At 62.0% G+C, this 115,343-nt stretch carries 101 protein-coding genes and 1 pseudogene (1 of these 102 running past the window's edge); 53 read left to right on the top strand and 49 right to left on the bottom strand.

All coding sequences use genetic code 11. The features are described 5' to 3' along the window. The 5 genes from ACMGE0_RS18745 to ACMGE0_RS18765 form a co-directional block, all read left to right on the top strand. A partial coding sequence (locus ACMGE0_RS18745; protein WP_436817393.1) for a hypothetical protein occupies positions 1 to 189 on the top strand: 189 nt, incomplete at its 5' end. A 96-nt stretch (positions 190 to 285) separates the two neighbouring features. Beyond that, positions 286 to 1,239 (top strand): bifunctional Delta(1)-pyrroline-2-carboxylate/Delta(1)-piperideine-2-carboxylate reductase, encoded by a 954-nt coding sequence (gene lhpI / locus ACMGE0_RS18750; RefSeq protein WP_436817394.1) that lies wholly within the window; start codon positions 286 to 288, stop codon positions 1,237 to 1,239. Next, complete coding sequence (gene hrpB, locus ACMGE0_RS18755; protein ID WP_436817395.1) at positions 1,239 to 3,737, top strand: ATP-dependent helicase HrpB; 2,499 nt, start codon at positions 1,239 to 1,241, stop codon at positions 3,735 to 3,737. The genes lhpI and hrpB overlap by 1 nt, the downstream gene beginning before the upstream one ends. Before the next feature lie 36 nt (positions 3,738 to 3,773). Further along, entirely contained in the window at positions 3,774 to 5,135 is a 1,362-nt protein-coding gene (locus ACMGE0_RS18760) for an ActS/PrrB/RegB family redox-sensitive histidine kinase (RefSeq protein ID WP_436817396.1), read from the top strand. A gap of 78 nt (positions 5,136 to 5,213) precedes the next feature. Continuing rightward, positions 5,214 to 5,789, top strand: a complete 576-nt coding sequence (locus ACMGE0_RS18765) for an ActR/PrrA/RegA family redox response regulator transcription factor (protein ID WP_436817397.1) — start codon at positions 5,214 to 5,216, stop codon at positions 5,787 to 5,789. Here the strand turns inward: ACMGE0_RS18765 and ACMGE0_RS18770 are convergent, their stop codons facing one another. Next, complete coding sequence (locus ACMGE0_RS18770) at positions 5,790 to 6,278, bottom strand: MmcB family DNA repair protein (RefSeq protein ID WP_436817398.1); 489 nt, start codon at positions 6,276 to 6,278, stop codon at positions 5,790 to 5,792. A 179-nt stretch (positions 6,279 to 6,457) separates the two neighbouring features. Between ACMGE0_RS18770 and ACMGE0_RS18775 the strand changes: the two genes are divergently transcribed. Further along, positions 6,458 to 7,126 (top strand): L,D-transpeptidase, encoded by a 669-nt coding sequence (locus ACMGE0_RS18775; RefSeq protein WP_436817399.1) that lies wholly within the window; start codon positions 6,458 to 6,460, stop codon positions 7,124 to 7,126. Positions 7,127 to 7,361: 235 nt separating this feature from the next. Here ACMGE0_RS18775 and ACMGE0_RS18780 read toward each other — a convergent pair whose 3' ends face one another. From ACMGE0_RS18780 to hslV, 8 genes are all read right to left on the bottom strand, one after another. Further along, positions 7,362 to 9,533, bottom strand: coding sequence for a malate synthase G (locus tag ACMGE0_RS18780; protein WP_436817400.1), 2,172 nt, complete (start codon positions 9,531 to 9,533; stop codon positions 7,362 to 7,364). Positions 9,534 to 9,659: 126 nt separating this feature from the next. Continuing rightward, on the bottom strand, positions 9,660 to 10,574 hold the full coding sequence (locus ACMGE0_RS18785; RefSeq protein ID WP_436817559.1) for a LysR family transcriptional regulator: 915 nt from the start codon (positions 10,572 to 10,574) through the stop codon (positions 9,660 to 9,662). Between the two features lie 84 nt (positions 10,575 to 10,658). Then, positions 10,659 to 12,662, bottom strand: a complete 2,004-nt coding sequence (locus ACMGE0_RS18790) for a hydantoinase/oxoprolinase N-terminal domain-containing protein (protein WP_436817401.1) — start codon at positions 12,660 to 12,662, stop codon at positions 10,659 to 10,661. A gap of 53 nt (positions 12,663 to 12,715) precedes the next feature. Continuing rightward, the gene (locus ACMGE0_RS18795) at positions 12,716 to 14,134 is read right to left on the bottom strand and encodes a cytochrome P450 (RefSeq protein ID WP_436817402.1); all 1,419 of its coding nucleotides are present in this window, start codon (positions 14,132 to 14,134) and stop codon (positions 12,716 to 12,718) included. 46 nt (positions 14,135 to 14,180) lie between these two features. Further along, positions 14,181 to 15,116, bottom strand: a complete 936-nt coding sequence (locus tag ACMGE0_RS18800; protein WP_436817560.1) for a DUF1402 family protein — start codon at positions 15,114 to 15,116, stop codon at positions 14,181 to 14,183. A gap of 210 nt (positions 15,117 to 15,326) precedes the next feature. After that, entirely contained in the window at positions 15,327 to 16,634 is a 1,308-nt protein-coding gene (gene hslU, locus ACMGE0_RS18805) for an ATP-dependent protease ATPase subunit HslU (protein ID WP_436817403.1), read from the bottom strand. Then, positions 16,631 to 17,149 carry a GNAT family N-acetyltransferase gene (locus tag ACMGE0_RS18810; RefSeq protein ID WP_436817404.1) on the bottom strand — a complete coding sequence of 173 codons (519 nt, stop codon included), beginning with the start codon at positions 17,147 to 17,149 and terminating at the stop codon, positions 16,631 to 16,633. The genes hslU and ACMGE0_RS18810 overlap by 4 nt, the downstream gene beginning before the upstream one ends. Then, complete coding sequence (hslV, locus tag ACMGE0_RS18815) at positions 17,142 to 17,669, bottom strand: ATP-dependent protease subunit HslV (protein WP_436817405.1); 528 nt, start codon at positions 17,667 to 17,669, stop codon at positions 17,142 to 17,144. The genes ACMGE0_RS18810 and hslV overlap by 8 nt, the downstream gene beginning before the upstream one ends. A 207-nt stretch (positions 17,670 to 17,876) precedes the next feature. Here hslV and hisB point away from each other — a divergent pair, with 207 nt between their 5' ends. From hisB to coaA, 7 genes are read left to right on the top strand one after another with little or no spacing between them, the layout of a single operon-like run. Continuing rightward, positions 17,877 to 18,485: an imidazoleglycerol-phosphate dehydratase HisB gene (gene hisB / locus ACMGE0_RS18820; RefSeq protein WP_436817561.1), complete on the top strand. Its 609-nt coding sequence runs from the start codon at positions 17,877 to 17,879 to the stop codon at positions 18,483 to 18,485. 20 nt (positions 18,486 to 18,505) lie between these two features. Beyond that, positions 18,506 to 19,012, top strand: coding sequence for a DUF2628 domain-containing protein (locus ACMGE0_RS18825; RefSeq protein WP_436817406.1), 507 nt, complete (start codon positions 18,506 to 18,508; stop codon positions 19,010 to 19,012). Then, positions 19,012 to 19,662 (top strand): imidazole glycerol phosphate synthase subunit HisH, encoded by a 651-nt coding sequence (gene hisH, locus ACMGE0_RS18830; RefSeq protein WP_436817407.1) that lies wholly within the window; start codon positions 19,012 to 19,014, stop codon positions 19,660 to 19,662. The genes ACMGE0_RS18825 and hisH overlap by 1 nt, the downstream gene beginning before the upstream one ends. Before the next feature lie 46 nt (positions 19,663 to 19,708). Beyond that, a complete protein-coding gene (gene hisA / locus ACMGE0_RS18835) occupies positions 19,709 to 20,452 on the top strand; it encodes a 1-(5-phosphoribosyl)-5-[(5-phosphoribosylamino)methylideneamino]imidazole-4-carboxamide isomerase (protein WP_436817408.1) in 744 nt (247 codons plus the stop codon). Next, positions 20,449 to 21,225 (top strand): imidazole glycerol phosphate synthase subunit HisF, encoded by a 777-nt coding sequence (hisF, locus tag ACMGE0_RS18840; protein ID WP_436817409.1) that lies wholly within the window; start codon positions 20,449 to 20,451, stop codon positions 21,223 to 21,225. The genes hisA and hisF overlap by 4 nt, the downstream gene beginning before the upstream one ends. Positions 21,226 to 21,243: 18 nt before the next feature. Further along, positions 21,244 to 21,567, top strand: coding sequence for a phosphoribosyl-ATP diphosphatase (locus tag ACMGE0_RS18845; protein WP_436817410.1), 324 nt, complete (start codon positions 21,244 to 21,246; stop codon positions 21,565 to 21,567). Further along, a complete protein-coding gene (gene coaA, locus ACMGE0_RS18850) occupies positions 21,564 to 22,556 on the top strand; it encodes a type I pantothenate kinase (RefSeq protein ID WP_436817411.1) in 993 nt (330 codons plus the stop codon). The genes ACMGE0_RS18845 and coaA overlap by 4 nt, the downstream gene beginning before the upstream one ends. 25 nt (positions 22,557 to 22,581) lie before the next feature. Here coaA and ACMGE0_RS18855 read toward each other — a convergent pair whose 3' ends face one another. The 3 genes from ACMGE0_RS18855 to ACMGE0_RS18865 form a co-directional block, all read right to left on the bottom strand. After that, a complete protein-coding gene (locus ACMGE0_RS18855; RefSeq protein ID WP_436817412.1) occupies positions 22,582 to 23,193 on the bottom strand; it encodes an alpha-ketoglutarate-dependent dioxygenase AlkB in 612 nt (203 codons plus the stop codon). A 1-nt stretch (position 23,194) separates the two neighbouring features. Beyond that, positions 23,195 to 23,629, bottom strand: coding sequence for an alternative ribosome rescue aminoacyl-tRNA hydrolase ArfB (gene arfB / locus ACMGE0_RS18860; protein WP_436817413.1), 435 nt, complete (start codon positions 23,627 to 23,629; stop codon positions 23,195 to 23,197). Positions 23,630 to 23,779: 150 nt separating this feature from the next. Beyond that, entirely contained in the window at positions 23,780 to 25,390 is a 1,611-nt protein-coding gene (locus ACMGE0_RS18865; RefSeq protein WP_436817414.1) for a phosphoenolpyruvate carboxykinase, read from the bottom strand. A gap of 327 nt (positions 25,391 to 25,717) precedes the next feature. Here ACMGE0_RS18865 and ACMGE0_RS18870 point away from each other — a divergent pair, with 327 nt between their 5' ends. From ACMGE0_RS18870 to trxA, 12 genes are all read left to right on the top strand, one after another. Continuing rightward, positions 25,718 to 26,437, top strand: coding sequence for a response regulator transcription factor (locus tag ACMGE0_RS18870; protein WP_436817562.1), 720 nt, complete (start codon positions 25,718 to 25,720; stop codon positions 26,435 to 26,437). A gap of 100 nt (positions 26,438 to 26,537) precedes the next feature. Continuing rightward, positions 26,538 to 28,301 carry a sensor histidine kinase gene (locus tag ACMGE0_RS18875; protein WP_436817563.1) on the top strand — a complete coding sequence of 588 codons (1,764 nt, stop codon included), beginning with the start codon at positions 26,538 to 26,540 and terminating at the stop codon, positions 28,299 to 28,301. Then, a complete protein-coding gene (locus tag ACMGE0_RS18880; RefSeq protein WP_436817415.1) occupies positions 28,298 to 28,762 on the top strand; it encodes an HPr kinase/phosphorylase in 465 nt (154 codons plus the stop codon). Before ACMGE0_RS18875 ends, ACMGE0_RS18880 begins: the two co-directional genes overlap by 4 nt. Before the next feature lie 125 nt (positions 28,763 to 28,887). After that, a complete protein-coding gene (locus ACMGE0_RS18885; protein WP_436817416.1) occupies positions 28,888 to 29,289 on the top strand; it encodes a PTS sugar transporter subunit IIA in 402 nt (133 codons plus the stop codon). A gap of 13 nt (positions 29,290 to 29,302) precedes the next feature. Beyond that, the gene (locus ACMGE0_RS18890) at positions 29,303 to 29,581 is read left to right on the top strand and encodes an HPr family phosphocarrier protein (RefSeq protein WP_436817417.1); all 279 of its coding nucleotides are present in this window, start codon (positions 29,303 to 29,305) and stop codon (positions 29,579 to 29,581) included. Between the two features lie 168 nt (positions 29,582 to 29,749). Further along, entirely contained in the window at positions 29,750 to 31,150 is a 1,401-nt protein-coding gene (gene ahcY, locus ACMGE0_RS18895) for an adenosylhomocysteinase (RefSeq protein ID WP_436817418.1), read from the top strand. Between the two features lie 206 nt (positions 31,151 to 31,356). After that, positions 31,357 to 33,936: a PAS domain-containing sensor histidine kinase gene (locus ACMGE0_RS18900; protein ID WP_436817419.1), complete on the top strand. Its 2,580-nt coding sequence runs from the start codon at positions 31,357 to 31,359 to the stop codon at positions 33,934 to 33,936. Continuing rightward, positions 33,933 to 35,444, top strand: a complete 1,512-nt coding sequence (gene tsaE, locus ACMGE0_RS18905) for a tRNA (adenosine(37)-N6)-threonylcarbamoyltransferase complex ATPase subunit type 1 TsaE (RefSeq protein ID WP_436817420.1) — start codon at positions 33,933 to 33,935, stop codon at positions 35,442 to 35,444. Before ACMGE0_RS18900 ends, tsaE begins: the two co-directional genes overlap by 4 nt. A gap of 21 nt (positions 35,445 to 35,465) precedes the next feature. Next, positions 35,466 to 36,200, top strand: a complete 735-nt coding sequence (locus ACMGE0_RS18910) for a nucleotidyltransferase family protein (RefSeq protein ID WP_436817421.1) — start codon at positions 35,466 to 35,468, stop codon at positions 36,198 to 36,200. Further along, positions 36,200 to 39,418 (top strand): double-strand break repair protein AddB, encoded by a 3,219-nt coding sequence (gene addB, locus ACMGE0_RS18915; protein WP_436817422.1) that lies wholly within the window; start codon positions 36,200 to 36,202, stop codon positions 39,416 to 39,418. Before ACMGE0_RS18910 ends, addB begins: the two co-directional genes overlap by 1 nt. Beyond that, on the top strand, positions 39,411 to 42,953 hold the full coding sequence (gene addA / locus ACMGE0_RS18920; RefSeq protein WP_436817423.1) for a double-strand break repair helicase AddA: 3,543 nt from the start codon (positions 39,411 to 39,413) through the stop codon (positions 42,951 to 42,953). The genes addB and addA overlap by 8 nt, the downstream gene beginning before the upstream one ends. Positions 42,954 to 43,026: 73 nt before the next feature. Further along, the gene (trxA, locus tag ACMGE0_RS18925) at positions 43,027 to 43,347 is read left to right on the top strand and encodes a thioredoxin (RefSeq protein ID WP_436817424.1); all 321 of its coding nucleotides are present in this window, start codon (positions 43,027 to 43,029) and stop codon (positions 43,345 to 43,347) included. A gap of 108 nt (positions 43,348 to 43,455) precedes the next feature. On the opposite strand, the gene ACMGE0_RS18930 is transcribed toward trxA, so the two are convergent. The 9 genes from ACMGE0_RS18930 to ACMGE0_RS18970 all read right to left on the bottom strand — a co-directional run bounded on the left by ACMGE0_RS18930 (position 43,456) and on the right by ACMGE0_RS18970 (position 52,992). After that, positions 43,456 to 44,808, bottom strand: coding sequence for a bifunctional folylpolyglutamate synthase/dihydrofolate synthase (locus ACMGE0_RS18930; protein WP_436817425.1), 1,353 nt, complete (start codon positions 44,806 to 44,808; stop codon positions 43,456 to 43,458). Between the two features lie 34 nt (positions 44,809 to 44,842). Next, entirely contained in the window at positions 44,843 to 45,733 is an 891-nt protein-coding gene (gene accD, locus ACMGE0_RS18935; RefSeq protein WP_436817426.1) for an acetyl-CoA carboxylase, carboxyltransferase subunit beta, read from the bottom strand. Between the two features lie 39 nt (positions 45,734 to 45,772). Continuing rightward, positions 45,773 to 46,612: a tryptophan synthase subunit alpha gene (trpA, locus tag ACMGE0_RS18940; protein ID WP_436817427.1), complete on the bottom strand. Its 840-nt coding sequence runs from the start codon at positions 46,610 to 46,612 to the stop codon at positions 45,773 to 45,775. Between the two features lies 1 nt (position 46,613). Then, the gene (trpB, locus tag ACMGE0_RS18945; protein ID WP_436817428.1) at positions 46,614 to 47,834 is read right to left on the bottom strand and encodes a tryptophan synthase subunit beta; all 1,221 of its coding nucleotides are present in this window, start codon (positions 47,832 to 47,834) and stop codon (positions 46,614 to 46,616) included. Positions 47,835 to 47,845: 11 nt separating this feature from the next. Continuing rightward, entirely contained in the window at positions 47,846 to 48,505 is a 660-nt protein-coding gene (locus ACMGE0_RS18950; protein WP_436817429.1) for a phosphoribosylanthranilate isomerase, read from the bottom strand. A 641-nt stretch (positions 48,506 to 49,146) separates the two neighbouring features. Next, complete coding sequence (locus tag ACMGE0_RS18955) at positions 49,147 to 49,908, bottom strand: M48 family metallopeptidase (RefSeq protein WP_436817430.1); 762 nt, start codon at positions 49,906 to 49,908, stop codon at positions 49,147 to 49,149. A gap of 91 nt (positions 49,909 to 49,999) precedes the next feature. Beyond that, positions 50,000 to 50,422: a DUF2852 domain-containing protein gene (locus ACMGE0_RS18960; RefSeq protein ID WP_436817431.1), complete on the bottom strand. Its 423-nt coding sequence runs from the start codon at positions 50,420 to 50,422 to the stop codon at positions 50,000 to 50,002. A gap of 147 nt (positions 50,423 to 50,569) precedes the next feature. Next, entirely contained in the window at positions 50,570 to 51,853 is a 1,284-nt protein-coding gene (locus tag ACMGE0_RS18965; protein WP_436817432.1) for a polyhydroxyalkanoate depolymerase, read from the bottom strand. 296 nt (positions 51,854 to 52,149) lie between these two features. Further along, on the bottom strand, positions 52,150 to 52,992 hold the full coding sequence (locus ACMGE0_RS18970; protein WP_436817433.1) for a fumarylacetoacetate hydrolase family protein: 843 nt from the start codon (positions 52,990 to 52,992) through the stop codon (positions 52,150 to 52,152). Positions 52,993 to 53,150: 158 nt separating this feature from the next. Between ACMGE0_RS18970 and ACMGE0_RS18975 the strand changes: the two genes are divergently transcribed. Further along, positions 53,151 to 53,750, top strand: coding sequence for a nitroreductase family protein (locus tag ACMGE0_RS18975; protein WP_436817434.1), 600 nt, complete (start codon positions 53,151 to 53,153; stop codon positions 53,748 to 53,750). Between the two features lie 146 nt (positions 53,751 to 53,896). On the opposite strand, the gene gyrB is transcribed toward ACMGE0_RS18975, so the two are convergent. The 5 genes from gyrB to ACMGE0_RS19000 all read right to left on the bottom strand — a co-directional run bounded on the left by gyrB (position 53,897) and on the right by ACMGE0_RS19000 (position 59,237). Next, positions 53,897 to 56,332, bottom strand: a complete 2,436-nt coding sequence (gene gyrB, locus ACMGE0_RS18980; RefSeq protein ID WP_436817435.1) for a DNA topoisomerase (ATP-hydrolyzing) subunit B — start codon at positions 56,330 to 56,332, stop codon at positions 53,897 to 53,899. Between the two features lie 139 nt (positions 56,333 to 56,471). Beyond that, positions 56,472 to 56,837 carry a helix-turn-helix domain-containing protein gene (locus ACMGE0_RS18985; protein ID WP_436817436.1) on the bottom strand — a complete coding sequence of 122 codons (366 nt, stop codon included), beginning with the start codon at positions 56,835 to 56,837 and terminating at the stop codon, positions 56,472 to 56,474. Next, positions 56,834 to 57,427 carry a Smr/MutS family protein gene (locus ACMGE0_RS18990; RefSeq protein ID WP_436817437.1) on the bottom strand — a complete coding sequence of 198 codons (594 nt, stop codon included), beginning with the start codon at positions 57,425 to 57,427 and terminating at the stop codon, positions 56,834 to 56,836. Before ACMGE0_RS18990 ends, ACMGE0_RS18985 begins: the two co-directional genes overlap by 4 nt. Next, positions 57,424 to 58,542: a murein transglycosylase A gene (mltA, locus tag ACMGE0_RS18995; RefSeq protein WP_436817438.1), complete on the bottom strand. Its 1,119-nt coding sequence runs from the start codon at positions 58,540 to 58,542 to the stop codon at positions 57,424 to 57,426. The genes ACMGE0_RS18990 and mltA overlap by 4 nt, the downstream gene beginning before the upstream one ends. Beyond that, entirely contained in the window at positions 58,539 to 59,237 is a 699-nt protein-coding gene (locus ACMGE0_RS19000; protein WP_436817439.1) for a Tim44/TimA family putative adaptor protein, read from the bottom strand. The genes mltA and ACMGE0_RS19000 overlap by 4 nt, the downstream gene beginning before the upstream one ends. A 125-nt stretch (positions 59,238 to 59,362) precedes the next feature. Here ACMGE0_RS19000 and ACMGE0_RS19005 point away from each other — a divergent pair, with 125 nt between their 5' ends. Further along, positions 59,363 to 59,893 carry an FxsA family protein gene (locus ACMGE0_RS19005; RefSeq protein ID WP_436817440.1) on the top strand — a complete coding sequence of 177 codons (531 nt, stop codon included), beginning with the start codon at positions 59,363 to 59,365 and terminating at the stop codon, positions 59,891 to 59,893. A gap of 110 nt (positions 59,894 to 60,003) precedes the next feature. Continuing rightward, positions 60,004 to 60,480: a protein-export chaperone SecB gene (secB, locus tag ACMGE0_RS19010; RefSeq protein ID WP_436817441.1), complete on the top strand. Its 477-nt coding sequence runs from the start codon at positions 60,004 to 60,006 to the stop codon at positions 60,478 to 60,480. 52 nt (positions 60,481 to 60,532) lie between these two features. Here the strand turns inward: secB and dnaQ are convergent, their stop codons facing one another. Genes dnaQ through ACMGE0_RS19035 form a run of 5 tightly spaced genes read right to left on the bottom strand, consistent with a single transcriptional unit; the run spans position 60,533 to position 64,147 of the window. Next, positions 60,533 to 61,249: a DNA polymerase III subunit epsilon gene (gene dnaQ / locus ACMGE0_RS19015; protein WP_436817442.1), complete on the bottom strand. Its 717-nt coding sequence runs from the start codon at positions 61,247 to 61,249 to the stop codon at positions 60,533 to 60,535. Then, positions 61,242 to 61,850, bottom strand: a complete 609-nt coding sequence (coaE, locus tag ACMGE0_RS19020; protein ID WP_436817443.1) for a dephospho-CoA kinase — start codon at positions 61,848 to 61,850, stop codon at positions 61,242 to 61,244. Before coaE ends, dnaQ begins: the two co-directional genes overlap by 8 nt. Continuing rightward, positions 61,847 to 62,707, bottom strand: coding sequence for a shikimate dehydrogenase (locus tag ACMGE0_RS19025; RefSeq protein WP_436817444.1), 861 nt, complete (start codon positions 62,705 to 62,707; stop codon positions 61,847 to 61,849). Before ACMGE0_RS19025 ends, coaE begins: the two co-directional genes overlap by 4 nt. Next, complete coding sequence (locus ACMGE0_RS19030) at positions 62,700 to 63,293, bottom strand: Maf-like protein (RefSeq protein WP_436817445.1); 594 nt, start codon at positions 63,291 to 63,293, stop codon at positions 62,700 to 62,702. The genes ACMGE0_RS19025 and ACMGE0_RS19030 overlap by 8 nt, the downstream gene beginning before the upstream one ends. Before the next feature lie 32 nt (positions 63,294 to 63,325). After that, positions 63,326 to 64,147: a pyruvate, water dikinase regulatory protein gene (locus ACMGE0_RS19035; protein WP_436817446.1), complete on the bottom strand. Its 822-nt coding sequence runs from the start codon at positions 64,145 to 64,147 to the stop codon at positions 63,326 to 63,328. 402 nt (positions 64,148 to 64,549) lie between these two features. Between ACMGE0_RS19035 and hemE the strand changes: the two genes are divergently transcribed. From hemE to ACMGE0_RS19075, 8 genes are all read left to right on the top strand, one after another. After that, positions 64,550 to 65,584, top strand: a complete 1,035-nt coding sequence (gene hemE, locus ACMGE0_RS19040; RefSeq protein WP_436817447.1) for a uroporphyrinogen decarboxylase — start codon at positions 64,550 to 64,552, stop codon at positions 65,582 to 65,584. Beyond that, positions 65,581 to 66,126 (top strand): protoporphyrinogen oxidase HemJ, encoded by a 546-nt coding sequence (hemJ, locus tag ACMGE0_RS19045; protein WP_436817448.1) that lies wholly within the window; start codon positions 65,581 to 65,583, stop codon positions 66,124 to 66,126. The genes hemE and hemJ overlap by 4 nt, the downstream gene beginning before the upstream one ends. 186 nt (positions 66,127 to 66,312) lie before the next feature. After that, entirely contained in the window at positions 66,313 to 67,578 is a 1,266-nt protein-coding gene (rho, locus tag ACMGE0_RS19050; protein ID WP_436817449.1) for a transcription termination factor Rho, read from the top strand. An 86-nt stretch (positions 67,579 to 67,664) separates the two neighbouring features. After that, entirely contained in the window at positions 67,665 to 68,969 is a 1,305-nt protein-coding gene (gene mnmE, locus ACMGE0_RS19055) for a tRNA uridine-5-carboxymethylaminomethyl(34) synthesis GTPase MnmE (protein WP_436817450.1), read from the top strand. A 46-nt stretch (positions 68,970 to 69,015) separates the two neighbouring features. Beyond that, positions 69,016 to 70,896: a tRNA uridine-5-carboxymethylaminomethyl(34) synthesis enzyme MnmG gene (mnmG, locus tag ACMGE0_RS19060; RefSeq protein WP_436817451.1), complete on the top strand. Its 1,881-nt coding sequence runs from the start codon at positions 69,016 to 69,018 to the stop codon at positions 70,894 to 70,896. Next, positions 70,897 to 71,514 (top strand): 16S rRNA (guanine(527)-N(7))-methyltransferase RsmG, encoded by a 618-nt coding sequence (gene rsmG / locus ACMGE0_RS19065; RefSeq protein ID WP_436817452.1) that lies wholly within the window; start codon positions 70,897 to 70,899, stop codon positions 71,512 to 71,514. A 15-nt stretch (positions 71,515 to 71,529) separates the two neighbouring features. After that, complete coding sequence (locus ACMGE0_RS19070; protein ID WP_436817453.1) at positions 71,530 to 72,321, top strand: ParA family protein; 792 nt, start codon at positions 71,530 to 71,532, stop codon at positions 72,319 to 72,321. A gap of 28 nt (positions 72,322 to 72,349) precedes the next feature. Then, positions 72,350 to 73,231 (top strand): ParB/RepB/Spo0J family partition protein, encoded by an 882-nt coding sequence (locus tag ACMGE0_RS19075; RefSeq protein WP_436817454.1) that lies wholly within the window; start codon positions 72,350 to 72,352, stop codon positions 73,229 to 73,231. Between the two features lie 5 nt (positions 73,232 to 73,236). On the opposite strand, the gene holA is transcribed toward ACMGE0_RS19075, so the two are convergent. Genes holA through leuS form a run of 3 tightly spaced genes read right to left on the bottom strand, consistent with a single transcriptional unit; the run spans position 73,237 to position 77,436 of the window. Further along, a complete protein-coding gene (gene holA / locus ACMGE0_RS19080; RefSeq protein ID WP_436817455.1) occupies positions 73,237 to 74,268 on the bottom strand; it encodes a DNA polymerase III subunit delta in 1,032 nt (343 codons plus the stop codon). Next, on the bottom strand, positions 74,256 to 74,816 hold the full coding sequence (locus tag ACMGE0_RS19085) for a hypothetical protein (RefSeq protein WP_436817456.1): 561 nt from the start codon (positions 74,814 to 74,816) through the stop codon (positions 74,256 to 74,258). Before ACMGE0_RS19085 ends, holA begins: the two co-directional genes overlap by 13 nt. Next, a complete protein-coding gene (leuS, locus tag ACMGE0_RS19090) occupies positions 74,806 to 77,436 on the bottom strand; it encodes a leucine--tRNA ligase (protein ID WP_436817457.1) in 2,631 nt (876 codons plus the stop codon). The genes ACMGE0_RS19085 and leuS overlap by 11 nt, the downstream gene beginning before the upstream one ends. A gap of 174 nt (positions 77,437 to 77,610) precedes the next feature. Between leuS and ACMGE0_RS19095 the strand changes: the two genes are divergently transcribed. Continuing rightward, positions 77,611 to 78,270 carry a YggS family pyridoxal phosphate-dependent enzyme gene (locus tag ACMGE0_RS19095; protein WP_436817458.1) on the top strand — a complete coding sequence of 220 codons (660 nt, stop codon included), beginning with the start codon at positions 77,611 to 77,613 and terminating at the stop codon, positions 78,268 to 78,270. Between the two features lie 98 nt (positions 78,271 to 78,368). Continuing rightward, positions 78,369 to 80,300 (top strand): propionyl-CoA synthetase, encoded by a 1,932-nt coding sequence (locus tag ACMGE0_RS19100; RefSeq protein WP_436817459.1) that lies wholly within the window; start codon positions 78,369 to 78,371, stop codon positions 80,298 to 80,300. Between the two features lie 61 nt (positions 80,301 to 80,361). Here the strand turns inward: ACMGE0_RS19100 and ACMGE0_RS19105 are convergent, their stop codons facing one another. After that, positions 80,362 to 81,072 (bottom strand): DUF1013 domain-containing protein, encoded by a 711-nt coding sequence (locus tag ACMGE0_RS19105; RefSeq protein ID WP_436817460.1) that lies wholly within the window; start codon positions 81,070 to 81,072, stop codon positions 80,362 to 80,364. 238 nt (positions 81,073 to 81,310) lie between these two features. Between ACMGE0_RS19105 and acs the strand changes: the two genes are divergently transcribed. Beyond that, positions 81,311 to 83,263 carry an acetate--CoA ligase gene (gene acs / locus ACMGE0_RS19110; protein ID WP_436817461.1) on the top strand — a complete coding sequence of 651 codons (1,953 nt, stop codon included), beginning with the start codon at positions 81,311 to 81,313 and terminating at the stop codon, positions 83,261 to 83,263. A gap of 36 nt (positions 83,264 to 83,299) precedes the next feature. On the opposite strand, the gene ACMGE0_RS19115 is transcribed toward acs, so the two are convergent. Next, the gene (locus ACMGE0_RS19115) at positions 83,300 to 83,737 is read right to left on the bottom strand and encodes a thermonuclease family protein (protein WP_436817462.1); all 438 of its coding nucleotides are present in this window, start codon (positions 83,735 to 83,737) and stop codon (positions 83,300 to 83,302) included. Positions 83,738 to 83,796: 59 nt separating this feature from the next. Then, entirely contained in the window at positions 83,797 to 84,015 is a 219-nt protein-coding gene (locus ACMGE0_RS19120) for a DUF1674 domain-containing protein (RefSeq protein WP_436817463.1), read from the bottom strand. 112 nt (positions 84,016 to 84,127) lie between these two features. On the opposite strand from ACMGE0_RS19120, the gene htpX reads away from it, so the two are divergent. The 4 genes from htpX (at position 84,128) to purH (ending at position 89,971) form a co-directional block, all read left to right on the top strand. Beyond that, entirely contained in the window at positions 84,128 to 85,093 is a 966-nt protein-coding gene (htpX, locus tag ACMGE0_RS19125) for a zinc metalloprotease HtpX (RefSeq protein ID WP_436817464.1), read from the top strand. Beyond that, complete coding sequence (locus ACMGE0_RS19130) at positions 85,090 to 86,487, top strand: RsmB/NOP family class I SAM-dependent RNA methyltransferase (RefSeq protein ID WP_436817465.1); 1,398 nt, start codon at positions 85,090 to 85,092, stop codon at positions 86,485 to 86,487. Before htpX ends, ACMGE0_RS19130 begins: the two co-directional genes overlap by 4 nt. A 101-nt stretch (positions 86,488 to 86,588) precedes the next feature. Continuing rightward, positions 86,589 to 88,271: a heparinase II/III family protein gene (locus tag ACMGE0_RS19135; protein ID WP_436817564.1), complete on the top strand. Its 1,683-nt coding sequence runs from the start codon at positions 86,589 to 86,591 to the stop codon at positions 88,269 to 88,271. An 83-nt stretch (positions 88,272 to 88,354) separates the two neighbouring features. Then, entirely contained in the window at positions 88,355 to 89,971 is a 1,617-nt protein-coding gene (gene purH, locus ACMGE0_RS19140) for a bifunctional phosphoribosylaminoimidazolecarboxamide formyltransferase/IMP cyclohydrolase (RefSeq protein ID WP_436817466.1), read from the top strand. Here purH and ACMGE0_RS19145 read toward each other — a convergent pair. Next, positions 89,968 to 91,374: an MFS transporter gene (locus ACMGE0_RS19145; protein ID WP_436817467.1), complete on the bottom strand. Its 1,407-nt coding sequence runs from the start codon at positions 91,372 to 91,374 to the stop codon at positions 89,968 to 89,970. The genes purH and ACMGE0_RS19145 overlap by 4 nt on opposite strands. Before the next feature lie 34 nt (positions 91,375 to 91,408). Beyond that, positions 91,409 to 96,169, bottom strand: coding sequence for an NAD-glutamate dehydrogenase (locus ACMGE0_RS19150; protein WP_436817468.1), 4,761 nt, complete (start codon positions 96,167 to 96,169; stop codon positions 91,409 to 91,411). A gap of 173 nt (positions 96,170 to 96,342) precedes the next feature. On the opposite strand from ACMGE0_RS19150, the gene pdxY reads away from it, so the two are divergent. Continuing rightward, a complete protein-coding gene (pdxY, locus tag ACMGE0_RS19155) occupies positions 96,343 to 97,218 on the top strand; it encodes a pyridoxal kinase PdxY (RefSeq protein ID WP_436817469.1) in 876 nt (291 codons plus the stop codon). 80 nt (positions 97,219 to 97,298) lie between these two features. Next, on the top strand, positions 97,299 to 97,973 hold the full coding sequence (locus ACMGE0_RS19160) for a carbonic anhydrase (protein ID WP_436817470.1): 675 nt from the start codon (positions 97,299 to 97,301) through the stop codon (positions 97,971 to 97,973). A gap of 19 nt (positions 97,974 to 97,992) precedes the next feature. Here the strand turns inward: ACMGE0_RS19160 and ACMGE0_RS19165 are convergent, their stop codons facing one another. The 3 genes from ACMGE0_RS19165 to ACMGE0_RS19175 form a co-directional block, all read right to left on the bottom strand. Beyond that, on the bottom strand, positions 97,993 to 98,805 hold the full coding sequence (locus tag ACMGE0_RS19165; RefSeq protein WP_436817471.1) for a lytic murein transglycosylase: 813 nt from the start codon (positions 98,803 to 98,805) through the stop codon (positions 97,993 to 97,995). 203 nt (positions 98,806 to 99,008) lie between these two features. Beyond that, positions 99,009 to 100,043 (bottom strand): aspartate-semialdehyde dehydrogenase, encoded by a 1,035-nt coding sequence (locus tag ACMGE0_RS19170; RefSeq protein ID WP_436817472.1) that lies wholly within the window; start codon positions 100,041 to 100,043, stop codon positions 99,009 to 99,011. A 113-nt stretch (positions 100,044 to 100,156) separates the two neighbouring features. Next, positions 100,157 to 100,330 carry a hypothetical protein gene (locus ACMGE0_RS19175; protein WP_436817473.1) on the bottom strand — a complete coding sequence of 58 codons (174 nt, stop codon included), beginning with the start codon at positions 100,328 to 100,330 and terminating at the stop codon, positions 100,157 to 100,159. A 220-nt stretch (positions 100,331 to 100,550) separates the two neighbouring features. On the opposite strand from ACMGE0_RS19175, the gene ACMGE0_RS19180 reads away from it, so the two are divergent. Then, positions 100,551 to 102,437, top strand: coding sequence for an MFS transporter (locus ACMGE0_RS19180; RefSeq protein ID WP_436817474.1), 1,887 nt, complete (start codon positions 100,551 to 100,553; stop codon positions 102,435 to 102,437). A gap of 66 nt (positions 102,438 to 102,503) precedes the next feature. Here ACMGE0_RS19180 and lpxE read toward each other — a convergent pair whose 3' ends face one another. The 5 genes from lpxE to ACMGE0_RS19205 form a co-directional block, all read right to left on the bottom strand. Next, positions 102,504 to 103,322 (bottom strand): lipid A 1-phosphatase LpxE, encoded by an 819-nt coding sequence (lpxE, locus tag ACMGE0_RS19185; RefSeq protein ID WP_436817475.1) that lies wholly within the window; start codon positions 103,320 to 103,322, stop codon positions 102,504 to 102,506. A gap of 99 nt (positions 103,323 to 103,421) precedes the next feature. Continuing rightward, positions 103,422 to 104,531, bottom strand: coding sequence for a 3-isopropylmalate dehydrogenase (leuB, locus tag ACMGE0_RS19190; protein WP_436817476.1), 1,110 nt, complete (start codon positions 104,529 to 104,531; stop codon positions 103,422 to 103,424). A gap of 165 nt (positions 104,532 to 104,696) precedes the next feature. Next, positions 104,697 to 105,086 carry a RidA family protein gene (locus ACMGE0_RS19195; RefSeq protein WP_436817477.1) on the bottom strand — a complete coding sequence of 130 codons (390 nt, stop codon included), beginning with the start codon at positions 105,084 to 105,086 and terminating at the stop codon, positions 104,697 to 104,699. Between the two features lie 16 nt (positions 105,087 to 105,102). Then, on the bottom strand, positions 105,103 to 105,708 hold the full coding sequence (gene leuD / locus ACMGE0_RS19200; protein WP_436817478.1) for a 3-isopropylmalate dehydratase small subunit: 606 nt from the start codon (positions 105,706 to 105,708) through the stop codon (positions 105,103 to 105,105). Between the two features lie 130 nt (positions 105,709 to 105,838). After that, positions 105,839 to 106,066, bottom strand: coding sequence for a hypothetical protein (locus tag ACMGE0_RS19205; protein ID WP_436817479.1), 228 nt, complete (start codon positions 106,064 to 106,066; stop codon positions 105,839 to 105,841). Positions 106,067 to 106,174: 108 nt separating this feature from the next. On the opposite strand from ACMGE0_RS19205, the gene ACMGE0_RS19210 reads away from it, so the two are divergent. Together ACMGE0_RS19210 and ACMGE0_RS19215 are read left to right on the top strand one after the other, a co-directional pair. Further along, positions 106,175 to 107,077 carry an HpcH/HpaI aldolase/citrate lyase family protein gene (locus tag ACMGE0_RS19210; RefSeq protein WP_436817480.1) on the top strand — a complete coding sequence of 301 codons (903 nt, stop codon included), beginning with the start codon at positions 106,175 to 106,177 and terminating at the stop codon, positions 107,075 to 107,077. Continuing rightward, positions 107,074 to 107,280 carry a DUF1737 domain-containing protein gene (locus tag ACMGE0_RS19215; protein ID WP_436817481.1) on the top strand — a complete coding sequence of 69 codons (207 nt, stop codon included), beginning with the start codon at positions 107,074 to 107,076 and terminating at the stop codon, positions 107,278 to 107,280. The genes ACMGE0_RS19210 and ACMGE0_RS19215 overlap by 4 nt, the downstream gene beginning before the upstream one ends. A 13-nt stretch (positions 107,281 to 107,293) precedes the next feature. Here ACMGE0_RS19215 and ACMGE0_RS19220 read toward each other — a convergent pair whose 3' ends face one another. Further along, positions 107,294 to 107,731: a metallopeptidase family protein gene (locus ACMGE0_RS19220; protein WP_436817482.1), complete on the bottom strand. Its 438-nt coding sequence runs from the start codon at positions 107,729 to 107,731 to the stop codon at positions 107,294 to 107,296. Positions 107,732 to 107,903: 172 nt separating this feature from the next. On the opposite strand from ACMGE0_RS19220, the gene ACMGE0_RS19225 reads away from it, so the two are divergent. From ACMGE0_RS19225 to bfr, 5 genes and pseudogenes are all read left to right on the top strand, one after another. Further along, positions 107,904 to 108,842, top strand: coding sequence for an ImuA family protein (locus ACMGE0_RS19225; protein WP_436817483.1), 939 nt, complete (start codon positions 107,904 to 107,906; stop codon positions 108,840 to 108,842). Continuing rightward, complete coding sequence (locus ACMGE0_RS19230) at positions 108,754 to 110,301, top strand: Y-family DNA polymerase (RefSeq protein WP_436817565.1); 1,548 nt, start codon at positions 108,754 to 108,756, stop codon at positions 110,299 to 110,301. The genes ACMGE0_RS19225 and ACMGE0_RS19230 overlap by 89 nt, the downstream gene beginning before the upstream one ends. Beyond that, the gene (locus ACMGE0_RS19235) at positions 110,298 to 113,753 is read left to right on the top strand and encodes an error-prone DNA polymerase (protein ID WP_436817484.1); all 3,456 of its coding nucleotides are present in this window, start codon (positions 110,298 to 110,300) and stop codon (positions 113,751 to 113,753) included. The genes ACMGE0_RS19230 and ACMGE0_RS19235 overlap by 4 nt, the downstream gene beginning before the upstream one ends. Positions 113,754 to 113,872: 119 nt before the next feature. Continuing rightward, a pseudogene (locus ACMGE0_RS19240) lies at positions 113,873 to 114,276 on the top strand ((2Fe-2S)-binding protein). Continuing rightward, entirely contained in the window at positions 114,242 to 114,727 is a 486-nt protein-coding gene (gene bfr, locus ACMGE0_RS19245) for a bacterioferritin (RefSeq protein WP_436817485.1), read from the top strand. Before ACMGE0_RS19240 ends, bfr begins: the two are co-directional and overlap by 35 nt. Positions 114,728 to 115,073: 346 nt before the next feature. On the opposite strand, the gene ACMGE0_RS19250 is transcribed toward bfr, so the two are convergent. Next, positions 115,074 to 115,343: the 3' portion of an RNA pyrophosphohydrolase gene (locus ACMGE0_RS19250; RefSeq protein ID WP_436817486.1), read on the bottom strand. 267 nt of this gene lie beyond the right edge of the window; the window shows 270 of its 537 coding nt (coding positions 268–537); the start codon falls outside the window, past its right edge — the gene reads right to left on this strand; its stop codon occupies positions 115,074 to 115,076.

Below are 115,343 nucleotides of genomic sequence, written 5' to 3' on the forward strand. Positions count from 1 at the left end.
CAGCATCCGCCAACTTCTCTAGGAGGTCTCAGAACAAAGGACTTCGTCGCCAGCAGCGCCGCCGCCCTCGTCAGTGACACGGCTTATAGAGGCACACTTCACAGCAAGTCAACAGGGCTTTTTAAAAAAATGTCATTTTTCGTCCGGACAGCGAAACCGGCATCAAAAGCGGATAGAAAATGGGCGTAGATTAAGGAAGAGGCATATTTCGAATATCAAAAACCGCTTCCAAGCCCCTCTTTTCGATTGCTAGATAATAGCCGATTTCGGCATCTGGAGTATGACATGCTGGTACTGAACGAGGAACAGACGCGGGCCGCGCTCCCCTTTCCGGAGCTCATCGACGCGATCGAGACGATGTTCAAGGGCGACTGCGTGATGCCCGTCCGCCACCATCACGACATGGAGGTGCCGGGCGAAGCGAACGCCGTGATGCTGCTCATGCCGGCCTGGGTGCCGGGCGACCATATCGGCGTCAAGATTCTCAACCTCTTTCCGGACAATCATCTGCGCGCGCTGCCGACCATCATCGGCAGCTATCTCCTTTCCTCGGGCAGAACCGGGGAAATGCTGGCAATCGTCGAAGGTGGCGAACTCACCGCGCGGCGCACGGCCGCGACCTCGGCGCTAGCCGCAAGATATCTGGCGCGCCATGACGCCGAGGTCATGCTGATGGCCGGCACCGGCCGGCTGTCATTGAACCTGATGCAGGCCCATGCCGTGACGCGTCCGCTGAAACGGTTCCTGATCTGGGGCCGGAATGGGGAAAAGGCGGAGGAAACGGCAAAGGATGCGCGGGCGCTCGGCCTCGATGCGGCCGCCGTCGGCGATCTCGCAACCGCGGCCCGCGAAGCGGACATCATTTCCTGTGCGACGCTCTCCAGCGAACCGCTGATCCGCGGCGAATGGCTGAAGCCCGGCGCGCATCTCGATCTCGTCGGCGCCTTCAAGCCGAGCATGCGCGAGAGCGACGACGAAGCCGTGCGACGCTCGTCCGTATTCGTGGACGCGCGCGCCGGGGCGATGAAGGAGGGCGGCGACATCGTCCAGCCTCTGGAAAGCGGCGTTCTAACCAAGGACGGCATCAAGGCCGAGCTTGCAGAACTCGTCCGTGGAAAGCATCCCGGTCGCACCGGCCCCGACGAAATCACCCTCTTCAAGTCGGTCGGCGCGGCGCTCGAAGATCTCGCCGGCGCGATCCTCGCCTACCGCAATGCCAGAGGACAGGTTTCCCGCTGATGGCCGCTTCGCCCGAGGCGGGATCGATCACCGAAAGCCTGCCCACGCTGCCGGTCACCGCGGTTTTGGAAGACATCACCGAGGCCCTGGCGCGGGGTACACGGGCGGTGCTTTCCGCTCCGCCGGGCGCCGGCAAGACGACGCTCGTGCCGCTCGCCCTGCTCGACCAGGCCTGGTGCACGGGAAAGATCGTCCTGCTCGAGCCGCGGCGGCTCGCCGCCCGCGCCGCCGCCTCGCGCATGGCCTCCTTGCTGAACGAAACCGCCGGCGACCGGGTCGGCTACCGCATGCGGCTCGACAACCGCATCTCGGCAAGAACCCGGATCGAGGTCGTGACCGAAGGCGTCTTCGCCCGGATGATCCTCGACGATCCGGAGCTCGCGGGCATTTCGGCGGTGATTTTCGACGAATTCCACGAGCGCTCGCTGGATGCGGATTTCGGGCTGGCGCTGGCGCTCGACGTGCAATCCGCATTGCGGGAGGACCTCCGTATTCTCGTCATGTCGGCGACGCTCGACGTCGAGCGGGTCGCGGAACTGCTCGGCAGCTCGGGCCATCGGCCGGCGGTGATCAAGAGCGAAGGCCGGAGCTTTCCGATCGATATCCGGCATCGCGACCGGGCGTCGAACGAACGGACCGAAGACGCAATGACGCGCGCCATTCTCGAAACGCATGCGAGCGAGCCAGGCTCGATCCTCGCCTTCCTGCCGGGACAAGCGGAAATCCTGCGCACCGCCGAACGGCTGGGAGGCCGGTTCGGGCCGGAGACGACAGTCGTGCCGCTCTATGGCAACCTTTCCCAGAAGGAACAGGATCTGGCGATCAGGCCCGCTCCCGCCGGAAGCCGCAAGATCGTGCTCGCCACCTCGATCGCCGAGACCTCGATCACCATAGACGGCGTGCGGATCGTCATCGACAGCGGGTTGCAGCGCCTGCCCGTCTTCGAGCCGGCAACGGGAATCACGAGGCTGGAGACGGTGCGCCTGTCGCGCGCCTCGGCCGATCAGCGCGCGGGCCGCGCGGGACGTACCGAACCGGGCATTGCGGTCCGGCTCTGGCATCCGGGACAGACGGCGGCGCTTCACCCCTTCACTCCGCCGCAAATTCTCGCAAGCGACCTTTCCGGGCTTGCGCTCGACCTTGCCCATTGGGGCGTGCAGGATCCGAGAACGCTCGCCTTTCTCGACCCGCCGCCCGGGCCGGCCTTCAACGAGGCGAAGGCGCTGCTCACGGAGCTCGGCGCGCTCGACCCCCAAGGTGGCTTGACGGAGAAGGGCCGGCTGATGCGGGAGGTCGCTCTTCCTCCCCGGCTCTCGGCCATGGCGATCTCGGCGGCGGAAGAGGGCTTTGGCAGGCAGGCCTGCCTGCTGGCCGTGCTTTTGACCGAACAGGGGCTTGGCGGAAACGATGTCGACCTGGACGAACGACTGCGACGATTCCGCAACGAGCGCGGCGACCGGGCGGATTCGGCCCGCAAGCTTGCGGATCGAATCGCCTCCGGCCTGCCGAAAGGAAAGCAGCCAAGTGAACCCGTGCCCGCGGGCCGCCTCCTGCTGCACGCCTATCCGGACCGGATTGCGCTTCAGCGCGGCGGGCGCGGGCGCTTCGTCATGGCGAACGGCCGGGGCGCCGAACTGCCAGAGACGGAACGTCTCGCAGCTGCACAAATGCTCGTCATTGCCGATCTCACCGGCCGGGCAGCGCAGGCCCGCATTCTTGCTGCAGCGGAGGTAAGCCGGCTGGATGTCGAGACCGAGCTGGCCGGCGCAATCCGCGAGAGTAACGAATGTTTCTTCGACCGGGTCAGCCGGCAGGTGCGTGCCCGCAAGGTGACGCGGCTCGGTGCGATCATCTTCGAGGAAAAACCGCTCCCCCGCCCGACCGGCGAGCAGGCGGCACGGGCACTGGCGGACGGGGTACGGGAGCTTGGGCTGCAGGTCCTGCCGTTTTCGAAGGACGGAGCACAGTTGCGCGAGCGGATCGGCTTCCTGCACCGGTCGATCGGCGAGCCCTGGCCGGACATGAGCGACGAGGCGCTGCTTGCGCGTCTCGACGACTGGTTCGTGCCGTTCCAGGGTCAGACTCCGGGGCTCGATTCGATCAATCCCGGCAGCCTTTCGGAAGGCTTGCGGTCGCTCGTCCCGCACGAGGTCGCGCGTGATCTCGACAGGCTGGCGCCGACGCATTTCGAGGCGCCGACCGGCCAGCGGCATCCGATCCGCTACGACGGCGAGGAGCCGACGCTCTCCATTCGCGTGCAGGAACTGTTCGGATTGAAGAAACATCCCGCCGTCGCCGGCGGAAAGCTGCCGCTTCTGCTCGAACTCACCTCGCCGGCGCACCGGCCGATCCAGACGACGCGCGACCTGCCGGGTTTCTGGGCAGGGTCCTGGAAGGACGTGCGCGCCGAGATGCGCGGACGGTATCCGAAACATCCCTGGCCGGAGGATCCCGCAGAGGCTTTGCCGACGACGCGTGCCAAACCGCGCGGGACGTGACAGAATGCCGCCTGCGACCTTAAGCCGGGCCGGTTTATGAAGCAGGCACGGACAACAGGTCCGAAGGAGCAGGTTCAGGCAGTGAGCGTAGACAGTCCTTCCGTGCGTCATGCGCAATTCGGTCCCTCGAGCCGCCGCATCCGGCTCCAGACTTTGGTGCGGCTGCGCTGGCTTGCCGTCGCAGGCCAGACGATCACGGTCCTGATCGTCGGGCTGCTGCTGCGGTTTCCGTTGCCTTTGCAGGAAGCCGCCATCCTGGTCGGCGCGCTGGCGATCGCCAATCTCATCCTGCAGGCCTGGTTTCCGCCGACCCATCGCCTTGGACCGAGGGCGGCGCTGGCTCTCCTCGGCTTCGACCTATTGCAGATGGCGGCGCTGCTTTTCATCACCGGCGGGCTTGCCAATCCCTTTGCGCCGCTGATCTGCGTGCCGGTCATCATCGCCTTTGCCTCGCAGCCGCTGCGTCATTCGCTGGTGCTGATCGTCTTTGCGCTGATCTGCACCACGGTGCTCGCCTTCTCTCCCTATGACGTCCCCTGGTACGAGGGCGAAACGCTTCGCATCCAGCCGGTCATGCAGCTCGGCGTCTGGTGTTCGATCGCCTCCATGATGATGTTCGCGGCCTTCTACGCCTACCGCGTCAGCCACGAGGCGACGCTGCTTGCCGATGCGCTTGCCGCGACCGAACTGGTGCTGGAGCGGGAAAAGCATCTGTCGCAGCTCGACGGTCTTGCCGCCGCCGCCGCCCACGAGCTCGGCACGCCGCTTGCCACGATCAGCGTCGTCGCCAAGGAGATGGAACGCGAGCTTTCCGATGACGACCGATTCCGCGAGGATGTGCAGCTGTTGAGGAGCCAGAGCGAACGCTGCCGGGACATCCTTCGCCGGCTCACGTCGCTCTCGGCCGAAAGCGAGGCGCATATGCGGCGCCTGCCGCTCTCCTCGATGATCGAGGAGGTCGTGGCGCCGCACCGGCAGTTCGGCATCGAGATCGAGCTCGTCGAGAAGGACGACCGCGCCACGGAACCGGTCGGCAACCGCAATGCCGGCATCATCAACGGGCTCGGCAACCTGATCGAAAACGCCGTCGACTATGCCAAGAGCAAGGTGACCGTCACGGTCGAGCACGACGCGGAGCGGGTGGCGATCACCATCGAGGACGATGGACAGGGTTATGCGCCGGATATTCTTTCCAGGATCGGCGAACCCTATATGACGAAAAGACCCAGGGAGGACGAACGGGCTGGCGGCCTCGGCCTCGGCCTCTTCATCGCCAAGACGCTGCTCGAACGGTCGGGCGCCTCGATCCGGTTCGGCAACCGCGACAGCGGTGAAGCAGGCGCCCGCATTCATATCGAATGGCCGCGATCGGTCATGGAAACGCAGGATTCGAAGTGATTGCGCGATCGCGCCAACGGATCATAATGAAAAGGAATGCAGGTTCCCGAACAGGCCTGCGGAGAAGAAGAAGAGAAGATGGAAACGCACCTCGAAAAGACCAAGGATCATGTCGATCATGGACTGGGGCCTGATCCTTCCCTGCTGATCGTCGATGACGACGGACCCTTCCTGCGCCGGCTGGCGCGCGCGATGGAAAGCCGCGGCTTCGTGGTCGACACGGCGGAATCGGTCGCCGAAGGGATCGCCAAGTCGAAAGCCCGCCCGCCGAAATACGCGGTGGTCGACCTGCGCCTCGGAGACGGCAACGGTCTCGACGTGATCGAGGCGATCCGCCAGAGCCGTGAGGACACCAAGGTGATCGTGCTGACCGGCTACGGCAATATCGCCACCGCCGTGACGGCCGTAAAGCTCGGCGCGCTGGATTACCTCGCCAAGCCCGCCGACGCCGACGACATCTTCAGCGCGCTGACGCAGCGCCCCGGCGAAAAGGCGGACGTGCCTGAAAACCCGATGTCGGCCGACCGGGTACGCTGGGAACATATCCAGCGGGTGTACGAGATGTGCGAGCGCAACGTCTCCGAAACGGCCCGCCGGCTCAATATGCACCGCCGGACACTGCAGCGCATCCTCGCCAAGCGCGCTCCGAAGTGATCACATCTCTTCAAAACTCTTGCCGTTCGCCCATTCGGCCAGCATCAGCCGCTGGGCGGCGGCGCGCGAGAAATTGAGCGTCATCGCCTTGCGCGTGGCAGGCGGCAGCTTATGTTCCGGCGCGTCGCGCAGGAGATGTCCGCCATAAGCATCCGAGAGGAAGAGGCCGCAATCTTCCGGAAAGATGTCGAGCGGCACATCCTTTTGGGTCGCGAAAAACAGCCGGTCGCAATAGGCGCGGTATTCCGGCCATTTCCTGTCGACGCGAAAGTCTTCGATCGAAGTCTTGATCTCGACGATCCAGATCTCGCCCTTTTCCGAGATGGTGACCAGATCGGCGCGTCTTCCGCTTGAAAGGACGAGCTCCGGCAGGATTGCGTGGCGCATGTCGTGCAACAGAATCTGCATGCCCCTGCGCACCATCATGGCCCGCGCCGACTGGCGTCCATCTATTAACGGATTGTTACTGGCGACGTTGAGTATAGTCATGAATTCTCATTGCCGCTGCCGGTAATGTTGCAAAAACGCAATGGCAATTTTCAATTATGCGCCGACCCTCTGTGGACGCACTGCAGCGGCTTGCCAACCCCAATGTAATCGAAAATAACCGGTGATCAAAGGTGGTCACACACCTGCCTCAATCGATTCGTTCATCCCAAGAGATTTCCATGCGCTTCCGCAATAGCATGCTAGCACTCGGCCTGTTGGCGACTGCCGCCCTGGCCGGTTGCTCCACCACGGCTCCCGGAACCCAGGTCGCCGGCGCCACCACCTACACGGAACAGATCTTCACCGACTCCTACGGTTCCATCAAGGATGCCGGCTATACATTGCCGGCGATCCCGATCAACCGCGTCGACAAGAAGTTCGTCCGGCAGATCGTCAGCTACTCGACCAACGAGAAGCCCGGCACCGTCATCGTCAATACGCGCGAGCGCTTCCTCTATTATATCCTGCCGGGCGGCAAGGCCGTGCGCTACGGCATCGGCGTCGGCAAGCAGGGTTTTGCCTGGTCCGGCACGGCCTACGTCGCCTGGAAGCAGGAATGGCCGACCTGGCACCCGCCGAAGGAAATGGCCGCCCGCCGTCCCGACGTCGCCCGCTATGTGGAAGAGGGCATGGGGCCTGGTCTCAGCAACCCGCTCGGCGCCCGCGCCATGTATCTCTTCAACGAGAAGGGTCAGGACACGCTCTTCCGCCTGCACGGCACGCCCGAATGGAACTCCATCGGCACCGCCGCTTCGTCCGGCTGCATCCGCCTGATGAACCAGGACGTGATCGATCTCTATAGCCGCGTCCGGCCGGGGCGCAACACCAAGGTCGTCGTGATCCAGTAATCGCGAAAACCGATCAGAATCGAAAAGGCCGCCCGAGGGAATCTCCGGCGGCCTTTTCGTTTGGCTGTGAGGACGAGCATCTCAGTCTCGTCTTGCTGATACGCTCCACTTGCACGCCGTCATCCGGGCTTGTCCCGAGGATCTACGGTTGCCAATTTAAATTCAAGCCGTCGCAGACGCTTGGGACAAGCCCGAGTATGATGAAAGAACGGTTCTTTCCGCCGCTATACAACAATCAGCCGGCAAGCCTGGCCTTCAGCTCCTGCCTGCGGCGATGCAGCACCGGCTCGGTATAGCCGTTCGGCTGCTCGCGGCCCTTCAGCACCAGGTCGAGGGCCGCCTGGAACGCCACGGAACCGTCGAAATCCTTTGCCATCGGCCTGTAGAGCGGATCGCCCGCATTCTGCCCGTCGACCACCGCGGCCATGCGCTTCATGGTTTCGACAACCTGTTCCCTGCCGACCAGCCTGTGATGGAGCCAGTTCGCCATGTGCTGGGCCGAGATGCGCAGCGTCGCGCGGTCTTCCATGAGCCCGACATTGTTGATGTCCGGCACTTTCGAGCAGCCGACGCCCTGATCGATCCAGCGAACCACATAACCCAGAATGCCCTGGGCGTTGTTGTCGAGCTCGCGCTGGATCTCCTCGGGCGTCCAGTTCGGCCGCTGCGCCACCGGCACCGAAAGGATATCCGACAGCTTTGCCCTGGCACGGCTCTTGAGGCTCTCCTGAACGGCTGCCACGTCGATCTTGTGGTAATGGGTCGCATGGAGCGTGGCCGCGGTCGGCGACGGCACCCAGGCGGTGTTGGCGCCGGCCTTCGGATGAGCGATCTTCTGTTCCAGCATCGCCGCCATCATGTCTGGCATGGCCCACATGCCCTTGCCGATCTGCGCATGGCCGGAGAGACCGCATTCGAGGCCGATGTCGACGTTCCAGTTCTCGTAAGCCGCGATCCATGCGGCCTGTTTCATGTCGCCCTTGCGGATCATCGGCCCGGCTTCCATCGAGGTATGGATCTCGTCGCCGGTGCGGTCGAGGAAGCCGGTATTGATGAAGACGACGCGCTCGCGGGCCTCGCGGATGCAGGCCTTGAGGTTCACCGTCGTGCGGCGCTCCTCGTCCATGATTCCCATCTTCATGGTATTGGTCGGAAGGCCCAGCGCCTGTTCGACGCGGGAGAAGATCTCGCAGGCGAAGGCGATCTCCTCCGGTCCATGCATCTTCGGCTTCACCACATACATGGAGCCGGTGCGTGAATTCTGCAGGCGGCCGTTCGGGCCGATATCGTTGATGGCGATGAGCGCCGTCACCATGGCGTCCATGATGCCTTCCGGAACCTCGTTGCCATTCTGGTCGAGGATGGCCGGGTTGGTCATGAGGTGGCCGACATTGCGGATCAGCATCAGCGACCGGCGCTTCAGCACAAAGTTCGAACCGTCCGGCGTCTTGTAGTCCGTGTCGGGGTTGAGCTTGCGCGTAAAGGTCTTGCCGCCCTTGGAAACCTCCTCCGAGAGATCGCCCTTCATCAGTCCGAGCCAGTTGCGATAGACGACGACCTTGTCTTCCGCATCGACGGCGGCAATCGAATCCTCGCAGTCCATAATCGTGGTGATCGCCGATTCCAGCCAGACATCGGAAATCCTGGCCGGATCGTCCTTGCCGATCGGCGTCGTGGCATCGATCAGGATTTCGATATGGAGACCGTTCTTCTTGAGGAGCAGATGCGTCGGCTCGGCAGGTTCGCCGAGATAGCCGGCAAATTGGCTCGGATCGGAGAGTTCGACCGTCTTGCCGTCTTGAGCGGCGGCGGTGAGCTTTCCGCCGGTGACGATAAAAGAGGTCACCTGGCTCCAGCTCGCCCCGGAAAGCGGCACGGATTGATCGAGAAATTCGCGAGCCCAGGCGATGACCTTGGCGCCGCGGACAGGATTGTAACCCTTGCCCTTTTCCGCACCATCCGCCTCGGGGATGGCGTCCGTGCCGTAGAGAGCGTCATAGAGCGAGCCCCAGCGGGCATTGGCGGCGTTCAGCGCATAACGTGCATTCATCACCGGCACCACAAGCTGCGGACCGGCGATCTCGGCAATTTCCGGATCGACGTTTTCCGTGGAGACCGTGAAGTCCGGCCCTTCCGGCAGAAGATAGCCGATGTCACGCAGGAAGGCTTCGTAGACTGCAAGATCGGCCGGGGCACCGTTCCTGCGGTACCAGTCGTCGAGCTTTTCCTGAAAGGCGTCACGCTTCGAAAGCAGCCCGCGGTTTTTCGGCGCAAGGTCGTGGACGATCTTCGAAAATTCCGAGAAGAACCGGCCGGCATCGACACCGGTGCCCGGCAGAGCTTCCTTCAGCAGGAATTCGTAGAGCGTTTCGTCGATCGAGAGACCATTTTTCTGAATCCGAGCCATCGGCTTCTCCAATTTGCGATATTCCGGCAAGTCTCATTTGCGGGCCAAGAAATTGCAATCGCACAAATTTCAAATGACTTGTGCAATATCGGAGACAATCGCTGCCGCAAACAAGCCCCGTCCGGCCTATACCGCAACCTCGCCATGCCGTTCCCAATAGGGCACCGACCCGTAAAGCTCCGCGAGATATTCGATGAACGCCCGAACCTTGGAGGGAAGATGCCGGCGGCTCGGGTAGACTGCCGAAACGGAGACGTTCCTTGAGCCTTCATACTCCGGCATCACCCGCACCAGGCGCCCTTCCTTCAGCTCGTTGCCGATGTCCCATGTGGATCTCAGCGCAATACCAAGCCCTGCGATCACCGCTTCCCGGACCACTTCGCTCGAATTGGTGTTCAGCCTTCCCGCCGGTCGGTACACCAGAGGGCCTCGCGGACCTTCCAGCCTCCACGGTTCGCCATTGTGCGCCGTCAGACAATGATGGTGTGCCAGATCCTCCATTCCTTCCGGGAAACCATACCGTTCGATATAGGACGGAGCGGCACAAAGGATACGGCGAACCTGGACCAGCTTGCGCGCGACAAGGCTCGAATCCTTCAACTCGGAAATTCGAATGGCGACATCGTAGCCCTCGGCGATGATGTCGGTGAAATCATCCGAGAGCACGAGGTCGATCGAGAGATGCGGATGCGTCCGCATGAACGTCGGGAGATGCGGCGCTATGTGCATCCGTCCAAAGGAAGTCGGCGCGGAGATCCGCAGGTTTCCGGCGATCTCGGTCGACTTCCCCGAAACGAATTTCTCGGCTTCCTCGATGCCCGTCACGACATTCGCAATCCGCTCGTAGAAACCTTTGCCGGCGTCCGTCAAACCGATCTGGCGCGTGGTCCGCTGCAACAGACGTGCCCCAAGCTGTTCCTCCAGCCGCTTGATGCGCTTCGAAACCACCCCCGGTGAAAGACCAAGGCTCTTTGCCGTGGCCGACATGCTTCCCGTAACGACGACTTTGACGAAGATTTCCAGGTCGTCCAGATTGGTGATCACAGTGACTTGTTCCCGATCGGCATGAATGGCGGGCCACTATAGACAATATCGCAATTATGGCCCCGGCAACAGCGGCAAGCGTCAGGCAGCGGCAATCCTCGGCCGGCCGGTGGCCGTGGCAATGATGCGGGCTTCGATCAGTTTTCGTGCCCCTTCGATTTCCGGCGCATCCGCTTCTTCCGAAAGGGTGACGACCGCATCAGCCGCGCCGTCCGACTTCGCCTGGGCCAGCGCTGCGGCGATGGCATGCTGGCGGGCGACCGCCAGCGCCTCGCCCTCCCCGAGAACCAGCAGCCTCTCGCCGGCACCGGACACGACGAACCGCCCCTCTTCAGGCGACGTCACGACGATCGTGACGCTCGCCCGCACCTGTCCGACCACGGCGCCGATCGCATTGGCGACATCGGCATCGGCCGGGATGACCGGTTGCGCTCCGAGCATCTCCGCGACCGCCGGATAATAGACCGGTGCCGAAGCGCCGAGCCCGATCAGCGGCCGATCAAGCGAAACGGAAAACCGCGCGATGCCGGGCGTCCTCTTGAGTGCCCGGTCGACGGCGAGCGAAACCGCCGGATCGATCGCCTCCGCGCCGTCTTCCGCGAGGCAGGAGGCAAGCACCGCCTCGACCGACTGGCGCGTCAGCCGGCTCACGATCCTTTCCGCCAGCTCCTCCGGCGAAGCGGCTATTTCCCGCCCTGCACCGTTCTTGCGGCGAGCCGCCAATTCAAGCCCGAGACGGGCCGCATCCGCCCGCCATTGGTTCTGACGGCCAAGCACGTGCAGAGCATCCGAGGGCGTGATCCCCAAGAGATGCACAAGCCCGCGCGCCACGAGCCGATCGAGCAGCGCCCTCTGCGAATTCATCGTAAGGAGATCGTTGAGTGCCGTCGGCGCAGATCCGATTCGGGCATAAAGCGCCCGCTCCTGCGGCGGCAGGCCTTGCGCCATCGCATCCGGCACGCCGGTGCGGACTGCGAAACGGCCATCGCGGCGCCCGGCATGGCCGGCACGGAGCTGCTTTTCCAGCGTCGAGAGAATGGCGTCGCCATGCGTCATGGCCGCAAGGCTGAGCGGCAACAAGCGGCGAGGACCCAGCGTGAACCGCACCTCGAGGCCCCGGTCGTCGATATGCACTTCGGAATCGCCGCCAAGGCCATAGGTGCGCAGCGCCACCGCTTCCACCATGGTGCGATGGCCGCCGACCACGGCGCCTTCTTGCGCGAGCTTCGGTCGCCCGCCATCGAGAACCGCGACATCCGTCGTCGTTCCGCCGATATCGGAAACCACGGCGCGGTCGAGGCCGGTGAGATAGCTCGCGCCGACAAGGCTCGCGGCAGGGCCGGACAGGATAGTCTCGATCGGCCTCAATCGCGCCTCGGCTGCGGAGATCAAGGCGCCGTCGCCGCGCACCACCATCATCGGCGCGGATATGCCCCGGCTGGTCAGAAAACCTTCGCAGGAGCCGACCAGCCGGTCGATGATCGAAACCAGCCGGGCATTCAGCAATGTCGTCAGTGCCCGTCGCGGGCCGCCGAGTTTGGAGGAAAGCTCATGACTGCAGGTGACCGGCAGATGCGAGAGCTCCCGGATGCGATCCCTCACCCGGATTTCGTGAGCCGGATTCCGGACGGCGAAATAACCGGCGACGGCGAAGGAGGATACCGTTCCAATAAGGTCCGGCATGGCCTCTTCCAAAGCCGTCACGTCGAGCGCCGTTTCGTCGCCATGCACGTCGTGGCCGCCGGGCAGGAAGATCACGGGATCATCGCCAAGCGCTTCCGAAAGCCCGCCGCGGGTGAGATCGTCCGGACCGAAGCCGATCATGATCAGCGCCGCCCTGCCGCCCTGCCCTTCGACCAGGGCATTGGTGGCAAGCGTCGTGGAAAGAGAAACCAGGCCGATCTGCGATGCCGCAGCGGCGCTTCTTTCCAGTACCGCCTCGACGGCACCGGCGATGCCGACCGCCAGATCGTGCCGCGTCGTCAGCGACTTCGCCTTAGCGACGACGCCTTCCTCCTCCCGGAACAGAACCGCATCCGTATAGGTGCCGCCGGTATCGATGCCGAGAAGAAAGGGTGAGGCCACGCGGAAATCCTGAAGATCGTCTCAAGCGATCAATATCGCATGGCCGGCGGAGGTCAATTCGTCAGGAAAGACGCGTCGCGTCGCAGGCTGACCCGCATCGGCATTCCGTCGCGCGGCTGGGTGGTCAGCTTCTGCACGGGCCAGACCTTCGTCTCCGGCGTCACGTCGAAACGGTAGCGGTACATCAGCACGGCAAGCGCGATCACCGCCTCCTGAAGCGCAAAGGTCGCGCCGATGCAGGTGCGCGGGCCGACGCCGAAGGGCAGGTACTGGAAACGATTGATGCTGCCGCGGTTTTCCGGCAGGAAGCGCTCGGGCATGAAGGCGCGCGGCTTTTCCCAAAGAAGCTCGTGACGGTGCAGCGTCCAGGGCATGACCAGCACGGTGACCCCGGCGTCGATCTTCACGCTCTGGCCCTCGGGACTTGTCCAGGAATCGTCTTCGATCGCGGCACGATTGATGGACGGCGCCGGCGGATAGAGCCTCAGCGCCTCCTCGAACGACGCCCGCACCCAGGGCATCAGATCGAGCCATTCCACCGGCTCCGGGCCGGTCGCAAGAACCCGGTCGATCTCCTCTTCCATGCGCTCGCGCACCTGCGGTGACTGCGCGACGCAATAGAGCGTCCAGGCAAGCGCCCGGGCGGTGGTCTCGTGGCCCGCGCCGATGAAGGTGAGGATATTGTCCTCGATCTCGTCCATGCTAAGCCCGTCGGGGCCTTCGAGCTGCAGCAGCAGCGTCAGGAAATCCTGTGGGACCTTGTCCGGCTCGTCGCGCATCCGCCTCTGCCGTTCGATCATGGTCTCCGCCACGATGCCGCGGAACTTCTCGAGCACTTTCTTGCCGCCGATGCGGGTCAGCCGCGGCACCCAGGGCGGCGCGCGCATCAGGTCCATCGGGTCGATCCGGCCCATCCGGTGCAGGAGCGCGTCGACATCCTCGGAGACCGATTCCTTGTCGCCGGCTATCTCGCCGGAAAACAGCGTTTCGGACAGGATGGCATAGGTGAGGTCTGTCATGTCGACGGAAATGTCGAAGACCTTGCCCTCGGCGCCGGCCCCAGCATACCGCTCGGCGAACTCTTCCGCCTTGCTCAGCATCTGCCCGGCAAAGCCCCTGGAATGTCTCGGCGTGAAGACGGGCGCCATGGCCTTGCGCGACCGTTTCCAGACCTCGCCCTCCGCCGTCAGCAGACCGTCTCTCAGGATCGGACGCAGAACGAGCTGCCGGATCTCCGACATCTCGTAATTGCCGGCATTGTCCACCAGAACATGCCGGATGAGACCGGGATGATTGACGATGAGCGTGCGTTCCTTGAAGAACTTCGTCTGGATCCAGGGCAATGTGTAGGAAGGTTTTCCCCAGAGTTCCAAGGGGTTGCGCAGCGCGATCCAGATCACCTCGATGGGGGTGAGCAGCCGGTTCCGCGGCACCGGGGCCGGCGGAGTGAAGGGTTCGGGGCGCATGTCCATCGACAACCCTCCTCAGGGAGGTTTCCTACGGGACGAATATCAGCCTTCAAAGAAGGGATTTCAACTCGGCAAGCTTGTCGTTGACGAGCCAACCGTAATAATTTTCCTCCGGCAGACCGCCCCTCGCCTTGAGAGCCGCCGCGCGGGCAGCCGAGCCGCCGGTATTGTAAAGCGTCGCCGTGATGCCGGGATTATGGGAGATATCCATGCCGGCAATCGTCTTGTAGTCGTCGATCGCCCGGCGGATATTGGCCGCCATGTAGGCGAGCGATTTGTCGGGATCCATGATCGCGTCATAGACGCCCGCCGCCTTGTTCTCGTCGAGCCTCGGATAGCCGGATGTCTTCGCCACCATGTCTGACAGCATCAGCGCGGTCAGCGGATTGACCTGGCCGAGGCCGAAGGTCTGGCCGGCATAGAAAGGCTGGAAGAAGACGGCGCTGAAACGGTTGTCCGGAAAAGACCTGCCGCCGACGATGCGTCCCCTGAAGCTCTTTTCCCAGACGTTTTCGCGGCAGGTCCAGAGCTTGTAGGAGTCGGAATAATCGTTGCATGGGCCAAATTCCGGCCGGGTGAGAAAATCCTCGACGGTTTCGTCGCCGTAGCCGAAGCGGAAGCTGTTGCCGGCGTAGGCGGCTGCCTTCACGTAATAGGTCTGCAGCCGGTCGTAGGCATCCACATTGTAGGTGTGCTCGCCGACGATCGCGCCGATCATATGGATCGGATCGATGCCGTAATCGGCCGCTGTCGCCCTGATCTTGGCGATCAGCTTCCTGTCGCTCGCAAGCAGATCGCGGATCTTCTCGTATTTGTCGTCGAATGTTGAACGCGCTGCGCGCGTGCGGCGCATCGAGGCGCCGGGCACTTTCGGCTGCTCCACGTGCCGGTTGCCTTCCGGCACCATGATGAGGCCGCCCGCGAATGCGGAAGAGGCCGCGGACGTCGCGACGACAAGGAACAATGCCAGAAGAGTGCGTTTCAAGATTTGCGTATCCAGGATTTCGTAGCCGATCTTCGGCAGGAGATGCTTGCAGCCATTCCAACCGACCCACGTCTTGGAGGCGGCCATTTCCATGAAAACGCGTCTCCCTTACGTGAAGCATAAGCTCCATGTCGAGACGGCGATATTCAAAATCCCGTCAGATGCTAATGAATGGCCGCCGGACGTTGCCCGGCTGCCACGTTCGTCTTTTTAAAGAATGTAGCGCGACAGGTCCGTATCGGCGGCGAGATCGCCGACATGCTTGCGCACATAGTCCGCATCGATCGTCACCGACGTACCGCCCTGATCCGGAGCGTTGAAGGAAATCTCGTCCAGCACGCGTTCCATGACGGTCTGCAGCCGGCGGGCGCCGATATTCTCGACCGACGAGTTGAGGTGCACGGCCACGTCCGCCAGCGCGTCGATCGCATCCTCGGTGAAGTCGAGGGTGAACTCTTCCGTTCCCATCAGCGCCTTGTACTGGCGGATGAGGCTTGCCTCGGTTTCCGTCAGGATGCGGCGGAAATCCTCCTTAGTGAGCGGCCTCAGCTCGACACGGATCGGCAGGCGGCCCTGCAGTTCCGGCAGAAGATCCGAGGGCTTCGAGACATGGAAGGCGCCGGACGCGATGAAGAGGACGTGGTCCGTCTTCACAGGCCCGTATTTGGTCGAAACCGTCGTGCCTTCGACGAGCGGCAGGAGGTCGCGCTGCACGCCTTCGCGGGAGACACCGGCGCCGAGCCCGCCGTCGCGGGCGGCGATCTTGTCGATCTCGTCCAGAAAGACGATGCCGTCGTTTTCCACAGCCCGCACCGCTTCGCGCTGGATCACCTCGCTGTCGATCAGCTTGTCGGACTCGTCGCGGATGAGCTCGCCATAGGACTTTGCAACCGTGGTGCGGACTTTCTTGGTGCGCCCGCCGAGAGCCTTGCCGAACATCTCGGACAGGTTCAGCACGCCTATATTGGCGCCCGGCATGCCGGGGATCTCGAAGCCGGGCATGCCCGAACCGGTCTCGGCGACCTCGATCTCGATCTCCTTGTCGTCCATCTCGCCGTTCCGGAGCTTCTTGCGGAAGCTTTCGCGGGTGGCAGGCGAAGCGGTCGAGCCGACCAGCGCGTCCAGTACGCGTTCTTCGGCGCTCATATGCGCCTTGGCCTGCACTTCGGCGCGCTTCTTCTCGCGCACGAGACCGATGCCGACCTCGACGAGATCGCGGATGATCTGCTCCACGTCGCGGCCGACATAACCGACCTCGGTGAACTTGGTGGCCTCGACCTTGATGAAGGGCGCACCGGCAAGCCTGGCCAGCCGGCGGGAGATTTCCGTCTTGCCGACGCCGGTCGGGCCGATCATCAGGATGTTCTTCGGCATTACTTCGTCGCGCAGGCTCTCGTCGAGCTGCTGGCGGCGCCAGCGGTTGCGGAGCGCGATCGCCACGGCGCGTTTCGCCTCATGCTGGCCGATGATGTAGCGGTCGAGCTCCGAGACGATTTCCCTGGGTGAAAAAGTAGTCATTGCAAATCCGTTTCTTCTGGTGCGTCCAGCGCCATGAAATGGGCCGGACCATAGATGGATGTCCTGGTGTCGACGTAGCGGAAGCCGGCCTTCTCGTAAGCCCGGATGGCAGCCGAGTTTTCCGGATCGGGATCGATGACGATGCGTTTGGCGCCGGAAGCGAAAAGCTCGCGTACGAACTGGCGGATGATCGCGCTGCCGTGTCCCTTGCCGACAAGTTCCGCAATCCCGATCGAGATATCGATGCCGAGCGTGCCCTTCGGCTGGTCCTGATAGGGGTGCCCCTCCTCAAGATGAGGATCGTAATACTGGAGATAGGCGATCGGCCTGCCCTCCAATTCCACGATCATCGGCCGGGTTTCGACACTCGTCATCGCTTCCTCGATGCCAGCGAGTTCCTCGTCGACCTCACCCCACCATTTCGCGATATGCGGCTCGGCGAGCCACTTCGCCAGCAAGGGAAAATCCTCACGGACGACGTCGCGGAAATGGTAGCGGGGCGCGTCGTCAGCCATCGGCGTCCAGCGTTTCGACGACGATGTTGTGGTTGGTGTAGACGCAGATATCGGCGGCGATATCGAGTGCCTGTCTGGCGATCTCCTCGGCCGACTTGTCGGTGTCCATCATGGCCCGCGCGGCCGCATAGGCGAAATTGCCGCCGGAACCGATCGCAATCGTGCCGTGCTCGGGTTCCAGGACGTCGCCATTGCCGGTGACCGCGAGCGTGATCGACCTGTCGGCGACCAGCATCATGGCTTCGAGATTGCGGAGATACTTGTCCGTCCGCCAGTCCTTGGCGAGCTCGACGGCCGCGCGCATGAGCTGGCCCGGATATTGTTCGAGCTTCTTTTCGAGCCGGTCGAGCAGCGTGAAGGCATCCGCCGTCGCGCCGGCGAACCCGGCGACCACCTCGCCCTTGCCGATGCGGCGCACCTTGCGGGCATTGCCCTTCATCACGGTCTGGCCGAGGCTCACCTGGCCATCGCCGGCCATGATCACCTTGCCGCCTTTGCGAACAGTAATAATCGTTGTCATTCGGCACCTGTCTGGCCCCGATCCGGGGCATGGGTTGGAGGCACTTGCCCGCCTCGTTGAGCCCTATGTAAGAGGAGCTTCGTCGAATGCAATCTTGCAATACGCCGCCGGACAAAATGCCCGGCTTTTGCTGGATATTTGGCTTGGCCCCTGATAAGGAGCCGTGATCAGGGCCGGGAACCCGGCCTCAGCATGGAGCAGACCCTTATGGGCGAAACGACGGCCGCACGCACAGGAAGCATTTCCCGCAAGACCAACGAAACCTCCGTCTCGGTTTCCGTCAATCTCGACGGCACCGGCACGGCCAAGATTTCGACGGGCGTCGGCTTCTTCGACCATATGCTCGACCAGCTTTCGCGGCATTCGCTCATCGACATGGAGATCGATGTGAAGGGCGACCTCCATATCGACGACCACCACACGGTGGAGGACACCGGCATTGCGCTCGGCCAGGCGATCTCCAAGGCGCTCGGCGATCGCCGGGGCATCACCCGCTACGCCTCGCTCGATCTTACCATGGACGAGACCATGACCAAGGCGGCTATCGACGTGTCCGGCCGGCCTTTCCTCGTCTGGAACGTCGCCTTCAGCGCGCCCAAGATCGGCGCGTTCGATACCGAGCTGGTGCGCGAGTTCTTCCAGGCCTTTGCCCAGAATGCCGGCATCACGCTGCATGTGCTGAACCATTACGGCGCCAACAACCATCATATCGCCGAGACCTGCTTCAAAGCCGTGGCGCGGGTCTTGCGCACGGCAACCGAAATCGATCCGCGGCAGGCCAATCGCGTCCCCTCCACGAAGGGAATGCTGGTCTAACCGCTTCCGGGAGAAAATCCTTGAGAAGCTATCTCGTTCTGACGCCTCCCGACGATCCGACACGGGCTCCGGACAGGGATCACCGCTCGACACTCGTCCTGCCGGACGGGTTTTCGTGGACGGCGTTCTTCTTTCCCTGGGTCTGGCTCCTCTGGAACCGGCTCTGGCTCGCCGGGTTCGTCGTATTTCTCCTGCAGGGGCTGAGCGGTTTTCTGGTGCGCATGCCGGAATTCGAAATTGCTGGTATTCTTCTGGGGCTGGCGGTCGGGCTGCTCGTCGCATTCGAAGGCCGACATTATCGCTCCGAAGCGCTGGTTCGCCGCGGATGGACCCTGGAAACGGTGATTTTCGCACCGAACCTCGATGCCGCAGAGGAGATTTACTTCTCCGGCCTGCCGCAGCCGGAAAAACAACAGCTGCCGGCCTCGGCCGAGTGGGCGAAGCAAGCAAAGCCGCCCGCCGCCGGCTCGCCCAAGGGCTGGAATGAGCCGCATCTCGGCCTTTTCGACCATCAAGGAGGACGCTGATGCGCGTCGCAATCATCGACTACGGATCCGGCAACCTCAGATCCGCGACCAAGGCCTTCGAACGGGCCGCCCGCGAATCCGGCATCGACGCCGTGATCGAGCTCACCGACAAGGCGGATGTCGTGGCGACCGCCGACCGGATCGTGCTGCCCGGCGTCGGCGCCTATGCCGATTGCCGCGCCGGCCTCGATGCCGTGCCCGGCATGCGGGAAGCCGTCATCGACGTCGTCGAACACAAGGGCCGCCCTTTCCTCGGCATTTGCGTCGGCATGCAGCTCATGTCGTCGCGCGGGCTCGAAAAGACGGTCACCGAAGGGTTCGGCTGGATCGAGGGCGATGTCGTCGAGATGACGCCGAACGATCCGGACCTGAAGATCCCGCAGATCGGCTGGAACACGCTCGACCTGCACCACCCGCACCCGCTCTTCGACGGCATCCCGACCGGGCCGGAGGGCTTGCACGCCTATTTCGTGCATTCCTATCACCTTGCCGCAAAGCACCGGCACGACGTCATAGCGACCGCCGATTATGGCGGCGCCGTGACGGCATTCGTCGGGCGCGACAACATGGCCGGCTCGCAGTTTCACCCTGAGAAAAGCCAGGCATTAGGTCTTGCACTCATCTCCAATTTCCTGCGCTGGAAGCCCTAAGAGACAAAATCCCGGCTCGCGCGACTGCCAAGGACTTGAAAACAGAATGATCCTATTTCCCGCAATCGACCTCAAAGACGGCCAGTGCGTTCGCCTGAAACTCGGCGACATGGACCAGGCGACCGTCTACAACCCCGATCCCGCCGCCCAGGCGAAAGCCTTCGAGGACCAGGGCTTCGAATGGCTGCATGTGGTCGATCTCAACGGCGCCTTTGCGGGAACAAGCGTCAATGGCGCTGCCGTCGACGCCATTTTGAAGGCCACCAGGAACCCGGTGCAGCTCGGTGGCGGCATCCGCACGCTCGACCACATCGAAAACTGGCTGGCGCGCGGGCTTACCCGCGTGATCCTGGGTACGGTGGCCGTCCGCAATCCGTCGCTGGTCGTCGAGGCTTGCAGGAAATTTCCGGGCAAAGTAGCGGTCGGCATCGACGCCAAGGGCGGCAAGGTGGCGGTCGAGGGCTGGGCGGAAGCCTCCGAACTCGGCGTCATCGAACTCGCCCAAAAGTTCGAAGGCGCCGGGGTTTCGGCGATCATCTATACGGATATCGACCGCGACGGCATTCTTGCCGGCATCAACTGGGCCTCGACGCTGGAACTCGCCAACGCCGTCTCCATTCCCGTCATCGCATCGGGCGGACTTGCCTCGCTCGACGACATCCGCCGCATGCTGGAGCCCGATGCCGCCCGCCTCGAAGGCGCGATTTCCGGCCGCGCGCTCTATGACGGCCGCATCGACCCCAAGGAAGCGCTGGCGCTGATCCGCAGCAGACAAGGACGTGCCGCATGACCCTCAAAGCCCGAGTCATCCCCTGCCTCGATGTCAAGGACGGCCGCGTCGTCAAGGGTGTCAATTTCGTCGATCTCATCGATGCCGGTGACCCGGTCGAAGCAGCACGAGCCTATGACGCCGCCGGTGCCGACGAGCTCTGCTTCCTCGACATCACCGCCTCGTCCGACAATCGCGAGACGATCTTCGACGTCGTCGCCCGCACCGCCGAGCATTGCTTCATGCCGCTCACCGTCGGCGGCGGCGTGCGCGCCATCGCCGATATCCGCAAACTCCTGCTTGCCGGTGCCGACAAGGTCTCGATCAATTCGGCGGCGGTCAGCAATCCGGATTTTGTTGCGGAAGCCGCCGACAAGTTCGGAAACCAGTGCATCGTCGTGTCGATCGATGCAAAAAAAGTTTCGGCTTCCGGAGAGGCGGACCGCTGGGAGATATTCACCCATGGCGGACGCACCCCCACGGGCATCGACGCGGTCGAATTCGCGGCAAAAATGGTGGAGCGGGGCGCCGGCGAGCTGCTCGTCACCTCCATGGACCGCGACGGCACCAAGAGCGGCTACGATCTCGGCCTGACGCGGACGATCGCCGACAGCGTTCGGGCACCGGTGATCGCGTCGGGCGGCGTCGGCACGCTGGACGATATGGTCGCCGGCATCAGGCAAGGCCATGCGACTGCCGTTCTCGCCGCCTCGATTTTCCACTTCGGCACCTATACGGTCGGCCAGGCAAAGCATTATATGGCGGAACGCGGGATCGCCATGCGGCTCGATTGAACGAGCGGGAAGAGCGCTATGAGTGAATTTTCGTTGAACGATCTGGAGCGGATCGTCGCCACCAGGGCCAAGGCTTCACCGGAGGAATCCTGGACGGCCAGGCTCGTTGCCGCCGGCCAGGAAAAAGCCGCCAAGAAGCTCGGCGAGGAAGCGGTCGAAACGGTCATCGCCGCCATCCGGCAGGACCGCAGGAATCTGACGGCGGAGAGCGCGGATCTCCTCTTTCATCTTTTAGTCGTCTTGAATATCGCGGCGGTGCCGTTACAGGATGTGCTGGATGAACTCCAGAGGAGAACCGGTCAGTCGGGTCTTCAGGAAAAGGCGGGCCGGCAGACATCATGAACGTCGTAACTCAACCCGCAGAGATGCCGGACGCCGTGGGCAGCAGTACGGAATATTATTCTCCCTATCATCACTTCACCGCGGAAGAGTGGGCGAAGTTTCGCGCCGATACGCCGCTGACGCTGACCGCGGACGAAGTCGCCCGGCTGCGCTCGCTGGATGACCCTATCGATCTCGAGGAAGTGCGGCGAATCTATCTTTCGCTCTCGCGCCTGCTTTCCTCGCATGTGGAAGCCTCCCAGCTGCTCTTCCAGCAGAGGAACCGTTTCTTAAGCCTTTCGAATGTCGCAAAGACACCTTTCATCATCGGCATTGCCGGATCGGTCGCGGTCGGCAAGTCGACGACCGCCCGCATTCTCCAGGAGCTGCTCGCCCGTTGGCCTTCGAGCCCGAAGGTCGATCTCATCACCACCGACGGGTTTCTCTATCCGAACGCCGTGCTCCAGCGCGAAAACCTCATGGAGCGCAAGGGTTTTCCGGAAAGCTACGACGTCGGTGCGATCCTGCGCTTCCTTTCCGCCATCAAGGCCGGCGAGCCGAACGTCAAGGCGCCACGCTATTCGCACCTCACCTACGACGTGCTGCCGAACGAGTTCACGCTTGTCGACCGGCCGGACATCCTGATCTTCGAAGGCATCAACGTGCTGCAGTCGCGGGCGCTGCCCGCGGACGGCAAGATCGTGCCGATCGTCTCCGACTTCTTCGATTTCTCGATCTATATCGATGCCGACGAGGAGCAGATCCACAACTGGTATGTCCAGCGCTTCATGAAGCTGCGCCAGACGGCCTTCCGCGATCCGACCTCCTATTTCAAGAAATATGCCGCGATCGATGCGGACGCGGCACGCGCCGTTGCCGAAGGGCTCTGGGAAAACATCAACCTCAAGAATCTCAGGCAGAACATCGTACCGACCAGACCGCGCGCCGACCTCATCCTGCGCAAGGGCCGCAACCATCTGGTCGAAACGGTTTCGCTCCGCAAACTGTAGTCGCTATCCCCGGCTGTTGAGATGGTCAGCTGTTGACCCGGCGCAAGGTCAGGTTGATGCGACCACCGTTCCTGAGAAGCGTCGAGGTGCCGGGATAGATGCGGTCGATCCCGTGGAAAGCCAGGCGGCCCTCTCCGCCGAGGATGACGATATCCCCGCTCGACAGCCGGAACGAGCCGGTCGGCTCCTTGCGGTTGAGCCCGCCCACCCGGAAAAGACAACTATCGCCAAGCGATATGGAAAGAACGGGCGCCGAAAGGTCGGTTTCGTCTCTGTCCTGATGCAGGCCCATCTTCGCATCGTCGGAGTAGAAATTGATCAGGCAGGCTTCCGGCGGTTTCGGATGGCCCGCAAGCCTCTCCCAGAGATCGGTGAGTTCCTGCGGCATGGCCGGCCAAGGCTTTTTCGTGACCGGGTGGAAGGATTGATAGCGATAGCCCTTCTCCTTGTCGGTCACCCAGCCGAGCGGACCGCAATTGGTCATGCGCACCGACATGGGTTTGCCGGTGCCGGGCATTTCCGGCACATATAAGGGTGCTTCCGCCACGATGCCGCGGATCAGCTCGACCAGGTGCTCCTGCGCCGCGCGATCCAGATAGTCGGGCAGATGCCGGATGCCATTTGCAAGCGTCGACAATTCATTCTCCCGTCGGGCGGCCGCGCATCTTCTTCACCTCCGAGCGGCCGGATTTTTCCTTCAGCCGGCGCTCGACCGAACCTTTCGTCGGCTTGGTGGCCTTGCGCGGCGGCGGTGGCGGCTTGGCGGCTTCGAGGATCAGTTCCTTCAATCGCTCGCGCGCCTCTTCGCGGTTGCGCTCCTGGCTGCGGAAACGGTTCGCCTCTATCATCAGCACGCCCTCCTTCGACACCCGTTTTCCGGCAAGCCTGATGGCGTTCTGTTTGACCCGGTCAGGCAGTGAGGGAGAATTGGCGATATCGAAGAAAAGCTGGACGGCGGTCGAGACCTTGTTGACGTTCTGGCCGCCCGGCCCGCCCGCCAGCACGAACTGCTCGGTCAGTTCCCATCCTGCAATGGTGATGCGGCTGTTGATGACGAGGGGATTGCTGGCCATGGCGGTCTGATCGTTTTCCTGAGGCGCATGTCGCTCGAAACTCGTGCCCATATTCCGGCGATAGGCGCAGGCCGCATCTTTCCCACAAAGCCGTCCAAAAGAAAACCGCCGGCGCGAAGGTCGGCGGTTTCACGTGAATCCTTGAAGGATTTATTCGGCGGCGACGAGCATGCCCGGAGCGGCGTCGCGTACCTTGCTGTCGACGTGATCTTCGAACTTCCCGAAGTTCGCGATGAACATAGACACCAGTTTCCGGGCCTGAGCGTCGTAGGCGGCGCCATCCGCCCAGGTCGAGCGCGGATCGAGGATGGAATTGTCGACGCCCTCGACGGCGACCGGCACAGCGAAGCCGAAATTCGGATCGACGCGGAATTCCGCGCTGTTGAGGCTGCCGTTCAGCGCGGCCGCCAGAAGGGCGCGGGTCGCTTTGATCGGCATGCGCCGGCCGATGCCGTAGGCGCCGCCGGTCCAGCCGGTGTTGACCAGCCAGCAATCGACGCCGTGACGGGCGATCAGGTCCTTGAGCAGGTTGCCGTATTCGGCCGGATGGCGCGGCATGAACGGGGCGCCGAAGCAGGTCGAGAACGTGGCTTCCGGTTCGGTCACGCCCTTTTCCGTGCCGGCAACCTTGGCGGTATAACCGGAGAGGAAGTGGTACATGGCCTGTTCCGGCGTCAGCTTGGCGATCGGCGGCATGACGCCGAACGCATCGGCGGTCAGCATGATGATCGTCTTCGGATGCGGGGCAAGGCCGGTATCGGACGCGTTCGGAATGAAGTGCAGCGGATAGGCGCTGCGGGTGTTTTCCGTCAGCGAGCCGTCGTTGAAATCCGGCACCCGGTTTTCATCGAGCACGACATTTTCGAGCACGGTGCCGAAACGCCGGGTCGCGGCATAGATTTCCGGCTCCGCCTCGGCCGACAGCTTGATCGCCTTGGCGTAGCAGCCACCCTCGAAGTTGAAAATGCCGTTTTCGCCCCAGCCGTGCTCGTCGTCGCCGATGAGGGTGCGGCTCGGATCGGCAGACAGCGTCGTCTTGCCGGTGCCCGAAAGGCCGAAGAAGACAGCCGAATCTCCGTCCTTGCCGAGATTGGCCGAGCAATGCATCGGCATCACGCCCTTGGCGGGCAGAAGATAGTTGAGAACGGTGAAGACCGACTTCTTGTTCTCGCCCGCATAGGACGTGCCGCCGATCAGGACGAAACCGTTCGTCAGGTCGCAGGCGATCACCGTCTCCGTGCGGCAGCCATGGCGGGCGGGATCCGCCTTGAAGCTCGGCAGGTTGATGATCGTCAGCTTCTGCCGGAAGTCCGTCAGCGTGTCGCGGGTCGGGCGGATCAGAAGGTTGCGAATGAAGAGCGCGTGCCAGGCAAGCTCCGTGACCACCCGGGTCGGCAGGGCATTTTCCTCGTCGGCGCCGCCGATCAGGTCCTGCACGTAGAGCGTCTTGCCGGCGGCGTGCGCCAGCATGTCCTTGCGAAGCACTTCGAAATGCTCCGGCGACATGGGCTTGTTGTTGTCCCACCAGATCCGGCTTTCGGTATGCGCGTCGCGGACGACGAATTTGTCCTTCGGAGAACGGCCGGTATGCTGGCCGGTGATCGCCCGAAGCGCGCCGTCGGCGGTGACATCGGCTTCACCGCGGCGAATGGCTTCCTCGTAAAGCTCGACCTCGGAAAGATTGTAATTGACGCGCGATACGCCGCCGAGACCGATCGCCGCTAACCCATTGGATGGGTTGTGAAGTCCAAACTCCTCCATGCGCGCATTCCTTCCGCTGACGTTGAACGTGCCGCGAAATTAATGACAGAATTCTAAAAGGGCAAGAGGGGCGCTTTAAATTGTTTAATAATATCAATTAATTAATCGATTTAAAAAATTTTATTCCTCTTTAAATCGGTTTAGGAACTCTTTTGATCCTCGCCGGGGCTAGCGTAGGATCGGAACTTAAATAGTGCGATCGTAAGCCGCCCCTTTAACTTTGCCACAATTTGTTCCACCTTTATACTCATGAAGCGCGTCGGCTTATGGCGCCTGGGCTGGGGTGATTCCAGGAGATGCGCATAAATGGTGACGGAGACGGAGAGTATGCAGACAATCGCGCTCGTAGATGACGACCGCAATATCCTGACGTCGGTGTCGATCGCACTGGAAGCGGAAGGATACAAGGTCGAAACCTATACGGACGGCGCCTCCGCGCTCGACGGGCTGGTTGCCCGTCCCCCGCAACTGGCGATCTTCGATATCAAGATGCCGCGTATGGACGGAATGGAGCTGTTGCGCCGGCTGCGGCAGAAGTCCGACCTGCCGGTGATCTTCCTCACCTCCAAGGATGAGGAAATCGACGAGCTGTTCGGACTGAAGATGGGTGCGGATGATTTCATCACCAAGCCTTTCTCCCAGCGGCTGCTGGTGGAACGGGTGAAGGCGATCCTGCGCCGCGCGGGCAGCCGCGATGCGCAAGCCGGCGGCGCCAAGGCGGTGCCGGACCAACAGGCGGCCCGCACATTGGAGCGCGGCCAGCTTCTCATGGATCAGGAGCGTCATACCTGCACCTGGAAGGGTGAGCCCGTGACGCTGACGGTGACCGAATTCCTGATCCTGCATTCGCTGGCGCAGCGGCCGGGCGTGGTCAAAAGCCGCGACGCGCTGATGGATGCGGCTTACGACGAGCAGGTCTATGTGGACGACCGTACGATCGACAGCCACATCAAGCGGCTGCGCAAGAAGTTCAAAATGGTTGACGGCGACTTCGACATGATCGAAACGCTCTACGGCGTTGGTTATCGCTTCCGTGAGGCTGCCTGACCGGCTCCTTGCGAAAGCTTAACTTGAGGCCACGGCCGGACCGGCTATAAGCTGGTCCGGTGGAAGGACTGCAGTGGCAGATCAGACGTTCGACAGCGAGATGGCCGGAATGGAGAAGGTCGAGACACGCCGTGCGCCGCGGCGGTTCTGGTCGCGTCCGTTCACGCTCATTCGCAGGGTCTTCGGCCACGCGGTCTTTTCGAGCCTCACCCGCCGCATCCTGTTCTTCAACATCGCCGCGACGGTGGTGCTTGTCGCCGGCATTCTCTACCTCAACCAGTTCCGCGAAGGACTGATCGACGCGCGTGTCGAAAGCCTCCTGACCCAGGGCGAGATCATCGCAGGCGCGATTTCCGCCTCTGCCTCCGTCGATACCAATTCGATCACCATCGATCCGCAGAAGCTTCTGGAACTGCAGGCCGGCCAAAGCATCACGCCGGTGCCGAACGACGAGGACCTCGATTTCCCGATCGATCCTGAACGCGTGGCGCCGGTCCTGCGTCGCCTCATCTCGCCGACCCGCACCCGCGCCCGCATCTTCGATGCCGACGCCAACCTGCTGCTCGATTCCCGCCATCTCTATTCGCGCGGGCAGGTGCTGCGCTTCGACCTGCCGCCGGTGGAAAACGAATCCCAGACCTGGAGCGACTGGTTCGCCGGGCTTTTCAATCGCCTGCTGCAGCCCGGCAACCTGCCGGTCTACAAGGAAGCGCCGGGCGGCGACGGCTCGATCTATCCGGAAGTCATGAACGCGCTCACCGGTGTCCGCGGCGCCCTGGTGCGCGTGACCGACCGCGGCGAGCTGATCGTCTCGGTCGCCGTGCCGATCCAGCGCTTCCGCGCCGTGCTCGGCGTGCTTCTGCTGTCGACCCAGGCCGGCGACATCGACAAGATCGTGCATGCGGAGAGGCTTGCGATCATGCGCGTCTTCGGTGTGGCGACGCTCGTCAACATCCTGCTTTCGCTGCTTTTGTCCTCGACGATCGCCAATCCGCTGCGCCGTCTTGCGGCGGCGGCGATCCGGGTCAGGCGCGGCGCCAAGCAGCGCGAGGAGATTCCGGATTTCTCCTATCGCCAGGACGAGATCGGCAACCTTTCCATCGCGCTTCGCGAAATGACCACGGCGCTCTACGACCGGATCGACGCGATCGAAAGTTTCGCCGCCGACGTGAGCCACGAACTCAAGAACCCGCTGACGTCACTGCGCAGCGCCGTCGAGACCCTGCCGCTCGCCAAGTCGGAGGAGTCGAAACGACGGCTGACGGAGATCATCTTCCATGACGTCCGCCGCCTCGACCGCCTGATCAGCGACATTTCCGACGCCTCGCGGCTCGATGCGGAACTCGCCCGTTCCGACTCTTCGCCGGTGGACATGGAAAGCCTGCTCGGCAATCTCGTCGATATTTCCCGGCAGATCCGCACCGGACGCAAGCCGGTGGAGATCGAGCTTGCGATCGACAGCAAGGGGGGCAACAAATCGGCCTACCTCGTCAACGGCCATGATCTCCGCCTCAGCCAGATCATCACCAACCTCATCGAGAATGCCCGGTCCTTCGTGCCGGAAAAGGGCGGCCGCATCTCGATCCGGCTGTCGCGGACGAAGGACCGCGTCACCATCACGGTGGACGACAACGGCCCCGGCATTCAGGCGGAGGATATCGACCGCATCTTCGAGCGCTTCTACACGGACCGGCCGGAAGGCGAGAGCTTCGGGCAGAATTCCGGCCTCGGCCTGTCGATCAGCCGGCAGATCGCCGAAGCGCATGGCGGTTCGCTGAGGGCCGAGAATCTGCATGACCCGAAGAGTGGCGCCCTGGCAGGCGCCCGCTTCACCCTGTCGCTGCCTGCTGGCGAAACCCCATGAGCCCGGACGCCGTCAATATCCACGGCACGGCGATCGTCATCGGCACCAAGGGCATCCTGTTCACCGGACCTTCCGGAAGCGGCAAGTCCATGCTCGCCTTCTCGTGCATCGCGTCGGCCAGGCGGCAAGGAGCCTTCGCCGCCTTGGTCGCCGACGACCGGGTCCTGATCTCCCGACATGGCAGCCAGCTTCTTGCCAGCCGCCCGGAAACCATTGCCGGTCTCATCGAATTGCGCGGCAGCGGCATTGCGGCAGTCGAAAGCCTGCCGGCGGCCGCGCTGGACCTCGCGGTCGAAGTCATCTCGCTGCCGGAAAGCGAACGCCTTCCGCTTGAAAACGAGCGGTTTTCCATACCCCGCATTGGCGAGCTTCCTCTCCTGCGGATATGGCAGGGAACACCCGATCCCTTGGCCATTCTCGCGGCATTGGCACCCGGTTTTCACGGCGAGATGCCGTTTTGATCATCTGGAAGCCTGTTTTTTGACTTGCACTTCAATTCTACTTGGAGAAGATGGCTTCCCACCGCTGGACGGCTTTGTTGCAATGCGATAATGGCCGCGAGTTTCCATAGCAGGGGGCAGTTTTCATGATCGGACTTGTGCTTGTCACCCATGGCAAGCTGGCTGAGGAATTTCGTCATGCCGTCGAGCATGTCGTTGGACCCCAGAAATTCATCGAGACCGTATCGATCGGCCCCGAGGACGACATGGATCAGCGCCGGCAGGATATCGTCGATGCGGTCGCCCGCGCCGACGACGGCAGCGGCGTCATCATTCTCACCGACATGTTCGGCGGCACACCGTCCAACCTTTCCATTTCCGTCATGGACAGCGGCAAGACAGAAGTCATCGCCGGCATGAACCTGCCGATGCTGATCAAGCTTGCCGGCGTGCGCAGCGACAACAACATGGACAAGGCGCTTGCCGAAGCCTCCGAAGCGGGCCGGAAATACATCAATGTCGCAAGCCGCGTATTAAGCGGCAAATGAGTCCTCAACCTAAATGTCATCGACGCTTTCCCGCGAATTCCTGATCGTCAACAAGCGCGGTCTCCACGCGCGCGCTTCCGCCAAATTCGTGCAGATGGTCGAAGCCTTTGACGCGCACGTCACCGTGTCGAGAGACGGCACCACGGTCGGCGGCAATTCGATCATGGGCCTGATGATGCTCGCCGCCAGCACCGGCTGCACGATCGAGGTCTCCGCGAGCGGCAGCCAGGCCGCCGAGGCACTGGACGCGCTGGAACAGCTCGTCGCCAATAAATTCGGCGAAGAGGCCTGAGTCTACCTTAACTCCACTGACATAACGATATAAAGACTTCTTTATATCCCGTTGCCAGTTTGCAGGAAGCCTGCTAAACCGCTGGCCAGCTTCCGCCTGTCCAGGCGGACCTTGCCACGTCCGCCGGTCTCCCGCGGAGAAGGCACCACCGAACGCTTGGAGAGCTTTATGAGCACTGAGAAGGATTACGTCGTCGCGGATATCAATCTTGCCGCCTATGGCCGCAAGGAACTCGACATCGCCGAAACCGAGATGCCGGGCCTCATGTCCTGCCGGACCGAATTCGGGGAATCGAAGCCGCTGAAGGGCGCCCGCATCTCGGGCTCGCTCCACATGACCATCCAGACGGCCGTTCTGATCGAGACGCTCAGGGAACTCGGCGCCGAAATCCGCTGGGCTTCGTGCAACATCTTCTCGACGCAGGACCATGCCGCCGCCGCGATCGCCGCCGCCGGCATTCCCGTCTTCGCCGTCAAGGGCGAGTCGCTCACGGAATACTGGGAATATACCGACAAGATCTTCCAGTGGGCCGATGGCGGCTTCTCCAACATGATCCTCGACGACGGCGGCGACGCCACCATGTACATCCTGCTCGGCGCCCGCGCCGAAGCCGGCGAGAACGTGCTGTCCAATCCCGGTTCGGAAGAAGAGGAAATCCTCTTCGCGCAGATCAAGAAGCGCCTTCAGGCATCTCCCGGCTGGTTCACCAGGCAGCGCGACGCGATCAAGGGCGTCACCGAAGAGACCACGACCGGCGTCCACCGCCTGTACGAGCTCTCCAAGAAAGGCCTGCTGCCCTTCCCGGCGATCAACGTCAACGACTCGGTCACCAAGTCCAAGTTCGACAACAAGTACGGCTGCAAGGAATCGCTGGTCGACGGCATCCGCCGCGGCACCGACGTGATGATGGCCGGCAAGGTCGCCGTCGTCTGCGGTTACGGCGACGTGGGCAAGGGTTCCGCTGCCTCGCTCGCCGGCGCCGGCGCCCGCGTCAAGGTCACCGAAGTCGATCCGATCTGCGCGCTGCAGGCTGCCATGGACGGTTTCGAAGTGGTCGTTCTCGAGGACGTCGTTTCGACCGCCGACATCTTCATCACCACGACCGGCAACAAGGACGTCATCCGCATCGAGCACATGCGCGCGATGAAGGACATGGCGATCGTCGGCAATATCGGCCACTTCGACAACGAGATCCAGGTCGCGGCTCTCCGGAACCTCAAGTGGACCAACGTCAAGCCGCAGGTCGACATGATCGAGTTCCCGAAAGGCAACCGCATCATCCTGCTCTCCGAAGGCCGCCTCCTGAACCTAGGGAACGCCACCGGCCATCCGTCCTTCGTGATGTCCGCCTCCTTCACCAACCAGACGCTGGCGCAGATCGAGCTCTTCACCAAGCAGGGCCAGTACAAGAACGAGGTCTACATCCTGCCGAAGCACCTCGACGAGAAGGTCGCCCGGCTGCATCTCGCCAAGCTCGGCGTGAAGCTGACGGAGCTCTCCGATGAACAGGCTGCCTATATCGGCGTCTCGCAGCAGGGTCCGTTCAAGGCCGAACACTACCGGTACTAATCGCTAGCCGGTTAATCCACAAGATATGGTAGCCGCAGCCTTGACAAAAGGCTGCGGCTTCTTTTTTGGGCGCCTCCCTTCCCGGCGATTCCCTCAGCAGGTATTGTTTCGAGGTTGATTCGCGCATGCCGGAGCGTCGGTTCCGGGCAAGGCGCGGAATGGTATGTCTTGTCGATGAGCGGCAATTGGACGGAGACAGACCGGGCATGTCGGTAAAAAAAACGAGCCTGTTCAAGCAGGCCGATCCCTCTTGCGACGGAGCTGATGCTCCGGCAGCGCGATCCGCTTCCGGAGCTCCGGACCGCGGCGCGCCAGCCGGGAGGTTCGGCCGCCTTGCGCGCTTCGGCAGCGCCTTCCTTTCGGGAACAGCCGTTTCCGGGCTTGCGACGGCGGCGCTCGCGCAGCAATCGGGCAATCCGGCCGTCCGGCTTTTTTCCTCCACGGAAGTGATCGTTTCGTCAGTGGCCCTCGGTGCGCTGGGTGCGGCTCTGCTTTCCGCCGTCTGGCTGGTGCGCCAGCGCGGCAATATGGAAGCCGAGACCCAGGAAATGCGAAGCGCGCTTTCCGACGCGCAACAGCGCATCTCGAAATACGAGGCGCTGATCGCCGACAAGAACCGGCGCATCGTCGTCTGGGAAAGCGGCTTCTCCAAGCCGGAATTCCTCGGCCAGCTTCCGCCCGAGACCGGCGCTCCGCAGGAGGATCGCGATTTCCTCGCTTTCGGCCGCTGGCTGCGCGGGACATCCGCCGGAGAGCTCGAAAAATCGATCGAACTGCTCCGGAGCCATGCCCGCTCTTTCGATATGGTGGTCGAGACCTACCGCGAGGAGATTCTGGAGGTCCAGGGCCGGGTTTCCGGCGGCAAGGCCTTCATACGCTTCATCGCGCTCAACAATCTCCGCGCCGAGCTTGCGGAGCTGAAGATCGAACGCGAGCGGCTGACGCACTCGATCGCGCTTTTCCATTCGCTGCTCGACGCCATCGAACAGCCTGTCTGGCGCCGAGACGCGCAAGGCAGGCTCACCTGGGTGAACCATGCCTATGGCGATGCGGTCGAAGCCGCGACGCCCATGCAGGCAATCGAGGAAGAGCGCGAGTTCCTCGGCACGATCGCGCGCGAAAAGATCAACGCGACGGCGACGCCCACGTCGCCCTACCACGACCGCATTTCGACGGTGGTGCACGGCAACCGCACCATGTTCGACGTCGTCGATGTCGTGGTGCCCGGTGGCTCGGCCGGCATGGCGACCGACGTTTCCGAGGCGGAGGCGGTTCGCGAAGAACTCAAGCGCACGCTGAAAAGCCATGCCGAGACGCTCGACCATCTGGCGACGCCGGTCGCCATCTTCGACCGCGAGCGGCGGCTGCAGTTCTACAATCAGGCTTTCGTACAGCTCTGGAATCTCTCCCTTCCCTTCCTGGAATCTCGGCCCGACAACAGCGAGCTGCTCGACAAGCTGCGAAGCGACGGAAAGCTGCCGGAGCAGCTCAACTGGCGGAGCTGGAAGGAAACGGCTCTTTCCGTCTACCGGTCGCCGGAAACCCAGACCAATCTCTGGCACCTGCCGAACGGCCAGACGCTGCGCGTGATCGCCACCGCCCATCCGCAGGGCGGCGCCACCTGGGTGTTCGAGAACCTGACCGAGCAGGTGGATCTGGAAACCCGCTACAACACGCTGGTGAAAGTACAGGGCGAGACGATCGACCATCTTTCCGAAGGTGTGGCCGTCTTCGGTCCGGACGGGCGCATCCGCCTCTCCAATCCCGCTTTCCGTGCGCTCTGGGGCATCACCGCCGAAGAGGCGAAGCCCGGCACCCATATCAAGGCGATCGAAGCGGCCTGCGCGCCGTCCTACGACAAGGCGGACGGCTGGCGCCGTTTCGGCCAGATGCTCACCAATTTCGACGACGAGCGCCCCTCGCTGCAGGGGACGTTCGAGCTCTATTCCGGCCTGATCCTCGATTATGCCGTGACCCCGCTGCCGAACGCCCAGACAATGCTCACCTTCGTCGACATGACCGCGAGTGCCAGGGCCGAACGGGCGCTCAAGGAAAAGAACGAGGCATTGCGAAAGGCCGACGAGATCAAGAACGATTTCGTCCAGCACGTTTCCTATGAGCTGCGCTCGCCGCTCACCAACATCATCGGCTTCACCGATCTTCTGAAGACCCCGGGCGTCGGTCCGCTGAACGACCGGCAGGCGGAATATGTGGATCATATCTCCACCTCTTCCTCCGTGCTTCTGACGATCGTCAACGACATCCTCGATCTTGCGACCGTCGATGCCGGCATCATGCAGCTCCATTATTCGGAACTGGCGATCGACGACCTGCTCGACGACGTGGCGATGCAGATCGCCGACCGGCTGCACGAGAACGGCGTGACGCTCGCGATCACCGCGCCGGCGGGACTGGGCACGATCGTCGCCGATCATCAGCGGCTGAAGCAGATCCTTCTCAAGCTGCTCACCAACGCCGCGAATTTCGCGCCGGAAGGTTCCGCCATCACGCTGACCTGCTGGCGCACCCACGACGACGTGTTCTTCTCCGTGACGGACAAGGGGCCGGGTATTTCGGAAGACATGCTGAAGACCGTGTTCGACCGCTTCTCCTCCAGCGCCAAGGGCGGCAAGCGCAGCGGCGCGGGGCTCGGCCTCTCGATCGTCGAGAGCTTCGTGAACCTGCATCACGGCGACGTGACGATCGACAGCAAGCCGGGCCTTGGCACGACCGTCACCTGCCGCATTCCGAGCGCGACGACGGCGCGCTCCATCGCCGCAGAATGACTGGCGATACGGCCATTACCCTGAAGCTCGCGGACGAAGCCGAAACAGTTCTTCTCGGCGAAGATCTGGCGCTCGCGCTCAAGAAGGGCGATTGCCTCGCTCTTTCCGGCGATCTCGGCGCGGGCAAATCGACGCTTGCGCGCGCCTTTCTGCGGGCACTCGCCGATGACGACGCGCTCGAAGTGCCGAGCCCGACCTTCACGCTGGTGCAGAGCTACGACCTCAGGATTCCGGTCGCGCATTTCGATCTCTACCGCATCGGCGACGCTTCCGAACTGGACGAACTCGGCTTCGACGAGGCGCTTTCCAACGGCATATGCCTGGTGGAATGGCCTGAAATGGCGGGGGATCTGCTGCCGGACACGCGCATTTCGCTCAGGTTCGAACATCAGGCCAATGGCCGGATCGTGACGATTGCCGGACCGGAAGCCCAGATGAAGCGCATCCGCCGCGTACTGGCGATCCGCGAATTCCTCGACAAGCATGGCTACAAGGGCGCGCGCCGACGTTTCCTGACCGGCGACGCCTCGTTGCGGGCCTATGAGAGCATCGGAACGGCAGCCGGCGAAACGCTGATCCTGATGGACTGGCCGAGGCCGCCGGAAGGTCCGGCCGTGCTGGACGGAAAACCCTATCCGAAGGTCGCGCATCTCGCCGAGGATGCCTATCCCTTCGTGGCGATCGCCCACTACCTGCGCGAACTCGGGCTTGCGGCGCCGGAGGTGCTGCATGTGGATTACGACCAGGGCATCCTGCTGATCGAGAATCTTGGCGACGAAGGCGTTCTCGACGCCGACGGCAAACCGATCCCGGAGCGGTATCGCGAAAGCGTCGTCTGCCTCGCCTTCCTGCACAGCCACGAGATGAAGCAGGACCTTCCGGTCGGAAAAAAACACGTCCACCACATCCCGGATTTCGATCCGACGGCAATGAAGATGGAGGCGCGGCTTCTCCTCGATTGGCACCTGCCGTGGAAACGCGGCACGCAGCCGACCGAAGAGGAGCGAGAGGACTATCTGGCGATCTGGGACGGCCTCATCCGCGAACTCCAGAGCGCCGAGAAGAACCTGCTGCTCCGGGATTTCCATTCGCCGAACATCATCTGGCGTCCGCAGGAATCCGGCGTGCGGCGCGTCGGCCTGATCGACTTTCAGGATGCGATGATCGGCCCGGCGGCCTATGACCTCGCCTCGATCGTGCAGGACGCGCGGGTGGACATTCCCAAACCGCTCGCCGACCAGATGATGGTGGATTACGTGATGCTGCGCCGTTCGCTCGGCCCCTTCGATGAGCCGGCCTTCCTGAAAGCCTGGGCGATCATGGCGGCGCAGCGCAACTGCAAGCTCGCCGGCCTCTGGGTGCGGCTGCTGCAGCGCGACGGCAAGCCGGGCTATCTGAAGCACATGCCGCGCACGCTTCGCTACCTCTCGGCAGCCCTGCAGCACGAAACGCTCGCCCCCTTGCGCGATTGGTGCCTAAAAGCCGGAATAGAGCTACCCGAATCGTGAGCGGGGCTCTAAAACGGAACCATGACGACCATTCATCAGGCCATGGTGCTCGCTGCGGGTCTCGGCACCCGTTTGCGTCCGATCACCGATAGGATGCCGAAGCCGCTGGTGCCCGTCGCCGGCAGGCCGATGATCGACTATGCGCTCGACGCATTGGCCGATTCGGGCGTCACCCGCGCGGCGGTCAACGTGCATCATTTCGCGGACCGGATGGAAGCACATCTGAAAGCCTATCCGCGCATGGACATCCTGATCTCCGACGAGCGGGCGGGGCTGATGAATTCCGGCGGCGGGCTCGCCAAGGGCCTGAAACTGCTCGAACCGGGCCTCGCCTATGTGATGAATGCCGACCTCTTCTGGATCGGCGAGAAGCCGGACAAGAAGACCAATCTCGAACGCCTTGCCGAATTCTTCGATCCGGAAGCGATGGACATGGCGCTGCTCTGCGTGCCGCTCGATCGCACCACGGGCCATAACGGCAAAAAGGACTTTCAGCTCGATCCGGACGGGCGGCTTTCCCGCTACCGTGACGGCCGCGACAATCCCGTCGTCTATGCCGGCGCTATCGTCATGCATTCGTCGCTCCTCGACGACGCGCCGGCCGGCGCCTTCAACCTCAACATCTACTTCGACAGGGCGATCGACAAGGGCCGGCTCTACGGTCTGATGATGGACGGGCACTGGATCACCGTCGGCACGCCGGAAGCGCTGCCGGAAGCCGAGGCGGTGATCGCGCGCCACATGGCGGAGGCCTGATGCCCATGTCCGCCCGGCAGAAACGGGTCTTCTCCATTCCCGCCGGGGCGCCGTTCCTGAAAACCGTGGCCGCCGCCCTCTGCGATGGCAGGCTCAGCGAGACCTTCCGATACGATCCCTCCGATCCGCTTTCCGATCACCTGGCGCTTGCCGATGTGACGATCTTCGTGCCGACCCGCCGCTCCGCCCGCGTGCTGCGCTCGGAATTCGTCGATCGCCTCGGCGGGCGATCCGCCATCCTGCCGGTCATCCGCCCGCTCGGCGAAACGGATGACGACAGCGGCTATTTCGATCTCGTGGCGCCCGAGGAAATGGACCTGGCGCTGCCGATCGGCGGCACGGCCCGGCTTCTGGAGCTCGGGCAACTGATCCTCGCCTGGCGCAACCAGCTTCCGAAGATCGTCCTCGACGTTCATTCGGAATCGCCGCTCGTGGCGCCGGCGAGCCCCGCCGACGCCATCTGGCTCGCCCGGGCGCTCGCCGAACTGATCGACGCCGTCGAGACGGAAGAGCGCGACTGGACCGATCTGAAGAAGCTCGATACCGGCGAACATGCGCTCTGGTGGCAATTGACCGCCGAGTTCCTGTCGATCGCCAGCGCCTACTGGCCGGCAAGGCTTGAGGAGCTGCGCCGTTCCTCGCCGGCAAAACATCAGGCGGCGATCCTGCGCGGCGAAGCCCGGCGCATCGCTTCCCGGCATCACAAGGGTCCCGTCATCGTCGCCGGCTCGACCGGTTCGGTGCCTGCGGCATCCGATCTGATCGCCGCCATTTCCCGGCTGCCGAACGGCGCCGTCGTGCTGCCGGGCCTCGACCTTTCCATGCCGGCCGATCAATGGGCGATGATCGGCGAGGAAGCTCCGGGCGGCAAGCTGGAGCCGGCGAGCCGCAGCCATCCGCAATTCGGCCTGTCGCGGCTGCTGCGGAAACTGGAAGTGACGCGCGAAGACGTCGAGACGCTGGGTGATGTGCCCTCCGACCTCGCCTTCCGGGCCGAAGCGATTTCCCAGGCGCTGGTGCCGGCCAAGGCCACCGACCGCTGGAGCACGTGGCGGGAGGCCGCCGATCCCCAGCTCCTCGGCCAGGCCTTTGCCGATGTCTCGCTCATCGAGGCTGCGAACGAACGCGAGGAGGCGGTCGCCATAGCGATTGCGTTGCGTCTGGCGCTCGAACAACCGGGGAAGGACGGCGGCGAAACCCAGGCGGCGCTGATCACGCCGGACCGCGCGCTGGCCCGCCGGGTCACCGCCGAACTCGCCCGCTTCGGCATCGTCGCCGACGATTCGGCCGGCTCAGCTCTCTCCGGAACGCCGCAAGGCACGCTCACTCAGCTTCTTCTCGAAGCGACGCTGAGACCCGGAGATCCGGTGGCGATCGCCGGCTTGCTCAAGCATCCCCTGCTGCGCCTCGGTTTGCCGGCGGCCGAGTTGCAGCAGGCAGTGCAAGCGCTGGAAGTGCTGGCGCTCCGCGGCGGCACCGGCGACATGGACATTTCCGCGCTGGAACCGCTGCTGGACGAACAGCTTGCCGCGCAGCGCGGGGACAGGCACCCGCCGCATTGGCGGCTGTCGCTGCCGGAGGATGCGGCGGACGGGGCCCGGGACCTCGCCCGGCGGCTGGCAAAGGCCGCCGAACCGCTCGCTTCCGCTCTCGTGCGCCGCCGGCCGGATGGCCGCGGCCTGACCACGAAGCTGACGCTCGCCGATTGGGCGGAACGCACCGGCCGGGCGCTGGAAGCGATCGCCATCGACGAACGCGACAATCTTGCCGCCCTCTGGTCCGGCGAGGCCGGCGAAAGACTGGCCGGGCTGCTCTCCGAAGTCATCGGGACCGAAGGGCAGATGGAGGCGGACGGTCCGCAATGGATCGACATCGTCATGGCGCTGACGACCGGCGAGGCGGTGAAACCCCGTTCGCTCAGCCACCCGCGCGTCTTCATCTTCGGCACGCTGGAAGCGCGGCTGCAGAGCGTCGATACGATGATCCTCGGGGGCCTGAACGAGGGATCCTGGCCGGGCCAGACCGTCAACAACCCGTTCCTCTCCCGCACGATGAAGACGGATATGGGCCTCGAACCGCCGGAGCGGCGGATCGGTCAGCTCGCCCACGATTTCGAGATGGCCTGCGGCACGCGGCATCTCATCCTGTCCCGCTCGCTGCGGCAGGGCTCGACGCCGACCGTCGCCTCGCGCTGGCTGCAAAGGCTGCTGGCGCTCGGCGGCAAACCGCTCGCCGACGCGCTCAAATCCCGTGGCGAGCTGTATCGCCAATGGGCCCTGGCGATCGACATGGGCGAAAACCAGCAGCCGGCTAAAAGACCAGCACCAAAGCCGCCTGCGGAACTACAGCCGAAGAGCTATTCCTTCAGCGAAGTGGGCCGGCTGCGCCGCGACCCCTATTCGGTCTACGCCCGGCGCATCCTGAAGCTCGATCCGCTCGATCCCTTCAACCGCGATCCCGGCGCCTCCGAACGCGGCACGCTCTATCACGCGATCATCGACCGCTATACGCGCGAGGGCCACAAGCCCGGCTCGCCGGCGGCGCAGGAAGCGATGCGGCGGATCGCGCAAGAGCTTTTCGACGCGGAGCAATTGCCCCCGCACATCGACCGCGTGTGGCGGCCGCGCTTTTGGCAGGTCGCGCGTGCCTTCCTCGACTGGGAGGCGGAGCGCGCGCCGGATATCCGCAAGACGCTGACCGAGGTGGGTGCCGGGTGGGAGGTGGAGCCCGCCGGCATCCGCGTCACCGGGATTGCCGACCGCATCGACATCAAGGGTTCGGGGCTCGCCGATCTCGTGGATTACAAGACAGGCCTCAGCCCCTCCGTCTCGCAGGCGCGGGCGCTGCTCGATCCGCAGCTCGCCCTGGAAGCGGCTGCCCTGCAGGCAGGAGCGTTCCGGGACGCCGGTTCCCTGACGCCGGGCGACCTCGTCTATGTCCGGCTGAGGCCGGGCGATCGTTTCAAGGCGGAAAGGATCAACAACGAAGATTTCTCCGCGACCGCCAAGCGCCAGCCCAAATCCGCCCTCGACCTGGCGCAGGAATCGCTCGAGCAGCTGACCCGCTTCGTCGTCACGCTGCGCAACGGCGAAGCCGGCTTCGCGTCGCGGCTGATCCCTTTCATGCAGGGCGATTTCGGCGGCGAATACGATCATCTCGCCCGGGTGGCGGAATGGTCGACGGCCGACGATGACGGGGAGGCCGAAGCGGATGAATGATCTCCTCCCGGAAGACGACGATCCGATCAGATGGATCAACTGGACGACGGTGCAGCAATCGCTCGCCTCCGATCCGGTGAGCTCCGCCTGGGTCTCGGCCAACGCCGGCTCCGGCAAGACGCATGTGCTGACTCAGCGCGTCATCCGGCTGCTGCTTTCCGGCTGCCGGCCTTCCTCCATTCTCTGCCTCACCTATACCAAGGCCGCGGCATCGGAAATGTCGAACCGCGTCTTTCAGAGGCTTTCCGAATGGACGGTGCTTTCCGACGACGAGCTCCGCAAGAAGATCGCCGCGATCGAGGGTTCCGACCCGGATGTCTTCAAGCTCGCCGAAGCGCGGCGCCTTTTCGCCAAGGCGCTGGAAACGCCGGGCGGCTTGAAGATCCAGACGATCCACGCCTTCTGCGAGGCGCTGCTGCACCAGTTTCCGCTGGAGGCCAATGTCGCGGGACATTTCGCGGTGCTCGACGACCGCGCCGCCTCGGCCCTGCTTGCCGAAGCACGGCGTTCGCTGCTGACCGCAACGTCTGCGGAAGACGATCCGGAACTCGCCGAAGCCTTCGCGCATGCGCTCGATCTCGGCGACGAATCCGGGCTTGAAACGCTGCTCTCCGATATCATCGCCAACCGCACGGCTATCCGCCGCTTCGTCGTCCATGCGGAACGGCATGGCGGCATCGGCATCGAATTGAAGCGCGCCTTCGGTCTCGATCCGGCCGATACGGAGGAGAGCATAGCCGCCGGCTATTGGCCGCTGCCTGGCCTTTCCGGTCTGACGCTCGACCTCTATCTCGCACTTGCCGCCGAGAAAGGGGGATCGAAAGTCACGGAGGTCGCCTATGGGCTTCGGATGATCGCCAAGGAACCGGATGTCTTCAAGCGCGCCCAGTCTCTCGACCAGATCTTTCTGACCCGCGAGGGCAAGCCGAAAGCGGATAGTTCTCTCGTCGCCAAAGCCATGGTGACCACGGCGCCGGAACTGGCCGGCGCGATCGACGCCGCCCGCTCCCATGTTCTCACATGCCGCGACCGGCTGCGGCTTGCGCGGATGCTTGCCGCCACCAGGGCGGCGCTGACGCTCGCCCGGCGGCTCAACGACGACTACGAGGACCTGAAGAAGCAACGCAGCCTGCTCGACTTCGAGGACCTGATCGCCCGCACGGCCGATCTCCTCACCCGCGACGGCGTCGGCGCCTGGGTGCATTACAAGCTCGATCAGGGCATCGACCATATCCTTGTCGACGAGGCGCAGGACACCAGCCCCATCCAGTGGACGGTGATCAAGTCGCTGGCGGAAGATTTCTATTCCGGCACCAGCGCCCGCGAGACGCGCCGCACCATATTCGCGGTCGGGGATGAGAAACAGTCGATTTATTCCTTCCAAGGCGCCCGGCCGGAGCGGTTCGCAGAGGAGCGCAGCGAGACCGAAAAGCGGGTGAGGGCAAGCGGCCAGCCTTTCCATCCGGTACGGTTGCCGCTCTCCTTCCGCTCGACGGCCGACGTGCTTGCCGCCGTCGACCAGGTCTTCTCGCTGGAAGAAAACGCCAAGGGGCTCTCTGCGCTCGGCGAACCGGTGCAGCACCGTTCCAACCGCATCGGCCATCCGGGCGCCGTCGATCTCTGGGACGTGGTGGTGCCGGAGGTTTCGGAACAGGAAGAGGATTGGACCGCGCCCTTCGACGCCACGCCGGACAAGGCGCCGTCCGCCGTTCTCGCCAGCCGCATCGCCAACCGGATCGGCGAGATGGTCGGTAAGGAAACGGTGATCGAAAAGGGCGTGGAACGGCCGATCGAACCGGGCGACATTCTCGTGCTCGTCCGGAAACGCGATGCCTTCGTCAATGCGCTGACCCGGGCTTTGAAACGGCGCGACAACATCCCCGTCGCCGGGGCCGACCGGCTGCGGCTGACGAGCCATATCGCCGTGCAGGACCTTCTGGCGCTCGGCCGTTTCCTGGCTCTGCCGCAGGACGATCTTTCGCTGGCGGCATTGCTGAAAAGCCCGCTTTTCAACCTTGCCGAAGAGGACGTCTTCGAGGTCGCGGCTTTGCGAGCGGACAATGCGAGCGCCTGGACGCAGCTCAACCGATTAGCCGACGAACAGCCCTTGCGCTTCCGCGACGCGGCGGAGCGTTTGCAACACCTTCTGGTTCTTTCGCGACAGCTCAGCCCGCACGATCTCTTTGCCCGCATTCTCGGGCAATATGGCGGCCGGCGGAAATTCCTCGGCCGGCTCGGCACCGAGGCAGGCGATATCCTGGACGAATTCCTGACCTTCGCGCTCGACCACGAGACCAATGGCCTGCCGGGCCTGCAGGCTTTTATTTCGACGCTGGAGCTCGAATCGCCGGAGGTGAAGCGCGAACAGGACGGCGGCCGCAACGAAGTTCGGATCATGACCGTGCATGCTTCCAAGGGTCTGGAGGCGCCGGTCGTCTTCCTGGTCGACAGCGGATCGAAAGCCTTCATCTCCTCGCATGTGCCGAAATTCCGGCTGCTTCGGATCGGCAACGAGGAAATCCCCGCCTGGGTGCCGGGCAAGGCGCTGAGCAATGCCATGACCGCGACCGATGACGAGCGGATCAGGAAATCGACCGAGGAGGAATATCGCCGGCTGCTCTATGTCGGCATGACCCGTGCCGCCGACCGGCTGATCGTCTGCGGCTACCGGGGAACCCGGGAAAATCCCGATACCTGGCAGGCGATGATCTCCAAGGCGCTTGCCGCGGACGAGCACCGTTGCCGCCCGGCGCGATTCAGCGGGCCGGATGGCGAGTGGGCCGGCTTCCAATGGCGGCTGCCTGTTTCCTCCACCCGTGTTGCGACGGCGGAGCATAAGCAGGCTGCGCCAGATGGGAAACCGCTCCTGCCCCCTGCCCTTTCCCGTCCCTTGCCGGTTCAAAAGATGCTGCCGCGGCCGCTTTCCCCTTCCGGTGCCGGCACGATGATCGAGGACGAGGTGGACGACCTGATCGTCACCTCGCCGCTGTTCGGGGAGAAGCAGAATGCCGGCCTTGCGCTTCAGAAAGGCAAGCTCGTCCATCGCATGCTGCAGATGCTGACGGAATTTTCCGGGCCCGAACGGGAGGCGGCAGCCCGGCGTTATGCCGAACGCACCGCCCGCTTCTGGCCGGCAGCGGAGCGGGAGAACCTCGTTGCCTCTGTCATGTCCGTGCTTGCCCATGAAGAGCTCGCGCCGATCTTTTCCGAGCGGAGCCAGTCGGAAGTCTCGATCATGGGCACGCTGACGCTCGAAGGAAAGAATTATGCGATCTCCGGCCGTATCGACCGGCTGGTGGTGACGGAGACCCAAGTCGTCATCCTCGACTACAAGACCAACCGCGTACCGCCGAAGCGGGCGGAAGAGGTGCCGCTGTCGCATCGTGCCCAGCTCGCCATCTATCGCGAAATCCTCAAGCCGCTTTATCCCGGAAAGACCTCCGAATGCGTGCTTGTCTACACCGAATCGGCCGAGGTGATCGCGCTGCCGCCGGAACTCCTGTCACGTTCGCTTGCGGAACTCAAAACAAAGTGAGATGACAGGCCATTGAAAACTTTGAGCGCCGGCCTCACATTTGGATCAACAGAGAATCGTGAAGGAGAGCCCCATGGCTACCGTTAAGGTCGATAACAGCAATTTCCAGGCCGAGGTCCTCAACTCCGCCGAACCGGTCATCGTGGATTTCTGGGCCGAATGGTGCGGCCCGTGCAAGATGATCGCTCCGAGCCTTGAGGAAATCGCCACCGAACTCGCCGGCAAGGTGAAGGTCGCAAAGCTGAATATCGACGAAAACCCGGAACTCGCTGCCCAGTTCGGCGTGCGCTCGATCCCGACGCTCGCCATGTTCAAGGGTGGCGAAGTGGCCGATATCAAGGTCGGCGCCGCTCCGAAGACTGCCCTTTCGGCCTGGATTTCCAGCGCCGCATGATTTTGTTAGTAGCATGACCTCGTAAAAAACCGGCTGTCTCCCTGCAGCCGGGTTTTTTATTTGTCCGATCGGCGGAAATTCACCTCACACCTTTTCTGACTTATCCGGTCACGTCGGCGGCGTGCCGTTGTCGGCGAGCGCATTGCCGGCGAAATAAAGCGAGCCGCCGATCAGGATCCGGGGGGGCAGGGCATCTGGCAACTGCCTGCGGGTGATTTCCTGCAACGCTTCCGCAATCGAGCCCGCCGGCTCGGCGACAAGCCCGGCATCGAAGGCCGAATGGGCGAGAGCCACGGGATCCAGCGCCGCCTCGCTGCCGCGGATCCTCACGGTGAAGACATGTTCGGCGATATCCGCGAAGGCGCGGAAGTAACCGACGGGGTCTTTCGTATTGATCATCCCGGCAATGATGTAGAGCGGCCTCGGCTGGCGTTCCTCGAAGGCCACCATGGCTTCGGCGATCACCTCGCCGGCACCGGGATTATGACCGCCATCCACCCAGATTTCGGCACCCGCCGGCGCGTATTGCAGCAGATTGCCTTCCGTCAGACGTTGCAGGCGGGCGGGCCATTCGACCATCGTCATCGCCTTTTCCATCACGGCTTCGGTGACGGTGAAGCCCGCCGCCTTGACCGCCCGGATGGCGGCGGCGGCGTTGGCATATTGATGCCGGCCGGGCAGCCTCGGCAGCGGAAGGTCGGCAAGGCCGAATTCGTCCTGATAGAGCAGTCGGCCGAACTCCTCATGCGCCGAAAAATCCTGACCGTAGACGGACGTCGGACAGCCGAGCCTTTCGGCGGTCGAAACCAGCACCTCGCGGGCGGCGTCGAACTCCTGCTGGCCGATCACGACCGGCCGGCCACGCTTCATGATGCCGGCCTTTTCGGCGGCAATCAGCTCCACCCGGTCTCCGAGATAGGCCTGATGATCGAGCGAGATCGGCATGATGACCGAGACGGCCGGATCGGGGACGACGTTGGTGGAATCGAAACGCCCGCCCATGCCGACTTCCAGGATCACGGCATCCGCCGGCTTCTCGGAGAAAAGCAGAAAGCTGACGGCCGTCAGGATTTCGAAGACGGTGATCGTCTGGCCGGCATTCGCCTCCCCCACCCGGCGCAGCGCATCGGCAAGATCGGCATCCGAGACGAGCTGGCCCCGGCCACCCTTCACTCCGATCCGATACCGCTCATGCCAGTTGACCAGGTGCGGCGAAGTATCGACATGGACCGAATAGCCGCCCGCTTCGAGGAGCGCGCGGCAGAAGGCGGTCACGGAACCCTTGCCGTTCGTGCCGGCCACATGGATCACGGGCGGCAGTTTCAGATGAGGATTGCCGAGAACTTCCAGAAGCCGCGAAATCCGGTCGAGCGACATATCGAAACCCTTCGGGTGAAGGGTCATCAGGTGCTCGATTTCCTTTTCGGCTTCGCTTGCCGCGGCTTCATTCATAGTGGTCATCCCGCCGCTCCGTCCCTCGATGGCTCAGCCTTTATCATGCGCTGGCGGCAACGGGCACCGGAAGCGCTTCCCGAACGGACTGTTTCGTCAGCATCTTCAGAAGCTTGGCGAGCGTCGCCGGAATGTCGTGGCGCTTCACGACCATATCGACCATGCCGTGCTCCAGCAGGTATTCCGAAGTCTGAAAGCCCTCGGGAAGCTTTTCGCGCAGCGTCTGCTCGATGACCCGCTTGCCGGCAAAGCCGATTTCCGCACCCGGCTCGGCGATATGGATATCGCCCAGCATGGCATAGGAGGCCGTGACGCCGCCGGTCGTCGGATTGGTCAGCACGACGATGTAGGGTAGGCCCGCTTCCTTCAATATGTCGACCGCGACCGTGGTGCGCGGAAGCTGCATCAGCGACAGAATGCCTTCCTGCATGCGCGCGCCGCCGGAAGCCGGGAAGATGACCAGCGGGCATTTTTCCGCGACGGCCCTTTCGCAGGCCTTTACGATCGCCTCGCCGGCCGCAAGCCCGAGCGAGCCGCCGATGAAGTTGAACTCATGCACGACGGCGACGAGCTTCACGCCCCGAACCTGACCGATGCCGGCCAGAATCGTGTCTTCCTGCTCGGTCTTGGTGCGGCTGTCCTTGAGGCGGTCGATATATCGCTTCGAATCACGGAATTTCAGCGGATCCTGAACCACCTTCGGCTGCGGCAGCGATTCATAGACGCCGCCATCGAAAAGGTCGGTCAGGCGCGCCTTGGCCGGCATCTTCATATGGTATCCGGAGGCCGGAATGACCCATTTGTTCTCTTCCAGATCCTTGTGGAAGACCATCTCCCCGGTTTCCGGGCACTTGATCCAGAGATTCTCCGGGACTTCCCTGCGGCCCAGCATGGAGTTGATGCGCGGCCGGACGTAATTGGTGATCCAGTTCACTTGGCGTACTCCGAGTTAAACCCTGCCTTATGTGGGAAACTATTCGGCGGCAACAAGGCGCGCGGCCCGCACGCCGGTCGCAAGACCCCTTACCAGGGTCGCAACGGAAGCGACCGTATCCGGGCCGGCCTTTCCGTCCTTCGTCAGGCTGCCGGCGATCTGGGCGACGATTGCCGTGCCGACCACGACGCCATCGGCCGCGGCACCGATCGCCTTCGCATGATCGGCCGTCTTGACGCCGAAGCCGACGCAGACCGGGAGGTTCGTGTGGCCCTTGATGCGGTTGACGGCACCGGAGACCAGCGACGGATCCGGCAGGGCGGACCCGGTGATGCCTGTCATCGAGACGTAATAGACGAAGCCGGACGTGTTCTTGAGAACCGCCGGCAGGCGCTTGTCGTCGGTGGTCGGCGTCGCGAGGCGGATGAAGTTGATGCCCTTCGCAAGCGCCGGGATGCAGAGCTCGTCATCCATTTCCGGCGGCAGATCGACGACGATCAGGCCATCGATGCCGGCGGCGATCGCGTCGTCCAGGAACTTCTCGACGCCGTAGATATAGATCGGATTGTAGTAGCCCATCATGACGATCGGCGTCTCGTTGTCGCCCTCGCGGAATTTGCGGGCGAGGTCGAGCGTCCGGCCCAGCGTCTGGCCGCCCTTCAGCGCGCGCTGGCCGGCCATCTGGATGGCCGGGCCATCCGCCATCGGATCGGAAAAGGGCATGCCGAGCTCGATGATATCGGCGCCGGCTGCCGGAAGTGCCTTCATGATGCCGAGCGAGGTGTCGAAATCCGGATCGCCGCCCATGAAATAGGTGATCAGGGCGGGACGGCCCTCGGACTTGAGAGCCGCGAAACGATTGTCCATACGAGCTGTCATATCAGAGTTCCACTCCGAGAATCTTGCCGACCGTGAAGATGTCCTTGTCGCCGCGACCGGAGAGGTTCATCACGATGATCTGGTCCTTGCGCATCTTCGGCGCCCGCTTGATGACTTCGGCGATCGCGTGGCTCGCCTCCAGCGCCGGGATGATGCCTTCGAGACGGGTCAGGGTCTGGAATGCGTCGAGCGCTTCCTGATCCATGATCGGAACGTATTCGACGCGGCCGATGGAATGTAGCCAGCTGTGCTCCGGCCCGATGCCCGGATAATCGAGGCCGGCGGAGATCGAATGGCCTTCAAGAATCTGTCCGTCATGATCCTGCAGGAGATAGGTCCGGTTGCCATGCAGCACGCCCGGGCTGCCTGCGGTAATCGAAGCGCAATGCTCGACGCCTTCGAGGCCGCGGCCACCCGCCTCGACGCCGACGATCTGCACGCTTTCGTCATCCAGGAAGGGATGGAAGATGCCGATCGCGTTCGAACCGCCGCCGACGGCCGCGACGACGAGATCGGGCAGCCGCCCTTCCGCTTCGAGAATCTGCGCGCGGGCTTCCTGACCGATGACCGCCTGGAAATCACGGACCATTTCCGGATAGGGATGCGGGCCGGCAGCGGTGCCGATCAGGTAATAGGTGTTCTCGACATTGGTGACCCAGTCGCGCAGCGCCTCGTTCATGGCGTCCTTCAGCGTGCCGCTGCCGGCGGTGACCGGCTTCACTTCGGCGCCCAGGAGCTTCATGCGGAAGACGTTCGGCGCCTGGCGCTCGACGTCGGTGGCGCCCATATAGACGACGCAGGGGAAGCCGAAACGGGCGCAGACCGTCGCGGAAGCCACGCCGTGCTGCCCGGCGCCGGTCTCGGCAATGATGCGGGTCTTGCCCATGCGCTTCGCCAGCAGGATCTGGCCGATGCAATTGTTGATCTTGTGCGAGCCGGTGTGGTTCAGCTCTTCGCGCTTGAAGTAGATCTTCGCGCCGCCGAGATGTTCGGTCAGGCGTTCGGCGAAATAAAGCGGGCTCGGACGGCCGATGTAATGAGTGCCGAGCTCAGCCAGTTCCTTCTGGAAGGCCGGATCGTTCTTCGCCTTTTCCCATTCGCCCTGCAGCTCCAAAATCAGCGGCATCAGCGTTTCGGCGACGAAGCGCCCGCCGAAAATGCCGAAACGGCCGTCCTCATCGGGGCCGGATCGGAACGAATTGGGTATTGGCGTCTGGTTCACTCTTAACTCCCTCACGCGCCCTTGCGCACCGTGGCGGCCGCCACGGCATCGAAAAACGCATCGATCATTCCAAGGTCCTTGACGCCCGGCGCGCTTTCCACACCGGACGAGGTATCGATACCCCTTGCCTTCGTGGACGCGAGCGCAAGAGCGACATTATCCTTGTTCAATCCTCCGGAAAGCATGTAATCCACGCTCTCGTCAAGCGAGGCCATCAGGCCCCAGTCGAAGGAAACGCCATTGCCGCCGGGCAGTTCCGAACCTTTGGGCGCCTTGGCGTCGAACATGAAACGGTCGGCGACGCCGATATAGGGATCGATCCGATCGAGATCGCCGGCTTCCCGAACCGAAAAAACCTTCATGACCGGCAGGCCGTATAGCGCCTTCACGTGCAGCACCCGTTCCGGGCTTTCATTGCCGTGGAGCTGCAGGATATCGGGCCGCAGCAGCGAGACGATGTCGTCGAGTTCCTCTTCACCGGCATCGACCGTCACCGCGACGATCTTCACCCGGCCGCGAACGCGGTCGGCAAGCTCGCCGGCAACATCCGGATCGATGTTGCGCGGGCTTTTGGAAAAGAAGATGAAACCGATATGCGTGGCGCCCCGCGCCACCGCGCGATCGACAGCCTCGGGCGTCTTCAAACCGCAGATTTTGATGTCAGGTTTCATGACGTGCGGAGTGGCACGAAATCTTGCCGGAGTCGAGGCAAATCCTTGCCGCCGCTCGAAGATGGCCGAAAACTTATGGCACGCGAACAAAGATGGATAGAGTCACCCCTTGGCGATCTCGGTTGTTTTTGTTCGGCCGGGACACGTCGTGTGCCTCGTATTGAATTTTTATATGTGACACGCGACGTGTCCCGTTCGGTCAGTTTTTCCGCGCAACTCCGGTCCCTCTGCGGCGGTATGGTCTTATGTCCTTGCGGATGCCATACCGGGTTGTGTGCGACACACGCACGCCCCGCCTTAAGACGGGAGGGGGACCATTTTCTGCGCAGCCCCCGACAACCCGCCTGCATCAACGGCAGACCGCCAGGGCACCGGTCCCGTCTCGCCGGCGATGCGCATCCGGTGTAGCCGAAACGGAACGGGCAAAGCATGGCACGGGTTTGCAGGGCGGGGATGAACGGAGGCGATTTTTTCTGTCGATTTTTTCAAGGCATTGATTTGTCTCACGTCACCCCCCTCTGCCCTGCCGGGCATCTCCCCCTCAAGGGGGGAGATCGGATGGGGGCACGGGCTTCCTCAAACAACCATGGCATAGATCTGCAAGCCATTGCCTTGATGGGGAGGTCAGCCGCTTGTGATCTTCACTCAAAATCGATCGCGTGCAACTGCGAGCCGTGCTGCCTCAGCCATTTGCGGGCCTCTTCCATGCGCGGGCAGAGCTCCCTGCAGAGCGCCCAGAATTTCGGGCCGTGGTTCATCTCCTTCAGATGCGCCACCTCGTGCGCCGCGAGGTAATCGATCACCAGCGGCGGCGCCATGACGATGCGCCAGGAAAAGCTCAAGTTTCCGTCCCAGGAGCAGGAACCCCAGCGGCTGCGGGTATCCTTCATGGTGATGGAAGCGACCGGATGACGGATGGCGGCGGCGTGGCGGGCGACCAGGGCCTCGATATCCCTGCGCGCCTCCTTTTTGAGGAAGGCGGAAAGCCGGCGGCCCATGTGATCCTCAAGGCCGCTCACCCGCAGCACCGGCTTGCCGTCAATCACAACCGCCTCGGTCAGCCCGCGCAAGGTGCCGGTATGCTCGATGCGGTGGGGCGTGCCACGGAAGGGAATGTGGCCGCCGGGCCGGATCGGGTTGTCGGTGGAGAACTTGGCGAGCTTGGTGAGCAGCCAGCCCTGATGCCGGTCGAGGAAATCGTCGATCTCGCCCTTTCGCAGCCCTGCCGGCACCGTGAGATTGAGCGCCCGGCCGCCCGGCTCGATCCTGAGCGTGATGCGGGTGGCGCGGCGGTTTTCCCGGATCGTCAGGGGCATCGCCCGATTGCCGACATGAAGAGTGCGCTTCACCGTTTCGAGCGGTCTCGATTTCGAACGGACAGGCTTTTTCAGAAGCGCGAACATGAACCCCTTTTAGCCGATTCCCCGACATAAAAAAGCCGGCGCCCCAAGACGCCGGCTCACGATCACGTTTCACGTGAATCCAAACCGCCCGTTACAGATCCACGACCGGGTTTTCGCCGGAAGGACGGTTCCTGCGCTCGCGCATGAAGCGGTCGAATTCTTCCTGGTCCTTGGCACGGCGAAGCTCGCGGACGTAATTGTCGAACTCTTCCCGCATCTCGTCGAGCTTGCGGCGCTCTTCCTCGAGGCGCTCCAGCTCGGCCTTGCGCCAATCGTCGAAGGCGACGTTGCCGGTGGAGAAATGCGTATTGTAGCGACGGCCCGCGCGACGGCAGCCGGCGAACATGCGGTCGGCGCGATCATTCGCATCGCGCTTGAAGCCGCGGAGCCTTTCCCCGAAGAGGATATAGGCGAGCATGGCCAGGCCCAGAGGCCAGAAGACCACGAAACCGAGCACCATGAGAGCGATGGTGGCCGGCGTCCAATCCGGACGAATCAATGCTGACTGGTTCATAGGTCACACCCTGAAGTTCTGCGGGTGGCCACATGCCAGCCCGACTGAATCCGATTTGGTGAGACCATGATCCGCCTTCAAGAAGACGGAACATTAAATCGGTGAAAGTGCTGATATCAAAGCCGGAATTTGCAGAATTCCAGTCAATCAGCCGGTCTTGCCGCCTTTGATGACCCGCTTGACCGGCGTTTTTCTTGCCTGCGCCCTGGCGTGTTTCTGAATAAAGGCGACGATGCGCGGGGCGATCTCGCGGCGGAAACGGGAGCCGTTGAAGACGCCGTAATGGCCGACATCGGGCTGCATGTAATGCATGCGCATGTCTTCCGGAATGTTCGGGCAGATGGTCTGCGCCGCCCTGGTCTGGCCAAGGCCGGAGATATCGTCGTTCTCGCCTTCGATCGTCAGCAGCGCCACATGGCGGATCGCCCTGGTGTCGACCGGCGTGACCCGGTGCATCATCTCGCCCTTGGGCAGGGAATGCCTGATGAAGACCGTATCGACCGTCTGGAGATAGAATTCCTCCGTCAGGTCCATGACCGCCAGATATTCGTCGTAGAAGTCGCGGTGCTTTTCGGCGGACTCGCCGTCGTTCTGGACCAGGTGTTCGAAGAATTCCTTATGGGCGATCAGGTGCCGGTCGAGGTTCATCGACATGAAGCCGGACAATTGCAGGAAACCCGGATAGACGCGGCGCATGAAGCCCGAATGCGGCCACGGCACATTCATGACGACATTGTCGCGAAACCATTCGAGCGGATGCTCTTCCGCCAGCCTGTTGACGGCCGTCGGATTGATGCGGGTATCGATCGGGCCGCCCATGAGGATCATCGAGGCCGGCAGCATCGAATCCCGCTGGGACTCCATCACCGCCACGGCCGCCAGAACCGGCACGGAGGGCTGACAGACGCCGATGACATGCGTGCCGGCACCGATGACATGCGTCATCTCGATGACGTAGTCGATGTAGTCGTCAAGATCGAACCGGCCGTCGGTGACCGGCACCATGCGGGCATCGATCCAGTCGGTGATGTAGACATCCGCATGCGGCAGAAGCGCTTCCACGGTGCCGCGCAGCAGCGTCGCATAGTGGCCCGACATGGGCGCCACGATCAGGATCTTCTGGTCCGCAGCCCGGCCGGCCGGCAGGTCGCGGCGGAAATGCAGGAGATTGCAGAAAGGCTTTTTCCAGACAATCTCCTCCGTGACCGCCACGGGCTGGCCGTCAACGACAGTTTCGGGAAGGCCGAATTCCGGCTTGCCGTAACGGCGCGTCACGCGCTCGAAGACCTCGAGGCCCGCAGACAGCGTACGGCCGAACTCGGTCTGCGACACCGGATTGAGCGGATTGGCGTAGAAGAATCGCATGGCATCCGCCGCGGCGCGGAACGGCGCCATGGCGGCATGGTTCATCTCGTAGAGCTGATAGAACATCGAAGTGCCACCTCTCGTGATTTCCGACAACGTATTCGACAGAGACATCGAACCGATCGGTTCAGCAGCAATTGCGGGATAAGCTAGCACTTTTTTACTGCGGTGCAACATATGAGGAGATACCGGCTTGGTTTGCCGAGGGAAGAATGAACGGACGCCCGGATGATCCGGTATCCTTACAATGACATTTAAGGCTTAAAGTTCCGCCTTCCAAGGGTGGTTAAGGACCCGTGTCCGCCGGAGACACGGATCCTGCAGCCGCTTACAGGTTATTTGTTTTGCGCACTTTCGCAACGTCAAAGGTCAGCCACGAAGGTCTGGCGCTGGGTGCCGAGACCTTCGATGCCGAGCTCGACGACATCTCCGGCCTTGAGATAGCGGGGCGGCTTCATGCCGAGACCGACGCCCGGCGGCGTGCCGGTGGAGATGACGTCCCCCGGATGCAGCGACATGAACTGGCTGAGATAGGAGACCAGATAACGGACGCCGTAGACCATGGTGCGGGTCGAGCCGTTCTGCATCTTTTCGCCGTTGACGGTGAGCCACATGCCGAGGTTCTGCGGGTCGGCGACCTCGTCCTTGGTGACAAGCCAGGGGCCGATCGGCCCGAACGTATCGCAGGACTTGCCCTTGGTCCACTGTCCGGAGCGCTCCGCCTGGAAGGCACGTTCAGAAACGTCGTTGGTCAGGCAGTAGCCGGCAACATAATCCAGTGCATCGGCTTCGGAGACATATTTCGCGGTCTTGCCGATAACGACGCCGAGTTCCACCTCCCAGTCGGTCTTCACAGACCCGCGCGGGATGATCACGTCGTCGTTCGGGCCGCAGATGGCCGACGTCGCCTTCATGAAGATGATCGGCTCCGGGGGGACAGTGGCGCCCGTCTCGGCGGCATGGTCGGAATAGTTGAGGCCGATGCAGATAAACTTGCCGGTGCCGGCGACGCAGGGGCCTATGCGGACCGGCTGCAGTTCCGGCAGATTTTCCAGATCGAGAGCGGCGATCTTCGCCAGGCCTTCCGGGGAAATCCCCGTGCCGGCGATATCGGCCACATGGCCGGAAAGATCGCGGATCTTGCCTTTGCCGTCCAGAATTGCCGGTTTTTCATGGCCCGGCTCGCCAACGCGCATCAATTTCAAAGGATGTCCCTCCACTTCGTCGGAGAGTTTTATGGAGCAAGCCTCCCGGCTTGTCACCCCCGTTCTGCGTCGGCACGAAGCATCTGTTGCCAAGGGGGCAAACCGGCCTATTCTCTTCTTCCCGGCCAGACCGGCAACAGCGATTTCAAGAGGATGCCATGACCAGCAGCAATACCCGCGACTCGGAATTTCCGATCGACGTCTTCTTCCTGGATCGCTGGTCGCCGCGCGCCTTTACCGACGAGACGATCACCCGGGAGACGATGCTGACCATATTGGATGCCGCCCATTGGGCACCTTCCTCCGGCAACAACCAGCCCTGGCGGTTCATCTACGCATTGCGCGGCACGCCCTCGTTTCCTGTTCTCGTCGATATCCTGAGCCCCGGAAATCAGCGCTGGGCGAAAAATGCGGCGGCGCTGATGTTCGTCGTCTCGAAGACTTATCAGGTTTCGAAGGACGGCGAACGGAAGCCCGCCTATACCCATTCCTACGATACGGGTGCGGCCTGGTTCTCGGTCATCTGCCAGACGATGAAGCTCGGGTACCATGCGCATGGCATGGAAGGGTTCGACAAGGAGAAGGCCGTCGAAGCGCTCGGCCTCCCCGAGGGATATCGCGTCGAAGCGGCGGCGGCGATCGGCCGGATCGCCGACAAGAGCACCCTGCCTGACGACCTCAGGGAACGGGAAGTGCCGAGCAAGCGGAAGCCGGTTTCCGAAATCGCCTTCGAGGGAAAATTCACCGGCGAACCTTGAGGTTCTTCCAGATGTGTTTCACGTGAATCCATATCCACAGGAAAGATTCACGTGAAACATTTTTTGCTGGACAAGCAAAAACGGCGGTCACGAGGACTGCCGCTTTTGTTTTCTTCCGTCGTGCTCGGGACAAGCCCGAGGATGCTTTAAATATCGAGGTTGGCGACGCTCAGCGCATTGTCCTGGATGAACTCGCGGCGCGGCTCGACCTCGTCGCCCATCAGGCGCGAGAAGAGGCCGTCGGCATCGGTCGCGTCGTTCACCTTCACCTGCAGCAGCGAGCGGACGTTCGGGTCGAGCGTCGTTTCCCAAAGCTGCTCGGCATTCATCTCGCCGAGGCCCTTGTAGCGCTGCATCGAAAGACCCTTGCGGCCTGACGCGAAGATCGAGTCGAGCAGTGCCCGCGGACCGGAAATTTCCTGCTCGCCGTCCTTGCGGGCAAGAACCGGCGGCGTGTGATAGATTTCCTGCAGGCGCGCCGTCATCTGGTCGATATGGCGGGCATCCGCCGAACCGATCAGCGCCACGTCGAGGACCGCGACTTCGCGGACGCCGCGCACCATGCGCTCGAAGCGCAAGCCGCCCTCGCCCGTCACGTGGCCCGACCAGCCGCGCTCGGTTTCTTCCGCGATCATGTCGAGACGGCGGGCGACCTCATCGGCCGTCTGCTGGGCGCGCTCGCGGTTGTCCGTCAGTTCCGGGTTCAACGCGCCGGCGATCGCCGCCTGTTCGATGATCGAGCGGCTGTAGCGGGAATGCAGGCCCTCGACCAGCGAGCGAAGCCGCAGCGCGTCCTGGATGACCTCGCGAAGGTCCTGGCCGGCGCGCACTTCGCCGGAGCCAAGCGTCAGGGTGGCCTCTTCGAGACCCATGCTGATCAGGTATTCCTCCAGCGCCGCCTCGTTCTTGAGATACTGGATCGATTTGCCGCGAGTGACCTTATAGAGCGGCGGCTGGGCGATATAGATGTGGCCGCGCTCGATCAGGTCCGGCATCTGGCGGAAGAAGAAGGTCAGGAGCAGCGTGCGGATATGGGCGCCGTCGACGTCCGCGTCCGTCATGATGATGATCTTGTGGTATCGCAGCTTGTCGGCGTTGAACTCGTCCTTGCCGATCGAGGTGCCGAGCGCGGTGATCAGCGTTCCGATTTCCTGGCTCGACAGCATCTTGTCGAAACGGGCGCGCTCGACATTCAAAATCTTGCCGCGCAGCGGAAGGATCGCCTGGTTCTCACGCGAACGGCCCTGTTTGGCGGAGCCGCCTGCGGAATCACCCTCGACAAGGAAGAGTTCGGACTTGGCCGGATCGCGCTCGGAGCAATCGGCGAGCTTGCCGGGAAGCGAGGCGATGTCGAGAACGCCCTTGCGGCGGGTCAGTTCGCGCGCCTTGCGCGCCGCCTCGCGAGCGACGGCGGCTTCCACTACCTTGCCGACCAGGACCCTGGCTTCGCTCGGATGTTCCTCGAACCAGGTGTTCAGCGCCTCGTTCACAAGGCTTTCGACCACGGGGCGGACTTCCGAGGAAACCAGCTTGTCCTTGGTCTGCGAGGAGAATTTCGGATCCGGCACCTTTACCGACAAGACGGCGGTCAGGCCTTCACGGCAGTCTTCGCCCTGCAGCGTAACCTTTTCCTTCTTGGTGATGCCGGAAGTCTCGGCATAGGACGTGACCTGACGCGTCAGCGCGCCGCGGAAACCGGCCATATGCGTGCCGCCGTCCCGCTGCGGGATGTTGTTGGTGAAGCAGAGCACGTTTTCGTGGTAGCTGTCGTTCCACCACATGGCCACCTCCACGGTGATGCCGTCCTTCTCACCCTTGATGGCGACCGGCTTATCGACGAGCGGCTTCTTGGAACGGTCGAGATAACGGACGAAGGCCTCAAGGCCGCCGTCATAGATCATCTCCTCCTCCTTGATATCCGGCTTACGCTTGTCCGTGAGCCGGATTCTGACGCCAGAGTTCAGGAAGGCCAGTTCGCGCAGGCGATGCTCGAGCGTGTTGTAGTCATACTCGGTCATCGTGAAGGTTTGAGGGCTGGCGAGGAAGGTGACCTCGGTGCCCGAGCGGCCCTCATATTCGCCGACCACCTTGAGCGGCTCATCGGCAACGCCATGCGTGAAGGAGATCTCGTGGATCTTGCCATCGCGGCGGATGCGCAGCCTCAGCCAGACGGAAAGCGCATTGACGACGGAGACGCCGACGCCGTGCAGGCCGCCGGAGACCTTGTAGGAATTCTGGTCGAACTTGCCGCCCGCATGCAGCTGGGTCATGATGACTTCGGCGGCCGAGACACCCTCGCCGCTATGGATAGCCGTCGGGATGCCGCGGCCGTTGTCGGTCACGGTGACGGAACCATCCGGATTGAGCGTGACGGTCACCAGGTCGGCATGGCCGGCCAGCGCCTCGTCGATCGCGTTGTCGACCACTTCGTAGACCATGTGATGCAGGCCGGAGCCGTCGTCGGTATCGCCGATATACATGCCGGGACGCTTGCGGACGGCATCGAGGCCCTTCAGAACCTTGATCGAGTCGGCACCATATTCGGCACTCGCGCCATTCTCGCTGACGGGTGTATCGGTCATCAATTATCTTCCAATTCGTTTGAGATGCCGGTTAAGCGAATCACCGGCCATTCCACCCTTAGAATATAGGGAAATCGGGGCGGTTTCTAAAGGTTGAGCCCTGTGAAAGCGGCAGGAAAGCCGTGGATGCGTGCCGAATTTAACCGGAAAGACGGCTTTTCTCCAGCAGCGTGTCCATTTCTTCTATCACGTCCGGCGGCAAAGTGCGAATCGCTTGCGCGAGACGATTGGCGAAGGCCGTATACGGTGCCGGAAGGCCCGACGTATCCAGCACGACCTTCGGCCGGGAGGCATCCGCCAGACGGAACAATTCCTCCGCCTCGTCCCAGATGACGTTGAAGTAACCGGCGATCCGCTGCAGAAGCTCGAAGGTCGGCTTGCCGCGCCGGCCATGTTCCAACGCGGAAAGATAGGCCGGCGTAACGCCGATCGCTTCCGCAAGCTTGCGCTGGGTGACGCCCTTGCGCCGGCGAAGCTCCCGAAGCGCCTGACCGAAAGGCGTCATTCCCAATCCTCCCGGAACCTACCTCCGCGATTGTCCCTGGGACTGCGGGCGAGCCGCACATACATGGCGCCTTCGCCGCCGTGATGCCGCGCCGCCCATTCATAGGACGAGATCAGAAAGCGAAACTCCGCCTTGGAGAACCAGAGCGGCACCGCCCGACGGAGCGCGCCTTCGCTGCCCATCGAACTGCCCTTGCCCGTGATGACAAGAACGTGACGAAGCCCGCGCTCATGGGCCCGAAACAGAAAATCGAGCAGCAGATCATGCGCCTCTGCCTGGAATAGGCCATGGAGATCAAGACGCGCTTCGATCGGCAGGCGACCCTTGGCGAGCTTTTTCTTCACCGGCTTTTCGAGAGGATGGTGGATGCCGCCGGGCTTCCCTGCCTTCGGAGCCGCTATTTCCGTTGCCCAGCTTTTCGGCGCCGGAGCAGGTTCCGGCTTCGCCGCTTCCTCCGAGGCAAGCTTTGTCGCCTCCTCTTCCTCGAATTCCAGGATTTCCTTCATCCGGCCCGGGAGCGCACGGGTGGATTTGGCCACCTTGCCCCAAAGGATACGCTCTTCCGGATCGAGTTTCCGACCGCTCTTCATCCGCCGTACCTTCCGGCTGCCGCCTTGGGGACGAGGATATAGAAATCCGCATCGTTGCGCACCGTTCCCGCCAATTCGCCCGCTTCGAACCCGGAGCCGGTGAAAATATCGCCTCGCGCCGGACCGACGATCGCAGAGCCGGTGTCGAGGGCCAACATCAGCCGTCCAAAGGGCTTTCCGCCGGTAAGATGGGTCAGGCTCTCGGAGCGGATGAAGAACGGAAAGCCGAACGTGTGGATCTGCCTGTCGACGGCGAGCGATCGGCCGGCAATCAGCGGCACCTTGGCTGCAGCCACCGGCCCGAGCGACGGGTCGGAAACATCCGCATCGCGAAAGAAGATATAGGACCGATTGTGCCAGAGAACTTCGTCGACCTTAGCCGGGTTCCGACCGAGCCAGGCGCGAATGCTCTGCATGGATATCTGCGCCGGCTCGATCTCGCCGCGATCGATCAGGAGCTTGCCGATGGGCGAGAAAGGATGGCCGGCCTTGGCCGCATAGGTGATCCGCCGCACTCTTCCGTCCGGGTATTTCAGCCGCGCCGCGCCCTGAACATGGGTGAAGAAGACGTCGACCTTCGACTTCGCATAGGCGATCTCCAGGCCCCGGCCTTCGAGAAAGCCGCGATCGATCTCGCCGCGATCCGGATAAGGACAGATGCCCTCAGGCGTCCGGCGACCGAACATGTAGCCGGAGTCCATCCGCGCGGGCCGGTTCGTGTCATCCAGATCGACGAGATCATCCGGGCGATAGTAAAAGGGATGGGTCCAGACCTCGTCGCGCCTGTCCGAAACCTCGACCTCCGGCTCGTAAAAGGCCGTAACGAAACCGCGCCGTCCATCATTGCGGGAGATCAGGAACGGCGTGCAACGGGTTTCGAAAAAGGCGCGGGCGGAAGCGGCATCGGCCGGTGCATCGCCGACGGCCTCGAGAAGAGCAGCGAGCTCATTTGCCGTCAGGCCGAGCGAGCCTGTGCGATAAGGTTTGACCTTGCGGACATGCTCCAGGCACGCCTGCATGCCGGCAAAGAGCGGCCTCGGATCGTCGTCTTTCCATCCCGCAAGATCGGAAAAGGAAACCGGCCGGAGCGTGAAATCCGCGAAACTGCCCGTCATTGCTCGGATTCGGTGGCGACCAGCTTCCAGTTCGGGTCGCGGGAGCGGATATCGCGAGCGAAAGTCCATATATCGGTGACCTCGGCGACGGTCTCCTGGTCACCCTCGATCAGCGTGCCGGCCTTGTCATAGGTGGCGGAGATCAGCTGGCTGACGATGCGAACCGTCACCTGAACCTCCGAATCCTTGAGCGCCGCCTGGGTGATATCCGCCTTATCAATACCGACGAAGGTGGATTTCACCACTTCGCCTCGGGCTTCGCGTTCGGAAATCGCCGCATCAAATCCGTCAAAGACCTCCTTGGACAGAAGGCCTTTCAGCGTCTTACGGTCGCCATCGGCAAAGGCCATGACGATCATCTCGTAAGCCATGCGGGCGCCGTTCAGAAACTCGCGGGGTTGAAAGGAGGGATCGGCCTTGACCACTTCGCGAAGGGCCGCGTTCAACGGCGTATCGGGCTTCGCCACCGCATCGATATCCGCGTAACGCTGCTCATCGTCCTGCGCATCACGGCGCGGCAGCGTCACCACCTTGCCGTCGTCCCCGTTCGCATTCTTCGCGACATCCCGAGGACTGAAGGGATCGAACGGCGGCTTCTCGTTTCCCGTCCGCCGGCCGAGCACACTGCGCAGTTGCAGGAAGATCAGAACGGCGGCGACCAGGAAAAAGAGTGTTATAAAGTCGTTGGAACCCATCTTAACCCGCAATGCTGTTTAAATGTTCGGTACACTTTCTCATATAGTCCGCATCCGCCGATCATTCAAATGGCGAAGACGTTAGCGCCGGAATACTGCCGGCCTTGTGAAGAACTGGGAACACCATGCGTTTCTTTCTCGTGCCGCTTATTCTCATCGGCTGGCCGCTTATGGAAATCGCCGGCTTCGTGCTCGTCGGGCGTGCGGTCGGTCTCTGGGCGACACTCGGCCTGGTCGTCGGCACCGCGGTGCTCGGTGCGGTTCTGCTCCGCAGCCAGGGCATGCATATCCTGAGACAGATTTCCACCGAGGGCCGCGAGGGCCGGATGCCGGCAAGAACCCTCATCGACGCCGCGATGATCGTCGTGGCCGGCATTCTGCTTCTGTTGCCCGGTTTCATCACCGACATCATCGGGCTCGCACTCTTCATCCCTTTCGTGCGCAGCCTTCTCTGGTCGCTGATCGGCCGGCGCATCGTGGTGGTCCGTTCGCCCGGCAGCACGAGCTATCGCTACGATGGCGGAAGACCCTCCGGGGAAGGAAGGAAGCCGGGACCGGTGGTCGATCTCGACGAGCAGGATTTCCATCGCGATCCCGACTCCTCTCCGCCCAATTCCTCTTCTCCCTGGACCGGGCCGCGAAACGGGGAACCTTGAGCGCCCGACCGGGTTTGCCAAGGCTGCAGGCCGGAACGCCCATTTAGCCTTGAAACGTTCCGGCCCTAAATGTTAGAGGGCCTCAACGCTCAAAGTCTCGAGGAAGTCCCATGGCAGACGAAAACAACCAGGCGGCAACGCCGTCCCTCAATATCCTGGCGCAATACACCAAGGATCTCTCCTTCGAGAACCCCGGCGCACCCCGTTCGCTCCAAGCGCGCGACAAGGCGCCGGCGATCACCATCAACGTCAACGTCAACGCCAACCCCCTCTCCGAGGCGGACTTCGACGTCGTGCTGACGCTGAATGCGGAAGCCAAGGAAGGCGACAAGGTCGTCTTCGCCGCCGAACTGGTCTATGGCGGCGTCTTCCGCATCACCGGCTTTCCGCAGGAGCATATGCTGCCGCTGCTCTTCATCGAATGCCCGCGGCTGCTCTTCCCCTTCGCCCGTCAGATCATCGCCGACGTGACGCGCAACGGCGGTTTCCCGCCGCTGATGATCGATCCGATCGATTTTGCGCAGATGTTCACCCAGCGCATGGCCGAAGAACAGGCCCGCTCCAAGGTGCAGGCGCTCAACAGCTAAGCCGGCCAACCGCCGATATGGACAGGGAGCCCGGGCATGACCCGGGCTTTTCTCATTCGGCCGCCTGTTCGACGGGCTCGTATTCGAGCCAGATTGACTTACCCTTCATGGACGCGACCATGGCGGCATGGGCTTCGAGCTCCAATTCCGTCAGCCGGTTCGGCAAAGCCCTTGGGCGGCCGGTGACGCTCACCACGACTTCTTCGACCTCGATCACCGTCGTCGACTGCTCGACGCCCGTCAGGCCGAGAGCAGCCTGCCGGCCACCGGTCATCTCGATATAGACTTCGGCCAAAAGTTCGGAGTCGAGAAGCGCGCCGTGCTTGGTGCGGTGGGCGTTGTCGATGCCGTAACGGCGGCAGAGCGCATCGAGCGAGTTCGGACCCATCGGATGCTTGCGGCGGGCCATGGCCAGCGTATCGACGACCCGGTCGGACATCACGGGGGGCAGACCGAGCCTGTCGAACTCGGCATTGATGAAACCCATGTCGAATGTCGCATTATGGGCGATCCACTTGGCGCCATCGAAGAACTCAATGATCTGATCGACGACCTCGGCGAAGCCCGGCTTGTCCTTCAGGAATTCGTCGGTGATGCCATGCACCGCCAGCGCATCGGGATGAACCTTCCGGTCGCCCGGATTGATATAGAGATGCAGGGTCTTTCCGGTCGGGAAATTGTTGATGAGCTCGACACCGCCGATCTCGATCACCCGATCGAATTTCGATTCGAGGCCCGTGGTTTCCGTATCGAATATGATTTCACGCATCTGGCTTCTCGCTCGTCTTTCCGGCCCTCAAGGAGGCGATGACTTCCCGCACCCTTTCCCTCGCCGCTTCCAGCCCGAGCCCCGTATCTACCAGGAAATCGGCTCTTCTCCGCTTTTCCGCATCGGGCATCTGGCGGGAGAGAATCATCGCCAATTTTTCCTCTGTCATGCCCGGTCGCGCAAGCACTCTTTCACGCTGGATCTGTGGATCGCAGGTGACGACGACGATGACATCCACACGGTTTTCGCCCTTCACCTCGAAGAGCAGCGGAATATCGAGAAGCACAAGATCGGCGCCCGCTTCGCGGCGGCGCTTCAGAAACTCGAGCTCACGGCTCCGCACCAGCGGATGCACGATCGCTTCGAGCACGGGGAATTTTTCCGGTTGGGCCGCGAGCTGGCGGGAGAGTTCCCGCCGGTCGATGACGCCGTCTTTCACGGTGCCCGGGAAGGCCTCGCCGACCGGTCCCACCGCATCGGTGCGGTAGAGGTCGTGGACCACCGCATCGGAATCGTTCACCGGCACGCCTTCGTCCGCGAACATTTTCGCGGTCGTGGATTTTCCCATGCCGATGGAGCCGGTAAGTCCGATGACGATCATCCATGCCCTTCCATGTCGGCGATGACGAGATCGCGGAGCGCCTTGTCGACCACCGGCCGGCGGCCGAACCACTTTTCGAAACCGGGTACGGCCTGATGCAGGAGCATACCGAGCCCGTCGACAGTGGCAAATCCCTGCTCTTCCGCCCGGGCGAGCAACGGCGTCTTCAGCGGCACATAGACGATGTCGGTGACGACAGCGCCATCCACGAGAGGCGTGAAGTCGACTGGCGGCGCTTCGCTGCCATCCATGCCGAGTGAGGTCGTGTTGACGAACAGGCCTGCGCCCGACATTACCTCAGCCAACGCTTCAACGGGATGGGCACGCACTTTCGGGCCGAACCGATCGGCCAATTCCTGCGCGCGGGGGACTGTGCGGTTGACGACGTGAATCTCGCCGATGCCGCGATCCCGGATTGCCTGGATGACGGCGCGGCTTGCGCCGCCGGCACCGAAGATCACGGCACGGTGGGTCCGGTCCCAGCCGGGATGGCGATCGTCGAGATTGGCCGTGAAACCATAACCGTCCGTATTCGTGGCATGGAGCAGACCGTTCTCCATCCAGAGCGTGTTCGATGCGCCAAGCTCCTCGGCCAAGGCGTCCGGCCGGTCGGCCAGCTTGAAGGCCAGTTCCTTGTGCGGGATCGTGACATTGCCGCCGCGATATCCGGATGCGCCATCCTTCAGGGACCGGATGAAGGCCGGAAAGTCCTCTTCGGATATCGGCAGGGCCCTGTAGCTGCCGGCGATGCCGAACTGCTTCAGCCAGTATCCGTGGATCAGCGGCGAACGCGAATGCTTCACCGGCCAGCCCGTGACGAATGCGTTAACCAAAAATGTTTCACGTGAATCAGCCATCGATGGCTCCGAGCACGCGCAGCTTTTGCAGGAGCGGCAGCATGGGCAAGCCGAGGATGGTGAAATAGTCGCCCTCGATCTTCGAAAAGAGCTGGATGCCCTCCCCCTCCAGCTGATAGGCGCCGACGCTGCCGAAGACCTTTTTCCCGACGCGCTCCAGATAGCGGTCGACGAAACTTTCGCTCAACATCCGGACCGTCAGGTCCGCATGGGCGATATGCTCCCAGACGACCTCATCGTTCCGGGCAAGCGCGATCGCGCTGTTCAGCCGATGGGTCTTGCCGGAGAGCGACAGCAGGCTTTCCTTCGCTTCCGCAAGGGACTTCGGCTTATGATAGACTCGGCTGCCGAGCGACATGGTCTGATCCGATCCGATCACCAGAGCCTCCGGAAAATGGCTGCTCACCTCCAGAGCCTTGGCCTTGGCGAGCGTCGAGGCAACCTCATCCGGCAGGGCACTTTCGAGGCCGGCTTCGATCTTCCGCTCATCTATATCGGCAGCACGGCTTTCGAACGTAAGGCCGGCGTTTTCCATCAGCATCCGGCGGAATGGGCTGGAGGAAGCAAGGACGAGAGGCGCTGCCACGAAAAATCTCCCTGAGGCGATAGCAGTCCCGCTTAACGCAGCTTCGGGCGCAGCGCAACGATGGCGGCGGCCGTCTCTTCGATCGAGCGCCGCGTCACGTCGATGACCGGCCAATTGTGCCGGGCACAGAGCGCGCGGGCATATTTCAGTTCCTCGTTGATCGTCGCGCGGTCCGTATAATGACGGCGGTCGAAGCCGTGCGTCGCCCCCAGCTCGCGGTTCTCGCGCACCTGGCTGATGCGGTCGGTCGTCGCGACCAGGCCGACGATCAGCGGATGCGTGGCCCGGTAAAGACTTTCCGGCAGATCGACGCCCGGAACGATCGGGATATTGGCGGTCTTGATGCCGCGGTTCGCCAGATAGATGCTGGTCGGCGTCTTCGACGTGCGGCTGATGCCGATCAACACGACATCCGCCTCGTCGTAATCCTCCGGCAGCTGTCCGTCGTCATGATCCATAGTGAAGTTGAGCGCTTCGATGCGCTTGAAATAATCGGCGTTCAAAGCGTGCTGGGCGCCGACACGGCGGCGCGACGGCGCGCCGAGATAGGCCTGGAACGTCGCCATGACCGGTTCGAGCACGTTGACGCATGGCAGGCCCATCTCACGGCAGCGCTGGTCGATAAACCCGGCGAGCTCCTGGTCGACGATGGTATAAAGGACGATCCCCGGCTCCTCGTCGACGGCATCGAGCACCGCCAGGAGCTGTTTCCGGTTCCTGATCAGCGGGTAGACGTGCTCGATCGCAAGCGACGACTGGAATTGCACCGAGACGGCCCGCCCGGCGGAGATGAGGGTCTCGCCCGTCGAGTCAGATATCAGGTGCAGATGGAAGAAGTTTTTTCTGTTCTCCACGCTAAACTTAACCCTTTGTTGACAACTCGGGAGAGACGATCGATGTCTCGGGCAGAGGACACCGGCTTCGGGAAAACCGTCTCGTTTTCCACATCCGCATATTCGTCGGACAGGGTACAGGGACGCTTGTGCGCTCTGGGGACAACCGCATCAAGCATTTTCCTTGTCCCCAGCTTATTCACAGCCAACGAAGAAGATCGATGGGTTCCATCTCCTTGGAATTCCTGGGTGAATCGTGCTTCTCCCGTCAATCCTCATTTCAGATGCCGATATTGTTCCCGAACAGGCTTAAGGGCGGCGGATCGTCGCGTCGGCTGTGATTTCACTTTAATCCTTGCTACTCACCGACTCTAAGAAATAGAAACTCTTTTAAAATCCTTTTCTTTGTTTAGGGAGAACCCATTGACCGGCAAGACCCGCAGGATCGTCGAGGTGCTGGAAGGCAAGACCGTTGCCCCGCCGCCGATCTGGCTCATGAGACAGGCGGGACGCTATCTGCCGGAATACCGGGAAACCCGCGCCAAGGCCGGCAGTTTCCTCGATCTCTGTTATACGCCGGATCTGGCGGTCGAAGTGACCTTGCAGCCGATCCGGCGTTATGGTTTCGATGCGGCAATCCTGTTTTCCGACATCCTGGTCATACCGGACGCTTTGAAAAGGAACGTGCGTTTCGCGCAGGGCGAAGGCCCGCGGATGGACCCGATCGATGCTTCCGGTATCCAGGGGCTGAGGAACCAGGGAGTTCTCGATCATCTGGCGCCGGTGATCGAGACGGTGGGCCGGCTGAGAAGGGTACTACCCGAAGAAACCGCGCTGCTCGGCTTCTGCGGCGCGCCCTGGACGGTTGCGACCTACATGATCGCCGGCCATGGGACGCCGGATCAGGCCCCTGCCCGGCTCTTTGCCTATCGTCACCCCGAAGCCTTCGAGAAGCTGCTTTCCTTTCTCGCCGAGATTTCCGCGGAATATCTGATCGCGCAGATCGATGCCGGCGCCGATGCGGTGCAGATATTCGATTCCTGGGCGGGTGTCCTGGGAGAACGGGAGTTCGACCTCTATGCGGCAAGACCCGTCGCACGCATGATCGGGCTCGTTCGGAGCGCGCGGCCGAACGCGAAGATCATTGCCTTTGCCAAGGGCGCGGGCCTCAACCTGAAATCCTATCGTCAGAAAACGGGGGCCGACGCGATCGGCCTCGACTGGTCGGTGCCGCTTTCCTTTGCGGCCGAGCTGCAGAAGGACGGTCCGGTCCAGGGCAATCTCGATCCGATGCGGGTCGTCGCGGGAGGAAAGTCTCTGGCGGAAGGCATAGACGCCGTTCTCGAGAGGCTCGGCGATGGGCCGCTGATCTTCAACCTCGGCCATGGCATCACGCCGGAGGCCGATCCGGATCACGTCACGGCCCTGATCGAACGCGTGCGGGGAGCGAAGGCATGAGTGCCTCCGAATTGCAATCCGGCAAGGCGGCCGGGAGGCGATCCGCGATCCGCGCAGTCATCGCGCTTGCGGTCTTCATGGCCATCCTGCTGGCCGTCTATTTTGCCCGGCCGGACGATTTCATCCTTTATATCAAGGCCTTCCATGTCATCGCCGTCATCTCCTGGATGGCGGGGCTTCTCTACATGCCGCGGCTTTTCATCTATCACAGCGATGCCGAGCCCGGCTCGGCACAGTCGGAAACCTTCAAGATGATGGAGCAGCGGCTCTTGAAGATCATCATGAACCCGGCGATGATGATCACCTGGGTGCTGGGTCTCTTCCTCGCCTGGAATGTCTATGAATTCCAGGGCGGCTGGCTGCATGCCAAGATCGGACTGGTCGTGTTGCTGACCATGGTGCATGTTCTGTTCAGTCGTGCCGTGCGGAATTTTGCCGCGGACGGCCCGCGTAAATCGCCGCGTTACTGGCGGATGATGAACGAGATTCCCACTCTTCTGATGATCGGCATCGTCATTCTCGTGATCGTGAAACCCTTTTGAATTTCTTTCTTTGGCAAGATTTCCGTGTTGCCCCTTGCGGGCTCCCACGTGAATCGCTATTTTCACGGCCATCTCATCTCGTGGCATGCGTGTAATTTCCCGTCGTCCCCGGATCATCTTCCGCGGTAGCGAATTTCACCGACACGCCTAGATTCCCCCTAAAATTCCTAACGTGGTCCCCTCTTCATGGCTGAAATGAAGCTTCAAGAACTCAAGAGCAAATCTCCGACCGATTTGCTGACCTTCGCCGAATCGCTGGAGGTCGAGAATGCCAGCACAATGCGCAAGCAGGAGCTGATGTTCGCGATCCTCAAGGTTCTGGCAAGCCAGGACGTCGAGATCATCGGCGAAGGCGTGGTCGAGGTCTTGCAGGACGGATTCGGTTTCCTGCGGTCGGCGAACGCCAACTATCTGCCGGGTCCGGACGATATCTACATCTCTCCTTCCCAGATCCGCCGCTTCTCGCTGAAGACCGGCGACACCGTCGAGGGTCCGATTCGCGGTCCCAAGGAAGGCGAGCGTTATTTCGCGCTCCTCAAGGTCAACACCATCAATTTCGACGATCCGGAGAAGATCCGGCACAAGGTTCATTTCGACAATCTGACGCCGCTCTATCCGAACGAGCGGTTCAAGATGGAACTCGACGTTCCCACTTCCAAAGATCTTTCGGCACGCGTCATCGATCTCGTGGCGCCGCTCGGCAAGGGCCAGCGCGGGCTGATCGTGGCGCCGCCGCGCACCGGCAAGACCGTTCTCCTGCAGAACATCGCCCATTCGATCACCGCCAACCATCCGGAATGCTATCTGATCGTTCTTCTGATCGACGAGCGTCCGGAAGAAGTGACGGACATGCAGCGCTCCGTGCGCGGCGAGGTGGTATCCTCCACTTTCGACGAGCCGGCCGTCCGCCACGTCCAGGTCGCCGAAATGGTCATCGAAAAGGCCAAGCGCCTCGTCGAGCATGGCCGCGACGTCGTCATCCTGCTCGATTCGATCACCCGCCTCGGCCGCGCCTACAACACGGTCGTTCCCTCTTCGGGCAAGGTTCTGACGGGCGGCGTGGACGCCAACGCCCTGCAGCGGCCGAAGCGTTTCTTCGGCGCGGCCCGCAATATCGAAGAAGGCGGTTCGCTGACGATCATCGCCACGGCGCTGATCGACACCGGCAGCCGCATGGACGAAGTCATCTTCGAAGAGTTCAAGGGCACCGGCAATTCGGAAATCGTGCTGGACCGCAAGGTCGCGGACAAGCGCATCTTCCCGGCCATGGACATTCTCAAGTCCGGCACGCGCAAGGAGGACCTGCTCGTGCCGCGCCAGGATCTCCAGAAGATTTTCGTGCTTCGCCGCATCCTTGCCCCGATGGGCACGACGGACGCGATCGAGTTCCTGATCGACAAATTGAAGCAGACGAAGAACAATTCGGATTTCTTCGACTCGATGAATACCTGATCCTTAGCCGGATTCGTCTTTATCAAGAGCGCCCGGCTGGTCCGGGCGCTTTTGAATTTGCGGCCCGATCTTGATAAAGCTCTCCGATGACCCGCTCTGACGATACGATCTTCGCGCTTTCCAGCGGCACCTTGCCGGCGGGTGTCGCCGTGGTGCGCTTGAGCGGTCCTCTGGCTCTCAAGGTGGCAAGCAGTTTGGCCGGCGACTTGCCGACCCATAGAAGAACAGGCTTGCGGACGATTCGGAATCGTAACGGTCTTGTCATCGACAAGGCGGTGGTCGTCAGCTTTCCGGGGCCGCATTCTTTCACGGGTGAAGATTGCGTGGAGCTCCATCTGCATGGAAGCCGGGCGGTGGTTTCGGCGATTTATGAGGAGCTTGCTGCCATTCCCGGGCTGCGTCTGGCGGAAGCCGGAGAGTTTTCCAGGCGCGCTTTCGAGAACGGCAAACTGGATCTCGTCGAAGTGGAAGGGCTTGCGGATCTCATTGCGGCAGAGACCGAGATGCAGAGGCGCCTCGCAATCGAGCAGAGCTTTGGGAAGCAATCGGCGCTCTACATGGCATGGGCGGAGCGCCTCACCCGAGCCAGGGCTCTCATCGAGGCGGAGCTCGACTTTGCGGATGAGGATGACGTCCCGGGAGCGGTTTCGGATCGTGTCTGGGCGGATATGGCCGAGCTCCTTCTGGAGATCGAAGGGCATATCGCAGCGGCAAAGTCCGGGGAGATCATCCGAGACGGCTACAAAGTCGTCATAGCCGGGCCGCCGAACGCCGGGAAATCAAGTCTTCTCAATGCGTTAGCAAAACGGGAAGTAGCAATCGTAACCGAGATCGCAGGCACCACGCGCGATATTCTGCATGTCGACATCGATATGGAGGGTTATCTCGTTCGCTTCTTCGACACGGCTGGCCTTCGGGAGAGCGAGGATCGGGTCGAACAGGAAGGAGTTCGTCGTGCGAAGGTTGCGATCGAACAAGCCGACATGATCCTGCAGCTCCTCGAAATCAATTCGGACTCGAAACATATCGCCGATATCGCTTCGCCGAACGTGCTGCGTATAGGGAGCAAGCTGGATCAGCACGGGCCATCGCCGGATTATGATCTTTGCATATCGAGCCGAACGGGAGAAGGCCTGGAGGAGCTGCGCGCTCGCATCCTCGCTGAATTGCGGAACGCATGGTCCGGATCGCTCGTGCCCAACCGCCTCCGGCACATCCAGTATTTGAAAGAGGCTTCCAATTCCATTGCAGAAGCGTTAAACGGCACCGAATTGGATATCCGGGCTGAGAACCTTCGTGCCGCGGCGTCATCCTTGGGCCGTATCACCGGCCGTGTGGATGTCGAGCAGCTCCTGGACGTGATTTTTTCGCAGTTTTGCATCGGCAAATGATTCACGTGAAACATCGCTGTTGCGACGCTTCGTGAGGTGACGGAAAATGGACATGGCATTCGACGTGATCGTGATCGGCGGGGGACATGCGGGCTGCGAAGCCGCCAGCGTTGCTGCCCGTATGGGCGCCAGGACGGCGCTCATCACCCATAAAAGAGAAACGATCGGCGTCATGTCCTGCAATCCCGCGATTGGCGGGCTCGGCAAGGGACACCTGGTGCGAGAGGTCGACGCACTGGATGGTCTGATGGGGCGGGTCGCGGACGCTGCGGGTATCCAGTTCCGTCTTCTCAACAGGAAAAAGGGTCCTGCTGTGCGCGGGCCGAGGACCCAGGCAGATCGCAAGCTCTATCGGCTGGCAATGCAGCAGGAGATGGCGGATCACCCGAATCTCACCATCATCGAAGGCGACGCCCACGACATCGATATCGAAGGCGGGCGGGCGGCCGCCGTGGAACTCAAGGACGGCCGCCGATTCGGATGCGGAACGATCGTACTGACGACCGGCACTTTCCTGCGCGGCCTTATCCATATCGGCGATCGGAAAATCCCGGCGGGGCGTGTTGGAGAGGCACCCTCCGTCGGCCTTTCGGAAACGCTGATGCGCTTCGGTCTGCGGCTCGGCCGCCTGAAGACCGGGACGCCGGCGAGGCTTGATGGAAAGACGATCGACTGGAAAGGTATCGGCAGCCAGGCGGCCGACGAGAATCCGGTGCCTTTCTCGTTCATGACCGACCGGATCACCACTCCGCAGATCGCCTGCGGTGTCACCCGGACGACGGACGCGACCCATAGAATCATTTCCGACAACATTCATCGCTCGGCCATGTATTCGGGCCAGATCGAAGGTATCGGTCCCCGTTACTGCCCCTCGATCGAGGACAAGATCGTTCGGTTCGGCGAACGGGACGGACACCAAATTTTCCTGGAGCCCGAAGGCCTGGATGACGATACGGTCTATCCCAACGGCATATCGACGTCCCTCCCCGCAGAGGTTCAGGAAGCCTTCATTCGGACCATTCCGGGTCTTGAGAACGTCGCCATATTGCAGCCCGGCTACGCGATCGAATACGATCACGTGGATCCGCGGGAACTGAGTGCAGGTCTCGAAGTCAAGAAGATTGCCGGGCTGTTTCTGGCCGGCCAGATCAATGGCACCACCGGCTACGAGGAGGCGGCGGCGCAGGGATTGGTCGCCGGTCTCAACGCAGCCCGTCGTGCGGCCGGTGGCGAAGCCCATCATTTCAGCCGTACGGAATCCTATATCGGTGTGATGATCGATGACCTGACATCCCGCGGCGTCACAGAGCCTTACCGCATGTTTACCTCGCGAGCGGAATACCGCCTGTCGCTGCGGGCGGACAATGCCGATGTCAGGCTCACGGAAAACGGAATTTCGCTGGGATGTGTTGGCGCGCCGCGCGCCGCGAAGTTCCGGGGCTACCGGCAGATGCTGGATGAGGGACGGCAGGTGCTGCGTTCCCTCACCCTGACGCCAAATGAAGCCTCTCGCTACGGCCTGAAGCTCAACCAGGATGGCCAGCGCCGCACGGCGTATGAGTTGCTGGCCTATCCGGATCAATCGCTGCACTCTCTTGCCGCAATTTGGCCCGAGCTGGCCCGTTTCCCTGCGAAGATAGGTGAGGCGCTTGAGATCGAGGCTTCCTATGCCGTCTACATGGATCGGCAGGCGGCAGATATCCAGGCCACCTATCGGGACGAAGCTCGGATTATCCCGCAAACCTTTGATTTTAAAGCACTTCCTGGCCTTTCGAATGAATTGAAGCAGAAGCTGACGGCCGCGAATCCCAGCAACCTTGCCCAGGCTTCCAAGGTGGACGGCATGACGCCGGCGGCTCTTGCGCTCATCCTCGCATTTCTTAGAAAAGAAGAGGCCGCAACCAGTCACCTTAAACGAGTCTCGTAAATGCTGTTGAACGGCAAGAGTGTTTCACGTGAAACGCAGCAAAAACTAGAGCATTTTGCAGCACTCTTTCAGAAATGGGCCAAGGCAATCAATCTCGTGGCGCCATCCACGCTGGACGAGCTCTGGCGCCGTCACATCGCCGATAGCGCACAGATCTTTCAGCTCTCTCCAGAGCCACAACGCTGGTTGGATCTGGGATCGGGCGGGGGCTTTCCCGGCGTCATCACCGCAATTTTTCTGTCTGAAAAGCAGGATGGCTGGGTTCATCTCGTGGAGAGCAACCAAAAGAAGGCGGCATTTCTCCGGGTCGCCTTGAATGAGACCGGCGCGCGCGGTTCCGTGCATCCCTTGCGAATCGAAACGGCTTCCAAGGCTATTTCCGGCTGTGATCGAATATCGGCTCGGGCCCTGGCAGAGCTTGATCAGCTGCTTTTCTACGCGTCCGACTGGATGATAGGGACGAATGCAAGGGCATTTTTCCATAAAGGCCGGGATTACGCGGCCGAAATCGAAAAAGCCCGTGGCCGCTGGGTATTCGATCTGATAAAACACCAGAGTGCCGTTGAACCGGATTCAGTGATTCTGGAAATAGGTCATTTAAGGCACAAGGAACCCTAGATCCTCAGGTGCGGCATGTTCGAGAAGAACCGGATCATCACCATAGCCAACCAGAAGGGCGGCGTCGGCAAAACGACGACCGCCATTAATCTTGCCACCGCCCTTGCCGCCATCGGTGAGCGTGTGCTGATCGTCGATCTGGACCCTCAAGGGAATGCCAGCACCGGGCTGGGCATCGAGCGCCGGGACCGAAAGCTTTCATCCTATGACCTTCTCATGGGTTACAATGCGATTGCGGAAATCGCCTTGGAGACCGCCGTTCCGAACCTTTCCATCGTTCCTTCGACCATGGACCTGCTGGGTTTTGAGATGGAGATTTCCCAAGCTCCCGATCGCGCTTTCAAGCTGCGGCGCGCCCTGGGGGGCGACGAAGCGATGGCCTATTCCTACATTCTTCTGGACTGCCCGCCGTCTTTCAATCTGCTGACGATGAACGCCATGGCCGCCGCTCACTCGGTGCTGGTGCCGCTGCAATGCGAATTTTTCGCTCTCGAAGGCCTGAGTCAGCTCCTGGAAACCGTGGACCAGGTGCGCCGTACGGTGAATCCTTCGCTCGATATCCAAGGCATCGTGCTGACCATGTTCGATGCGCGCAACAATCTCGCGCAGCAGGTCGTGAGCGACGTTCGAACCTATTTGGGCGAAAAGGTCTACCATACGTTGATTCCCCGCAACGTCCGCGTGTCCGAAGCGCCGTCCTACGGCAAGCCGGCAATTCTCTACGACCTCAAATGCGCGGGCAGCCAAGCCTATCTGCAACTGGCTTCGGAAGTGATTCAGCGGGAACGCCGCCGCAAAGCCGCCTGACGGCCTTCAGACAGACGGGTGAAAAAGAATGAGTGACGATCTTTCAAAACGCCGCCTGGGGCGCGGCCTTGCGGCCCTTATCGGCGAAATGGATCAGCCTTTGCCGGTCGACAGCGCTTCCGGAAGTGTCAACCCGGATCGGATGGTGCCGATCGAGCATGTCTCGCGCAATCCGAAGAATCCGCGCCGGAATTTCGACGAGGACGAACTGCAGGATTTGGCGAGCTCGATTCGCCAGCACGGGATCGTCCAACCGGTTGTCGTTCGGCCGAGAGGCTCCAGCCGTTATGAGATCATCGCCGGCGAGCGGCGCTGGCGCGCAGCGCAGCTCGCGGGTCTGATCGAGATTCCCGTCATCGTTCGGGATGTGGACGACCGGACCGCACTCGAGATTGCGATCGTGGAAAACGTCCAGCGGTCGGATCTCAATCCGCTGGAAGAGGCTCTGGGTTACGAGCAGCTCATCGCGGAGCATGGCTATACCCAGAACGATCTCGGCGAAATTATCGGCAAGAGCCGAAGCCATGTGGCGAATAGCCTTCGTCTTTTGAAACTGCCGGAATCGGTCCGGGAGATGTTGGCATCGGGCAGCCTCTCGGCAGGCCATGCGCGCGCTTTGATCACCACATCGGATCCTGCGGCGCTTGCCCGCACGATCGTTGCCAAAGGCATGTCGGTTCGCGATGCGGAGCGATTGGCCCAGAACGACATCAAGGCACAATCGGAACCGGCATCCGTTTCGAAGGCGGAACAAAAGGATTCGGACACTCTTGCTCTGGAGCGAACGCTATCGGACGCGCTCGGTCTCGAGGTCAGGATCAATCACAAGAATGGCGGCGGGCATATCCGAATCGCATATCGGACGCTGGAACAGCTCGAAGACATCTGCAGACTCCTCGAGCGCCGATAATAAACCTAGCGGCTCGACTGGAGAGCCGTGGCCATCAGCGTGTGAAGCGCGATGCTCGGCTCCAGGGCCTGCTTCTGGCGCGACATCAGGATGGCGGCCTGCAATCTCTCCGTTTCGCGGGCAAGTGCCGCCGAATTCCACGTCCTGAGCGCTTTTTCGATGATCGGCTTCCGCTTGAAGTGAATATGCCGGCCGAGCGTCATCATGACCTGGGCGATCGGCAGTTTCTTTTCCTCCATTTCCGCCTTCATCAAATCCAGCATCTGGAATTGCCTGAGGCAGGACTGCAGAACGAGGAAAACGGGGGTCTTCGAGGACAGAACCTTTTGGATAGCGCGCTGGAGGCCCGGTAGATCGCCGCTGAGGATGGCATCGACGGCCTCGTCGGCCGAGACGCTGCTCGCATCGCCGATGATTTCGCCGATATGCTCCTCCTCCACCATTCCCTTGCCGCGGCAATAGAGGGCGAGCTTGCGGATTTCGTTGCGGGAGGCCACCCGGTCTCCTCCGACCAGCTCCAGCAGCCTCTGGCGGGCCGCGGGAGCGATCCTGAGGCCCTCAGCGCCGAGTTCGGTATCGATGAGGCTGTTGAGGGCCTTTATATCGTCGGCATAGCAGGGAACGATGGCAATCGACTTCGCCGGTTCGGCGATCTTGCGCAGACCGCTGCCCTTCTTGAGATCGCCGGCTTCCACGATGAGGATGTTGGCGGGCGGTGGTCCGTCCGCGAGTACCTGCATTGCGTCCAGCAGAGGCTTTTCGTTGGCGGCGCCTCGCAGCCAGACGAGTTTCGAGCCGCCGAAGAGGCCGAGCGAATTGACCTCGTCCAGAAGGCGTCCGGGATCGCCCTGCAGGTCCGCGATGTCGAGTTTCAGCATGGCAAAGGGATCGTCCTGCGAGACCCCCGTCTTGCCGGCAAGGAGCGAAGCCCGCTCGGAGACGAGGCCCCGGTCAGGACCATAGATCACGAAAATCCTGTAGAGCTCGGCGCCCTTTTCGGCAAAGCGGTCGAATTCGTGGGACTTTACTTCTGCCATACCGTCTGCGGCTGAGGTTCGCGCGCCAGCACGATGGCGATTTCGGCGCGGATGAACTCAGCAAGCTCCCGTGCAGCGCGGTTTTCCGCGTCGCGAATGGCGCGCAGCTTTGCGAAGCCCTGTCCCGAAACGTCGATGAGGGACACGACATCCCGTTTGCCGGATTTCAGCACCTGGCCATCGCTCATGCGAGTGAGCGTATAGACCGCCTCGACCTGCACGCGACCCGGAACCGGCACACCGGTCGAAGATACGTTGTCTTCGTCCTCGTCATCGAGGATGCTGGTCGCCGTGCTCTTGGCCGTCAGTTTCACGTCATAGGCCGGACGCGCGGATTCGCCGGCCCCGCCGGAGGTCAGAAAGATCAGGTGGTTTCGGACAACCTGATCAATCCTGCTCTGGGGATGGGAAAAGCTGATTGCCGCCAGGCGTTCGCCGGTGCCTGACGCCTCGGAATAAAGCGGGCGCACCTGGCAGCCGGCAAGAAATGCAAGCATGATCAGGCCGGAAACGAACCCGATGCGGCGAAGAAAGCGGTCAGACGACAATGTTCACGATCCTTTGTGGAACGACGATGATCTTCTTCGGCACCCGGCCATCAAGAGCCGCCTTCACCGCATCCAGCGCCAGAACCGCAGCCTCGACGGCACTTTGATCCGCGTCGCGCGCAATTGTCAATTCGGCTCGCTTCTTGCCGTTGATCTGGACCGGCAGTGTGACATCGTTTTCGACGACCAGGGCCTCGTCGTATCGCGGCCAGGCCGTTCTGGCGAGCAGTTCCCTGTTGCCGAGCGCTGCCCAGCATTCTTCAGCCAGATGCGGCGTCATCGGAGCGACGATCTGAATCAGGATTTCGGCGGCGTTGCGGACGGCAGCGCGATAGGCTGCATCGCCCTCGCCGGCTGCGATCCTGCCCAGCGGTGCGGCAAGCGCGTTCACGAGCTCATAGATCCGCGCAACGGCCTTGTTGAAGGAAAGCTTGTCATAGTCGCCCTGAACCGCCTTCAGCGTCTTGTGAGCGAGCTGGGAAATCTCCAGAGCCTCACCTTCCTTAGCCGGAGTCGGATTGGCATCCGCCAGGTTCGCAGAAGCTTCCGAAATCAGGCGCCAGAGGCGCTGCGTGAAACGGTGGGCGCCCTCGACGCCCGCTTCCGACCAGATGACATCGCGATCGGGCGGCGAATCGGAAAGCACGAAGAAGCGGGCGGTATCGGCGCCGTAGGAGGCGATGATATCGTCCGGATCGACGACGTTCTTCTTCGACTTCGACATCTTCTCGATAGAGCCGATCGCCACTTCCTCGCCGGTCGACAGCAGCGTTGCGCGCCGTCTGCCGTCGGCTTCCTCGATGCGAATATCGGCAGGAGCCACCCATTCGCCGTTCGGGCCGGAGCCCCGGCGATAGGTTTCATGGACGACCATGCCCTGCGTGAAGAGGCCCTTGAAGGGCTCCTTGACGTCCACATGGCCCGTTTCCCGCATCGCACGGGTGAAGAAGCGCGAATAGAGAAGGTGCAGAATCGCGTGTTCGATGCCGCCGATATACTGGTCCACCGGCAGCCAGCGATTGGCGACGGCCGGGTCGGTCGGTTCGCTTTCCCATGGCGCCGTGAAGCGGGTGAAGTACCAGCTCGAATCCACGAACGTGTCCATCGTATCCGTTTCGCGGCGCGCATCCTTGCCGCATTGCGGGCAGGCGACGTGGCGCCAGGTCGGGTGACGGTCGAGCGGATTGCCGGGCTGGTCGAAGGTCACGTCATCCGGCAGTTCCACCGGCAGGTCCTTCTTCGGCACCGGCACGACGCCGCAGTCATCGCAGTGGATGACAGGAATCGGGCAACCCCAATAACGCTGGCGGGAAACGCCCCAGTCGCGCAGCCGAAAATTGACTTTCCGTTCAGCCTGCGGGCGGTTTCCGAGTATCGTGTTCGAGAGCCCGTCGGCGACGATCTCGAAGGCTTCGGTGGTGTCCTTGCCATCCAGGAAGCGCGAGTTGATCATCACGCCATCGTCAACATAGGCCGTGTCGCCGATTTCGAAGGTGGCGGCATCACCATCCTTCGGCATGACGACAGGAACGACCGGCAGGCCGTATTTGCGGGCGAAATCCAGGTCGCGCTGGTCGCCGGACGGGCAGCCGAAGATAGCTCCCGTGCCGTATTCCATCAGCACGAAATTGGCGACGTAAACCGGCAGTTCCCAGGACGGATCGAGCGGATGCCTGACCCGGATGCCGGTATCCATGCCCTTTTTCTCGGCCGTTTCCAGCGCGGCCAGCGAGGTGCCCTGGTGCCGGCATTCCTCGGCGAAAACTTCGATAGCCGGATTGATCGCGGCAACTGCCCTGGCCAGCGGATGGTCGGCGGCGATCGCCAGGAAAGAGGCGCCGAACAGCGTATCGGGACGAGTGGTATAGACCGTGACCTCCGTTTCGCCCGCGGGGGCGGTGGAGGGCACGATCTCCCAACGGATCGTCAGGCCTTCGGAGCGGCCGATCCAGTTCTTCTGCATCAGCCGGACCTTTTCCGGCCATTGGTCGAGCGTATCCAGCGCGTCCAGCAGGTCCTGGCTGAAATCGGTGATCTTGAAGAACCATTGCACCAGCTCGCGCTGCTCCACCAGCGCGCCGGAGCGCCAGCCGCGGCCGTCGATGACCTGCTCATTGGCCAGAACCGTCTGGTCGACGGGATCCCAGTTGACCTTGGACTGCTTGCGGTAGACCAGCCCCTTTTCCATCATGTCGAGGAAGAGATGCTGTTGCTGCTGGTAATATTCGACATCGCAGGTGGCGAATTCTCTGCTCCAGTCCAGCGACAGGCCCATGGCCTTCAGCTGCGCCTTCATGGATTCGATGTTCTGGTACGTCCAGGATTTCGGATGCACCTTGTTGTCACGCGCGGCATTTTCGGCCGGCATGCCAAAGGCATCCCAGCCCATGGGGTGCAGCACGTTGAAGCCTCGGGCACGCTTGTAGCGGGCGACCACGTCGCCCATGGCGTAATTGCGCACATGGCCCATGTGGATGCGGCCCGAGGGATAGGGAAACATCTCAAGAACGTAATATTTCTCGCGCGGGTCGCTGTTGTCGGTTTCGAAAACCTTGGCCTCGCTCCACGTCTTTTGCCAACGGGGCTCGGCATCGCGCGGATTGTAACGTTCAGTCGCCATTTCGATGATATTCCGGGAAAATAGGATCAGGAGTCGGGCCAGACCTTCACCACGAAAGCCCGCAAGCGTCAAGTTTTAGAGGGCCGGGAAGGGGCAAGTTTCAGGCAAATGCCCTTGGCAGAGGCTTATATGAGGGCTATGCGCTGACTTGGCAAGAAACACGGAAGGTCGGTCATGAGCGTCGAAGAACGGCTGCGGGATGTGAAGGCACGGATCGAGAAAGCGGAGCGCCAGGCCGAGCGGCCGAAGGGGGCGGTGACCCTGGTCGCCGTTTCCAAGACCTTCGATGCCGAGCACATCCGGCCGGTGATTGCCGCCGGCCAGCGCGTTTTCGGCGAAAACCGCGTGCAGGAAAGCCAGGCGAAATGGCCCGAGCTGAAAACGGAAACGCCGGATATCGAGCTGCATCTGATCGGCCCGCTGCAATCCAACAAGGCGGCGGATGCCGTGGCGCTGTTCGACGTGATCGAGACGATCGACCGTGAAAAGATCGCCCGGGCGCTCGCCGACGAGATGACGAGGCAGGGCAGGGCGCCCAAGCTCTATGTGCAGGTGAATACCGGCCTGGAGCCGCAGAAGGCCGGGATCGAGCCGAAGCAGACGAAAGCTTTCGTGGATTTCTGCCGGAGAGATCTGGGCCTTTCGATCGAAGGGCTGATGTGCATTCCGCCGGCGGAGGAAAATCCCGGGCCGCATTTCGCACTGCTCGCCAGGCTTGCCGAGGAATGCGGCGTCGAAAAGCTTTCCATGGGCATGTCCGGCGATTTCGAGACGGCGGTGGAATTCGGCGCCACCAGCGTGCGCGTCGGCTCGGCTATTTTCGGCGCCCGGTAAGAGGGCAACGAAACTAGCGCTTTCGTCGGGCTTCCCCGCACCTCTCCCGCACCCTAGATTGATTAGATCCAGGCAGTGCAATGTAACGGGAGGTGCAGATGCAAAGCCGCTATTTCGAAGTCTATGAGGGTTGGCGGAAGGATCCGGAAGGATTCTGGAGGCATGCCGCCGCCGCCATCGACTGGTTCAAGGATCCCGACAAGATCTTCGATGGGGAGCAGGGCGTCTATGGCCGCTGGTTCACCGGTGGGGAGACGAATACCTGCTATAACTGCCTGGACCGGCATGTGGCTGCCGGGCGCGGCGGGCAGCGCGCCTTCATCTACGACAGCGCCATGACCGGCACCAAGAAGAGCTTCACCTATGAAGATGTGCTCCAGGAGGTGAAGGCAATTGCCGCCGCCTTGCGCAATCTCGGTATCGAAAAGGGCGATCGGGTCGTCATCTATATGCCCATGGTGCCTGAGGCGATCTTCTCGATGCTTGCCTGTGCCCGTATAGGGGCCGTACATTCGGTCGTGTTCGGCGGGTTTTCAGCCCAGGAACTGGCGGCGCGGCTGAACGATTCGGAAGCGAAACTGGTGATCAGCGCAAGCTGCGGCCTGGAGCCGGGTCGGATCGTTGCTTACAAGCCGCTGCTCGATCAGGCGGTCGAGCTCGCCCGCGTGAAGCCCCGACATTGCCTTGTCCTGCAGCGCGAGCAGCTCCAGGCGGTGCTGCGACCCGAACGCGGCGAACTAGATTTTGCCGAGACGGTGGATAAAGGGCGCGGCATGGAAGTGGAATGCGTGCCGGTGAAGGCCACCGATCCGCTCTACATCCTCTATACATCCGGTACGACGGGCCAGCCGAAAGGCGTCGTGCGCGACAATGGCGGGCATATGGTGGCGCTCCACTGGAGCATGGAGAACATCTTCGGGGTGAAACCCGGCGAGGTGTTCTGGACGGCCTCGGACATCGGCTGGGTGGTCGGTCATTCCTATATCGTCTATGCGCCGCTGCTTGCAGGGAATACGAGCGTCATCTTCGAAGGCAAACCGGTCGGCACGCCGGACGCGGGGACCTTCTGGCGCGTCGTCAGCGATCACGACGTGAAGGTGCTGTTCACGGCGCCGACAGCTTTCCGCGCGATCCGCCGCGACGATCCCGAGGGGGAACTCGTCGCCAACTACGATCTGCTCGGCATGCGGGCCTTGTTTCTCGCCGGCGAGCGCGCCGATCCGGAAACGCTGAAATGGGCCGAGCAGAAGCTCAAGATCCCGGTGATCGACCATTGGTGGCAGACGGAGACCGGCTGGCCGATCGCGGCCAATACCGTCGGCCTCGGCCTGATGCCGGTGAAACATGGTTCCGCGACGCGACCGATGCCCGGTTACACGCTCGACGTATTGGACGATGCCGGCCATCCGGTTCCGCGCGGCACGCTCGGCAATATCGTCCTCAAGCTGCCTTTGCCGCCGGGCTGCCTCGTCAGCTTCTGGAATGCCGACCAGCGGTTTCGGGAGGCCTGCCTCGAAGAATTCCCCGGCTATTACAAAACGGCCGATGCGGGAATGATGGACGAGGAGGGCTACATCTTTGTCATGGCCCGCACGGACGACATCATCAACTGCGCCGGCCATCGGCTTTCGACGGGCGCGATGGAGGAGGTCTGCGCCAAACATCCCGACGTCGCCGAATGTGCGGTGATCGGGGTGCACGACGCCACCAAGGGGCAAATCCCCTGCGGCTTCATGGTGCTGAAGAACCACGTTTCACGGGAAACCTCGGTCATCGCGAAGGAAGTCGCCGAGCTGGTGCGCAACGAGATCGGCCCCGTGGCGGCCTTCAAGACGGTGATGGTCGTCAACCGCCTGCCGAAGACCCGGTCGGGAAAGATCCTGCGCGGCACGATGCAGAAAATCGCCGACGACATGCCCTGGAAGATGCCGGCGACGATCGACGATCCGGCAATCCTCGACGAGATCACCGCGATCCTGAAAGCCAACGGCTATGCGCGGGAAGGAAGCGGTCTGAAGCAGAGTGCCTGAACGAAAAAGCCCCGGAGACGATCTCCGGGGCTTTTTTCTGATGGGTCTGGAGCCGGTTCGTTCAGAAACGCTCGTCCTCGTCCTCTTCGTCGCGGCGGTTGGACTTGAGCGAGCTGAGCTTCGCAAACACCGCGTCCGCGTCGATTTCCTTTTCTTCCTCGCGCTCGCCACGGTAGCCGAAATCGAGGTTCTCGGTCTCGGAAGCCGGCTGCAGCGACGCACCGGCCTCGGCCGCCGTGGGCAGCGGACGGCCCTTGGAGGCCTTTTCCACTTCGAGGTCGAGATCGATCTGGCTGCAGAGGCCGAGGGTGACCGGGTCCATCGGCGTCAGGTTGGCCGAGTTCCAGTGGGTGCGCTCGCGGATCTGCTCGATGGTCGACTTGGTCGTGCCGACGAGGCGGGAGATCTGCGCGTCCTTGAGTTCCGGATGGTTGCGGACCAGCCAGAGGATGGCGTTCGGGCGATCCTGGCGCTTCGAGACCGGCGTGTAGCGGGGGCCGCGGCGCTTCGATTCCGGCACCCGGACCTTCGGTTCGGAAAGCTTGAGCTTGTAATTCACATCGGCTTCACCGCGGGCGATTTCGTCGCGGGAAAGCTGGCCGGTGGCGATCGGGTCGAGGCCTTTGATGCCCTGCGCCGCTTCGCCGTCTGCGATCGCCTTCACTTCCAGCGGATGAAGCTTGCAGAACTGGGCGATCTGGTCGAAGGAAAGCGCGGTATTATCGACCAGCCATACAGCCGTCGCCTTCGGCATGAGCAATGTTTGGGCCATGGGTATAGTTCCTCTGTCCGTCCGCGCCGGTGTCGCGGGCCGTGGGTATCAACCACAATTTCCGGAAATTCACCGCGCTATAATCGAAATGGGACAGAATTGCAAATCTTCAAACCGGATGTCTTCAAACCAAATGGACCGTTTGTCTAATTGCCGCTCTTGCCTCACCTGTTATGAATGCGGCACATATCGCTGACGGTCCGATGCGTCGTCCTCAGTGGCAATCAGGGAGGAGTTCATGTCCGAAAAAGTCTATCCGGTTCTCAAATCCGCGAAAACGCGGGCCCTCGTCGACAAGGACAAATACGAAAAGTGGTACGAGGAGAGCATCGAGGACCCGGACAAGTTCTGGGGAAAGCACGGCAAGCGCATCGACTGGTTCAAGCCCTATACCAAGGTGAAGAATACGTCCTTCAAGGGCAAGGTCTCGATCAAGTGGTTCGAGGACGGGCTTACCAACGTCTCCTACAACTGCATCGACCGCCACCTGAAGACCCATGGCGAGCGCACGGCGCTGATCTGGGAGGGCGACAATCCTTACATCGACAAGAAGATCACCTATAACCAGCTCTACGATCAGGTCTGCCGGCTGGCGAACGTCTTGAAAAAGCATGGCGTCAAGAAGGGCGACCGCGTCACGATCTACATGCCGATGATCCCGGAAGCGGCCTATGCCATGCTCGCCTGCGCCCGCATCGGCGCCGTGCATTCGGTCGTCTTCGGCGGCTTCTCGCCGGAGGCGCTGGCCGGCCGCATCATCGACTGCCAGTCCACTTTCGTAATCACCTGCGACGAGGGCGTGCGCGGCGGCAAGCCGGTGCCGCTCAAGGAAAACACCGATACGGCGATCCATATCGCGGCGCGCCAGCACGTGATCGTCAACAAGGTCCTGGTGGTGCGCCGCACCGGCGGCAAGACCGGCTGGGCTCCGGGCCGCGACCTCTGGTACCATCAGGAGATCGCCAGCGTGAAGCCGCATTGCGAGCCGGTGAAGATGAAGGCGGAGGACCCGCTGTTCATCCTCTACACGTCGGGCTCGACCGGCAAGCCGAAGGGCGTGTTGCACACGACCGGCGGCTATCTCGTCTTCGCCGCGATGACCCACGAATATGTCTTCGACTACCACGACGGCGATATCTACTGGTGCACCGCGGACGTGGGCTGGGTCACCGGCCATTCCTATATCGTCTACGGGCCGCTTGCGAACTGCGCCACCTCGCTGATGTTCGAAGGCGTGCCGAACTTCCCGGACCAAGGGCGTTTCTGGGAGATCGTCGACAAGCACAAGGTCAACATCTTCTACACGGCGCCTACGGCCATCCGGTCCCTGATGGGTGCCGGCGACGAGTTCGTCAAACGCTCTTCCCGCGCGAGCCTGCGCCTGCTCGGCACGGTCGGCGAGCCGATCAATCCGGAAGCCTGGGAATGGTATTACAATGTGGTCGGCGACGGCCGCTGCCCGGTCGTCGATACGTGGTGGCAGACGGAGACCGGCGGCCATATGATCACGCCGCTGCCGGGTGCCACCGACCTGAAGCCTGGTTCGGCCACCAAGCCTTTCTTCGGCGTGAAGCCTGAGCTCGTCGACAACGAGAGCAGGGTGCTGGAAGGGGCAGCCGACGGCAATCTCTGCATCGCCGATTCATGGCCGGGCCAGATGCGCACCGTCTATGGCGACCATGAACGCTTCGTGCAGACCTATTTCTCCACCTACAAGGGGAAATATTTCACGGGCGACGGCTGCCGACGCGACGAGGACGGCTACTATTGGATCACCGGCCGCGTCGACGACGTGCTGAACGTCTCCGGGCACCGTCTCGGCACGGCGGAAGTGGAGTCGGCACTCGTATCGCACAATCTGGTCTCGGAAGCGGCCGTCGTCGGCTATCCGCACAATATCAAGGGGCAGGGCATCTATTGCTACGTCACCCTGATGGCCGGCCATGAAGGCAATGACGCGCTGCGCCAGGAACTGGTGAAGCATGTCCGCAACGAGATCGGGCCGATCGCCGCGCCGGACAAGATCCAGTTCGCACCCGGCCTGCCGAAGACCCGGTCCGGCAAGATCATGCGCCGGATCCTGCGCAAGATCGCCGAGGACGATTTCGGCGCGCTCGGCGATACCTCGACGCTCGCCGATCCGGCCGTCGTGGACGACCTGATCGCCAACCGCCAGAACAAGGCTGGCTGATTGCACCACGGGCCGCTCGGAAAACCGGGCGGCCTGTCAGTCGGCGGGGCAAATCTGGCTCGGCTTGCGGCCGCCGTCGTAGGTCTGCACGAGACCGGCGAGAAGCAGATCATCGGCGACGCTCCGGCCGTCGAGCAGCCTCACGTCCGCGACGATGCGGCCGAAATATTTGTCCCCGGCGATGCGGGTCAGCTGAATTCCGCGTGATTTTGCCGTGAGTGCTTCGAGGGCATGCCGCGCATCGAGCCCGGCTTCGCGAATGCGCAGGCATTTCGACCTCAGTTCCGGCGCATCGATGCCGCGGATGCGGACATAGACTTCCATCTTCTGCTGCGGCCAGGGCTGCGCTTCGACGAGCAGCGTATCGCCATCGACGATGCGCAGGATTTCAGCGGCGACAGGCCCGGAGATTTCGTCGCGCGCCGAGGCTGCGGTCGCGAACACCGCGGCAAATCCCGTGAGAATCAGGCCCATCTTCATCATGGAAAGGAATAAATTCCGATCCCGTGGCGAAGTCAATAGGAATATTTACCTCAGAAATCGATGGCGCGGCCGTTGATCTCCCAATCGCCGAAGCGGGCGGGGTCGGCGCCGCCGCGGCCGCCGAATTCTTCCGGCATCTCGATCTTTGCCGCTGCCTGACGGCGTTCCTCGGCTTCCTTCAGCGCCCGCCGGGCGGCAGGCGAAAGCGTCTTCTTCGCGGCGTCTTCTTCGGGTACTGTTTCGCTATTGTCGTTGTCTGCGTTCTGCATTTTTTCCATCACCGGATGGTTTATTGAAAATTGCGGTTGAATTGACCACATCATAGGGCGTTCGCCGACGCGGGAAAACCCTCGGGCGACTCGGGCAACGGGAGAGATGACGATGAATGTGATGCGCACCGCCATGCTTCTGGCCTTCATGACGGCCCTGTTCATGGGGGTCGGCTTCCTGATAGGCGGCACCAGCGGCATGATGATCGCCCTGGTCATCGCCGCGGGCATGAACCTGTTTTCCTACTGGAATTCCGACAAGATGGTGCTTCGGGCCTATCATGCGCAGGAGGTCGATCAGCGCACCGCGCCGGAATTCTACACTATGATCCGGGATCTGGCCGCCAATGCCGGCCTGCCGATGCCGAAGGTCTATATCTACGACAATCCGCAGCCGAACGCATTTGCGACCGGCCGCAACCCCCAGAATGCCGCCGTCGCGGCCTCGACCGGCCTCCTGCAGAGGCTGACGCATGAAGAAGTCGCGGGCGTCATGGCGCACGAACTCGCCCATATCCAGAACCGTGACACGCTGACCATGACGATCACCGCAACGCTTGCCGGTGCGATCTCCATGCTCGGCAATTTCGCCTTCTTCTTCGGCGGCAACCGGGAGAACAACAGCAATCCGCTCGGCTTCGTCGGGGTGCTGGTGGCGATGATCGTCGCGCCGCTTGCCGCCATGCTGGTGCAGATGGCGATCAGCCGCACGCGTGAATATTCCGCCGACCGGCGCGGCGCCGAAATCTGCGGCAACCCGCTCTGGCTCGCCTCGGCGCTCGCCAAGATCGCGGGTGCCGCACATGCGATCCCGAACTACGAAGCGGAGCGCAATCCCGCGACGGCCCATATGTTTATCATCAATCCGCTGTCCGGCGAGCGCATGGATAACTTGTTCTCGACCCATCCGAATACCGAAAACCGCATTGCAGCCCTGCAGCAGATGGCCGGCGAGTTCCGCGGCGGCGCCTCGACGGCGGGGTTCGGCACTGATAGACCGCAGCGCACCGCGCGCTCCGTTCCGAATACCGGCTGGGGCCGCGGTTCGGACGAATCGCGCAAAGGTCCCTGGTCTTGAACGACAAGAAGAACAAGAAACCTTCCAAATCATCGGAATATCCAAGAAAACCGGTCTCGCCCGTTCCGGGCGAAGGTCCTGGGAAGCCCGGGCTCGAGGTTCGGGCCACGGCGGCCAAATTGCTGGCAGCCGTCGTCGACCGAAAGATATCGCTTGACGGCATGCTCGACCTCACTCATGGCAACCCGGCCTACAAGGCGCTCGGTGACGCCGACCGGGCGCTGACGCGGGCGATCCTCACCACGGCGCTCCGCCACCTGCCCCGCATCGAGGCGGCGATCGCTTCCCTTATCGAAACGCCACTGCCGGAAGGGGTAAGGGCACTGCATCACGTGCTGGTCGTTGCGGCAACGCAGATCCTGTATCTCGACATTCCCTCACATGCGGCTGTCGATCTTGCGGTCGAGCAGGCCAATCGCGACCCGCGCAACCGCCGCTTTGCCAAATTGGTCAACGCCGTGCTGCGCCGGCTGGTGCGGGAGAAGGACGAGGTTCTTGCAAGGATCGCTTCCGTTTCTCCGGTGCCGGCATGGTTCCGAGAGCGGCTGATCGCCAGCTACGGCGAGACGGGGGCAGAGCGTATCGCAGAAGCACAGCTCGTGCCGCCGGCCATCGACCTGACGGTGAAGTCCGATCCGCAAGCCTGGGCGGAAAAGCTCGGCGGCAAGGTTCTGCCGACCGGAAGCGTGCGCATGCCGGCTTTCGAAGGCGCGGTTTCGGCGCTTGAAGGTTTTGTAGAAGGCGGATGGTGGGTGCAGGACGCGGCCGCGGCCATTCCCGCCAAACTGTTCGGCGATCTCAACGGCAAGAGGGTGGCCGACCTCTGCGCCGCACCCGGCGGCAAGACGGCGCAGCTTATCCAGGCGGGCGCGCATGTCGTGGCGGTCGAACAATCCGCCAACCGGCTTGCCAGGCTCAAGGAGAACCTGGCGCGGCTGGGGCTGGAGGCCGAGCTGGTCGGCGGCGATCTCTTCGGTTTCCGGCCCGATGAACTGCTGGACGGCGTGTTGCTCGACGCACCCTGTTCCTCGACCGGCACCACGCGCAGGCATCCGGACGTGCTCTGGACCAAGGGGCCGGAGGATATAGCCAAGCTCGCGGCGCTGCAGGAAAAGATGCTGCGCCACGCCGTCACGCTGGTAAAACCGGGCGGCATTATCGTCTTCTCGAACTGCTCTCTCGATCCGTCGGAAGGGGAAGAGCTGGTGGCGCGTGTCCTCGACGATCATCCCGAACTGAGGCGCCTGCCCGTCGAGCGCAATCGCTGGCCGGGGCTGGAGGAGGCGATTTCGCCGCTCGGCGAATTCCGTACCACGCCGGCGATGCTGCCCGGCGACGAAAAATTCGCGGGCGGCATGGACGGCTTCTTCGCGAGCGTGCTCCGGCTCCGGTAAGGCTTTATTCACCATCCGGGCACATTCTTTCGAATAATCTAAAGTGATTCCAGCCGACCGGGCGGCGGAGACCGATTCCTGCGGAGTATTTCAGATTGACGATGCGGCTCGCGGATCGCCGGAGACTTTTCTCCTTCGGCATTCGGGAAATCTGGCGCCGCCTTTACCGGCGGTCCGCCGGACTACGCCTCGCCGTGACATCTTCCGCCCTTCAGGTGCCGGAAAGACTGATCGTCGCGCCGACGGATCTCAGGGCGCTCGACCCCTTCGTCGCCGAGGAAATCCTTGAAGGCCGCTTTCCGCTCGCCGGGCGTATTCTCGAGACCTATGGCGAATCGCCTTTTTCGGTCGAGCTCCCGTCCCGCGCCTTTGCCGAACGGCTCCATTCCTTCGCCTGGCTGAGGCACATCCGCACCAACAAGACGGAAGCGGCTTGCGCCCATGCCAGACAGGTCGTGGCAGACTGGATCTCGCTGCACGGCCGGCGCCCAAAAGGGATTGCCTGGGAGCCGAATATCGCGGCGGAGCGGGTGGTCGCATGGCTTTCCCACTCGACCGTCGTGCTGCAGGGAGCGGAAGCCGGATTCTACCGGCGTTTCATGCGAAGCCTCGCCTATCAGGTCCGCTATTTGAGAAAGATAGCCGGCTGCACGCCGGAAGGCGAGACGCGGCTCAAACTCAGGATCGCGCTTGCCATGGCTTCCATCTCCATGCCGACGCGTGCCGCCTATATCCGGCGCGAAGGCATGCGGCTCGACCGCGAGCTGGAGCGGCAGATCATGGCTGACGGCGGCCACGTATCGCGCAATCCGCGTACCGTCCTCGACCTGCTCATCGACCTTCTGCCGCTGCGCCAAACCTATATCAATCTCGGTCACGACCTGCCACCGAAGCTCATCCCGACGATCGACCGCATGTATCCGGCGCTTCGGTTCTTCCGGCATCAGGATGGCGATCTCGCGCTCTTCAACGGCGCGAGCGCCACGCCGGCGAGCGAATTGCTGTCGGTGCTTCGATATGACGAAACAGCGGGCAAGCCGTTCAAGGCATTGCCGCACATGAATTACCATAGGCTTTCGGCAGAGGGGACCACGCTGATCGTCGATACGGGGCGCCCGCTTTCCTCGGAGCTTTCGCGGGGCGCCCATGCGGGCTGTCTTTCCTTCGAGATGTCGTCCGGGCGGCATCGCTTCATCGTCAATTGCGGCGCGCCGAAACATGCGGGGAAGAATTACCGGCAGATCGCCCGATCCACCGCCGCCCATTCCACAGTGACGTTGGACGAGACCTCGTCCAGCCGCTTCGCCCGTTCCCGTTTTACCGGCCCGTTGATGCTCGGCGGCGTCTCGGACGTACAGGTCGAGCGTTGGGACGATGTGCATGGCAACGACTGGCTGCGCGCCAGCCATGACGGCTATGTCCATGAATTCGGCTATTTTCACGAGCGCGAAATCGGTCTCAACCGCAGGGGAGACAAGATCAAGGGCCACGACCGGCTGTTCCTCCCGGAAGGCGAGAGGCCTGAGGACGAGCCTATTGCAGCCGTGGCGCGTTTCCACATACATCCCGCGATCACGCTTTCGCGCCGGGATGAGGAAAGCGTCACGATGCGCACCGCCGACGGCGAGAGCTGGATTTTTGCCGCCCCTGGTCTCGATGTCCTGATCGACGAGGATATTTTCTTTGCGGATGTTTCCGGGGTGCGGCCGAGCCAACAGCTCGTGATCGAGTTTTCCCCGCCCGAAACCCTAGAGATCCGCTGGATGCTGAGGCGCGGCGAATAGCCATTTCATCCGGAGCGAAGCTGTGCTAACCGGCGGCCATCTTTTGATGGCGCCCGATTGTGGCGCGTTTTGAGGAGAGACCGATGGCCGTCGTTTCCAAGAAAATCCCCGCTCCCGACCGCATCAGGATCCGCACGGCGCTGCTTTCGGTCTCCGACAAGACGGGCATCGTCGAGCTTGCGCAGGCGCTCACCGAGCAGGGCGTGAAGCTCATTTCGACTGGCGGCACGCACAAGGCGATCGCCGCCGCCGGCCTGGCCGTGACGGACGTTTCGGAGGTCACGGGGTTTCCGGAGATCATGGACGGCCGCGTCAAGACGCTGCATCCGGCCGTGCATGGCGGGCTTCTCGCCATTCGCGACGATGCGGAGCACACCGACTCCATGAAGGAACACGGCATCGAGGGCATCGATCTCGCCGTCATCAATCTCTACCCCTTCGAGGAAGTCCGCGCCGCGGGCGGCGATTATCCGACAACGGTGGAAAACATCGATATCGGCGGCCCGGCGATGATCCGCGCCTCCGCCAAGAACCATGCCTATGTGACGATCGTCACCGATCCGTCCGATTATCCGGCGCTGATCGAGGCATTGCGCACGAATGAAGGCCAGACCGTCTATGCCTTCCGCCAGAAGCTCGCGGCCAAGGCCTATGCGCGTACCGCAGCCTATGACACGGCGATCTCCAACTGGTTCGCCGAGGCGCTCGACATCGAGATGCCGCGCTACCGGACGATCGGCGGCGTGCTCAAGGAAGAGATGCGTTACGGCGAAAACCCGCACCAGAGCGCCGGCTTCTACGTGACCGGCGAGAACCGTCCTGGGGTCGCGACCGCCAAGCTCCTGCAGGGCAAGCAGCTCTCCTACAACAATATCAACGACACCGACGGCGCCTTCGAGCTGATCGGCGAATTCTCGCCCGAAAAGGCGCCGGCCTGCGCGATCATCAAGCATGCCAACCCCTGCGGCGTGGCGACCGGCCCGACGCTGAAGGACGCTTATCTCCGCGCGCTCGCCTGCGATTCGACATCCGCGTTCGGCGGCATCATCGCGCTGAACCAGCTGCTCGACGGGGAGACGGCCGAGGAGATCGTCAAGCTGTTCACGGAAGTCATCATCGCGCCGGAGGTTTCGGAAGAGGCGAAGGCGATCATCGCCAGAAAGCCGAACCTGCGCCTGCTCGTCACCGGCGGCCTGCCGGACCCCCGCTCGCGCGGCATCACGGCCAAGACGGTTTCCGGCGGCCTGCTCGTCCAGACCCGCGACAACGGCTTGATCGAGGACATCGACCTTCGCGTCGTCACCAAGCGGGCGCCGACGCCGACCGAGCTCGAAGACATGAAGTTCGCCTACAAGGTGGCGAAGCATGTGAAGTCGAATGCCATCGTCTATGCCAGGGACGGCCAGACGGCCGGAATCGGCGCCGGTCAGATGAGCCGCGTCGATTCCGCCCGCATCGCCGCCATCAAGGCGGAAGAGGCGGCCAAGGCCATGGGCTGGGCGGAGCCGATGACCAAGGGCTCGGCGGTTGCTTCCGAAGCATTCTTCCCCTTTGCGGACGGCCTGCTTTCGGCGATTGCGGCCGGCGCCACGGCCGTCATCCAGCCGGGCGGTTCGATGCGCGACGACGAGGTGATCGCCGCTGCCGACGAGCACGGCGTCGCGATGGTCTTCACCGGCATGCGCCACTTCCGGCACTAAACCGACCGAGCTGGATTCTTTTCCGATCTATCCGCGGGATAGGGTGTCGCCAACAGGAGCAGCAACCCTGCCGCCAGGAAGATGATCAGCGTCGCCATGCCGAGCCGAGCGGAGCCGCTGGCATAGGTCATCATCGAGAAGAACAGGGTGGCGAGGAAACTCGTCGCCCGTCCCGACAGGGCATAGATGCCGAAGTAACGGCCGGTTTCGGAGAGATCGACGCTGCGGGCGAGGTAGGAGCGCGACGAGGCCTGGACGGGGCCGAAGGCGATGCCGATCAACAGCCCGAACAGGATATAGGCTTTTTCGGCGGCCGTCCCGAACAGCCCGCCGCCGTCTTCCGCCGACAGGGGCATGAGGCCGAAGAAGACGAAGCCGGGGCCGGTGGAGACGATGCCGAGCGTCGCGACAAGCAGCAACACCAGGCTGATGATCACGACGATCTTCGAGCCGAGCAGACGGTCAAGCCAGCCGGCCGCGATGCAGCCGAAGATCGCCACGACGTTCAATATGATGCCGTAGATGCCGATCTCGATCGTCGCCCAGCCGAACATGCCGGCGGCGAAGGCGCCGCCGAGGATCAAAAGGCCGTTGACCCCATCCTGATAGAGCATGCGGGCGACCAGGAATTTCGTGAGGCCGGCGCGTCGCTTCAGCTCCCGCAGCGTGCCGCCGAGTTCCTTGAACCCCGAGCGGACCGCCTCGCCGAGCGGCAGGCCCTTGCCGGCATCCGGCGTGAAGAAGAACATCGGCAGGATGAAAAGGAAATACCAGAGGGCCGCGATCGGTCCGGTGATGCGGGCATCTTCGCCAAGATGCGGATCGAGCCCGAAGAGCGGCGGGATACCGATCAGGGTCACGCCGGTTTCCGGATTGGCGGCGAGCAAAGTCACGACCGCGATGAGCACGATCATGCCGCCGAGATAACCGAGCCCCCAGGCGATATTGGAAATCCTGCCGACTTCGTTCCTGGACACCAGGCGTGGCATCATGGAATCGTTGAAGACGGTCGAGAATTCCGCGGCGATCGAAGCGAAGATCATGAAAATCATCGGCCAGACGATCGGAGAGCCGGGTTCAGCGAACCAGAGGGCCGAAACGCAAACGATCTTGATAACGGCGAAGAAGGCGATCCAGGGTTTGCGCGGACCGGACTGGTCGGCGATCGAGCCGAGAACCGGAGAAAGCACGGCGATGATGAGCGACGAGACCGTCGCCATGTTGCTCCAGGCGGCCTGCGCCGAAACGGGGTCCTCGGTCAGGCGCGAGACGAAATAAGGGCCGAAGATGAAGGTGGTCACGACCGTGAAGAACGGCTGGGCCGCCCAATCGAAGAGCATCCAGCCCCAGATGCCGCGCCGGGCGGTTTTCGCCGGCGCATCGTCCACATGAGAAACGGCCATTCTTCCCCCGGGTCAGCCCTGCCTTGCGGTTGTCCTATATCGATCGCCCATGCGCAAGGTCGCCGAGAAGACCGGCGGCAACGGTGATCTTCGGAAGGGTCAGGTCGCCGCTTTCGCTCAGGGTTACCAGCTCTGTGCCGATGCGGTTTACCCGGATGCGGTCGCTGCCATGCCAGGCTTCCACCGGCTTCTTCTCTTTCGGATGGCTCGTCAGTGCGGCGATGACGATATCGCGGCGGGCGGAAGCGATCTGCTGTAGACTGCGGGAGAGCGCAAGGCTCTCGTAATGGTCCGAAGTGCCGATCCGTTCGCCGGCGCCGATCAGCCGGTTGACGCGGAAGGTCTCGGTCACGGCGAAATAGCTCTCGGCGGCGCGCGCCATGGTCTCGCCCGTGCGGTCGGCAATCAGCATGATCTCCGGCACGAGGACAAGGGTCGAAAGCAGCGTTATCTCCCGGGCAAGCGAGGCAGGAACGCCCTGCACTTCGAGCTCGGCGGCACGGGAGGCCATTTCCACGGCAGCCGCGCCGCTGATCGAAGAGCGCAGGCCTTTGATCGCGGCCTTGAGCCGGCTCATAGCGCCATCCATGTCGCCGGTGCCGACCTGCGTTTGAAGGATCAGCCGTGTAGCCTCGGCGAATATTCCTGTGGTCCTGGCATAAAGACCATTCTGAATCTGGCCGGAAATCCTGCCGTCGAGCGCGTCGATCTCCGCCCAAAGCTTAGGCAGGTCGAAGCCGTCGCGGGCGAGGAAGGCGGCTTTCACGACATTGGCGGCGGTCGCCCCCGTCATGTCGCTCATCTGTTGCACGAAACCCGGCCCGCCGCGGTTGACCGCCTCATTGGCGAGCGCCGTGGCGATGATCTCGCGATGCAGGCGGTGCTTTTCGATATCGGCGGCATAGGCCTTCTGCATCCTTGCCGGGAAATAGGCCTTCAGCACGGCGGAGAAGTAGGGATCGTCCGGAATGCTGCTTTCGATCAGGGCGTTGAAGAGCACGATCTTCGCATAGGAGAGCAGCACGCCGATTTCGGGCCGCGTCAGCGGTCGGCCGGAAATATAACGTTCCGCAAGTTCCGCATCGTCAGGCAGGGTCTCCACCTTGCGGTTCAGGTGACCCTGGGCCTCCAGCACGGACATGAGCCGTGACAACTCTTCCCGATTGGCGGCACCTTTTCTTTCCGTCAGGGAAATCGCAAGCGGCTGCAGGTAGTTGTTGCGCAGGACGAGACCGGCCACCTCGTCGGTCATCGAGGCGAGAAGCCGGTTGCGCTTGTCGCGGGTGAGGCGGCCATCCTGCATAGCCGGATTGAGCGCAATCTTGATATTGACCTCGACGTCCGAGGAGTTGACGCCGGCGGAATTGTCGATGGCGTCGGAATTGCAGCGTCCGCCAGCAAGCGAATAGGCGATGCGGCCTTTCTGGGTTACGCCCAGATTGGCGCCTTCGCCGACGACGCTGGCGCGCACTTCCCCGGCGGTCACGCGGATCGGATCGTTGGCACGGTCGCCCACTTCCGTATCGGTCTCGGAAGCGGCCTTGATATAGGTGCCGATGCCGCCGAACCAGAGCAGATCGACCGGGCTTTTCAGGATCGCCGTCATGATCTCGAAAGGCGTCGCGGCCGCCTTATCGATGCCGATCGCCGCTGCGGCTTCGCTGGTGAGCTTGACCGACTTTTCCGCGCGGGAAATGATCATCGCGCCGGCGGACAGAGTTTTCCGGTCGTAATCTTGCCAGCTCGAACGCGGCAGCGCGAAGAGCCGCTCGCGTTCGGCGAAGGACGTTTCGGTATCCGGATCAGGATCGATGAAGATGTCGCGATGATCGAAAGCCGCGATCAGCCTGATCTTGCGGGACAACAGCATGCCGTTGCCGAAAACGTCGCCGGACATGTCGCCGACGCCTGCGACCGAAAATGGCGTCGTCTGGATGTCGATGTCCTTTTCGCGGAAATGCCGCTTCACCGCCTCCCAGGCGCCGCGGGCGGTGATGCCCATCTTCTTGTGGTCGTAACCGGCGGAGCCCCCGGACGCGAAGGCATCGTCCAGCCAGAAGCCGGCTTCCTGCGCCAGGCCGTTGGCCGTGTCGGAGAAGGTCGCTGTGCCCTTGTCGGCCGCGACGACGAAATAGGGATCGTCGCCATCGATACGAACCGTGTTCTCCGGCCCGACGACCTCCGCGCCGACGATATTGTCGGTGATGGAGAGGAGCGTTCGGATGAAGGTTATGTAGGCCTGCCTGCCGGCGTTGAAGAATTCGTCGCGCGAACCGCCGGCCGGCAGCATTTTCGGGAAGAAGCCGCCCTTGGCGCCGACCGGCACGATGACGGCGTTCTTGACCTGCTGGGCCTTCACGAGGCCGAGGATCTCGGTTCGGTAGTCCTCGCCGCGGTCGGACCAGCGGATGCCGCCGCGCGCCACCTTGCCGAAGCGCAGGTGGACGCCTTCGACCTCCGTGCCGTAGACGAAGATCTCGCGGAAGGGGCGCGGTTCCGGCAGGCCGTCGAGTTCCTTCGGGTCGAGCTTGAAGGCCAGCATCCTTTTGGGCGAGCCATCCGTTTCGCGCTGGAAATAATTGGTGCGGAGCGTCGCGTCGACCGCGTTGACAAAGCGGCGGAGCGTCCGGTCCTCGTCGAGGTTCGGCACCTGGCCAAGCGCTTCCTCGATCCCGGCGTGGCAGTCCGTGAGCTTCCTGGTGCGGGTCTTCTCGGCGATCTTCGGATCGAAACCGTCGCGGAAGAGCCGGAAGATGGCGGCGGCGATGGAAGGATATTTGTTGAGCGTATCGGCGATATAGGTCTGCGAATAAACGATGCCGGCCTGCCGGAGATAGCGGGCATAGGCGCGAAGAACCGTGACCTCGCGGGCGGAGAGGCCGGCGAGCAGGACGAGGCGGTTGAAACCGTCATTGTCGATCAGCCCGTGGAAGGCGGAAAGGAAGGCCTCTTCGAGCAGCGGTCCCTCGCGGGAAAGGTCGATCCCGCGCCCATCATCGAGCTGCAGTTCCATGTCGTGCAGCACGACGAGCCTGTTTTCCGCACCCACATGGATTTCAAACGTCTGTTCGCTGACGACATGGAAGCCAAGATTCTCGAGAAGCGGCACGCGGCGGGAAAGCGAGAGATGCCGGTCCTTGTGGAAGATCTTCAGAGATACGATGTTCGCGGCGTCGATCGGGCGCCGGTAAAAGGCGATGCGGATCGTCTCGCCGGCCGCGCAAGCCGCGATATCGGCCAAGTCGGCGAAAGTCTCCTCGGGCGAAAAGGTTTCCTGGAAGGCCTGCGTGACGGAGAGGCGGGGACCTTCCTTCGCGAGCGCTGCGAAGCGCTCTTCCCACGGCGTGGCGATCAGGCGGATCGTCTCTTCCAGCTTTGCCTGCGGGATACGCGGCGTCTTGCCGCCGCGCCGGCCGATGATCATATGGACGCGCGCGACACCGCCTTCCGGGAAGGCCGGGTAATAGGCGGAGACGTGGCCGTCATAGACCTCGGACAGATAATCGCCGACCTTCTCGCGGACGTCGGAGTTGTAATCCTCGCGCGGCACATAGACGATGACGGACACGAAACGGTCGAAATGGTCGATGCGCGGCAAGACGCGGACGCGCGGACGCTCGCTGAGTTCCATGATCTGCTCGCAGAAGCGGGCAAGGAGATCGACCTCGATCTGGAAAAGATCGTCGCGCGGATAGGATTCCAGGGTGTTTTCCAGCATACGGCCGGAATGGCTGTCGGGGTCGAAGCCGAAATATTCCTCGATCCGGGCGACCTTGGCCCGCAACAGCGGAATCTCCCGGACGGAATGGGTATAGGCCGTCGCGGTGAAAAGGCCGACGATGCGCAGCTCGCCGACGACCTCGCCCTTCTCGTCGAAGCGCTTGACGCCCACATAATCCATATAGGCACGGCGGTGGACGACGGATTTCACATTCGCCTTGGTGACGATGAGGAAATCCGGCCCGTCGAGGAATTCCAGGATTTCCGGCGTGGTCATCACCGCGTCCTTGCCCTGGCGCAGCACCAGCACGTCCGGATCGGAGAGGATGCCGAGGCCCCGGCCCTTGCCGCGCTCGACCTTCGCCTCCGGGCCCCTGCCGGAATAGACATATTCGCGCATGCCGAGGAAGGTGAAATTGTCGTCGCGCAGCCAATCGAGGAATGCGAGCGCCTCGTCGCGATCGGTCTTCCGGCGGCTAGACGAGTTGCTGAGCTGTCCCGCGGCACCGTCGAGCACGTCCAGCATCGACGCCCAATCGGTGATCGCCAGATGCACCTGATCGAGGATGAAGCGAATGCGTTCGACCAGCGATGCGGCCTGTTCTTCCGTCAGCGGCGCGATATGGATCTGGATCAGGCTCACATGATGAGCCGGATTCCCCGGCTGCTCGTTGGAGCGCAGCACCGGCTCCTTCCCCGGCTCCAGGTTGAGGATCGGGTGGACCGCCATCAAGAGGTCGCGATGGGTGGCGGCCACCTCGCCCATGATCGAGTCGAAGAGGAAAGGCATGTTCCGGTCAACGACCGTCAATACGGAGACCGGTATGCCGTTCGGTTCGATGCCGGATACGGTTTTCACCGTGATATCCGCTCTGATCCGCGTCCAGGCGTTCAGCCGTTCTGCCGCATGCGTGGCCGAGCGGGCCAGCATTTCGGGGGTATAGTTTTCGAGGTCGTCATTGCTTGCCCGGCTGAACAGGATGAGCGGGTCGAGATGCGGTCCCTTGCTCGCGGCGGCGATCTTGCGCGCGCTTTCGATCTGCTTTTCCCGCTTCAGATTCTGCCTGGCGGCCATGCCCCTCTCTCCTTTTCAGTTCAAACACCGAACGATTTCATTCCATGTCATCATGCTGCAACGTGGCCGATCCATGTCGGCCCCGATAGACGTTTCATTCTTCCATGAAGCCTTGTTGACATGACAGGGCGAAGAAACCATCAACAGGGCCATAGAAGCCGGAAGCCAGATCCATGCAGGATACCACCAGCAATGCCGTCATCGTCATCTCCAGCCATGTCATCCGCGGTTCGGTCGGCAATCGCGCCGCCGTCTTCGCGCTGGAAACGCTTGGGTTTCCCGTCTGGGCAATGCCGACCGTCGTGCTTCCCTGGCATCCCGGTCACGGCCCCTCCACGCGGCTGACCTTCCCCGAATCAGATTTCGACAAGGCTATAGACGATCTCATCCGCGCGCCATGGCTCGGCGAGGTGAAGGCGGTGCTGACCGGCTATTTCGGCAATGCGGCCCAGCCGCGTTCCGTCGCACGGCTTGTCCGGGCACTGAAGGAAAAGAACCCGGACCTCCTCTATGTCTGCGACCCGGTGATGGGCGATCTCGGCGGGCTTTACATTCCTCAGGCCACCGCGGAGGCGATCCGGGACGAACTGATCCCGCTCGCGACCATCGCGACGCCGAACCGTTACGAACTCGCCTGGCTGTCCGGCGCGCCGCTTGAAACCAACAATGCGATCATGGACGCAGCGGTCGCGCTCGGCCCGCCGCGTATCCTGGTGACGTCGGCGGTGCCGATGATGGCCGGCGGGACCGGCAACCTCTACCTGACCGGCAAGCACGCGCTGCTTGCCGAGCACCGGCTGATCGACAATCCGCCGAACGGCCTCGGCGACCTTCTGGGTGCGCTCTTTCTCGGCCGTATTCTTGCCGGCATGGACGAGGAAAAGGCCCTGCAGCTTGCAACCGCCAGCGTCTTCGAGATTCTCGCCCGTACGGCAAAGCGGGGAGGCGACGAGCTGACGCTCGAAACCGATGCATCCAGCCTCTCCACACCTATGGCGATGGTGCAGATGCGCCGGCTCGTGCATCCCTTGCAGAGGGGTAAGCGCTAAGGTTCAGCGCGGCCGGCACGGATCTTCGCGATGCACAATGACCGTTGATCTTCGCAGAGCGGCACGATAATGCTTGTCCCATGACGGACTTTCCAGCCAAACTTCTGGCGGGCTACCGCAACTTCATGAACGGGCGCTACAGCGACGAACGCGAGCGTTACCGCGTGCTGGCGGAGACCGGGCAGAAACCCCATACCCTGCTCATCGCCTGCTGCGATTCTCGTTCCGCTCCCGAAACGATATTCGACTGCGGCCCCGGCGAGCTCTTCGTGGTGCGCAACGTCGCCAACATGGTGCCGCCCTACGAGCCCGACAGCCAGTTTCACGCCACTTCGGCAGCGCTCGAATATGCGGTCCAGGTCCTGGAGATCGACAATATCGTGGTCATGGGCCATGGCCGCTGCGGCGGTATCCGAGCAGCGCTGGACCCCTCCATCGAACCGCTCTCGCCCGGCGATTTCATCGGCCGCTGGATGGCGCTAGTAAGGCCGGCCGCCGAACAGATCCAGAGCAATGAATTCATGACCCAGGCGGAGCGGCAGACGGCGCTCGAGCGGGTCTCGATCCGCAATTCCATCGCCAACCTGCAGACATTTCCCTTCGTCCGCAATCGCGGAGAGAAAGGCGAACTCAGCATTCACGGCGCCTGGTTCGACATTTCGACCGGGGAATTGTGGGTGATGAACAGCAAGGGCGATTTCGTCCGGCCGAATCTCGACGAGCCGCCGGCCGAGGCCGAGCAGGCTTCGGCTTGAGATTTCGCAGAGCTAAGCCTTACCTGCCGTCGATCTCGGCGCCGATATAGGCGATGGCGCGCTGGTAGACGCTCGCGGCGTTCCAGCCCTGGATGGCGGCGAAGTTCGGCTCTCCCGGCTGATAGCCCGCGCCCGCTCTCCAGCCATGACCACGCAGGAAGTTGGCCGTCGAGGCGAGCGCGTCGGCGCGCGAACGGACCATGTCGACATGGCCATCGCCATCGCCATCGGCGCCATAGCGGACGACATTCAGGGGCAGGAACTGGGTCTGGCCGATCTCGCCATGGGCGGCGCCGCGGGCCGATGGGCTCAGATCGCCGCGTGCGACGAGCGCGAGAGCGGCATAGAGCTGCTCGGTGAAATAGGCGGAGCGGCGGCAGTCATAGGCGAGCGTGGCGACGGCCGACAGCGTGTGCTGGTTGCCCATGAAGCCGCCGAAGCCGGTCTCCATGCCCCAGATGGCGAGCAGAGGACCGGCCGGCACGCCATAACGGCGCTCGATCGAAGCGAAAAGCGACGCATTGCCGGATTTCATCTTCTTGCCGCGGGAAATGATGGCCTGGCCGCCGCGCTTCTTCATGAATTCGTCGAAAGAGAGCTTGAAGCTTCTCTGTCCGCGGTCGGCGCGGATTGTCTCGCGATTGTAGGAGACGTTGGCAAAGGCTCTCTGGACGACGGAAGGGCTTATGCCGTTCGAGGGGGCGACCTGCTTGAATTCCTCGACCCATCGGGCGAAGCCGGAGGAATCGTTGCCGCATTGAGGTGCGGCGAAGGCCGGAGCGGCCGTCATGAAACCGGTTGCAATCAATCCTGCCAGCAAAATCTTCTTCATGCGGTCAAACCCGTCGTGAATGCCGGATCGCTCGGCCGTAAGCGTCCGGAAAATGTGCTTCGTTCGGCCTTATGGCGATGGTTGCCAATATTCGCAACTCACCCGTTTATGAACAGTTCGTGATGTGCGGCGATTCGCAATGAAAACCCCGCCGTATCCGACGGGGTTTCTATCCGAACATGCTTAATAAATTCGTTAACCGATCAGGCGGCTGCCTTGCGCGGCTTGATCAACCCGCGATTGACAAGCAGTTCGGCGATCTGGACGGCGTTGAGCGCCGCACCCTTGCGCAGGTTGTCGGACACGACCCACATGTTGAGGCCGTTCTCGACGGTGGCGTCCTCGCGGATGCGGGAGATATAGGTGGCATCCTCGCCGGCGCATTCGTAAGGCGTCACGTAGCCGCCGTTCTCATGCTTGTCGATGACAAGGCAACCCGGAGCCTCACGCAGGATATCGCGAGCCTGATCGGCGGTGATCTCGCTCTCGAACTCGATGTTGACCGATTCCGAATGGCCGATGAAGACGGGAACGCGCACGGCCGTGCAGGTCACCTTGATCTTGGGGTCGAGCATCTTCTTGGTTTCGGCAAGAACCTTCCACTCTTCCTTCGTATATCCGTCCTCCATGAAGACATCGATATGCGGGATGACGTTGAAGGCGATGCGCTTCGTAAACTTCTTCGTCTCGACCGGATCGGCGACGAAGACGGCACGGGTCTGGGAAAAGAGCTCGTCCATGCCTTCCTTGCCGGCGCCGGAGACGGACTGGTAAGTCGAGACCACGACGCGCTTGATCTTCGCGAAGTCGTGCAGGGGCTTCAGCGCCACGACGAGCTGGGCTGTCGAGCAATTCGGATTGGCGATGATGTTCTTCTTCGAGAAGCCATTGACTGCATCCGGGTTCACTTCCGGCACGATCAGCGGCACCTCGGCGTCATAGCGCCAGGCAGAAGAATTGTCGATGACGACGCAGCCCTGCGCGCCGATCTTCGGCGACCACTTCTTCGAAACCTCGCCGCCGGCCGACATCAGGCAGATATCCGTGTCGGAAAAATCGTAATTCTCGAGATTGGAAACCTTCAGCGTCCTGTCGCCGAAGGAGACTTCCGTGCCCTGGCTGCGAGCAGAGGCGAGCGCCACGACTTCGTCCGCGGGGAAGCCGCGTTCGGAAAGGATCGTCAGCATTTCCCTGCCGACATTGCCGGTTGCGCCGGCGACTGCGATCTTGAAACCCATTTTATGCTCTCTTTCTGTCTCTCCTCGATCCGGTGAGGGGGAAGCCGCGCAATTGATGTCGCGGTGTTCCTTGTCCCCGGCCTTACCGGGGAGAGAGCGGCGGGCCAGAGACGTCAGACGGTTTTCGTCGTCGTTTTGGCCTTGGTTTTGGAGAAAGCGGAAAAACATGCCCGCTGCGCGGCCTCGATGGCCGGCAGTGCAGAAGCAGCGATGTGGAATTCGCAGGCACGCATATGGGTGTCTTCCCGTTCGGAGAAGGTGTTTAGAAGATTTTCGGAACGAGTCAAGCGAAGGCTCGCAGGATGACGCAGCGCATGCTCTCATGCCGCGTTGCAACAACTTCTCCGCACGCCAGGCGCGACATTAGACAAAAGTCATAATCCCAAAGCATCTCTCTTCCTTTGTGCCGAATTCTGCCAATCTGCGATAATGCGTCGCCATATCCATGTTCAGGAGGGAACGGGCAGGGAGCCGGCGCACGAGTTTTGACCTTGAGGGAGGACGACAATGGCAAATGTCGCAGCGGCGCCGGAATCAAAGGCCGGCCCGATGACGCGGGAGGAGAAGAAGGTCATCTTCGCTTCTTCTCTCGGCACCGTGTTCGAATGGTACGATTTCTATCTTTACGGGTCGCTGGCGACCTATATCGGCGCAGCCTTTTTCACCCAGTACCCGGAAGCGACGCGTAACATCTTCACGCTGCTGGCTTTCGCGGCAGGCTTCCTGGTCCGCCCGTTCGGCGCACTGGTCTTCGGCCGTCTGGGCGACCTCGTCGGCCGCAAATACACCTTCCTCATGACCATCCTGATCATGGGCTTCTCGACCTTCCTGGTCGGTATCCTGCCGGGCGCGGCCACGATCGGCATCGCGGCACCGATCATCCTCATCATCCTGCGCCTTCTTCAAGGTCTCGCTCTCGGCGGTGAATATGGCGGTGCCGCCACTTATGTCGCCGAGCACGCGCCGCATGGCCGGCGCGGCTATTTCACATCCTGGATCCAGACGACCGCGACGCTCGGGCTCTTCCTGTCGCTGATCGTCATCGTCTTCATCCAGTCCATCATGGGTTCCGCCGAATTCGCGGCCTGGGGCTGGCGCATTCCGTTCCTCGTTTCGGTCGTCCTGCTCGGCATCTCCGTGTGGATCCGGTTGAAGATGAACGAATCTCCGGCCTTCCAGAAGATGAAGGCGGAAGGCAAGGGCTCCAAGGCGCCGCTGACCGAAGCCTTCGGGCAGTGGAAGAATGCCAAGATCGCCCTGATCGCGCTCCTCGGCGCCACGATGGGTCAGGCGGTCGTCTGGTACGGCGGCCAGTTCTACGCGCTGTTCTTCCTGCAGAACGTGCTGAAGGTCGATCTGCAAGCGGCCAACATCATGGTTGCGATCGCGCTGGCGCTTGCAACGCCTTTCTTCGTGATCTTCGGTGCGCTATCCGACAAGATCGGCCGCAAGCCGATCATCATGGCGGGCCTTCTGATCGCGGCGGTCACCTATATGCCGCTGTTCAAGGCATTGACGTCGATGGCGAACCCGGCGCTTGCCGAAGCCCAGGCGACGATCCAGGCAACGGTGACGGCCGATCCGGCGGATTGCAAATTCCAGTTCAATCCGACCGGCACCTCGAAATTCACCAGTTCCTGCGATATCGCCACCTCGTTCCTCACGCGCAACTCGGTGCCCTATGAAGTGGTCGTAGGCCCGGCCGGCCAGCCTGCAACGGTGAAGATCGGCGAAAGAACCGTTACCAGCTATGATTCAGTGGCAGCCGGTGCAGATGCGGCTGCAAGGCAGAGGGCGTTCGAAAAAAGCGTCAATGTCGCGCTTCACGATGCGGGCTATCCGCTGAACCGGGGAGCGGCGAAAGTACCGGAATCCAAGCTCGATGCTTTCATTGCGGCCAATCCGGAACTGAACCTCAATGCGGAGGCCGTCCGTGCGGGCGACAAGGCAACCGTCTCGGCCGCCGACCTCGTCTCCCAGAAGCTGTTGACCGCTCAGGAGGCGACTGGCGTCACCGAAATGCCGGTCTACACGATCGCCAAAGGCGGCACGTTCACGATGGTGGCCGATCCGGCCCGGGTGAACTGGATCGGCACGATCGCCGTCCTATTCATTCTCGTGCTCTATGTCACGATGGTCTACGGCCCGATCGCGGCGCTGCTGGTGGAGCTCTTCCCGACCCGTATCCGGTATACCGGCATGTCGCTGCCCTACCATATCGGCAACGGCTGGTTCGGCGGTCTGCTGCCGGCAACGGCCTTCGCGATGAGTGCGGCCGCCGGCAATATCTACTACGGTCTCTGGTATCCGATCGTCTTTGCGGCGATCACTCTGGTGATCGGCGTGATCTTCCTGCCGGAAACCAAGGACCGCGATATCCACGCAACGGAATAAGCGTTTCGTTTCCCCGATATCCCAACCCGCCCACGAAACCCGGCGCAGCATGCTGCGCCGGGTTTCTTATTCGGCCCTTTGCGCCATCTCCGGTCTCGACGGTATGCCGCGTCGCGGGAACACCATGTTCGTCCGGTTCGGACGCATAACGAGCGGTATCGGCCGGCGCAGGACCGGCCAGCCATCCTGGCGCTGCCGGAAGAGCAGTCCGTGGCGGGAAAAAACGATGGCCGTGGCGACAGAGAAGCCAGACCCGAGGGCAAGGCCGGCGATGACGTCGCTCGGATAATGGGCTCCGACAATGACACGGGAAAAACCGACCCACAAAGCCATGACCAGGAAAAGCAAACGGTAGGGCGGCGCGATCAGCGCCATGGCCATCATGAGCGCTCCGGCCGTGGTGGCATGGCCGGAGGGAAAGCTTTCGAAACGGCTGCCGGCAAAGGAATGGAAACCGAACGACGTCCAGTCGTCATACAGAATCGGCCTGGCTCGCCCGATCATCCGTTTCAGCAGATTGGCGAGCAGGCCGGAGAGCGCCACCGAGAAAAAGACATAGGCGGCGAGATGGGCGACAAGGAGCGCCTGGCAACGCGCCTTGATCCTGCCGGAAAGCCGGTAGGCCGCAATGGCTTCGAAGAAGATGAGAAGGGTCGCGAAAATGATCCAGCCGGATTTGCCGAGATCGGTGATCGTTTCGCCGACGGATTCCAGCAACTCGGGAGTGCGAGTGACGTAGGAACCGACCGGCGCGTCGAGAAGAAGGAAGGCGACCAGGACCAGATTACCCGTGATCAGAGCATAGGGCCACCAATAGCACAGAACGGAGCCCGCTCCCTGGCAGCGGCGCTGACGACGCTTCAATGCCTGTATCGTCTTCTTCATCCCCTATCCGATGTCAGCGACCGGTCTTAGGTCGCTGACATAGCGGGATTTGATGACAGCATAAAAACAGGAGCCCTTTTTAGAGGACTTTATCCTGCCTCATGCGGAAAGGGAGGCGAATTCCTTGAGGATCGCGTCGCCCATTTCCGACGTGCCGACCTTCTTGCAGCCTTCGGCCATGACGTCGCCGGTGCGGATGCCCTGGTCGAGCACGTTGGCGATCGCCTTTTCCAGGTTGTCGGCTTCCTTCACCATGTTGAAGGAGTAGCGCAGGCACATGGCAAAGGAGGCGATCATGGCGATCGGATTGGCGATGCCCTTGCCGGCGATATCCGGCGCGGATCCATGCACCGGCTCGTAAAGCGCCTTGCGCTTGCCGGTCCTGGCATCCGGCGCGCCGAGCGAGGCGGAGGGAAGCATGCCGAGCGAGCCGGTCAGCATCGCGGCGACGTCGGAGAGCATGTCGCCGAACAGGTTGTCGGTGACGATGACGTCGAACTGCTTAGGCTGGCGCACGAGCTGCATGCCGCCGGCATCGGCCAGCATGTGCTCGAGCTTCACGTCCGAATAGGAGCGCTTGTGGGTTTCGGTGACGACCTGGTTCCACAGCACGCCAGACTTCATGACGTTGCGCTTTTCCATGGAGCAGACGGTGTTCTGCCTGGTACGGGCGAGCTCGAAGGCAACGCCGGCGATGCGCTCGATCTCGTAAGTATCGTAGACCTGCGTGTCGATGCCGCGCTTCTGGCCGTTGCCGAGGTCGATGATTTCCTTCGGCTCGCCGAAATAGACGCCGCCGGTCAGCTCGCGGACGATCAGGATATCGAGGCCTTCGACCAGCTCCGGCTTCAGCGAAGAGGCGGAAGCGAGCGCCGGATAGCAGATCGCGGGCCGCAGGTTGGCGAAGAGTTCCATGTCTTTGCGCAGACGCAGGAGGCCGGCTTCAGGGCGCACTTCATAGGGCACATGATCCCATTTGGGACCGCCGACGGCGCCGAAGAGCACCGCATCCGCCTTCATGGCCTTGGCCATGTCCTCTTCGGAGATCGCGGCGCCATGCGCATCGTAGGCGCAGCCGCCGACCAGGCCCTCGTCGAGCACGAAATCGGCTTTCATGGCGCCGTTCATATGGGCGATGACCTTGCGGACTTCGCCCATGGCCTCAGGGCCGATGCCGTCGCCGGGAAGGAGGAAGAGGTTCTTTGCCATATCTTATGGTGTCCTTGCTCTATCGTTTACACATGCCGTTGTCCCGAAACCGCTTTCCATTTTCGGGCGACATGCGTCAGCAGGCTCGCCATCCTCCCGCGCGGGGAATATCCGCGCTGGCAAAAACCTCGTCCGAGCCTGCCAAAGGACGAGGCCGGAAAAGGTTCAGGAACTGCCGGCGCCGATGCGGGCCGTCACTTCGATTTCGATCTTCATTTCCGGCGTGGTCAGCCCGCAGACGACCATGGTGGCAGCCGGACGGATTTCGAAGAAAGTCGCGCCAAGCACTTCGACCACGGCATCGTAATCGGCCATGTCGGTGAGATAATAGCGCACCCGCACGACATCCTGCAGGCCGCTGCCGGCCTCCTTCAGCGCCTTCTCGATCGTGTCGAGCGCATTTCTCGTCTGGTCAGCGACGTCATCCGGCATTTCCATCTTCGCATAATCGTAGCCGGTGGTTCCGGAGACATAGACCATGTCGCGGTCCACCACGGCACGCGAATAACCAATCCGCGCTTCGAAGGGCGATCCGGAGGAAATCCGCTTGACCATCAGGGCGTTCCGGAAATCAGAGCCAGGGTCGCTCGGTACGGTTCCTCGTCTCGAAGCTGCTGATCACCGCATCGCTCTTCAAGGTCGAGGCGATGTCGTCGAGGCCTTCGAGCATGATGTGGCGGCGGCCGGGATCGATGTCGAAATGGATCGAGCCGCCGTCCGGGCCGGTGATTTCCTGGGCTTCCAGATCGACTGAGAGGATGGCGTTCGCGCCACGCTCGGCATCGTCCATCAGCTTGTCCAGGTCTTCCTGGGCGACGACGATCGGCAGGATGCCGTTCTTGAAACAGTTGTTGTAGAAGATATCCGCGAAGCTCGTGGAAATCACGCAGCGGATGCCGAAATCGAGAAGCGCCCAAGGCGCATGTTCGCGCGAGGAGCCGCAGCCGAAATTGTCGCCGGCGACGAGAATCTTGGCGTTCCTGTAGGCGGGCTTGTTCAGCACGAAATCCGGATTTTCGGAACCGTCTTCATTATAACGGGCTTCCGCGAAGAGGCCCTTGCCAAGGCCGGTGCGCTTGATCGTCTTGAGGTAGTCCTTCGGGATGATCATGTCCGTGTCGATGTTGACGACCGGAAGCGGCGCTGCGACGCCGGTGAGTTTGGTGAACTTTTCCATGATCTGCCTCCACGTGGGACTCCGTCTGCGGAAGCTGCCATAAAGCAAATCTGCGCGAATTTGAAGGGCTGTTTGCCCTCAACCGGTACGCCAGGACGGCCGAACCGGCCTCTTTATCGGTTTTTGGCGATCAAAGGTCGATGATCGTGCCGCGTCCGTCGTTCCAGACGCGCATCTCGCGCTTATTCGTTTTCGCTCGCACCGGGACCGGCTTCAGCCGCGCCGAAAGCGCGCGCCCGACGGAAAGAATTGCGAGAATGCCGGCAAAGGCGACGGTAAGGGAAGCCGTCAGCAGCGCTGCCATGGCGAGGACGGCAATTGCCGAAACGATGACGAAGAATGCGCGAATGTTTTGCATGGTCCAAACCTTTCTCAGGAAGGAATGTGGGCCCTCCCACCCTTTCTTGCAAGAGGTTTACGTTGTCATGGTATTGTCGCAGGCTCAAAAGATTGGCACAAAGCGGTGATGATCGCCTTGACCGACATCAATTCTTCTACGGTTCGTCTTCGCCGCTCGGTTCTGAGCGTACCGGCCGGTAACGTCAGGGCTCTGGAGAAGGTTCCGGGTCTCGATTGCGACGCGGTGATCTTCGATCTGGAAGATTCCGTCGCGCCGGAAAAGAAGGCCGAGGCCCGCGACAATCTGCGCCGGCTGCTCAAGGAAAATACGCTTCAAGACAAGGAAGCAATCATCCGCATCAATCCGCTCGAAACGGAGTTCGGCAGGGCCGACATGGGTGTCGTTCTCGAAGCTTCGCCGGATGCGGTGCTGATCCCCAAGGTCGAGCGCATTTCCGAAGTGCAGGCGGTGGCGGATATCCTGTCCGATGCCGGCGCTCCGGATGAACTTGCCATCTGGGCGATGGTCGAGACGCCGAAAGGGGTTTTGAACGCGGCGGCGATCGCCGGAACGGATGAGCGCCTCCGATGTTTCGTGGTCGGTCTCAACGACCTGCGCAAGGAAACCGGCGCGCTGCCGCAGCCGGGCCGCACCTATCTCGTGCCCTGGCTGATGCAGGTCGTGCTTGCCGGCCGCGCCCATGGCGTCGACGTCATCGACAGCGTCTTCAACGATTTCAAGGATGCCGAGGCCTTCGACGCGGAATGCGTTCAAGGCCGGGCCATGGGTTTTTCCGGCAAGATGCTGATCCATCCGGCCCAGATCGAACCCGCCAACCGGCATTTCGGCCCCGATCCGCAGGCGGTGAAAGAGGCCGAAACGGTGATTGCCGCCTTCGCAAAGCCGGAGGCGGAGCATCTCAACGTCATCAATCTCAATGGCAAGATGGTCGAGCGCCTTCACCTGGCAGAGGCGGAAAAGCTTGTCGCCAAGGCCCGGACCATCGCTGAACGAAAGAAGACCCCATGAAACTCTACCGTTTCCTCACCGGCCCGGACGATTCCTCCTTTTGCCACAAGGTGACGGCCGCGCTGAACAAGGGTTGGGAGCTTCACGGGTCGCCGACCTATGCCTTCAACGCCACGACCGGCGAGATGCAATGCGGCCAGGCGGTCACGAAGACCGTGCACGGCAAGGACTACGATTCCGAGATGAAACTCGGCGAACAATAGGATATGTCAAGGCTCAGCGCTGGGCGGCCTCTTCGGCGCTCGCTTCGATGCGCTCCATATCGGCGTCGCTGAGGCCAAAATGATGGCCGATCTCGTGGATCAACACATGGGTGATGATATCGCCCAGCGTCTCCTCGTTTTCGGCCCAGTAATCGAGGATGGGCCGGCGGTAGAGCCGGATGCGGTTCGGCAACTCGCCCGTTTCCACGGTGAAACGTTCAGAAACCCCGCGGCCCTCGAAAAGGCCGAGCAGATCGAATGGCGTTTCCAGCGCCATGTCCTCAAACACGTCGTCGTCCGGAAAATCCTCGATCTCGATGGTCAGATTAGTCGTGAGTGCCCGGAATTCTTCCGGCAAGTGACCATAGGCCTCGATCGCCAGCGACTCGAACGTGCTGATTGTCGGCGCGTGGCGATCCTGCCAATCGTCGGTCTGGTCAATACGGGCCATAGGCTCTCCTTCTTATCAGGCCCATATAGTGCCTTCAGCGATATTTTTCGAGAGAAGAATCATTGGCCTATTGCCGGAGGAAAAGATTCCCGGAGTTTGCCTGTTGACTCTTGTCGGGAGCTCTGGAATCCATAGGAACATAAAGTGAACATATGCGGATGGAGTTGACGCCATGGCCGGAAACGCCACGGCGCAGGAGACGCTTTTTGCCCTGCGTGAACAGATCGCCAGACTGGAGGGAAAGCCCCTGCCGGCGTTCGTTGCGGCGGAGCAGGCAAAGGCCGCCGAGGATCCGGACGATCATAGGACCAAGATCGGCCAACCCCGCCTGCCGCTCGGCATAGCACCGATGGATACGGCTTTGGAAGGCGGTCTGCCGCTCGACGGCATTACGGAAATCCGGACTTTCCTGATGAGGGATGCGGGTGCGGCGAGCGGCTTCGTTCTCGCGCTTTCAGCCTATCTCAAGGCCAGAGACAGGAGCGAGGCGCCGGTTCTGTGGATCGGCGACGTCGTTTCCACCCAGGAGGCGGGCGTTCCCTATGCCGTCGGCCTCAAGCAATTCGGATTGAACCCTGAGGATATTCTCTATGCGTCGCCGCGCAAGCTGGAGGATGCGTTGTGGCTCGCGGAAACCGCGGTGGCAAGTGGGGCGCTTTGCGCCACCATTCTCGAAATCCGGGGCAATCCCAAGCATTTCGGTCTTACCGAAAGCCGAAGGCTCGGTCTTCGGGCCAAAGCGGCGGGGCGGCCGCTTTTTCTGTTGCGGCATGGGGCGCAAGAAGAGGCAAGCAGTGCTTTCTTCCGCTTTCTTGTCGAACCGGCGCCGGCTTCCGAGCGGCGCCTTCCGGATGAATCCGTACTTGGCGGCAGTATCGGTCATCCCGTTTTCCGATTGATCCTGGAGAAGAGCCGCAATCCGGCTCCGCTCTCCTTCTTTCTGGAGTGGAATCCCCGTGACCGTCAATTTTCCCTCGCCCTCGAAGCAGGAGAGACTTTCTCTTTCCGCAACCCGCCAGCGCATCCTGGCGCTCGTCTTCCCGCATCTGCCGACCGACAGGATCGCCCGCCGGTTCTGGGGTCTGTCGTGGCGTTCGAAAGGGCGTCCTGACCACCCGCCGATCCTCTGTGCCGGCCGGCGTGACAATGCGATGCGGCTCACCGCGCTGGACGAGGTCTCCGAGCGTCTTGGATTGAAGCGGGGGCAGGGACTGGCGGAAGCACGTGCCATGTTTCCCAGGATCGATGTGGCGGACGAGGACGAGACAGCCGACCGGGCGCTTCTCGAAGCGATTGCCGATTGGTGCGACCGTTACACTCCGCTCGTGGCGCTCGATGGCCGCGACGGCCTCTTCCTCGATATCACCGGTTGCGCCCATCTCTTCGGCGGCGAGGAGGCTCTGCTCAAGGACATTCTCAGCCGGCTCTTCCAGATGGGCTTCGATGTCAAAGGGGCGATTTCGTCCTCCTCCGGCCTCTCCTGGGCGGCCTGCCGTTTCGGCCGCGGCGGCGTGATTGCCGATGACGTCATGAAAGAGGTGCTGGAGCCGTTGCCGGTCAATGCCTTGCGCATCGACGAGGGTACCGTCAGAGCGCTCTGCAAACTGGGTCTGAAACGGGTGGGCGATCTCATGCCGATGCCGCGCGCACCGCTTGCTCGCCGTTTCGGCACGCAGCTGCTGCTCCGGCTGGACCAGGCGCTTGGAGCAAATGAAGAAGCCATTTCACCCCGCCGGCCGGTAGCGTCTCTTTCGGCCGAGCGGCGGCTCGCCGAGCCGGTACAGGCGGAAGAGCATATCCTTCAACTGGCGGGCCAGATCGCGATTTCGTTGAAACCGGGATTGGAAACACGCGGCGTCGGCGGGCGGCTTTTCGAGCTGGTATTGTTTCGTGTCGATGGTCGTGTTTTCCGCATCGCTGCCGGTGCCTCGCAGCCGCTCCGCGATCCGAAACGCATCTCGTCGCTGTTTTCCGAACGCTTGACCGCCGTGCATGACGATCTCGAAGCCGGTTTCGGCTTCGAGCTTCTGCGCCTCAACGTGCTACAGCACGATACCTTCAAAACCACCCAGGATGATTTTACCGGTGAGGGCCGGGATGAGATTTCCCTTACCGATTTCATCGATCGGGCCTCGGCCCGGCTTGGGGCGGAATGTCTGCAGGTCGCCGAACTGCGACAAAGCCATGTGCCGGAACGGGGACGAATTTTCGTGCCGGCGATGGCGGCGAGAAGCATGCAGGGAAAAGGCGAGAAAGTTTTAACCTTCGCACCTGGAGCAGATCGGCCTTTGCGGCTTTTTCGTCATCCCGAGCTCATAGATGCTTTCGCCGCAACGGTGCCGGATGGCCCGCCTCAACGTTTCCGCTGGCGTCGCATCGTTCATCGGGTGGTTCGGGCCGAAGGTCCCGAACGGATTTCACCGGAATGGTGGGTAGACCCGGAGGATGCGCCGGAACGTGACTATTTCCGTCTGGAAAGTGAGACAGGTCGGCGTTTCTGGATTTTTCGCGAGGGCCATTACGGTGGAAAAACAGCGCCGAACTGGCGTGTCCATGGGATTTTCGCATGAAGGACTGCCCTGCCTTTTTCGAAATCGGCGCCAAGACCAATTTCTCCTTCCTGGAAGGCGCGGCAAGACCTGAGGAAATGATTTTTACGGCCAGTGCGCGCGGCCTTTCGGGGCTTGGAATTGCCGACCGAAATTCTGTCGCCGGCGTGGTGAGGGCCTTCACGAAGGTTCGCGATATGAAAGTGAGATTCAAGCGGGCTGAGGAGATCGGCACGGAAGCCGTTCTGAAGGAGGACGACGAACCGATCTTATGGCCGGTGTCTGTTCAGCCCGGAGCGCGCCTTGTTTTTGCCGACGGCACACCGGATGTGCTGGCCTACCCTCAGAATCGAAAGGGCTGGGCCAATCTCTGCCGCCTGTTAAGCCGGGGAAACCTCAGGACGGAAAAGGGCTCCTGCATCCTTGAGGAATGGGATTTTCTGGAATGGTGCGGCGACATGATGCTCGCCGTTATTCCGGATTTTTCACGGGCGGAAGATGCTGGCTATCTGACGAGACTGGAGGGGCGCCTCGACCGCTATCGAGACAAATTCAAAAGGAACATCTATCTTGCCCTGTCGCCGACTTATGACGGGCGGGATGCATTTGTCTTTGCGACATTCGCGCAGATCGCCTCGCGTAGACGCCTGCCGTTGATCGCGACCAACCTGCCTCTCTTCAGCCTTCCTTACCGACGGTCGCTTTCGGATGTCGTGACGGCTATTCGCGAACACGTGACGGTCCAGGAGGCGGGTTTTCGCCTGGCTCCGAACGGGGAGAGGTACATCAAGCAAGGCGCCGAAATGGCGCGGCTTTTTTCGAAGTATCCGGATGCGGTCGCCAATACGGAAAAATTCTTCCGCAAGCTGAAATTCTCGCTGACGGAGCTCAGTCACAATTATCCGGACGAGAGCATTCCCGGCGAGACGCCTTTCGAGACTTTGAAACGGCTTACCCATGAAGGAGGAGTACGGCGCTATGGCACTATCCCTCAGAAGGTCCGAAAACAGATCAAGTATGAGTTGAAGCTTATCGAGGATAAGAAATACGCTCCTTATTTCCTGACCGTCCGGAACATCATGGAGTTTGCGCGCGGTGCAAATATTCTTTGCCAGGGACGAGGTTCTGCGGCCAATTCCACGGTCTGCTATTGCCTTCGCATTACCGACGTCGATCCTCAGAAGGTTTCGCTCCTCTTTGACCGCTTCCTTTCGACGGATCGTGACGAGCCGCCCGACATCGACGTCGATTTCGAACATGCGAAGCGTGAAGACGTCATTCAGCACATTTACCAGAGATATGGCTTCCGCCATGCGGGCCTGACGGCTGCGGTGACGAGTTACCGGACCCGCATGGCTGGCCGTGAAGTCGCCAAGGCGTTCGGCTTATCCGAAGATGTGCAAAATGCGCTTTCGAGCACGGTCTGGGGATGGTCGGAAGAGGGCACATCGGAAAGGGAGGCGAATGCCGCGGGTCTCGACACAGACGATTTTGTGACGAAACAGGTCCTTATGCATGCGAAGGAGCTGATGGGGTTTCCCCGCCATCTGACCCAGCATGTCGGCGGTTTCGTCATCACGCGCGATCGGCTGGATGAGGTCGTGCCGATCATGAAAACGGCGATGCCGGGACGCTATATGATCGAGTGGGACAAGGATGATCTGGATACGCTCCATATCCTGAAGGTCGATGTGCTCGCTCTGGGAATGCTCACCTGCATGGCTAAGGCCTTCGATCTTCTTCTGCTTCATTACGGCGTGAAAAAGACCCTGGCCGATCTCGGCAACAAGGATCATGAGGATGGAAAGCCTGTCTACGATATGATTTGCCGTGCCGATACGATCGGCGTCTTCCAGATCGAGAGCCGGGCGCAGATGAGCATGCTGCCGCGGCTAAGACCTCGCACCTTCTATGATCTGGTGATTGAAGTCGCGATCGTCCGGCCGGGCCCTATCCAAGGAAACATGGTGCATCCTTATCTGCAGCGGCGTGAGGCTAGGCGGAAGAATCCCGACCTGAAGATCGATTATCCCAAGGAGGAGATGGTTCCAATTCTGGAGCGCACTCTGGGAGTGCCGTTGTTTCAGGAACAGGCGATGCAGATCGCGATCACGGCGGCCGGATTTTCTCCCGCGAAAGCCGATAGCCTGCGTCGATCCATGGCAACCTTCAAACGCTCGGGGCGCGTGAAGGAGTTCGAAAACGACATGATCAACGGCATGGTCGAAAAAGGATATCCGAAAGACTTCGCCCAACGTTGTTTCAACCAGATAAAAGGCTTTGGAGAATACGGTTTCCCGGAAAGCCATGCGGCTTCCTTCGCTTTACTTGTCTACGCGTCTTCTTGGATCAAGACTTATTATCCGGACGTCTTCTGCGCGGCGATGCTGAATTCGCAGCCGATGGGCTTTTATGCGCCGGCGCAGCTCATCCGCGATGCCCGGGAGCACGGGCTCGAGATCCGCCCGGTAGATATCAACTGGTCAGACTGGGATTGCCTGCTGGAGAAAGCCGTCTTCGACAGACAGGCGATCGATGAACGTCATCAATCCATGCGCGCCGTCATCAAGACCGAGCATGCCGTGCGGCTTGGCTTTCGGCAGGTCAAAGGACTTGCTGAAAAGGATATGATCGAGAAGCTCATTGCCAATCGGGGAACCGGCTACACATCCATTCACGACCTCTGGCTGAGGTCGGGTCTCGACAAGTCGGATGTCGAACGGCTGGCGGATGCCGATGCCTTCAATTCCATCGGGCTTACCCGCCGTGAGGCGCTTTGGGCCGTCCGGGGCCTCGACATGGCAAGTGCTGCCGAGAGGTTGCCGCTGTTCAATGGGGCGGGCGGCATGGATCTTCGATCCGAACCGGAAGCGAGACTCCCGAAAATGCTGCCGGGTGAGGAGGTCGTTGAAGACTATCGGTACCTTTCCCTATCGCTGAAGGCGCATCCGGTCTCCTTCCTGCGCGAGGGGTTCAAGGCCATGGGTATCACCCGCAGTGTCGATCTCCTGACCGTTCCGAACGGAAAGCGGGTGACGATCGGCGGGATCGTGCTCGTGCGCCAACGTCCGGGTTCTGCCAGCGGAGTGATCTTCATGACGCTGGAGGACGAAACGGGCGTCGCCAATGCGATCGTCTGGCCGAAGGTTTTCGAGCGTTTCCGGCCGGTCGTCATGGGCGCGCGGCTCGTTAAAATCCGGGGGAAGCTGCAGAGCCAGAGCGGCGTCATCCATACTATCGTCGAGCATATCGAGGATATCACGCCGATGCTCGGGCTTCTCCAGGAAACGCGGCACTTCGGCGTATCAGCCGGTTCGGGCGAGGTGCCGCACTCCAGTGACGATCATCGGCAAAAGCGGCGCTCCAACGGAATGGAGGAAAGAAGCATCCGAGGCCGGACCGAAGCGATGTATCCAAATTCCTATGCTGGCGAGCCGGGAAGTGTCATGCCGAAAGGCCGCAACTTCCATTGAATGTCGGAAGAAGGCAGCGGCTTCGGCGCCACCGCTGCCGTCTTTCAGCAGATGGTGTTTGGTCACCAGGCCATTATCCCATCTCGACAAACTTGCGAAATGAAGGGCTTCCTTAAGAAGTGATGCAGATGCCTGATTTTTTCTTGACATCACCGGTCCTCTTTCGCAAAAAAGAGGACGTTAATGGTCATGTTTCGCAGGTCGACCGAGAATGCTGGTTTGCAGTTGCAATTACATCACTGACAGGGAAATCAGGGACGTTATCGTCCAGCTCCTTGAGGAGGACTGTTGGCAGCTCATCGTTCCGGCGAAAGTCTACCATGCCATGGCAAAGCGCGGCCGCTGTTGCGGTTGCTTTCCGAATGTCGTCGATCTGATCATCCGCACAACCGAGGAATATCACGCCGAGCGCCACTCGACGGAAGCCGAAGTCGTTGTATATATGTCCCGCTTGAAGCAATTACACGAAGAAAACAGGAGAGCGGACATTGAAAGGCGACTCAAAGGTCATCGAGCGGCTTAACGAGGCATTGTTTCTCGAGCTCGGCGCCGTCAATCAATATTGGCTGCATTATCGCCTTCTTGAAGACTGGGGCTATATCAAGCTCGCCAAGAAGGAGCGTGCCGAATCCATCGAAGAGATGCAACACGCCGACAAGCTGATCGCGCGCATCATCTTCCTCGAGGGTCATCCCAATCTGCAGACCGTCGCACCCTTGCGTATCGGCCAGAATGTCAAGGAAGTCCTGGAGGCCGATCTCGCCGGCGAATACGATGCCCGCACGTCTTACAAGGCTTCCCGCGATATCTGTCACGCGGCCGGCGACTACGTTTCGATGAAGCTTTTCGAAGAACTCCTCGCTGACGAGGAAGGTCATATCGATTTCCTTGAGACGCAGCTCGACCTTCTGGGGAAGATCGGCGAGGAGCGTTATGGTCTCCTCAACGCGGCGTCTGCCGACGACGCCGAGTAAGGCTGGCCATAGCCAATGATCAGAGAACCCGGCGTATGTGCGACGGGTTTTCGTTGGGCGGCGCCCTCCATTTGCTTCGAGTTATGGCAGCCAATTTTGGAAATTCTGCCAAGAGAAGGTTGCGCATTCGGAGCAACGAGCCAATTTCAAGGCCGTTGAGCGAAGTCGCTGATAATGATGGATACCATCCGTCCGCCGATCACTCCGCTTTGCAAGCGAGGCGACCGAACACCCAAACGGCCGAAGCTGGCGTGGTGTTCACGGTCGATCGTTTCATCCGTTTACAGCCGCTCTCCTTATCTGCCGTTTGAGCCGGCAGGCCGTTCTTTTCCAAGCCTTGAACGTCTTAGGCTACGGCCCTGGCCAAATGAGCAAACTCGGCAACAACCTTTTCATAAACCGCGCGCTTGAAGGGCACGATGAGGCCAGGGAGGTCCGCCATCGGCTTCCATTCCCAGGCATCGAATTCCGGTTCGTGGCCCCCCGGCGGCGGGTTGATGGCGATCTCGCTTTCGTCGCCTTCGAAGCGGAAGGCGAACCATTGCTGCGTCTGGCCGCGATATCTGCCCTTCAATCCGATGCCGATCAGATGCGGCGGCAAATCATAGTTGATCCA

The sequence above is a fragment of the Neorhizobium descurainiae genome, from assembly GCF_051400715.1.
GTDB lineage: Bacteria > Pseudomonadota > Alphaproteobacteria > Rhizobiales > Rhizobiaceae > Neorhizobium.

Bases quoted from the DNA above. Each gene is read 5' to 3' on its own strand.
- ACMGE0_RS18930 (WP_436817425.1), bottom strand. From the start codon at position 44,808: ATGACCACTATGAATGAAGCCGCGGCAAGCGAAGCCGAAAAGGAAATC.
- ACMGE0_RS19100 (WP_436817459.1), top strand. From the start codon at position 78,369: ATGCAAAGCCGCTATTTCGAAGTCTATGAGGGTTGGCGGAAGGATCCG.
- ACMGE0_RS18760 (WP_436817396.1), top strand. From the start codon at position 3,774: ATGAAGCAGGCACGGACAACAGGTCCGAAGGAGCAGGTTCAGGCAGTG.
- htpX (WP_436817464.1), top strand. From the start codon at position 84,128: ATGAATGTGATGCGCACCGCCATGCTTCTGGCCTTCATGACGGCCCTG.
- ACMGE0_RS18965 (WP_436817432.1), bottom strand. From the start codon at position 51,853: ATGTTCTATCAGCTCTACGAGATGAACCATGCCGCCATGGCGCCGTTC.
- ACMGE0_RS19220 (WP_436817482.1), bottom strand. From the start codon at position 107,731: ATGGCCCGTATTGACCAGACCGACGATTGGCAGGATCGCCACGCGCCG.
- purH (WP_436817466.1), top strand. From the start codon at position 88,355: ATGGCCGTCGTTTCCAAGAAAATCCCCGCTCCCGACCGCATCAGGATC.
- ACMGE0_RS19225 (WP_436817483.1), top strand. From the start codon at position 107,904: ATGGCCGGAAACGCCACGGCGCAGGAGACGCTTTTTGCCCTGCGTGAA.
- ACMGE0_RS18845 (WP_436817410.1), top strand. From the start codon at position 21,244: ATGAGTGAATTTTCGTTGAACGATCTGGAGCGGATCGTCGCCACCAGG.
- leuB (WP_436817476.1), bottom strand. From the start codon at position 104,531: ATGGCAAAGAACCTCTTCCTCCTTCCCGGCGACGGCATCGGCCCTGAG.
- ACMGE0_RS19000 (WP_436817439.1), bottom strand. From the start codon at position 59,237: ATGGGTTCCAACGACTTTATAACACTCTTTTTCCTGGTCGCCGCCGTT.
- ACMGE0_RS18900 (WP_436817419.1), top strand. From the start codon at position 31,357: ATGTCGGTAAAAAAAACGAGCCTGTTCAAGCAGGCCGATCCCTCTTGC.
- ACMGE0_RS19120 (WP_436817463.1), bottom strand. From the start codon at position 84,015: ATGCAGAACGCAGACAACGACAATAGCGAAACAGTACCCGAAGAAGAC.
- rho (WP_436817449.1), top strand. From the start codon at position 66,313: ATGGCTGAAATGAAGCTTCAAGAACTCAAGAGCAAATCTCCGACCGAT.
- ACMGE0_RS18950 (WP_436817429.1), bottom strand. From the start codon at position 48,505: ATGAAACCTGACATCAAAATCTGCGGTTTGAAGACGCCCGAGGCTGTC.
- ACMGE0_RS18770 (WP_436817398.1), bottom strand. From the start codon at position 6,278: ATGACTATACTCAACGTCGCCAGTAACAATCCGTTAATAGATGGACGC.
- ACMGE0_RS19070 (WP_436817453.1), top strand. From the start codon at position 71,530: ATGTTCGAGAAGAACCGGATCATCACCATAGCCAACCAGAAGGGCGGC.
- ACMGE0_RS18990 (WP_436817437.1), bottom strand. From the start codon at position 57,427: ATGAAGAGCGGTCGGAAACTCGATCCGGAAGAGCGTATCCTTTGGGGC.
- ACMGE0_RS19025 (WP_436817444.1), bottom strand. From the start codon at position 62,707: ATGGCTGATTCACGTGAAACATTTTTGGTTAACGCATTCGTCACGGGC.
- hisA (WP_436817408.1), top strand. From the start codon at position 19,709: ATGATCCTATTTCCCGCAATCGACCTCAAAGACGGCCAGTGCGTTCGC.
- ACMGE0_RS19095 (WP_436817458.1), top strand. From the start codon at position 77,611: ATGAGCGTCGAAGAACGGCTGCGGGATGTGAAGGCACGGATCGAGAAA.
- ACMGE0_RS19105 (WP_436817460.1), bottom strand. From the start codon at position 81,072: ATGGCCCAAACATTGCTCATGCCGAAGGCGACGGCTGTATGGCTGGTC.
- ACMGE0_RS18885 (WP_436817416.1), top strand. From the start codon at position 28,888: ATGATCGGACTTGTGCTTGTCACCCATGGCAAGCTGGCTGAGGAATTT.
- hrpB (WP_436817395.1), top strand. From the start codon at position 1,239: ATGGCCGCTTCGCCCGAGGCGGGATCGATCACCGAAAGCCTGCCCACG.
- ACMGE0_RS19135 (WP_436817564.1), top strand. From the start codon at position 86,589: ATGCGGCTCGCGGATCGCCGGAGACTTTTCTCCTTCGGCATTCGGGAA.
- lpxE (WP_436817475.1), bottom strand. From the start codon at position 103,322: ATGAAGAAGACGATACAGGCATTGAAGCGTCGTCAGCGCCGCTGCCAG.
- ACMGE0_RS18955 (WP_436817430.1), bottom strand. From the start codon at position 49,908: ATGTTCGCGCTTCTGAAAAAGCCTGTCCGTTCGAAATCGAGACCGCTC.
- ACMGE0_RS18975 (WP_436817434.1), top strand. From the start codon at position 53,151: ATGACCAGCAGCAATACCCGCGACTCGGAATTTCCGATCGACGTCTTC.
- mltA (WP_436817438.1), bottom strand. From the start codon at position 58,542: ATGACGGGCAGTTTCGCGGATTTCACGCTCCGGCCGGTTTCCTTTTCC.
- ACMGE0_RS19195 (WP_436817477.1), bottom strand. From the start codon at position 105,086: ATGGTCAAGCGGATTTCCTCCGGATCGCCCTTCGAAGCGCGGATTGGT.
- ACMGE0_RS19210 (WP_436817480.1), top strand. From the start codon at position 106,175: ATGATCGCCTTGACCGACATCAATTCTTCTACGGTTCGTCTTCGCCGC.
- mnmE (WP_436817450.1), top strand. From the start codon at position 67,665: ATGACCCGCTCTGACGATACGATCTTCGCGCTTTCCAGCGGCACCTTG.
- ACMGE0_RS19170 (WP_436817472.1), bottom strand. From the start codon at position 100,043: ATGGGTTTCAAGATCGCAGTCGCCGGCGCAACCGGCAATGTCGGCAGG.
- secB (WP_436817441.1), top strand. From the start codon at position 60,004: ATGGCAGACGAAAACAACCAGGCGGCAACGCCGTCCCTCAATATCCTG.
- acs (WP_436817461.1), top strand. From the start codon at position 81,311: ATGTCCGAAAAAGTCTATCCGGTTCTCAAATCCGCGAAAACGCGGGCC.
- ACMGE0_RS19160 (WP_436817470.1), top strand. From the start codon at position 97,299: ATGACGGACTTTCCAGCCAAACTTCTGGCGGGCTACCGCAACTTCATG.
- hisB (WP_436817561.1), top strand. From the start codon at position 17,877: ATGGGCGAAACGACGGCCGCACGCACAGGAAGCATTTCCCGCAAGACC.
- ACMGE0_RS18910 (WP_436817421.1), top strand. From the start codon at position 35,466: ATGACGACCATTCATCAGGCCATGGTGCTCGCTGCGGGTCTCGGCACC.
- ACMGE0_RS18765 (WP_436817397.1), top strand. From the start codon at position 5,214: ATGGAAACGCACCTCGAAAAGACCAAGGATCATGTCGATCATGGACTG.
- arfB (WP_436817413.1), bottom strand. From the start codon at position 23,629: ATGGCCAGCAATCCCCTCGTCATCAACAGCCGCATCACCATTGCAGGA.
- ACMGE0_RS18960 (WP_436817431.1), bottom strand. From the start codon at position 50,422: ATGAACCAGTCAGCATTGATTCGTCCGGATTGGACGCCGGCCACCATC.
- hisH (WP_436817407.1), top strand. From the start codon at position 19,012: ATGCGCGTCGCAATCATCGACTACGGATCCGGCAACCTCAGATCCGCG.
- trxA (WP_436817424.1), top strand. From the start codon at position 43,027: ATGGCTACCGTTAAGGTCGATAACAGCAATTTCCAGGCCGAGGTCCTC.
- ACMGE0_RS18880 (WP_436817415.1), top strand. From the start codon at position 28,298: ATGAGCCCGGACGCCGTCAATATCCACGGCACGGCGATCGTCATCGGC.
- mnmG (WP_436817451.1), top strand. From the start codon at position 69,016: ATGGACATGGCATTCGACGTGATCGTGATCGGCGGGGGACATGCGGGC.
- addA (WP_436817423.1), top strand. From the start codon at position 39,411: ATGAATGATCTCCTCCCGGAAGACGACGATCCGATCAGATGGATCAAC.
- lhpI (WP_436817394.1), top strand. From the start codon at position 286: ATGCTGGTACTGAACGAGGAACAGACGCGGGCCGCGCTCCCCTTTCCG.
- dnaQ (WP_436817442.1), bottom strand. From the start codon at position 61,249: ATGCGTGAAATCATATTCGATACGGAAACCACGGGCCTCGAATCGAAA.
- leuS (WP_436817457.1), bottom strand. From the start codon at position 77,436: ATGGCGACTGAACGTTACAATCCGCGCGATGCCGAGCCCCGTTGGCAA.
- holA (WP_436817455.1), bottom strand. From the start codon at position 74,268: ATGGCAGAAGTAAAGTCCCACGAATTCGACCGCTTTGCCGAAAAGGGC.
- trpA (WP_436817427.1), bottom strand. From the start codon at position 46,612: ATGACAGCTCGTATGGACAATCGTTTCGCGGCTCTCAAGTCCGAGGGC.
- ACMGE0_RS18890 (WP_436817417.1), top strand. From the start codon at position 29,303: ATGTCATCGACGCTTTCCCGCGAATTCCTGATCGTCAACAAGCGCGGT.
- tsaE (WP_436817420.1), top strand. From the start codon at position 33,933: ATGACTGGCGATACGGCCATTACCCTGAAGCTCGCGGACGAAGCCGAA.
- ACMGE0_RS19115 (WP_436817462.1), bottom strand. From the start codon at position 83,737: ATGGGCCTGATTCTCACGGGATTTGCCGCGGTGTTCGCGACCGCAGCC.
- addB (WP_436817422.1), top strand. From the start codon at position 36,200: ATGCCCATGTCCGCCCGGCAGAAACGGGTCTTCTCCATTCCCGCCGGG.
- ACMGE0_RS19150 (WP_436817468.1), bottom strand. From the start codon at position 96,169: ATGGCCGCCAGGCAGAATCTGAAGCGGGAAAAGCAGATCGAAAGCGCG.
- ACMGE0_RS18875 (WP_436817563.1), top strand. From the start codon at position 26,538: ATGGCCGGAATGGAGAAGGTCGAGACACGCCGTGCGCCGCGGCGGTTC.
- ACMGE0_RS19005 (WP_436817440.1), top strand. From the start codon at position 59,363: ATGCGTTTCTTTCTCGTGCCGCTTATTCTCATCGGCTGGCCGCTTATG.
- hslV (WP_436817405.1), bottom strand. From the start codon at position 17,669: ATGACAACGATTATTACTGTTCGCAAAGGCGGCAAGGTGATCATGGCC.
- ahcY (WP_436817418.1), top strand. From the start codon at position 29,750: ATGAGCACTGAGAAGGATTACGTCGTCGCGGATATCAATCTTGCCGCC.
- ACMGE0_RS18795 (WP_436817402.1), bottom strand. From the start codon at position 14,134: ATGGACATGCGCCCCGAACCCTTCACTCCGCCGGCCCCGGTGCCGCGG.
- ACMGE0_RS19215 (WP_436817481.1), top strand. From the start codon at position 107,074: ATGAAACTCTACCGTTTCCTCACCGGCCCGGACGATTCCTCCTTTTGC.
- pdxY (WP_436817469.1), top strand. From the start codon at position 96,343: ATGCAGGATACCACCAGCAATGCCGTCATCGTCATCTCCAGCCATGTC.
- ACMGE0_RS19205 (WP_436817479.1), bottom strand. From the start codon at position 106,066: ATGCAAAACATTCGCGCATTCTTCGTCATCGTTTCGGCAATTGCCGTC.
- hisF (WP_436817409.1), top strand. From the start codon at position 20,449: ATGACCCTCAAAGCCCGAGTCATCCCCTGCCTCGATGTCAAGGACGGC.
- ACMGE0_RS18865 (WP_436817414.1), bottom strand. From the start codon at position 25,390: ATGGAGGAGTTTGGACTTCACAACCCATCCAATGGGTTAGCGGCGATC.
- ACMGE0_RS19075 (WP_436817454.1), top strand. From the start codon at position 72,350: ATGAGTGACGATCTTTCAAAACGCCGCCTGGGGCGCGGCCTTGCGGCC.
- ACMGE0_RS18810 (WP_436817404.1), bottom strand. From the start codon at position 17,149: ATGGCTGACGACGCGCCCCGCTACCATTTCCGCGACGTCGTCCGTGAG.
- ACMGE0_RS18780 (WP_436817400.1), bottom strand. From the start codon at position 9,533: ATGGCTCGGATTCAGAAAAATGGTCTCTCGATCGACGAAACGCTCTAC.
- coaA (WP_436817411.1), top strand. From the start codon at position 21,564: ATGAACGTCGTAACTCAACCCGCAGAGATGCCGGACGCCGTGGGCAGC.
- ACMGE0_RS19235 (WP_436817484.1), top strand. From the start codon at position 110,298: ATGAAGGACTGCCCTGCCTTTTTCGAAATCGGCGCCAAGACCAATTTC.
- ACMGE0_RS19165 (WP_436817471.1), bottom strand. From the start codon at position 98,805: ATGAAGAAGATTTTGCTGGCAGGATTGATTGCAACCGGTTTCATGACG.
- ACMGE0_RS18775 (WP_436817399.1), top strand. From the start codon at position 6,458: ATGCGCTTCCGCAATAGCATGCTAGCACTCGGCCTGTTGGCGACTGCC.
- ACMGE0_RS18985 (WP_436817436.1), bottom strand. From the start codon at position 56,837: ATGACGCCTTTCGGTCAGGCGCTTCGGGAGCTTCGCCGGCGCAAGGGC.
- hemJ (WP_436817448.1), top strand. From the start codon at position 65,581: ATGAGTGCCTCCGAATTGCAATCCGGCAAGGCGGCCGGGAGGCGATCC.
- hslU (WP_436817403.1), bottom strand. From the start codon at position 16,634: ATGACTACTTTTTCACCCAGGGAAATCGTCTCGGAGCTCGACCGCTAC.
- leuD (WP_436817478.1), bottom strand. From the start codon at position 105,708: ATGGAAAAGTTCACCAAACTCACCGGCGTCGCAGCGCCGCTTCCGGTC.
- gyrB (WP_436817435.1), bottom strand. From the start codon at position 56,332: ATGACCGATACACCCGTCAGCGAGAATGGCGCGAGTGCCGAATATGGT.
- ACMGE0_RS19145 (WP_436817467.1), bottom strand. From the start codon at position 91,374: ATGGCCGTTTCTCATGTGGACGATGCGCCGGCGAAAACCGCCCGGCGC.
- coaE (WP_436817443.1), bottom strand. From the start codon at position 61,850: ATGATCGTCATCGGACTTACCGGCTCCATCGGCATGGGAAAATCCACG.
- ACMGE0_RS18870 (WP_436817562.1), top strand. From the start codon at position 25,718: ATGCAGACAATCGCGCTCGTAGATGACGACCGCAATATCCTGACGTCG.
- rsmG (WP_436817452.1), top strand. From the start codon at position 70,897: ATGCTGTTGAACGGCAAGAGTGTTTCACGTGAAACGCAGCAAAAACTA.
- ACMGE0_RS19180 (WP_436817474.1), top strand. From the start codon at position 100,551: ATGGCAAATGTCGCAGCGGCGCCGGAATCAAAGGCCGGCCCGATGACG.